Here is a 113,939-nt window from a genome sequence, read left to right as displayed (position 1 = left end):
CCAGCCGATCACTGATTTCAAACGGCTGTAGATAGGTCGTGTGGCGCGGGCCTTCGTTGTCGAACGCGAATTTGGCGCTGCCATGACCCATTTGCGTCAGGCCGCCGGCCAAGGGCTTGAATTGACCACGCCGACCCGGTGCGTCGGCTGGCCATTGCACGTCGTAAGCGGGCTTGAGCGACGACAGGCTGAGCAGATGGAGAATATCCATCAACAGCAACTCCTGATGTTGCTCTTCATGGGCCAGGCCCAGTTCGATCAGGCTTGCGAGTTCGCTGGACACCCCGGCCATCAGCAGGTTCGCCATGTGCTGATCGACATGCTTTCGATAAGCCAGGACCTGGTCCACCGCAGGGCGCGTCATCAACCCGCGCTGCGGGCGAGGGTGACGAGGACCGACGGCCTCGTAATAGGAGTTGAACAGGTAATTGAACGCCGGATCAAACGGCGTGTAATCCCCAAGATTGGGGATCAACAGAAAAGTTTCGAAGAACCAGGTAGTGTGCGCGATGTGCCATTTGGCCGGGCTCGCATCAGGCATCGACTGGACGACCATGTCCTCGGGACTGAGCGGCGCGACGAGACGCTCAGTGCGACTTCGAACGCTTTGATAGCGTGTGCAGAGGTCGTGGCTGGCGGGTGCATCGCGTAGCTCGCGTGAATGGCGCGTCATCGGTCGTTCTCCGGTCCTGCTTTGTGTTTGATCCTCAGTCGGCACTTTCGTCAAACCCGTCCTCAATCAACGGAGATCGACACCTTGTCGGTGTAAAAGGCCACGTGGCCTTCGATATCCTTCACAGCCGGGTAGGCTTGTTCGTAAGTCCAGACTGCGTTTTCGGCGGTTTCGCTGCCAGCTTTGAGGCTGAAATAGCTGGCATCGCCTTTGTATGGGCAATGGCTTTGATGCGCGGTCTTTTCGTAATGTTCAATCGAAATATCCGAACGGGGAATGTATATAACCGCCGGGTATTTAGCCTCCTTCAGTTCCTGCGCCTTACTGCTCCTGGCCACCAGTACGCCCTTGAAATGCACGCTGACTGTGCCCGCAAGCGGGGCGATGGTGATGGGATGATCAGGACCTGGGATTTTCATGAGCATGAATCCTCGTGGCGGTGGGGGCGAATCGACAAGTAAAGACCATTTGCTTCGAGTTGCTGACCGCGCCGACGGAATGTTCGGTGAGCTTTTAAGTGGGATGTGGGTGGTCATATTACTTATTGGTTCGGGAATGTCCTACGATTTACTAACCCGTGTCTTACCCGACGATGACCAGTTTCCCGCGAGGCCCGGAGCCGAATCGTCAACAGATATCCCGGCATGTGAGTATTATCGTCCCGCCCACGGTCTCAGGAACGAATTCATCAGGTCTGCTCAATGAACGATAAGTACAAGCCCCATGACTGGGCGCCCCATGAGCGACCGACCATGCCGGGGTCTCCTTCGACTCCACTGCACTCCACACCCAAGCGTTTTGCCTTTGCGCTGGTGGGGATCATCGTTGCGCTGACCGGCGGCCTGGGCAACGCGCTGGTGGTTGCCAACCTGCCTTATCTGCAAGGTCCGCTTGGCGCGACGCAGGCGGAGATCGCCTGGCTGCCGGCTGCGTATGTCATGACCAATGTTTCGATGAACCTGTTGCTGGTGAAGTTTCGTCAGCAGTTCGGTTTGCGGGCGTTCACCGAAGTGTTCCTGGTGCTATACGCCCTGGTGACGTTCGCGCATCTGTTCGTCAATGACCTTAACTCCGCCATCGCGGTGCGCGCCGCCCACGGCATGGTCGGTGCAGCGCTGAGTTCGCTTGGCCTGTATTACATGATTCAGGCCTTCCCGCAGAAGTGGCGGATGAAGGCGCTGGTCTTGGGGTTGGGGACTGCTCAACTGGCGATACCGCTCGCAAGACTGGTCTCCGAAGACTTGCTGCAAATCGCCGAGTGGCGTGGCTTGTACCTGTTTGAACTGGGCATGTGCCTGTTGTCCTTGGGTTGCGTTTTGACCCTCAAACTCCCACCCGGCGATCGATTCAAAGCCTTCGAACCCCTGGATTTTCTGACCTTCGCCTTGTTGGCGACCGGGTTTGCGCTGTTGTGTGCGGCGCTATCGCTGGGGCGGATCGAATGGTGGTTTGAAGAGCCCTGGATCGGCATGGCGCTGGCCGGCTCTATCGTGTTGATCCTCGCGGGCCTGGCCATTGAGCACAATCGTCAGCGCCCGCTGTTGATCACGCGCTGGCTGGGCAGTGGTCGGATACTGCGGCTGGCGTTGGGTGTGATCCTCTCGCGGGTGGTGCTGTCGGAACAAGCCACTGGCGCAGTCGGTTTTTTGCAAAACCTCAACATGGGCAGCGAGCAGTTGCACACGCTGTACTTGTTCATGTTGCTGGGCAGTCTGGCCGGCCTGCTGGTCAGCGCGCTGACCATCAACCCGCAGCATCTGTTGTTGCCGCTGATCATTGCGCTGGCGTTCATGGCCACCGGGTCGCTGATGGACAGCTTTTCCACCAGCCTGACGCGGCAATCAAATATGTACCTGAGCCAGTTTCTGCTGGCCTTCGGCGGCACGTTTTTTCTCGGGCCGACGCTGATCCTGGGCATCAGCGGTGTGATCAGCAACCCGCGCAACATGGTCAGTTTTTCAGTGCTGTTCGGGATTACTCAGAACGTCGGCGGCCTGATCGGCTCATCCTTGCTGGGGACATTTCAGGTGGTCCGCGAGAAGTTTCATTCCGGCCACGTCAATGAGCATCTGTCGATGATCAATCCGCTGATGCAGTCGCGCTTACAGAGTGCCAGCGGCAGTTACGCTTCGGCGCTGACTGACCCGTCGGCTCAGACCAACCAGGGCATACGCTCGTTGGCGGCCATCGCCACCCGTGAGGCCAATGTGCTGGCCTACAACGACGTGTTCATGCTGATTGCGGTGATCGCCATTTTGACGATGATCTGGATCAGCACCCGCGCAGTCTGGCTGTGGATGACTACCGAACCTGTGGCACCGTTTACCCCAAGTGCACCGACACCTTCTGCTCAAACCATTGGCGCTAACCCTTCATGACCGAACCGACAACGCCGCCGTCCGGCAACGCTGAACCGTCCACCCAGCAGGCATCCCAGGGCCCGGCTCCTGCTCCTGCAGCGATGCCCGCCACCAACAAGCCACGCTCGGCCCGGGTGCGTCTGGTGTCATCGATCCTGTTCGGCGGCATTGCGCTGGCCGGGGTGCTGATCGTCTTGTACGCCTGGCAACTGCCGCCGTTCAGCAGCCCCATCGAAAGCACCGAAAACGCGTTGGTACGCGGGCAAACGACGTTCATCGGGCCGCAGCTGGCCGGCTATGTGTTTGAGGTGCCGGTGCAGGATTTCCAATGGGTCAAGCAGGGTGATCTGCTGGTACGTATCGACGATCGCATTTACAAGCAGCATCTGGATCAGGGATTGGCGCAATTGGGCGTTCAGCAGGCGGCTCTGGCCAATAATCTGCAGCAACGACGCAGCGCTGAAGCGACCATCCTGCAGCGCCAGGCGGCGGTGGAAAGCGCCATCGCCCAAGGCCTGAAAGCGGCCGCCGACTTGAAACGCAACAGCGCCTTGGTCGGCGACGGCTCGGTCTCCAAAAGCGAGCTGGACGTGACCCGCGCCGCCGATGCTCAGGCCAAAGCGGCGGTCGCCGAGGCCAAAGCGACGCTGGAAATTTCCCGTCAGGACCTGCAAACGGTCATCGTCAATCGCGGGTCGCTGGAGGCATCGGTGGAGAATGCTAAGGCGACCATCGAGCTGGCGCGCATCGATTTGAGCAATACGCGCATCATCGCGCCCCGTGACGGTCAGTTGGGGCAGATTGGTGTGCGATTGGGGGCTTATGTAAACATCGGCGCGCAACTGATGGCGCTGGTGCCGCGTCCGCGCTGGATCATCGCCAACATGAAAGAGACGCAAATGGCCAACGTGCGTCTCGGCCAACCGGTCACCTTTACCGTGGATGCGCTGGAACATCGCAAGATGTCCGGTCGGGTGCAGCGCATTTCACCAGCGGCGGGCTCTGAATTCAGCCTCTTGCCGGCGGACAACGCCACCGGCAACTTCGTGAAAATCGCCCAGCGCATCCCCGTGCGGATCACAGTCGATGGCGATCAAGCCGATGTTGATCGCCTGCGTCCGGGGATGTCGGTGGTGGTCAGCATCGATACCAGTCAGGAAGGCGACGTGCCACCGGACCCGGTGGATGGGGCGATTGATCCGGTGCGGTAATGTTGCGGCAGACATCGTTTCTGTAGGAGCGAATTTATTCGAGAGAGGCCTTAAACCGGTGCCAGCCTTGACGGCCGCTCGCGAATGAATTCGCTCCTACAGACGTGCGTCAGCGATGGTGCATTAGCTCTTCCACAACGTTTTGCCCAGGAACGTCAGGGTCCGGTCCCACGACAGTTGTGCCCACACCGGGTCATATTGGGTGTCCGGGATACGCCCGAAGCCGACTGCCGTTTCATTGGCAAAGGCGTGGTGGGCGAGGTAGCGATGAAACTCTGCATCGACGCCGCCTTCGCTTAATTTGGCCTCTAGCGCATCGACCGTTGCGGCCGGGAAGAACATATCCTGCGTGGCCCAATGCGCCAACACCGGCACCTTGATGGCTGTGGCGTCCAGATATTCCAGCGGCGGGCAGCCGTACCAGACCACGCCTGCGGATATCTCCGGGATGGCATTGAGCGCCAGCAGGGTCAGCGCACCGCCCATGCAGAAGCCGGCTACCGCCACGTTTGGCGTGTGGCCCTTGAGGTATTGCACCGCGCCTTTGATGTCTTGGGTGGCGGCATCGCTGAAGTCCAGACCGTCCATCAAATGGTGCGCTTCTTCTTCCTCAACCGTGGATTTGCCGCGAAACAGGTCCGGCACCAGCGCCAGGTAACCCGAGGCTGCCAGTCGGTCGGCGACTCCACGGATCTGATCATTCAGGCCCCACCATTCCTGAATGACCACCACGGCCGGTGCGCCTTCGGTTTTCTCCGGGCTTGCGAGGTAGCCGCTGACTTCTTTGCCGTCGGGGCGGCGATAGGTAATCGTTTTTCCAGCACTGGGCAGCGTCGAGAGGTGAGTCATGATGATCTCCTGTTGAGTCGTGATCTGCGGGATGAGGCGTGCCTGAGCATACAACGAGTTTTTGTAGCAGAGGTTCATCTCGACGAACCGGAATTGAAATTCGGGGGTTACCGTCTTTCAGGACAGCGAGGCTAATCGTCGCGGCATAAGTCTGCGCGGACAAGGCAATAGGCACTATCCTCTCGTCCACTTCGCCGCCGAGAGTTCGCCATGCTGCACAAAAGCCTCATTCGTCGCCTCGACCTCATCACCCTGCAGCTATTTGTCGCCGTCCACGAAGAAGGCACGCTGACCCGCGCCGCTGCTCGTGAGGCGATTGCGGTGTCGGCGGCCAGCAAACGGCTCATGGAGCTGGAAGAAGCATTGGGCATTGGGCTGTTCGTGCGCAACGCTAAGGGCATGACCCTGACTGCCGCCGGCGAAACCCTGCTGCACCACGCCCGGCGCATGCTCTTTGATGTCGAGAAAATGGGTCTGGAACTGGGCGAACACATCCAGGGCCTGCGCGGCTACGTGCGGATGCTGGCCAATCTGTCGGCGATCATTCAGTTTCTGCCTGAGGATTTGCATGCGTTCGTCGCCAGCCATGCGCAGGTCAAGGTCGACCTCGAAGAACGCCCCAGCGGCGGTGTGGTGCAGGGAATAATCGATGGCGTGGCTGACATCGGCATCTGTTCCGAAGACACCAACGTGCAAGAACTCATCAGCGTGCCCTATCGTCGCGACAAACTGGTCGTTGTAATGCGTGCCGATCACCCGCTGGCCGGGCTCGGGCAGGTCGGTTTTGCCGAGACGCTGGATTTCGATCAGGTCGGGCTGCACGCCGCAAGCTCCATCAATATGCGCATTCACGCAGCGGCACGAGCGGCGGGGCGCATGTTGCGTTTGCGGATTCATGTGCCGGGGTTTGATGCCGTGTGCCGCATGGTTCAGGCCGACATGGGCATCGGTGTGCTGCCGCAGCAGGCGTATGAGTTGTTTGGGCGAGCGCTGGGCCTGACTGCCGTACCGCTCAACGATGACTGGTCCGAGCGCACCTTGATTCTGGTGACCCGCGAGCATGAGTCGCTGGCGCCGGTGAGCCGGTTGCTGTTCGAGCATTTGCGGATGGCGGATGCAGCCTCCCTGTAGTCAACATGGACCCCTGTAGGAGCTGACGACCCCAAGGGAGGCTGCGAAGCGGGCTGTCAGTTGAAATACTTGTCGCAGACACACCGCGATCGCAGCCTCGCGCTGCTCGTCAGCTCCTACAAAGATTTTCGCTTCATCCCTTCGCGTTTCGCGAACGCCCATTGCCAACTGACGGTTGGATTGTCCGACAGCTTGTCCCTTAGTCTTGGCCCAAATTCCAAGAAAGACTGAGGTACGAACCATGACTGCCCCTCTCACCGGCATTCGCGTGATCGAAATCGGTACGCTGATTGCCGCCCCGTTCGCCGCCCGCCTGATGGCCGAGTTCGGCGCCGAAGTCATCAAGATCGAATCGATGGGTCAGGGTGATCCTCTTCGTAAATGGCGAAAACTCCACGAAGGCACCTCCCTCTGGTGGTACTTGCAGTCACGCAACAAAAAATCCCTCGCGCTGAATCTCAAATCCCCCGAAGGCATCGCCATCGTCAAGCAGTTGGCCGAGAGCACCGACGTGCTAATCGAAAACCTGCGGCCCGGTGCGCTGGAAAAACTCGGCCTTGGCTGGGATGTCCTGCATGCACTGAACCCGAAACTGACGCTGGTGCGGATTTCCGGCTACGGCCAGTCCGGGCCATATCGCGACCGGCCTGGCTTCGGTGCCATCGGCGAGGCCATGGGCGGTATTCGTTACACCACCGGCACGCCGGGTTCGCCGCCGGCCCGGGTTGGCGTTAGCCTCGGTGACTCGCTGGCCTCGATGCACGCGGTGATGGGCGCTCTGATGTCGCTGCTCCGTGTGAAAACCGGGCAGGGCGATGGGCAGATTGTCGACGTCTCCCTGGCTGAAAGCGTGTTCAACGTCATGGAAAGCCTGGTGCCGGAATACGACATGATGGGCCACGTACGCGAACGCAGCGGCGGCGCATTGCCGGGCATCGCGCCGTCCAACACCTACCCCACGGGCGACGGCGCTTATGTGGTCATCGCTGGCAACAGCGACCCGATTTTCAAGCGCCTGATGAACGTCATCGGCCGCAACGACCTGGGTGAAAACCCCGAGTTCGCCCACAACGATGGCCGCGCGGCCCAGAGCAACATGCTCGATGACGCCATCAGCCAATGGTCGTCCAGCCTGCCCATCGCTGACGTCTTGCAGGCGCTGGAACAGGCTGAAGTGCCCGCCGGACGCATCTACAACGTGGCCGACATCGTCGCCGATCCGCATTACCAGGCGCGGGACATGATTCTCGATGCCCAGTTGCCGGGCGGCGCCAGCGTCAAGATGCCGGGCATCGTGCCCAAATTGTCTGAGACGCCTGGCGGCGTGAACTGGCAAGGTCCAAGTCTGGGCCAGCACACCGACAGCGTGCTCGACAGCCTGGGCTTGAGCGCCGCCGACATCGAACGCCTGAAAACTGAAGGGGTGGTGCAATGATCACTGACTTTTCCGAGCGCCTGATCGTTCAGGAAGTGTCGCCGCGCGACGGACTGCAAATCGAGCCGAAGTGGGTCGAGACCGCCGACAAGATCGCGCTGATCGATCAGCTGTCGCTGGCAGGATTTTCCCGCATCGAAGCAGGATCGTTCGTTTCGCCCAAAGCGATTCCGGCCCTGCGCGATGGCGATGACGTGTTTCGCGGTATTCGTCGCCAGTCGGGCGTGACTTACGTCGCGCTGATCCCCAATCTCAAGGGTGCCCAACGCGCACTCGATGCCGGCGCCGATGAGCTGAACCTGGTGATGTCCGCCAGCCAGACTCATAACCTGGCGAACATGCGCATGCGCCGCGAACAGTCGCTGGCGGCGTTTGGCGATGTGGTGGCGCTGGCCCGGGGCACTTCGCTGAGTCTCAATGGCTCGATTGCCACCACCTTCGGTTGCCCGTTTGAAGGGAAGATCGACGAGGACCTGGTGCTGCAGATCGTCGATGCGTACCTGGAACTGGGCATGCAGGGCGTCACCCTGGCCGACACCACCGGCATGGCCAATCCGCGGCAGGTGTATCGCCTGGTGCAGCGGGTGCTGCAACGTCTGCCCGCGTCGGCATTGACCCTGCATTTTCACAACACACGTGGCCTGGGTCTGAGCAATGTGCTCGCTGCCTATGAAGCGGGCGCGCGACGTTTTGATGCGTCTTTGGGCGGGCTGGGTGGTTGTCCGTTTGCGCCGGGGGCCTCGGGCAATATCTGCACAGAAGATCTGGTGAATCTGTGCGAAGAAATGGGCATCGACACCGGCATCGACCTGCCGCATTTGCTGACGCTGTCCCGTCGTTTACCCGATTTGCTCGGACACGAAATGCCCGGTCAGGTGGCCAAGGCGGGACGCAACTGCGACCTGCATCCGGTGCCGGACAATTTGCCAGCCTGAACAGCACTGCTACACGCGCTAAACCCGGGCGCTTGAGCGTCCGGCCAGACAACAAAAACAAACGGGCACCCACCGGGAAGCCCGCCTGGAGAAACTGCAATGACGCTCTCTGCTCTGAATCCCGACCGCAGCCTCCCCGAGGTGATAAGCGCGGAAAAAGCCCTGATTCGCAAGGTGGCATGGCGCATCATGCCGCTGATCATGGTGTGTTATCTGTTCGCGTTTTTCGATCGCATCAACATCAGCTTCGCCAAGTTCCAGCTGCAAAGTGACCTGAGTCTGAGCGACACCGCTTACGGCTTGGGCGCCGGGTTGTTCGTGGTCGGTTATGTGCTGTTCGAGGTGCCGAGCAACATCATGCTGTACAAGGTCGGCGCCCGGCGCTGGATCGCCCGGATCATGATGTCCTGGGGCATCGCCACCGCGTTGATGATCTTCGTCACCAGTGAATGGCAGTTCTACACCCTGCGTTTCATCATCGGGGCGATGGAAGCCGGTTTCGCACCGGGCGTGTTGTATTACCTGACGCTGTGGTTTCCGCAGACTTATCGTGGGCGCATCACTTCGACGCTGTTTCTGGCCTCGGCATTTGCCGGGCTGATTGGCGCGCCGGTGTCCGGTCTGGTATTGGGCCATATGGACGGCGTGATGCAGATGCGCGGCTGGCACTGGCTGTTCCTGCTGGGCGGTATCCCGTGCATCGGGCTGGGGTTGGTGGTGCTGAAGGTGCTCAAGGATAAAGTCAGCGACGCCCACTGGCTGACCGCTGAAGAAAAAACCTACCTCTCCAGCCGTATCGCGCAGCACGAGCCGAACAAGCACGGCGGGTCACTGCTGACCGCGTTGAAAATGCCCGGCTTTCTGATGCTCGGCTTCATTTATTTCCTGATTCAGGTGGCGTCCTACGGCCTGAACTTCTGGGCGCCGCAACTGATCCGTAGTGCGGGCACGGAAAGCCCGGTGATCATCGGCTTGCTGACGGCAATCCCTTATATCTTCGGGGCGATCAGTATGGTCGTGGTGGGACGCTTGTCGGATGCCACGGGTGAGCGGCGCAAGTTCGTCTGTGGGCTGGTGGTGCTGGGGGCGATTGGTTTCTTCAGCGCCGGCATCTTTGCCCAGCACACGGTGTTCCTGATCGTCGCGCTGGCGATGCTTGGCGCCGGCATAGTGGCGTCGATTCCTGCCTTCTGGACCTTGCCACCCAAGTTGCTGGCGGGTGCCGGGGCGGGTGCGGCGGGCGGTATTGCGCTGATTAACACCCTCGGGCAGTTCGGCGGAATCGTCAGCCCGGTGATGGTCGGCAGCATCAAAGACCTTACCGGCAGCACCACGCCTGCGCTGTACGTAATAGGCGTGTCGAGCTTACTGGCCGCAGCGCTGCTGATGTGGGCCTTGCCTGCGAAATTGCGTACGTTGGATAAACATGAAGGTTGATTGATGGCGGGGGGGCTTCACTTCCGCAGCTGCCGCCCTCCAAACTGCATCGCAGCCTTCGGCAGCTCCTACATTAATTGCGCGGTCCTTGGTAGGAGCTGCCGAAGGCGCGCTGGATAAGCGTGCGGATTGATTGATGCTGAAGGTGGCTTCACTTCCGCAGCTGCCGCCCTCCAAACTGCATCGCAGCCTTCGGCAGCTCCTACATTAATTGCGCGGTCCTTGGTAGGAGCTGCCGAAGGCTGCGATGCGGTATTGCTGACACACTCGGAAAACGACTTCCGACGCCTAGCGCGCTTTCACCGCCTAGCCTGATCGAGATGTTTGAATAGATAGGGCAACGGAATGCCAAATCCCCCAGGTGGTCATCGCCTACGCCTAGGACGTTTCTCCGAATTCGGTCGTATTTACATGCTCACAGCGGTTGTTGAAAATCGAAAGCCAGCTTTCTCCGATTACCGGCTTGGACGCTTGGTCGTTGACCAATTCCGCTCTGCGCAGGACGCAGGAACGGTTCGCTCACTCGCGTGGGTTGTCATGCCTGACCATTTCCACTGGCTAATTGAGTTGCGCGATCTGCCGCTAAGTGACCTCATGTGCCGAGTGAAGGCACGAAGTAGCAATGCCTATAAGCGAAAAACCGGCTGCAGCCAGCCACTTTGGCAAAAGGGCTACCACGACCGCGCCCTGCGCCTGGACGAGGATCTGCAACAGGCCGCTCGCTATATAGTCGCCAATCCACCACGCGCAGGACTGGTGAAACGCCTCGGCGATTACCCACTCTGGGACGCGATCTGGTTGTGAATCCCATTTTCAGCCTCACCCGTCACCCCACCGAAACTTTTCCCCCCACGCCCCGGTCACTGCTTAACACATCCCCTCAAGGAATAAGGCAATGGCTCGGGCAATCTGGAAGGGCGCGATCAGTTTCGGGCTGGTGCATATTCCGGTGGCGTTGGTTTCCGCCACGTCACATCAGGGCGTCGACTTCGACTGGCTCGACAAGCGCAGCATGGACCCGGTGGGCTACAAGCGAATCAACAAGGTCACCGGTAAAGAAATCAACAAGGAAAACATCGTCAAGGGTGTGCAATACCAGAAGGGCCAGTACGTGGTCATCAGCGAAGAGGAAATCCGCTCTGCGCACCCCAAGTCTACCCAGACCATCGAAATTTTCGGCTTCGTCGATGCCGACCAGATCCCACTTCAAAACATCGATACGCCGTATTTTCTCGCGCCCGACAAACGCGGCGAGAAGGTCTATGCGTTGCTGCGTCAGACCCTCATCGATACCAAAAAAGTCGCGCTGGCCAATGTGGTCATCCGCACCAGCCAGCATCTGGCCGCGGTCATGCCGCTGGACGAGGCGATTGTGCTGGTGCTGCTGCGCTGGCCATCGGAGGTGCGCAGCCTCGATACGCTCGAACTGACCAAGGATGTGACCGAGGCCAAATTGAGCAAGGCCGAGCTGGACATGGCCAAGCGGCTGGTCGAGGACATGAGCGCCGATTGGCAGCCTGATGACTACCGCGACACCTTTCAGGATCAGATCATGGAGCTGGTGGAAACCAAGGCCCGTGAAGGCAAGATCGAAGACGTCGAGACCGACGCAGGCGAAACCGAACGCAAATCCGCCGATGTCATCGATCTCACCGAATTGCTCAAACGCAGCCTGGGCGGCAAGGGCACTTCTGCCAAAGCCCCAAGTAAATCCAAGCCTGCCAGCAAAAGCAAAACCGCCGCCGCAGACGAAGCAGTTCCGGCCAAACGGCGCGCCCCTGCCAGGAAAAAAACCACCAAGGCGTCTTGAGAGCCTTCACCCGGTTGAGCGCTATCAACCGGGGAAGATCCGTCAGCCGGTGCAGAGGGTTAATCGATCATGGCCAAGCCCGTCAGCGAGTACACGCGTAAACGTAATTTCGACGTCACCTCAGAGCCCCCGGAAATCGCCACCAAACGCGGCGCGACAACCAAGAATCAAGCGCTGAGTTTTGTCATTCACAAGCACGACGCGCGCAACCTGCATTACGACTTCCGCCTGGAGCTGGACGGCACGCTGAAAAGTTGGGCGGTGCCCAAAGGCCCTAGCCTTGACCCGAAAAACAAGCGCCTGGCCGTGCATGTCGAAGATCACCCGCTGGGCTATGGTTCATTCGAGGGCAGTATTCCTGAAGGCCAATACGGCGCTGGCGATGTGATCGTCTGGGATCGCGGCGTCTGGCAGCCCCACGGCGATCCGCAGCAAACCTATAAGGACGGCAAGCTCAAGTTCACGCTCATCGGCGAAAAGCTCACGGGTGAATGGGCGTTAGTGCGCACGCATTTACGTGGCAGTGGCGACAAGGAGCAGTGGCTGTTGATCAAGGAAAAAGACGAAGCCGTGCGCACTGAGGACGAGTACGACATCGTGGTTGACCAGCCGCAAAGCGTGGTCAGTGGCGCTACGGTGGGTGAGGGCAGGAAGAAAGCGGCTTCATCACCGACCAAGACCGCCAGCAAAGCCAGCGCGGCCAAACCGTCCGCAAAAAAAACGTTGGGCAAAAAGGCGGCAGTACCGAAAAAACTCTCGCCGCAATTGGCGACCCTGGTGGACACCCCGCCTGCGGGCGATTGGCTGTATGAAATCAAGTTCGACGGCTACCGGATCATGACGCGCATCCTGGACGGTGATGTGCGCCTGTTTACCCGCAATGGCCACGATTGGACCGATCGCCTTCCTCTTCAGGCCAAGGCGCTGACCGCGATGAAACTAGGTGACGGCTGGCTGGACGGTGAAGCGGTGATGCTCAACGATGCCGGTCTGCCGGATTTCCAGGCGCTGCAGAATGCCTTCGAGATCGGCCGCAGCAAAGACATCGTCTACTACCTGTTTGACGCGCCGTTTCTCGATGGCGAGGACCTGCGTCAAACGGCAGTGGAAGACCGCCGCGCGACCCTCAAAAAGCTGCTGGGCAAACAGCGCAGTAGGTTGCTGCGGTTCTCCGATGCCTTCTCGGCGAGTCACCGGGATATTGTTGAAAGCGCGCGGGCCTTGTCTTTGGAAGGGGTGGTCGGCAAGCGCGCTGGCAGTTTCTACGACGCCAGACGCAGCCCCGACTGGATAAAGCTCAAGTGCAAGCAGCGCCAGGAATTTGTGATCGTCGGCTACACCCGCCCTCAAGGGACGCGCACCGGTTTCGGCGCGTTGCTGCTGGCAGTGAACGAGGAGGGTGCCGGATTGGTATATGCCGGCCGCGTGGGCACCGGGTTCAACCAGCAAATGTTGGACGAGATGTACAAGCAGATGAAGGCGCTGGAACAGGACGCTTCGCCGCTGGAAAAGAAACTCACCAGCGCCCAGGCGCGCGGCGTGCACTGGATCAAACCTGAGTTGGTGGGTGAAGCCGAGTTCGGCGAATGGACCCGCGAAGGCATCATTCGTCACGCCTCGTTCATCGCGCTGCGCACGGACAAGCCGGCCAGCGAAGTGGTGCATGAATATCCGAAAACGCCAAAGGACGTGAAGCCGCCTTTCAAGCCCAAAACATCTAAACCGGCTGCGGCAGATCAGGCTAAGCCCAAGACTGCCAAGCGTGTCGGCAAAGGGAAAGTCGAAGTTGCGGGCGTGGCGATCAGTCATCCAGAGCGTGTCATCGACAACGAGAGCGGCCTGCACAAAATCGATCTTGCGCAGTTCTACGAGTCGATTGCCGACTGGATTCTGCCGCATCTGGTGCATCGCCCAGTGGCACTGTTGCGCTGTCCGGAGGGCGTTGAAGGTGAGCAGTTTTTTCAAAAGCATTCAGACCGGCTGGCGATTCCCAACATCAAGCAACTGGACCCCAAACTGGACCCCGGCCACGCGCGGCTGATGGAAATCGACAGCGTGCAGGCGCTGGTTGGCGCTGCACAAATGGGCACGATCGAGCTGCACACGTGGGGCGCCACCAGCGACAAAATTGAAACCCCGGACCACTTCGTCCTCGATCTGGACCCTGACTCCGCATTGCCGTGGCGCAGCATGGTCGAAGCTACCAGCATGACGCTGGCGGTGCTGGACGAGCTGGGTCTCGAGGCGTTTATCAAGACCAGCGGTGGCAAGGGAATTCACATCATCGTGCCGCTGGCGCGGGGTGCTGACTGGGATACGGTCAAGGGTTTCGCCAAGGCTGTTTCGCAGTTCATTGCCGACAAACTGCCGGAGCGATTTACTGCCGTGATGGGGCCGAAGAATCGTGTGGGCAAGATATTCATCGACTACCTGCGTAATACCCGTGGCGCCAGTACCGCCACTGCCTATTCCGTGCGCGCGCGACCGGGTTTACCGGTCTCCGTGCCGATTACTCGTGAAGAACTGAAGACGCTTAAATCTGCCTCGCAATGGAACATCGCCAACCTTCAGGCACGACTGCGCAAGCTCAAAGCTGATCCTTGGGCGGGGTATAAAAACAAACAGCGGATTACCAAGAAGATGTGGAAGCAGTTGGGCGCGACGCCGCCAGCTTGAGGTTTGCGTGATGTTGTAGGAGCAAACGTGTTGGCGAGGGCGACAGTGCGGCGAATCGCAGAGCCCGCTTCGCGAACAAGTTCGCTGCGACAGGGTAGGGGGGGATGTGGCAGACGTGGACTAGAGTGAACGTACCGCGTTGGCATTCATTTGAGATCCAAAAAAAATGAGCCAAACGCACAAGTTTGCCTACTGCCACTGGCCCAGACTGCCCCAGACCCGGCGCAGTCCGTCGCCGCTATCAGGAGATTGCATCATGTTCAGCAACTGGTCGGACCTGGTTGTCACCATCAAGAAATCTTTCGGCGCGCTGTCCAAATCCAACCCCAAAATGGTCAAGGCCTACATGGCTCTGGGCGACGCTGCCGCCGAAAACAACGTGCTGGATGCCAAGACGCGGGAGTTGATTTCCCTGGCCGTGGCGATCACCACCCGCTGCGACGGTTGTATCGGCGCCCATGCCGAGGCGGCCATAGCGGCTGGCGCCACCCGCGAAGAAGTGGCTGCCGCGCTGGCCACCGCGATCTCGCTTAACGCCGGCGCAGCTTATATCTACTCGCTGCACGCGCTTGAAGCGTATGACGCGTTGAAGAAGTAACGATCAGCACCAGCCTGTAGGAGCGAACTTGTTCGCGAAGGAACGTGCCAGTTACACCGCGGCGTTGGCCTCGCCAACAAGTTGGCTCCTACAGAACGATTCGGAGATCAATCCAGCGCTGTCTGTTCGCTGTCACGCCACTGAACTGTGCGTATCCCCTTGCTCGGCGGGATAGAACTCGCCATCGAGATTCAATTGGGTCAAACGCGCGCGCACGGCGTCTTCTATTTCCATCACGTTGGCGGTGTCGTCGATGTCATCGGGGACCAGCCACACGCGGGTAACGTTTTGCCCGTGGGTGCCTTCGCTAAGCATGTCGTGGGTAAACAGCTGGTTGGCGCGCCAGAGGCAGAGTTGGTCTTCCTTTGGGCCGTGTTCGGCGAGGGAGGAGGCTGATGACAGCCAGATTTCGTTGAAGGCGCTGAGGTCGGCGTCACTCAGTTCTGCCAGAGAGATCAAGGTTTTCATGAAGGTTCCTCGTGGGCGGGTGCATAGACTCTGACGCACGTTGATGCTCAGGCGTTCCCGCTAACAAAGGGTAGAGGACAAATCGGAAGGCTGGGAGGCGTTTACTTACCGAACGCGTGCGCGGACTTCTGTAGGAGCCAACTTGTTGGCGAGCCCGACCTTGATGAGCCTCACTGCTCTGGAGTCCCCCACATTTAACCTGTGGGAGCGGACCTGTCCGCGAAGAGGCCCGCATGATCGACATCGATCTGTCGCCTGGAAGATAGTCTTCGCGGACCGGTCCGCTCCCACGGGTGAGTGTTTTCGTCAGATAAATCAGTGTGTCATTTGATGCTGACTGGACAACGAGGTATTGCAGTCAGTGCTTTACCGGCGCAGGCAACGTCACCAGCGACACGTACTCATCCCAAAACGCCTTTTGATTGATGCCGTACACGACCTTGGCCTTTTGCGTGCCCACCGGCGCGCCTTTTTTGTAGGCCATTGAACGGCCGTAGTCCGGACCGAAATGCGCATCGACGTCAACCCACACGTCTTTGGATTCAGTCACCAGTTCCGGGTTCACCAGATACAGCGCGGGCAGGCTGTCCCAGGTGAAGCTGTGATAGGCCGGATCTTTGTCGAACTCAGGGCCCAGAACGGCTTTGTACAGGTCAGCAATCACGCCTTGTTTGGCGATGACGCGGTTAAACACCGAAGCATCGAAGATGACTTTTTCACACACGTCGTTGGGGAATATCACGTGTTCGATAGGGGAGCGCAGCACGATACGTGCCGCTTCCGGGTCGAACCACCAGTTGAATTCCGCCGCTGGAGTGGTGTTGCCGGGGATTTCCATGGCGCCGCCCATGTACACGATGCGTTTGATCAACGGCACGATTTCCGGGGCGGTGCGGATTGCCAGCGCCACGTTGGTCAGCGGCCCGACCGCCAGCAGAGTGACTTCATGGGGGTTGCGCTTGACGCTGTCGATGATGAACTGCGCGGCGGACTCGTTGCGCAGTTTGGTGTGCGTCGCCAAGCCATCGGGTGGCGCGACCAGTTGCGAGGGAGAAGTAGGCCGCGGGTGCTTGAACGCGCCGGGCCAGCCGGAACCGAACAGCGCCTGTTCCTGCGTGTACGTGGAAAAATCATGCAGCAGCGGATAGGCCGCGCCGGAGTACACGCCGACGTCTTTCTCCACGCCCATGCGCTCGACCGCTTTGAGCGCATCGACTTGCGCCTGATCGACCCAGGCGTTGCCGCTGACCAGGGTCATGCCCAGCAGGTCTATCTTCTTCTGCGCGTGCAGCTGTGCCAGCATGATGAACGCCTGACCGTCGTCGTTGAGCACGTTGAAGTCGGTGTCGAAAATGACCTTCTCCGCCGCTTGCAGCGAGGTGGCAGACAGGCCAACGGCCAACGCCAGGGCACAGCTTTTCAGGAACGCCTGCATGCTTTGATTCCCTTTTTGAAAAAAACACCGGCCCTGTAGGAGCTGCCGAGCAGCGCGAGGCTGCGATGCGGCAAATCTGACACGCCGCAATCGCAGCCTTCGGCAGCTCCTACAAGTCTTGGGGTGATAGTTATCTGTTCACCAGCTTGGCCGGCAACGCGATCACCAAAAAGCTGCTGAGGATCAAACATCCGGCGAAGAACCACAACGCCCCGGCGCTGCTGCCGGTGACGTCGATCGCGATGCCCATCATCGAGTTACTCACCAGCCCCGCAATGTTCGCCAACGAGCACGCCAGGGCAAATCCCGTAGCGGCAGCGCGGCCTTTGAGAAAGGTCGCCGGCAGGCTGAAAAATACCGGCACCGCGCCAATGATCGCCGCCGAAGCAATGGCGAACAGAATCACCGTCATCACCACGCTGTGGGTGAAGTACGTGCTGGCCGCCATGGCCATCGATCCGATCCAGAATGGCACGATGATGTGCCAGCGACGCTCGCGACGACGGTCCGAGCTGGCGCCGATCATCAACATGCCGATCAATGCCGCAACACTGGGCAGCGCCGTCAGCATGCCGATGTGAAAGGTATCAACCACGCCAGCGTTCTTGATGAAGGTCGGCATCCAGAAACCCATCGCGTAGGCACTGAGCAGGATCGAGAAATCGATGCCGCCGAGCATCCAGACTTTCAGGTTGAAAAAGCCGTCACGGAAACTGTGTTTGCTGTCTTTGCCTTCTGCGTCGTCCTGGCGCAGCTCGCTTTCCAGCAGAGCCTTCTCGTCGGCGTCCAGCCATTTGGCCTGTTGCGGGTTGTTCGGCAACGCCCAGAACGTCAGCACGCCCAATAGCACGCTCGGAATGCCCTCAATCAGAAACAGCCACTGCCAGCCACGCAGGCCACCGGTCGTGTCGAAATGGCCCATGATCCAGCCCGACAGCGGGCCGCCGATCACGCTGGACAGCGGCAAACCGATCATGAACAACGCGATGATCCTGCCCCGTCGATAGGTCGGAAACCAAGTGGTCAGGTAAAACAGCACGCCTGGCAGAAAGCCCGCTTCAGCGGCGCCTAGCAAAAAGCGCAGCACATAGAACTGGGTTGAAGTGGTGACGAACAGGGTGCACACCGAGAGCAGGCCCCAGGTGATCATGATCCGCGCGATCCAGATTTTTGCGCCGATCTTCTCCAGCGCCAGGTTGCTCGGCACTTCAAACAGGATGTAGCCCACGAAAAACAGCCCGGCGCCCAGGCCGAATGCTGTTTCGCTGAGGTGCAGTTGATCGAGCATCTGCAGCTTGGCGAAACCGATGTTGATACGGTCCAGGTAAGCGGCCAGGTAGCAGAAGCACAGGAAGGGAATCAGCTTCCAGGTGATCTTGTGGTAAAGCGCCTTGATCGGGTCCGCGGCGATGGTCGCAGCGGTTTGTATGTTCGCAGAGGGCATCGGGTGGCTCCTGGCGTTTCGGTCTGGTTCTTGTGGCGGTTGGGTGCTGCGCGCGGATAAAAAAACCGTGACATTTGTCGGTGTGCTGGCTGGCCCCTTCGCGGACAGGTCCGCTCCCACATGGGATCGCGTTGTACCTGTGGGAGCGGACCTGTCCGCGAAGGGGCCAGCCGGGACAACCTATTTCTGGAAATAATCCAGCGCTTCCTGCTTGGCCACCACATCGCCGTACTTGTTGTCGATATCAAACAAATTCGCCTCATGGGGCGCGGAATGCCGATCCCCGACGCACTCACGCACGACAATGGTCCGAAACCCGTGCTGCACCGCATCCACTGCCGTTGCACGAATGCAGCCACTGGTCGAGCAGCCCGCCAACACTACGGTATCGATGTCCTGTACGTGCAACAGCGACGCCAACGATGTGCCGAAAAACGAGCTGGCGTATTGCTTGCTGATCACTACTTCATCGGCGGTAGGCAGCACTTCTTCACAGAACGCCGCCAGCGGATTGCCTTCGACCATGTCCTTCATCACCGGGGCCTTGATCACCCACATGCCGCCGTCGATAAAGTGCTTCGGGTGGTAGCGGATGTTGGTGTGCACCACCAGCACGCCGTGCTCACGGGCACTGGCCAGCAGCTCGACGCTTTCTGCAACAGCGGTGACCACGCCCGGCGCATACAACGGCGCGCCTTCCTGGGTGTAGCCCTGCATGAAATCGATCATCAGCAGCGCGGCTTTTTTGCCGAACCCTACGCGATTGCCCCACACGCCCTGATAGTTGGCGTCTGCACTTTGCTCTTCACTCATGGCGCTCTCACTGTGCAATTAAATTGTTCAAGCCAACGCCTGAAACCTGTGGAAGGGAGCTTGCTCGCGAGAGGTCAGTACAGTCGATGCATCTTCACTGCCTGAAGCACCCATCGCGAGCAAGCTCCCTCGCACCGATACCCGTCCAATTCCAATCCTGTTCTCAAGTCAGTGGCTGGCCGAGGAAATCGCCGAACGCGACGAAGAAGCCCGGCAGGTTGTCCCACGGGATCATGTGGCCTGCGTTCTCGACGCGGGCGATCATGATCTGCGGCTGCAACTGGCGAATTTCGGCTTCGTCCTCCGGCAGAATCACACCGCCGCGGCCGGCAACGATGAGCAGGGCAGGGACGGGCAGATTCGGCAAATCCTGGTGAAAGTCTTCTTCGTGGAAATCGTTGAACGCCTTGACGATGGCCGGCTCGTAGCAGGTGTGCAGCCATTCTGCGCGCAACTGCAGTTGCTCCTCGGTCCAGGTGGCGCAGAAGGCGCGCATGTCATTGGCGCTCATGCCATTTTGCGACTGGCGAATCGAGTCTACGTACCACGGCAGCTTCGCCGGATACTCCCGACGGCCAGGTCCCGAAACCGGCGGATCGATCAACACCAGGCTTTTCAGGCCGCGCGGGTTACGCACTGCACTGCGTACTGCAAAACGCGCGCCCATGGAGTGACCGGCCAGGTGATAACTGTCCAGGTTCATCGCCTCGGCAAACGCCGAAATGTCATCGGCGCAGGCGTCGACGCTGTAATCCAGTTCCGGTCCGGTGGAGGAGAGGCCGCGGCCGCGTGCATCGAGCACGTAGGTGTCGAAATACTTGCCCAGACGCTCGGCGACAAAACCCCAGGTGATGGCAGGGCTGGTGATGCCCGGTATCAGGATCAGCGCCGGTTTGCCCTGATGCTTTTCTCCGCCGTAGCGCAGGTAGTGCTGACGGATGCCATTGGCCTGAACGTTGCCGCCGTGGATGAAAGTGCTCATGCGCTCACCTCGGATTTGAGGTCCTGACCGTAGAGGTCATAGCCGAAGACCCAGGCCGGATCTTCCTGGGTGCGCAGCCAGGTATTGGCGTTCGACACGGCCTGCACGCGGGAGGCGCGCTCCTTGCGGTTGGCTTCATAGAGCTTGAACGCGGTGCTGTAATCGGTGAGCCCGGTTTCCTGCAGGCAACGGGTCAGCATCGCGGCGTCTTCGATGGCCATGCCTGCGCCTTGAGCCATGTGCGGCTTCATCGGGTGGCAGGCATCGCCCAGCAGCACCAGACGCCCGCGGCTCCACAATGGCAGAGGATTGCGGTTGAGCAACGGCCATTTGGTCACGCTGGTAGTGGACTCGATCAAGGCCTGCACCGTGGGGTGATAGCCGGCGAACGATTCGTACATTTCCGCCTGGCTGCTGTCGACCCAGCCACTCTGGAAATCCCATTCCGGGTGCGGCACGCCGGTCACGTAGTAGTACTCATCGCGCTTGCCGGTGGTGTGGTAGACCATCATGTGACGGTCCTCGCTCCACCACTTCACGCAGTTCTCGAAGTCCAGTTTGTACTTGGTCAGCACTTCGCTCGGGATCAGCGCACGGTGCGCGACCCAGCCGCTGTAAAGGGGTTTTTCTACGCCCAGCAGTTCTTCACGGATGCGCGAGTTGATGCCGTCGGCGCCGATGACGATGTCTGCGTCAGCGTGGGTGCCGTCGGCAAAGTTCAGACGCACGCCGTTTTCGGATTCTTCAAGGGTGGTCAGGCATTTGCTGAAATGCACGCTGCCCGGCGCCAGGGTCGACATCTGCAATGCATGCAGATCGCCACGGTGAACGGTGATGTAGGCCGCGCCGTATTCCTTGAGGGAGAACTCACCCAGGGCAATCCGTGACAGGTAGTCGCCGGTGGCGCCATCACGGCTGAACCAGAAGTCCGGGTGTGAGCCCATGTCGCTGAGCTGCTGCTCAATGCCCATGCGACGGAAGATTTTCATGATGTTCGGACCCATGTGGATCCCAGCGCCGATCCGCGAGAACTCGGCCGCCTGTTCGTAGACATCAACCGTGAAGCCCGCTTTCTGCAACAGCGTGGCTGCTGCAGCTCCGCCCAGACCTGATCCGACAATGGCGATTTTTTGCGTGTTTGGCATGGGGCGGTTCCCTTGTGCTGCTTGAAGACAGTTGAAATTTGAGCGACTCAATGCTGTCGCCATGTTGCGTTTTTAAAGTGTATACGCTGTTTTCCTGAAATGTGAATAGGTGTTTCAAAAAATACTGGTTTGAACGATAAGTGCCATCGTAACCCGAGGTAACGCCCGTAAATTGGGGTTTGTGTGCATATGTAACGAATTGGCTCAGCTCTTGCAGACGGCGTTTATTTGATGTCTGATCGCGTTTAATAAGTGTGTACGCTTTAAAATATGCACTACTCTGAAGCGCGATGCCTTTCAATGGTGCGTTTGGTGAATGGCCAAATGCCAAGGAGACGAAAAATGGCGGTTAGTGATAGCGAATTGGCTCAAATGTTTGAACACGTTCTGAAGCTGTCGAAAGTCGACACGACCCAGAGCGTTGCGATCTTGAAGAGCCACTACTCCAATCCCCGCACCGTGCGTGCGGCGATGGACGCGGCTCAGCGTTTGGGCGCCAAGGTCTACGCGGTGGAATTACCCTCGTTCAATCACCCGATGGCCATGGGTAACGACATGACCGCCTACTGCGGTGATACGGCCCTGACCGGCAACATCGCGGCACAGCGCGCGCTTGAAGCGGCTGATCTGGTGATCGACACCATGATGCTGCTGCATTCGCCCGAGCAGGAGCAGATCCTCAAAACCGGCACGCGCATTCTTCTGGCCGTCGAACCCCCGGAAGTGCTGGCCCGTATGCTGCCGACGCTTGAGGACAAAGCGCGGGTACTGGCCGCCGAAGAGGTGCTGAAAGCAGCGCGCACCATTCAGGTGAAGTCCAAGGCTGGCAGTGATTTCCGCGCACAGCTGGGGCAATACCCCTCGGTCACCGAGTACGGTTTTGCAGATGAGCCAGGACGTTGGGACCACTGGCCCAGCGGCTTTCTGTTCTCCTGGCCCAACGAAGAAACCGCCGAAGGCACCTTGGTCATCGACATTGGCGACATCGTGCTGCCGTTTAAAACGTATTCGCGCGAGCAGATCACGCTGGAGATCGATAAAGGCTTCATCACCAAGATCCACGGCGGTTTCGAGGCCGAGTACCTGCGCGACTACATGAAGTATTTCAACGACCCCGAGGTGTACGGCATTTCCCACATTGGTTGGGGTTTGCAGCCGCGCGCGCAGTGGACGGCCATGGGACTGCACGACAAGAACGACGGCATGTGCATGGACGCCCGTGCATTCTACGGCAACTTCCTGTTCTCCACCGGGCCGAACACCGAAGTCGGCGGCAAGCGCAAAACCCCGTGCCACCTGGACATTCCGCTGCGCCGTTGCGACATTTATCTGGATGATCTGGCCGTGGTGCTGGGCGGCGAAGTGGTTGCGCCTGAAGCGTCGAAGGCCCGCTGAGATCTTATTCTGTGGGAGCGAATTCATTCGCGAGAGGCTGGTACAGCCGATATCAATACATCGGCTGAAATACTGCTTCGCGAATAAATTCGCTTCTACAGGTCAGTGGGCGCGATTCCCCTCCACCCCCGCACACGTTAATGTAGCCGCCAATTCCCTCCAGCCCGCCAAACGAGCCGCCTGTGTCCACTGACAACCCTTCCAGTAACGACGCGTCTTACGCTTTCTCCAACCAGGTCGGCCACCTGCTGCGCAAGGCCTATCAGCGGCATCTGGCGATCTTTCAACAGAATGTCGGCGACTCGCAGCTGACCGCGGTGCAGTTCGTTACCCTGTGCGCGCTGCTTGATCACGGTCCCAGTTCGCAAACCGAGCTGGTCAAGGCAACGGCCGTGGATCAGGCCACCATCCGCGGCATTGTCGATCGCCTCAAGGCCCGCGACCTCATCAGCCTTGAGCCGGACCCGCAAGACAAGCGCAAAGTCATCTGCAGCCTGACCGACAGCGGCCTGCAACTGGTGCAGGAAACCGTCCCCCGCGCGGCGCAGATCAGCGAACTGACCCTGAACAAACTCAACCCGGCCGAGCGTGTGGCGGTGCTGTTCTTGCTGCGTAAGTTGATTGATGACTCGGACGAGTAACTAACCCGGTTGCACTGAAAAACCCCGAACCGTGGGAGCGGACCTGTCCGCGAAGAGGCCCGCAAGGCTCTTACACATCCAGCGCCTGAACCGTTGTCTTCGCGGACAGGTCCGCTCCCACGGGGGACTGACGCATGTCCAGAAACCATCCTTTATCTTCTGAACTCTTCAACAGCGATCACAATTACCTGTAGGAGCTGCCGAAGGCTGCGATAGCGGTGTATCAGACATTGGCATAAAGCTATCGCAGCCTCGCGTTGCTCGTCAGCTCCTACAAAAGCGCGCCATCCGTGTTCGCAAAACCATCCTTCATCTTCCGCTTTCCGCCACTGGCACGCTTCCTGCTCCCATTTCATGAAGTGAATACTTCATCAAACGCCAGGGACGGTCGGTAACAGACGGGAGCGCAACATGAGTGAGCGTGCAGTCGCGGCAGAGAAGACCGTGACGCTGCGGGTCAACGGACAGACGACATCGGTCACGGCGATGGCCGACACGCCGCTGCTGATGATTCTGCGCAACGACCTGCAACTCAACGGCCCCAAGTTTGGCTGCGGGCTGGGCGAATGCGGGGCGTGCACGGTCATCATCGACGGCGTGGCCGCGCGGCCCTGCGTGTTCCCGCTGGCCGGCGCCGAAGGCCGCGACATCACGACCCTGGAAGGCATCGGTACGCGCGAATGCCCACACCCGGTGCAGCAAGCGTTCATCGACGAGCAAGCCGCGCAATGCGGTTACTGCATGAACGGCATGATCATGACCGCCAAGGCCTTGCTCGACCGCAATCCGCACCCCACCGAAGCACAAATCCGCAACGAACTCTCGGCCAATCTCTGCCGTTGCGGCACCCACATCGAAATTCTGCGTGCGGTGATGCGTGCCGCTCGCCAACAGCCTTGAACGGATCCACGACCATGACCCAGACCACGCCTACCCGCGATCAACTGCTGGCGAAAAACGGCGTATTGCTGATCGTCGACGACATCCTGCCGCCGTCCGGTCCTGTGGCCAAAGGCGGCACCCCGACTATCAGGCCCATGGAGTTGGGGCTGTTCATCGCCATCGATGAAGACAACACCGTTTATGCCTTCAACGGCCATGTTGATCTGGGGACCGGCATTCGTACCTCCCTGGCGCAGATCGTGGCGGAAGAACTCGACCTGACCATGGATCAGTTGAAGATGATCCTCGGCGACACCGAGCGCGCACCCAATCAGGGCGCGACCATTGCCAGCGCCACGCTACAGATTTCTGCCATTCCGCTGCGCAATGCCGCAGCCGAGGCCCGGCGCTTCCTGCTGGACGAAGCGGCCGAGCGCTGGTCGGTCAATGCGCAATCGCTGGTCATCGAAGCAGGCGTGATCAAGGCTGAAGACGGCCGCACTTTTCGTTTTGGCGAACTGGTCAGCGGCCAGCACATCGAACTGCGCATCTCCGGCGACGCTCCGCTGAAAAAACTCGAGGACTACAAACTGGTGGGCCAGGCCGCGGCGCGGGTCGACATCCCCGGCAAAGCCACCGGCGAGCTCACCTACGTGCACGACATGCGCTTGCCGGACATGCTTCACGGTCGGGTGGTGCGCCCGCCGTACGCAGGTTTCGACACGGGCGATTTTGTCGGCAACAGCCTGCTGGAAGTTGATGAGTCGTCCATCGCCCACATCCCCGGCATCGTGCGCGTGGTGGTGATTCGTGACTTCGTCGGCATCGTAGCCATGCGCGAAGAGCAGGCCGCCAAAGCTGCGCGGGAGCTGAAAGTCACCTGGAAGCCCTGGCAGCACAAGCTGCCGGACATGAGCGATGTAGAACAGGCGATCCGTGACAACCCGAGCATTCAGCGAGTGGTCCTGGACAAGGGCAATGTGGTCGAGGCACTGGACGGTGCCAGCGAGCGGATGACCCGCACCTATCTGTGGCCCTACCAGATTCACGGCTCTATCGGACCGTCCTGTGGGTTGGCGGACTACCAGCCAAACGGCATCCGTGTATGGTCCGGCACGCAAAATCCGCACATGCTCCGGGCAGATCTGGCCTGGCTGCTGGAATATCCCGAAGACAACATCGAAATCATCCGTATGGAAGCCGCCGGCTGCTATGGCCGCAACTGCGCCGATGACGTGTGTGCCGACGCGGTGTTGCTGTCCCGGGCGGTGGGTCTGCCGGTGCGGGTGCAGCTGACTCGCGAGCAAGAGCATGCGTGGGAGCCCAAAGGCACCGCGCAGTTGATGGAAGTCGACGGCGGCCTGAATGCTGACGGCGGCGTGGCCGGGTATGACTTCCAGACCAGCTACCCGTCTAACAACTCACCGACGCTGGCGCTGTTGCTGACCGGGCGCGTCGATCCGGTTGCCACAATGTTCGAAATGGGCGATCGCACGTCGATCCCGCCCTACGACTTCGAGCACATGCGCATCACCATTAACGATATGGCGCCCATCGTCCGCGCCTCCTGGATGCGCGGCGTGTCGGCGCTGCCCAACACCTTCGCCCACGAGTCGTACATCGATGAGCTGGCCTTTGCCGCCGGCGTCGACCCGATTGAATACCGCCTGCGTTATCTGCACGACGAGCGCGCCTCGGAGCTGGTCCGGGCGACTGCCGCCCGCGCCGAATGGTCGCCGCGCACCGAGCCGATGCAGATGGTTGAAGAGGACGGCGTGTTGCGCGGTCGCGGGTTTGCCTACGCGCGCTACATCCACAGTAAATTCCCTGGTTTTGGCGCGGCGTGGGCGGCGTGGGTTGCGGACGTGGCGGTGGATAAACATACCGGCGATGTCTCGGTGACGCGGGTGGTCATCGGCCATGACGCCGGGATGATGGTCAATCCGGCCGGCGTGCAGCACCAGATTCACGGCAATGTGATTCAGTCCACCAGCCGTGTGCTCAAGGAACGGGTGACGTTCGAGGAGTCCACGGTGTCGAGCAAGGAATGGGGCGGTTACCCGATCCTGACCTTTCCCGAGGTGCCGAAGGTCGATGTGATGATGATGCCGCGTCAGAGCGAGCCACCCATGGGCGCCGGTGAGTCCGCCTCGGTGCCCAGCGCTGCGGCGATTGCCAACGCGATTTACGACGCCACCGGGATTCGTTTTCGTGAGCTGCCAATCACGGCTGAGCGAGTACTCGCGGCCCTGAAAGGCGCAGGCGAGGCCGCCAACAGCAACCCGCCGGAATCGCCGAAAGCCAAGCGCTCGAAATGGCTGTTTGGTTCTTTGTTCGCAGCCTTTGGTGCGATTTTGGGCGTTGCCGCGACGGCGTTCCCGTTCAAATCTGAAATTGCGCCGATCACGCCGCCGAGTGCTGGCACCTGGTCAGCCTCAACGCTGGAGCGCGGTCGGCAACTGGCGGCAGTGGGCGACTGCGCGGTGTGCCACACGGCACCGGGCGGTGTGACCAATGCCGGTGGACTGGCGATGCAGACGCCATTCGGCACTTTATATAGCAGCAACATCACGCCGGACCCGGAAACCGGCATCGGCAACTGGTCTTATCCTGCGTTCGAGCGGGCGATGCGTGACGGCATCAGTCGTGATGGCAAGAACCTCTATCCGGCGTTTCCCTACACCGCTTTCAGAAACATCAACGACGCCGACATGCAGGCGTTGTACGCGTATTTGATGTCGCAAACCCCTGTCAAACAGGCGCCCAAGGCCAACGACATGCAGTTCCCGTTCAACATGCGGCCGCTGATGGCAGGCTGGAATGCGTTGTTCCTGCGCAAGGGCGAAATTCAGGTGCAGCTCCAGCAAAGCGAGCAATGGAATCGCGGCAATTATCTGGTCAACGGTTTGGGGCACTGCGCAGCGTGTCATTCGCCGCGCAACCTGATGGGCGCGGAGAAGGGCGGCGCGTCGCTCCTGGCCGGCGGCATGGTTGATGGCTGGGAGGCGCCAGCGCTGAACAGCCTGTCGAAATCGCCGACGCCGTGGACCGAGGATCAGCTGTTTAATTACCTGAGCACGGGCTACTCCGACAAGCATGGCGTGGCGGCTGGGCCCATGGGGCCGGTGGTGACGGAACTGGCGAAATTGCCGAAGGCCGATGTGCGGGCGATGGCGGTGTATCTCGCGTCGTTGAATGGCTCGGCTGAGGCTGCAGCTGTGCCGGTTGCGCAAGAGGTCGCCCAACCGACCGTCAGCGCAGTGTCCTTAAACAACGGCCAGCGAATTTTCGAAGGCTCGTGCCAGGGCTGTCACGCTGACGGTCTGGGGCCGAAACTGTTTGGGGTGAGCCCATCGCTCGCAACCAACACCAATGTTCACAGCGCTATGCCGGACAATCTGGTGAAGGTGATCCTGCAGGGGATTTCCAACCCGGCCACGCCAGATTTGGGTTACATGCCAGGCTTCAAGGACAGCCTGTCTAATACCCAGATCAGCGAACTGTCTGCGTACTTGCGCCACCGCTTCGCGCCGAGTGAGCCGCAGTGGGCGGGGTTGATTGAGAAGGTCGCGCACCTGAGGGCCAATCCCGGGACGCATTGAATGATCAACAGACCTGTGGGAGCGGACTTGTCCGCGAAGGCTATCTGTCAGGCGCGATAGATGCGTTGGATGTAACGGCCTCTTCGCGGACAGGTCCGCTCCCACAATGAGTGGTCCACCTGCAAATTCCGGACAAACACACATCCCTGTAGGAGCGGCGCGCGGCTAGGGCAGCCTCATCACCCCCCGCACCACCAGATCACTGATAAACGCCAGCCAGTCCTGCCGCTGTTTCGGCGCCGCGATGTCCTGATCAAGGAACGAGGTCAGGGTGTGCAGGTTGGAGTTATAGAAGTAGCAGAGCGAGGCGATCATCAGATAGACGTGCTTGATATCCAGGTCCTGACGAAACAAGCCCTGCTGCTGACCGGCTTCGATGACCGGCCGGAGCACGCCCACCGCTTCCCCTGACAGGCGCCGCAGTTCGCTGGATTGCCTGGCGTGCTTGCCCTTGTGCAGGTTCTCAATGCTCAGGATTGCGACGAATTCCGGGTGCGTCACGTAGTACTCCCAGACGAATGCCACCACTTGCTGCAACGTTTCCACCGGCGTGGAGGGGTCCAGACGCAACGTGCTTTCGGCCAGGTTGAACTGCTCGTAAGTGTGCTCAAGCACCCGCACGAACAGCTTTTCCTTGCTGCCGAAGTAGTAATAAAGCATGCGGTCATTGGAGTCGGCTTCGGCAGAAATGCGCTCGACGCGGCCGCCGGAATAGCCGTCTTCGGTGAACACCTTGATCGCCGCCTGGAGAATCCGCGCCCGGGTCTGGTCGGCTTGTTGGGCGCGGACGCCGGTCTTTTTGCTCACGCTGGCGATCCCGACTTCACAGAATACGGTACAGCAGACGCTCGACCCGCACACGGCTCACGCGTCGCAGAAAAGTACGCACGCCTTCCGGGTAATCGCTCAACGTATCGAGCTCGTCGTACTTGCCCACACGCTGCGTGTTGCGCATCAACTGCTCGATTTCGGCCTGACGTGGCTCGGTCCATTCGCCCTTGGGGTCATCGATCAGCAGCGCGTTTTCCAGATCCAGTTGAAACGCTCGCGGGTTCAGATTGTTGCCCGTCAGCAAGGTGTAGCGCTCGTCTGCCCACAGGCCTTTGAGGTGGAAAGTGTTGTCGCCGTCTTTCCACAGGTGGACGTTTAACTGATGCTTGGCGACCGATTCCTGATGCTTGTGAATGAAGCGGCGCAGGCTGATTTCATACAAGTAAGGCAGCGCCGAGATCACCTTGAACGGCTCTTGCGGCGGGATGAAAAAGTCGTTGGCGGTCTTGTCGCCGATGATGATGTCGATCTTGACGCCGCGCTTGAGCGCTCGGGTCAGCTCGCGCTTGATCACCAGCGGCATGTTGAAATACGGCGTGCACAGCGTCAGCTGCGTGTTGGTGGCGGCGATCAGGTCACACAACGTCCGGCTGAGCGGGTTCTTGTTACCAATACCCAACAGCGGGATCACCCGCAGCTCACCGTTATCGGTCAGGCCAGCGTCGGTGTTGTAGCTGGCGCGCTTGAGACGTTGGCGGAACTGGCGGATTTCACTGCGCAGGCTTCGCGAGCTTGGCGGGGAGGGCAGGTCCAGGCGATGCACGGCATCAGACGGCAGGATCTCGTCCTGAACCAGACGCTGAAACGTATCGGCCAAGGCTTTGTTGCGCACCAGGTGATAACGGTCCAGGCGGTATTTGCCCAGCTTGTTGAGGTAAACGTTGTTGATGCTGGCGCCGCTGTAAATCACGCAGTCATCGACCACGATGCCCTTCAAATGCAGGACACCGAACAGCTCGCGGGTCTGCACCGGGACGCCGTAAGTCGGCACTTCTTCGTCGTGTTCCAGGTGTTGCGCCTGATACCAGGTTGAGTTACCCGCCTGTTTGCCTGCGCCGATCAGGCCGCGCTGGGCACGAAACCAGTCCACCAGTACCACGATGTCCAAGTGTGGACGGGCCTTTTTGGCGGCGTAAAGAGCGTCGAGAATTTCTTGTCCGGCTTCATCCTGTTGCAGATAAAGCGCGACGACATAGATGCGCTGTTCAGCGTTGGCGATCTGCTCCAGCAAGCAACGACGGTAATCGGCTGCGCCGGGCAGAATGGTCAGCGCGTCGATAGGCAATGAAAAGCCGCGAAGTCTGGACAGCGTGGAGCGTCGGAAGGTAGCCCGCATATGCCTCTCGATGGTCGAAAATCAATAGCGCACGAGCTTACACCACCGCGCGGCTTCAGGTGGTTTTGGCAGCACGATCGACGGGTTGTTCAGGTTATTTACAGGCTAGATGGCTGAGGCGTACACAAAACCTGTAGGAGCGAACTTGTTCGCGAAGCGGTTTAAATGGTTCTCCCGTGAAGCCGCCTCGCCAACAAGTTGGCTCCTACAGAGGGGGGCTATTTATACCTTCAGCACCAGCTTGCCGGTGTTCTCGCCCTTGAACAGCATCAGCAGCGTTTCCGGAAACGTCTCCAGCCCTTCGACGATGTGTTCCTTGCTGTTGATCTTGCCCTGAGCCAGCCAGCCGGCGATTTCCATCCCGGCGCTGGCGAAGTTGGCGGCGTGGTCCATCACCACAAAACCCTCCATGCGCGCGCGATTGACCAGCAGCGACAGGTAATTGGCCGGCCCTTTGACCGCTTCCTTGTTGTTGTACTGGCTGATCGCGCCGCAGATCACCACCCGCGCTTTGGGTGCCAGGCGAGTTAAAACAGCATCAAGGATGTCGCCGCCGACGTTATCGAAATACACGTCCACCCCTTTTGGGCATTCGCGTTTCAGGCCTGCATGAATGTCCTCGTTCTTGTAATCAATGGCGCCGTCGAACCCGTAATCGTCCAGCAGCGCCTTGCATTTCTCGGCGCCACCGGCAATGCCGATCACGCGACAGCCTTTGATTTTGGCGATCTGCCCGGCCATGCTGCCTACCGCGCCTGCCGCGCCGGAAATCACCACCGTGTCACCGGCCTTCGGCGCGCCGACTTCAAGCAGCGCGAAGTAGGCGGACATCCCTGTCATGCCCAAAGCCGACAAATAGCGTGGCAGCGGCACCAGCGATGGATCGACTTTGTTGAAGCCCTTGGGCTCGCCGACAAAATAATCCTGCACCCCGAACACGCCCTGAACGTAGTCGCCGACCGCAAATTTCGGGTTTTGCGATTCGATCACTTTGCCCACCCCCAGCGCTCGCATCACTGCGCCCAGTTCCACCGGAGCGATGTAGGACTTGCCTTCGTTCATCCAGCCGCGCATGGCCGGGTCCAGCGACAGGTATTCGCTTTTCACCAGAATCTGCCCCGGTGCGACAGCTTCCACGGGCACAGTCTGGAAGGTGAAATCATCGCGAGTGACGGCGCCAACAGGACGGCGGGCCAGCAGGAATTGACGGTTGCTCAAAGCGGTCATGGCAGGTTCTCCAGTCGAAAGACAAACCCGAGTGATAGCCCCTGATCGCGTTCCCGGCAAGTACAGGTCATGCAGCGAATGCAATTCGATCCACTGGCGTGATGGTGCTGGAGCGGGCAAATCACCGCCGTGCATGACGGCATAACCCACGGCTTGATAGTGCTGACATTCGCTTGGTGGCTGACGTTAGACTCCCTCTGTTTCACGGCTGGCGCCTCTTCCCGTGGGAGCGGACCCGTCCGCGAAGGCAATGTGTCAGACAACAGCCATTCTGCAGGCTTTCATCAACCGCCTTGCAACAATAACAACAAAAGGACATCCCCATGAGCATGACGTTTTCCGGCCAGGTCGCGCTGGTCACCGGTGCCGCGGCCGGTATCGGTCGGGCCACTGCCTTGGCTTTCGCCAGTGAAGGCCTGAAAGTGGTGGTCGCCGATCTGGACAGCGACGGCGGCGAAGCCACGGCGGCGTTGATTCGTGAGGCAGGCGGTCAGGCGTTGTTCGTGCGTTGCGACGTCACCCGAGACGCTGACGTTCAGCAATTGATGAACAAGACGATCCAGGCTTTCGGCCGTCTGGACTACGCCTTCAATAACGCTGGCATCGAAATCGAACAGGGTCGACTGTCCGAAGGCAGCGAAGCCGAATTCGACGCGATCATGGGCGTCAACGTCAAAGGCGTCTGGCTGTGCATGAAGTACCAGTTGCCGCTGATGCTGGCCCAGGGTGGCGGGGCGATCGTCAACACTGCGTCGGTCGCGGGCCTCGGCGCGGCGCCGAAGATGAGCATCTACAGCGCGTCGAAACATGCGGTCATCGGCCTGACCAAATCAGCAGCCATCGAATACGCCAAGAAGCACATTCGGGTCAACGCCGTGTGCCCGGCCGTGATCGACACTGACATGTTTCGCCGCGCCCACGAAGCCGACCCACGCAAAGCCGAGTTCGCAGCGACCATGCACCCGGTCGGCCGCATCGGCAAAGTGGAAGAGATCGCCAGCGCCGTGCTCTATCTGTGCAGCGACGGTGCGGCGTTCACCACCGGGCACTCGCTGGCGGTGGATGGCGGGGTGACGGCGTTCTGATTGCTGCCGGTTCCCGGCAAAACGTCGGCAAGCCAGACTCCTACGCCTTTCGGGCAGAAGCGGCGTCGCGATAATCTGGCGGATCAACCTGCCCCAACAGGTCGGCGCTGTCGGGCTCCGAGCCTGAAGCACATCCCGTGGGAGCGGACCTGTCCGCGAAGAGGCCAGTCTATTCGCCCCATATGCTGCAGCGGATACATCGCCTTCCCGGACAGGTCCGCTCCCACAGGTGATCTCTGTTGGAGCAGCAACGCACCTGGGGTCGCGTCGGACCGCAGCAGTCGCAAAACCTGCGTCCTTAATCCTTCTGATACACCGCTTGCGTCTCCACCGCTCGCCACTCCGATCAGCTAAGCTGCGCTGCATTGGCGGTTTGTGGCTTGGAGAGTTTCGATGGATCACCTGTGGTTCGCTTTTCCGCTGATCAGCGCATCGCTGCTGCTGGTCGCCGACATCGTGCTGTGGCAATGGGTGCCGACCCAGTGGCAGCGCTGGAAAGTGGTTGGCCGGGTGCTGCTGTTCGTGCTGTTCAGCATGGCCTTGCTCGACGGTGGATTGAGTCCTCTGTACCAAGTGCCTGCTGACTGGGACTCGGCGCGTCATGTGCTCGGGACGTTGCTGACCATTGCCTGGTGGTTGTTCGGTGCGCGCACGCTGACGATGATCGTGTTGTTAGTCATGGCACCGAAAATCGGCGGCAAAGGTCATCTGCTGCAGGACTTGATGGGGGCAGTGATCTTCCTGGTGGCCGCCGTGGCCGCCGCAGCCTACGTGCTTGATCTGCCGGTCAAAGGCTTGCTCGCCACATCAGGCGCGGTGGCGATCATTGTCGGTCTGGCCGTTCAGAGTACGTTGGGCGATGTGTTTTCCGGCATCGTGCTCAATGCCACCAAACCGTTCCGGGTCGATGACTGGATCGGCGTCGATGGTATCGAAGGCAAGGTCATTGAAATCGACTGGCGCTCAACGCACCTGCTGACTGGCGAGGGCAGCATGGTGGTCATCCCCAATGCTGTGGCGGCCAAAACCCGCATCACCAACTTCAGCCGCCCCGATCACTTTCATTCGATCAGCCTGACCATCGAACTGTCGACCCGTTTGCGCCCAAGCCTGGTGCTGGATTCGCTGAACAAGGCCATTCAGGGCTGTCGCGAGCTGTTGGTGCAGCCCGGCGCGTCGGCGGAGGTGGTCAAGTCCGGGATTCGTATCGTCGAATATCAAGTCACCGGCTACGTGAAGTCCCGCGACCGGCGTTCGGCGGTGCGCAATCAACTGTTCGACCTGATTCATCGGCAACTGGCCTCGACCGAAACCCGTCAGGACCAGACGCGTCCTGCCAATCGTCAGTCTGCGGTACTCAACAGTGTGGGCGTGCTGCGCATGCTGAGCGACGCCGACAGGGCAGAACTTGAACGCAACATGCGCCTCAGTGCGTTCGCCGCCCGCGATGTGGTGCTGGCGCAAGATATCGTGCCCGATGCGTTGTACATCATAGAATCCGGCGTGGTATCGGCTTCCGTGCTGCACGGTGATACCTGGCTGGAAGTCGGCCGCATGGGCCCCGGCGAGTTGATCGGTGAAAGCGGCTTTGTGGATCAGACGCCCACGCTGGCGCGTTTCTGTGCATACACTGACTGCATGATTTACCGTATCGACCGCACGGAAATCGAACCCTGGTTGCAGGAACATGGCGAACTGATCGGGGCCTTGGCCGGGCTGCAGAAATTTCGGGCAAAGGCCCGGGCCGCGATGCTTGAAAGCAAGCCTCAGGTGGTTGATCCGAGCGGTTTTGTCGGCTGGCTGCGCAAGCGCGTTACGCGATTTCAGGGGCCACGCAAGGATTCCACTGACAAGCTCAGCTGATACTTGCGCTGGATTCATCTGCGCAGCTGCTCTAAATTGCCGCTCTGTTGAAATGTTCTGAAATGCCGAGAGATTGAATGCCTGCCATCAGCCCAACCCTGCACCCCAATGTCTTGCGCGCCGGCGATGCCGTTGCCCTTGTATCGCCCGCCGGCCCCCTGGCCGAATCACGCGTGCAGGCCGCGGTGCAGGAATTGACGAGCTGGGGGCTGCGACCTCGGGTCTACCCACACGCATTGGACACCCATTCGTTCTATGCCGGGACCGACGAGCACCGCGCCGCCGATCTGAATGACGCGCTGACTGATCCAGAAATCCGCGCGGTGCTGTGTAACCGCGGTGGTTATGGCGCGCAACGGATTCTGGCGCATATCGACTACGACGCGGTACGCCGCGACCCAAAACTGCTGATTGGCTTCTCCGACATCACCGCCTTGCACGGCGCGCTGTGGACCCAGACCGGACTGGCCACAGTCCATGGCCCGGTAGCGGGGCAGCTGGAACTTGGCGGTCTGTTTGCCAGCACCATCAAACATGCGCTGATGAGCACCGAACCTGTGGTGGTCGAGGCCTGTTCCGATGAACCGACCTTTCGCGTGCGTACGTCGGGCATCGCCGAAGGCCTCTTGCTGGGGGGCAACCTGAGCATGCTCAGCACCTGCGTCGGCACTCCTTACATGCCTGATCTCGAAGGCGCCATTCTGTTGATCGAAGACGTCAACGAAGCGGCCTATCGCATCGACCGCTTGCTCACTCATCTGCGCAATTGCGGCATTCTCCAGCGGGTTGGAGGTGTCGCGGTCGGTCAGTTCAGCGAGCCGGGCAATGGCAATGCAGTGATAAAGCCTGCCGATGTGCTGATTGAGCGCCTCGGAGATCTGGGCGTTCCGGTGCTGGGCGGACTGTCCATTGGACATGGCGATCGCAACATTGCGGTGTCACTGGGCACCTATGCGCGGCTGGATGCTGACAGCGGCACACTGACCGTCGCGGCGGCGGCCCGGTAACACCCCTGTAGGAGCGAATTTATTCGCGAGGCGCCCTTGAGTGAGCGCCCGGAAAATCGTTTCGTCTAATGAAACATAAACGCCAAATGCAGGAGCGCGCTTGCCCGCGATTGCGAAAGATCAGTCACCTGAAACGTTGCAGTCCTGGCCCATTCGCGGGCAAGCGCGCTCCTGCAAACAGGCAGAAAGCACCCCCTTGACGCAGCTGTTAACCGCGATGTACTGGCACCGCCGCTACAGCTCCCCCCATTTACGCCGATAACCTTCCTGTAAACGACGTCTGCATAGCTAATTGCCATTATTCCGACGTCGAACACTTGTTTTGCCACCTGCCCATTGCGAACCTGCACGAAAATTGAATGGTCATGCTCACATGGCCTCTTTGTGTGCGCCTTCAAGCTGTCGAACGGGGATTGAGCATTATGATTTCGGCCGTGAAAACGCGTTTCGCCAATCTCGGGATGGCCAAAAAACTCGGCATCGGGTTTTTTCTGGTCTTGCTGTTGACCGCATTGGTAGCCGCCATCGGTGTCTGGTCGTTGCGCTCGATCAGCGTGCACTTCGACAGCCTCAAGGACATGAACGCACTCAACAGCGGGCTTAATCGGGTTCGGCTGATCGAGCAGGATTACGCGTTGCACAGCGATCCCAAGCAGGTCGAATCAATGCATGCCGGGCTCGACGGCCTTACTGCTCAGGCCGAGCACCTCAAGTCCGCGTCCGCGGCCAACCAGACCATGATGACCGAGGTTCAGCAGGGCCTCGCAGCGTATCGCCAGGCGTTCGATCAGTTCGTCAGCCTCACTCAAAGCAAAGACCTGGCGTTGGAGATGGCCAGTTGGTCAGTGTCCAGCGTGTCCAACAATCTGGACGTGTTGCAGGCAGGTCTCGCCGATGATGGCGCGTATGCGTTGAAAGACTCTCAAGGCCAGCAGGGCGCAGAGTTCATTGAGCAATCGGGCCAGGTCAGCCAGATTTCCAGGCTGATGATGCAAGCCCTGGACGAGGCCCGCGTGCGTCTGGACAAGAGTCGCAAGACCGGCTCGGGCGAAGAGGCCAAGACCGGAACAATTGAACAGGCTGTGGAGGCACAAAAGCTCGCCGCAGACCTCGGCGGCCTGATCAAGGACGCCGGTTACCAGACCGTGCTCTCCGAAGTCAGCGGCCACATCACCAATTTTGGCGACAAACTCAACGAATACACCGGGCTGCTGGCGGACGAAGCCAAGGTCTCGCAGCAACTGGCCGCCAGCGCCAAAACGGTGGTGCAGCAGGTCAATCACGCTTATGACGTCGAGGACGAGTCGGTGTCCAGCGAACTGCAGGCCAATACGCTGAAGATCATCGGTTCGTCGATCCTGGCGCTGTTGGTCGGCCTGATCGCGGCGTGGGTGATCACCCGCCTTATCGTCGCGCCTTTGCGCAGCGTCATTGCCACCGCGCAACGTATTGCTTCGGGCGATTTGAGCGGCAATGTGGCGGTCAATCGGCGTGACGAGATCGGCCAGCTGATGTCCGCCATGCAGCAAATGGGCGCCGGACTGAGCGGTATGGTCAGCGGCTTGCAAGCGGGGATCGAGCAACTGGCAACGTCGGCGCATTCGTTGTCGGCAGTCACCGAACAGACCAATCTGGAAGTCAGCAGCCAGAAGGAAGAAACCGAGCAGGTCGCCACAGCCATGAATCAGATGACCGCCACTGTGCACGATGTCGCCCGCAATGCCGAGCAAGCCGCGCAGGCGGCACAGACCGCTGATGGCAAAGTCGATAGCGGTCAGCGGGTGGTGCGCCAGAGCATGGCGCGCATCGAAGAACTGGCGACATCGGCCACCTCGGCCAGTCACTCCATCGAGAACCTCAGCGCGGAAATTCAGAACATTGGCAAGGTCCTGAGCGTGATCAAAAGCGTTGCCGAGCAAACCAACCTGCTGGCGCTGAACGCTGCCATCGAAGCGGCCCGGGCTGGCGAACAGGGCAGGGGCTTTGCGGTGGTCGCCGATGAAGTGCGCGCGTTGGCAAAACGCACGCAGCAATCGACCGAGGAAATCGAGCGTCTGGTCACGCGTCTGCAAACGGGCGCACAGGCGTCAGTGGTGCAGATTCAAAGCAGCGGCGAGTTGGTGAAACTCGCAGTCAGCGATGCCCTGCAGACGGAAAGCGCGCTGGGCAGCATTGCCGCGGCGGTGTCGTTGATCCAGCAGATGAACCAGCAGATTGCCGCCGCAGCCGAAGAGCAAAGCTCGGTGGCCGAAGAGATCAACCGCAGCGTCACCAGCATCCGCGCCAGCGCCGATCAGTCAGCGTTGGCGATGCAAGGCAATGCTGCGTCGAGCATTGAGCTGGCGTCGTTGGGCATGGAATTGAAAGGGATGGTGGGACATTTCAGGTTGTAAATAATCCTCTTCCTGTAGGCGCGAACTTATTCGCGAGACGGCCGTATTGATGTGTGTCTGGTACGACGCCTCGCGAACAAGTTCGCTCCTACAGGGATGGCGGCATGCTCAAGATCTGCGGCCATTGAGTATTACCAGCGTCAACACCCCCGCAACAATTCCCCAGAACGCCGAGCCGATGGAAAACAGTGTCAGCCCCGACGCTGTAACCATGAAGGTGATCAGCGCAGCCTCGCGCTCCTTGGGTTCGTTCATCGCCACGGTCAGGCCGTTGATGATCGAGCCGAACAACGCCAGCGCGGCAATCGACAGCACCAACTCCTTGGGAAACGCTGCGAACAATGCTGCCAGCGTCGCGCCGAAGATCCCGGCAACCCCATAGAAAATCCCGCACCAGATGGCGGCGGTGTAGCGTTTGTCTTTGTCCTCATGGGCGTTGGGGCTGGTGCAAATGGCCGCGCTGATGGCGGCCAGGGTGATGCCATGGGAACCAAACGGTGCGGTGAGCAACGAGGCGATGCCGGAGACGGTGATCAGCGGCGAGGCCGGCACGGTGTAGCCGTCGGCGCGCAATACCGCCATGCCGGGCATGTTCTGTGACGTCATGGCGACCACAAACAACGGAATGCCGATACTGATGGTCGCTCCCAGCGTGAACACCGGCGTGGTCCAGACCGGTGCCGCAACCTCCAGCGAAAAACCGCCAAAATTCAACAGCCCGAGCATGGCTGACAGGGCAACGCCGACCAACAACGTGACCAACACGGCGTAGCGCGGGGAGTAGCGCTTGACGATCAGATAAGTGAAAAACATGCCCAGCACCAGGCCGGTGCGATGTTGGGCTGCGACGAAAATCTCGCTGCCGATCTTGAACAAAATCCCGGCCAGCAAGGCCGCCGCGAGCGATGCGGGCAGGCGTTTGACCAGGCGCTCGAAGCTGCCGGTCACGCCACAGACGATGATCAGGATCGAGCAGGTGATGAACGCGCCAATGGCTTCAGGATAAGCGACACCGCCCAGACTCGAGATCAGCAGCGCTGCGCCGGGCGTCGACCAGGCGACGGTGACTGGTGAGCGATAACGCAGCGACAGGCCGATGTTGCACACCGCCATGCCGATGAACAGCGACCAGATCCAAGACGATATCTGCGCCGACGTCAGCCCCGCCGCCTGGCCTGCCTGGAAGATCAAGACCAGCGAACTGGTGCAGCCGGTCATCATGGCGATGAACCCGGCCACCACGGCAGAAAGCGAAGAGTCAGCCAGCGGGCGCAACGGCGCCTGAGTCGCTTGAGTCATGCAAAACGTTCCTTGAACGGCAGGGTGATCAGTCGTGCAAGCCTATACGCAGTTGTTGCACGGTGTTGCGATACAGCCAGTAGCGCAATGGTCGGCACAGTTGCGGCGGAGAACACGTGTCTGTAGGAGCGAACTTGTTCGCGAGGGCCGTTATGCATTCTTTACATCTTCTCGCCAACAAGTTGGCTCCTACAGGACAGGCACTTTCAGGGTATTCCCCAACGCCTGATTCACCGCCAGCCAGCCATCCACCGCTTCCCGACCGGCCTCGGCAAACACGCGCTGCAGCAACTTGACCTGCTCGCGCCGCAAGGATTCTTCGAACGTCGCGCCGTCAGCGGTCAGCTCCAGCAAACGCTTACGTTTGTCTGCATCCGGGGTAATGCTCAGCACCAGTTCCATTTCGATCAATTGACGCAACGGTGTGTTCAGCGCCTGCTTGCTGACCCCCAGAACGCTCAGCAACTCCTTCACGCTCAGCCCCGGATAACGCGCGATGAAAAATACAATGCGCTGGTGCACGCGACTCAAGCCACGTCGGTCGAGCATCTCGTCAGCTTTGGCAGTAAACGCCTGATAGCCGAAAAAGAACGCTTCCATGGCAATTTGCTGCGTGGACGAATTTTTAAGGTCAAGCATATTGACGTATCCACCTGTGCCGTCGTAATTTCGGTCAAGCAGTTTGACGTATTTCCATTTATTTCCGCTAGCGGTGCTGCCATGGCTTTTTCTGAACGCGTGACACGTTTGAAGAGTTCTTTGATTCGCGAAATCCTCGCCGCCGCCCAGCGCCCCGAGATGATGTCCTTTGCCGGCGGGCTGCCCGCCGAAAGCATGCTGCCCAAAACCGAGTGGTCGGACATGCCGCGTTCCCTGGGCCAATACGGCATGAGCGAAGGCGAGCCTGCACTGCGTGAGGTCCTCGCTGCCGAAGCCCGCACGCTGGGCGTGCCGTGTGATGCCAGCCAAGTAATGATCATCAGCGGCTCGCAGCAAACCCTGGACCTGGCGGCCAAGCTGTACATCGACAAGGGCACCGAAATTTTGCTGGAAGGCCCGACGTATCTGGCCGCGCTGCAGATTTTCCAGTTGTTCGGGGCTGAGTGCCTGACCGTGCCGCTGCTGGCCGAAGGGCCAGATCTGGTCGTCATGCGTCAGCGGCTGGAACAGCAGTCGCCGGCGTTCGTCTATCTGATCCCGACTTTTCAAAACCCATCCGCCGTGCGCTACAGCGACTCTGCGCGTGAGGCCGTGGCGGCATTGCTCGACGAGTTCGGCGTGACGCTGATCGAAGATGAACCGTATCGCGAGCTCACATTCGACGGCGGCAGTGCGCGGCCCATTGTCAGCCGCTTGAAAAAAGCCAGCTGGATCTACACCGGTACCGTGTCGAAAACCCTGATGCCGGGCCTGCGTGTCGGCTATCTGATTGCCACGCCAGACCTGTTCCCGCACCTGCTCAAACTCAAGCAGTCGGCCGATTTGCACACCAACCGCGTCGGCCAGTGGCAGGCGTTGCAATGGATCGGCACCGAGCATTACCGCGAGCACCTGCTGGAATTGCGCAGCTTCTATCGTCAGCGACGTGATCTGTTCCAGACTGCATTGCACAGGCATTTCAGTGATCTGGCCGACTGGAGCGAACCCCAGGGCGGGCTGTTTTTCTGGCTCACGCTCAAGCAACCGCTGGACACCCGCACGCTGCTGGATACCGCGCTCGGGCAAAACGTGGCGTTCATGCCCGGCGAGCCATTTTTTAGCGATCCGGACGCCAACCCCGGTTATATTCGGCTGAACTTCAGCCACATCGACCCAGCGCGGCTGGACGAAGGCCTTAAACGATTGGCCGCTGTTGTGCGCACTGCGCTGGCCGCCAAAGCCGCTTGATCCAACCCGCAGCGGGTGGTGATCGGCAGGCACAAACAGGATCAGGAGAGCGAAGGGATGTACAAGGTTTACGGTGATTACAATTCAGGCAACTGCTACAAGATCAAGCTGATGCTCAACCTGCTGGGGGCCGAGTATGAGTGGATCCCGGTGGACATTCTCAACGGCGAAACCCAGACCGAAGCGTTTCTGGCAAAGAACCCCAACGGCAAGATTCCGGTGCTGGAACTTGAAGACGGCACGTATCTGTGGGAATCCAACGCGATTCTCAACTTCCTCGCCGAAGGCACGCCGTATCTGCTGACCGAGCCACGCCTGCGCACGCAGATGCTGCAATGGCAATTCTTCGAGCAGTACAGCCACGAGCCGAGCATCGCTGTGGCGCGTTTTATTCAGTTCTACCTCGGTCTGCCGCAAGAAAGGCTCGAGGAATACAAGTCGATGCACAAGCTGGGTTACAAGGCGCTGAAGGTCATGGAACAACAGTTGATTCGCACGCCGTTTCTGGTGGGTGATCAGTTTTCCATTGCTGATATCGCGCTGTACGCCTACACCCATGTGGCCCATCAGGGCGGTTTCGATCTGGCGCAGTTTCCTGCCATCGAGCAGTGGCTGTTGCGGGTCAAGGAGCAACCGGGCTACGTCGGCATGCTCGACTAACGCGATCGATCAGGACAGGAGACAGGAAGATGCAGCTCAGGATGATTGCAGTAGGGATGTTCATGGCGTTGGGCATTGGTTGCTCGGCATCGGCAAGCGCCGACGACTGCGACGCCAACCAGGCCGCCATGAACCAGTGCGCGGCCAAGGAGCTGGCAACGCTGGACGCGGATTTGAACACGCAGTACAAGGCACAGATGAATTACCTGAAAACGCCGGCCAAGAAGCAGGCGTTGCAGGACGCGCAGAAGAAGTGGATCGCCTTGCGCGATGCAGATTGTGCGTATCAGGTGGGTAAACGCGAGGACTCCGGCACGATCTGGCCGTTGTTACAGACCAACTGCCTGGCTGCGCAGACCAAGGTTCGGGTTGGGCAGCTGAAGGAATATGTGGCGTGCCGGGAGGAGGGTTGCCCCAAGTGACGGTCCGTCATCTGTAGGAGCGAACTTGTTCGCGAGACATCTTCATGGACACCCTGAACATCTCGCCAACCAGTTGGCTCCTACAGGGGGTGCATCACACCGCTGAAAAGCGCTTGTCCAGGTAATCGATGATCACCTTGGATTCATACATCCACACCGTTTGACCCGCTTCTTCAATGCGCAGGCAAGGGACTTTGACCTTGCCGCCTTCGCTCAGCAGCGTCTGGCGATCCAGTTCGTTGTTCTTTGCATCACGCAGAGCCACCGGCACGTTGAGCCGGCGCAAGGTACGGCGGGTCTTCACGCAGAACGGGCATGCATGAAACTGATACAGCGTCAGGTCTTTTGCCGATTCGTCCACCGCGCTCTGGGCAACAGGGGAGCGCTGTTTCTTGCTCGGCCGGGTGATGAAATCGATGAGGATAACGAGTTGGCCCAGGCCCACTCTCAATGCCTTCATGAACACGATAGAAACCTCGGTGGACGCACGGGCCGCGACGATATGCCACGGCCAGGGTGACGCAAAAGATCAGCGAATCAGGCTGAGAAACTCGCTGCGGGTGGCGGCGTTCTCGCGGAACTCACCGAGCATCACGGAAGTGATCATCGACGAATTCTGCTTCTCGACGCCGCGCATCATCATGCACATGTGCTTGGCTTCGATGACCACGGCAACGCCAAGCGCGCCAGTGACTTGCTGCACGGCTTCGGCGATCTGGCGGGAAAGGTTTTCCTGAATCTGCAAACGCCGCGCATACATATCGACGATACGCGCGACCTTCGACAGCCCCAACACTTTGCCGCTGGGGATGTAGGCCACGTGGGCCTTGCCGATAAAGGGCAGCAAATGGTGCTCGCACAGCGAATACAGCTCAATGTCCTTGACCACCACCATCTCGCTGTTGTCGGAGCTGAACAGCGCACCGTTGGTGACGTCTTCCAGGGTTTGCTCGTAACCACGGCAGAGGTACTGCATGGCTTTGGCAGCGCGCTTTGGTGTGTCGAGCAGACCCTCGCGGGAAACGTCTTCGCCAAGCTGGCTCAATATCGCGGTGTAATTCTGTTCCAGTGTCACAGGGCTGTGTTTCCGTGTGGGCTTCAATAAGGCGCACATAGTAGCTTAGCCGCCCCCAGAAGTGGACCGCCGCCGACCGACAAGCACCGTTTCGACCCTCGACTGCGGGGTAGCGAAGACCTTTACCGAACCTTTACCGTCGAAATATGCAGAAATGTATCCACTCGGTGTCTGAGTTAATGGGTGATAGATGCCCTGACAAAGAGAGTGAATCTATGTTTAGCCGAATCGCGAAAATCGCACTGGTGATCGCCCTGACGTCGTCGGTTTCGGGATGTTTTTTTGGCCCCGGCTGGGGACGACATGGCGGGGGGCATGACCACCGTTACTACGATGGCGGCCATTATGACGGGGGACGCGACAACGGCCCCGGGCCGGGTTACTACCGGCGCTGATGGAAACTGATCAGGCGCGGACGCCTGATCGTCGAGCGTAGGGTCAAATACAGCCGCGACTGGAGGGATGCCTCGTCGCGGCTTTTTGCTGTCTGGCGTTCAACGCACGGGTATTTGTATCGGTCTCGTTACCCGACACTTACCAAGTGTCTACGCCGTTTCACCCAAGCGCGGTGTCAGAGTGTGCAGGTGACAAATGCCTGTCGTTTAGAGAGTACCCAATATGTTGAGTCGTATAGCGAAGTTCGCGATGGTTATCGCGGTGATGTCGGCCATGACCGGTTGTTTCCCATTCTGGGGTCCGGGTGGTGGCGGTCATGGTGGCGGTCACGGCGGTGGCGGCGGTGGTGGTGATCGCGGCGGCTACCAAGGTGGCCAGGGTGGCGGTGGTGGACAAGGCGGCGGGCAGGGTGGTCCGGGCCAGCGCTGATTTCAACACTCGGCGCGTAGCACGTTGAAGCCGGATCGTTTTCGATCCGGCTTTTTTGTGCCCATCGATTAGCGGACAAAGGAAATAATTTGACTTATTTGATTTGTGATCACATATTCGGGCCATAAGAACGACAACACAGGCTCCCCTCATGACAGATCGTCCGATCCTTCTACCGACCATGCGCCAGGTTTCCCGCGATACGTTGCAAGACCAGGTCTATCGCCAGATCCGTGAGGCGTTGATGAGCGGTCGCTTCCAGCCGGGCCAGAAGCTGACCATCCGTGGTCTGGCCGAAGCGCTGGGGTCCAGCCCCATGCCGGTGCGCGAAGCACTGAGCCGCCTGAGCGCGGAAAACGCGTTTGAAGTCACCGAAACCTCCCGCTTGCGTGTTCGCCTGATGACCCCCGACAGACTGCGGGAGATTCGCGACGCCCGTGTCGCCCTCGAAGGCCTGCTGGCCGAGAAGGCCGTGGCGCTGCTCAAAGACAGCGACCTGGCCGATATCAGCGACCTGTGCGCGCAGATGCAACACGCCGCCGACCAGATCGACGTCTCCCGCTATCTCTGGACCAACTTTGCGTTTCACCGACGTATCTACGCGGTGGCAAACGCCGAGCTGACCGTCGCCGCCGTGGAAAACTTCTGGCTACACATGGGCCCTTGCTTTGCCCTCGTGGCGCCGGACAAGGCGCACCTTCAACGCTCGATGGAGGCTCACGATCGCATAGTCGAGGCCTTGGCTGCCCGCGATGGCGCCGCAGCCCGAGCGGCAGTCACCGACGACATCATGCAGGCCGCCGACTCCCTGGCGCGCCTGCTCGTCAAAAGCGACCGTTCGCGGTCTGTCTCAGGAGTGAAAAAAGCATGAGCGTTCTCAAACGTCTGGTCCCTTACACCGGGCTGCGGGTGCTGATTTCCGGTGGCGCTGCCGGCATTGGCGAAGTGCTGGCCGCGGCGTACATGGAAGCGGGAGCGAAGGTCCATGTGTGCGATGTCAGTGAAGCCGCCATTGCCGCGTTCCGCGATCGTTACCCCGACAGCCTGGCCACCCGCGCCGACGTTGGCGATCCGGCGCAAATCGAAGCGGTGTTCAAGGTTCAGCGCGAGCAGTTTGGCGGCCTGGATGTGCTGGTCAACAACGCAGGCATCGCCGGGCCTACCGGTGGCATCGACGCTATCAGCGATGAAGATTGGCAGCGCACCATCGACATCAACCTCACCGCGCAATATCGCTTTGCCCACCACGCCGTGCCGTTTCTGAAAGAATCGCCCAACGCGCATTTGATCCATATCGCCTCCGTTGCAGGTCGCCTGGGATACGCCTGGCGCACGCCGTACGCAGCGACCAAGTGGGCGATCATCGGGCTGATGAAATCCCTGGCTTCTGAGCTGGGCGAAAGCGACATCCGCGTCAATGCCTTGCTGCCTGGCATCGTTGAAGGCCCGCGCATGGACGGCGTGATCCGCGCCCGTGCCGAGCAGATGAACGTGCCGGAGTCTGAAATGCGTGAGGAATACCTGAAGAAGATTTCCCTCAAACGCATGGTCACCGCCGAAGACGTCGCGGCCATGGCGCTGTTTTTGTGTTCGCCCGCCGCACGCAACGTCACCGGGCAAGCCATCAGCGTGGACGGCAACGTCGAGTACCTCTAAGCCACTCGATTGCATGAACGGCCGGACGCGTTCCCCGAGCCGGATTTAACCCAAGACTTTCTCGCCAAGAACAAGAACGGAGAACACTCATGTCCAAAAAACGTCCAGTCATCATCACGTGCGCCGTCACCGGGGCCATTCATACGCCGTCTATGTCGCCGCATTTGCCCATCACGCCGCAGGAAATTGCCGACGCTGCCATCGGTGCTGCCCATGCGGGTGCTGCGATTGTCCACTTGCATGCCCGCGACCCGGTTGATGGTCGCCCGAGCCAGGATGTCGACCTGTTTCGCCAGTTTTTGCCGCAGATCAAAGCCAAGAGTGACGTGGTTATCAACATCACCACCGGCGGCGCACCGACCATGGGCGTCGAAGAACGCCTGCAGCCAGTGGCGCAACTCAAGCCGGAACTGGCGTCGCTGAACATGGGATCGATGAACTTCGGGCTGTACGAAATGCTCGACCGCTTTACCGAATTCAAGCACGACTGGGAGCGGCCGTACCTCGCTGAGAGCGACGACCGCATCTTTCGCAATACCTTCCGCGACATCGCGCACATCCTCAACGCCTGCGCCGAAAACCGTACCCGCTTTGAAATCGAGTGCTACGACATCGGCCACCTCTACACCGCTGCGCACTTCCTGCAGCGCGGCCTGTTGAAAGCGCCGATTTTCATTCAATCGGTGTTCGGCCTGCGTGGCGGCATCGGCGGTCACCCCGAAGATCTGGCGCACATGCGCCGCACTGCCGACCGCCTGTTTGGCGATGCCTATGAGTGGTCGATCCTCGGCGCCGGGCGCAATCAGATTCCGCTGGGCACCATGGGCCTGGCCATGGGCAGCAACGTGCGCGTGGGGCTGGAAGATTCGCTGTGGGACGGCCCGGGCAAACTCGCCGCCTCCAACGCCGATCAGGTCAAGCGCATTCGCACGGTGATCGAAGCGCTGGGCGGGCGTGTCGCCACCCCCGACGAAGCACGGGAGATGCTCGATCTGAAAGGCAAGAACGCGGTGGATTTCTAGGCTCGAACCCGCCGGATCGAGCCCGGCATTCGGTTATCTCCCATAACAACAAGACAGGGGTGAAAACATGCGTATCGAAATCGTTGTCGACGTAAAAACCACGCTGGGCGAAGGCCCGGTGTGGGATGTCGAGCAACAGCGGTTGTACTGGATCGACAGCTTCGATGGCCGCGTCCTGCGCTGCACCGATGACGGGCGGGAACTGCGCGCCTGGGATGTGGGGCAGAAAATTGGCTCCATGGCCCTGCGCAAAGATGGCGACGCGGCCATCGTCGCTCTGCAAAACGGCGTGTACAACCTGGATCTGCCCACGGGTGATCTGCAACTGATCATCGATCCCGAGCCGGGTCGGCCGAACAATCGGCTCAACGACGGCAAAGTTGATCGTCATGGCCGCTTCGTCTTCGGCTCCATGGATACTCTGGAAGAGGAGGCCAGCGCCAAGCTGTATCGCCTCGATCCGGACCTGAGCCTGCACACGTTGGACGAAGGCATCATTTGTTCCAACGGCCCGTGCTGGAGCCCCAATGGCGAAACCTTCTATTTTGTCGACACCTGGTCCGGCGAGATCTGGGCCTATGACTACGACAACGCGACAGGCGCGGTAAGCAATAGGCGCACCTTCGCCAAGGTCGACACCAGCGGCGGCGGGGCAGCGGATGGCTGCACCGTAGATGCCGAAGGATGCCTGTGGCAGGCCTTGGTGTACGCCGGCAAGTTGGTGCGGTACACCCCCGACGGCCAGGTTGATCGAGTCATCGACATGCCGGTGAAGAAGGTCACCAGCCTGGCCTTTGGCGGCCCGAACCTGGACACCCTGTTCGTCACGTCCATGGCCAAACCGCCGCTGCCACGCTTCCCCGAAGACGGCCAGCAGCGCGGCGCGCTGTTCGCGATCACCGGACTGGGCGTGCAGGGCGTGGCCGAAAAACGTTTCGCCAGCTGAAACATTGAACGTGACTGTTAGGGACGACTGAACCCTCTCTCGATTGGGCGTGTGCGGCACGCCTGGAGACCCTCATGCAAAATAATAAGAAAGCATCGTTGGGCAAGATTCACCGCTATTCCTGGGTGTCGTTGCTGGTCTGCTGGATGATCTGGATCCTCAACGCCTACGACCGTGAGATTGTGCTGCGTCTTGGGCCGACCATTTCCAAGCATTTCGATCTGTCGGCCGATCAATGGGGCACGACGGCGACCGTGGTCATGCTGGCGCTGGCGGTGCTGGATATTCCGGGTTCGGTCTGGAGCGACCGCTACGGGGGTGGCTGGAAACGGGCGCGGTTTCAAGTGCCACTCGTGTTGGGCTACACCTTCATTTCATTCCTGTCGGGCTTTAAGTTTTTGAGCGGCCATCTGGCATCGTTCATCGCCTTGCGCGTGGGCGTCAACCTCGGCGCGGGCTGGGGAGAACCGGTGGGCGTGAGCAATACCGCCGAGTGGTGGCCGGTGGAGCGTCGCGGCTTTGCGCTGGGCGCGCACCACACCGGGTATCCGATCGGCGCGCTGTTGAGCGGCATCGTCGCCAGCTTCGTGATCACCACCTTCGGTGAAGACAACTGGCGCTACGTGTTTTTCTTCGCCTTCGTCGTTGCGCTGCCGTTGATGATTTTCTGGTCGCGTTACTCCACTGCCGAGCGCATCACCGCTTTGTATGTGGATATCGCCGCCAAAGGCATGACCGCGCCCGACAGCACGCCGTCTGCGAACACCAAAGGTCAGGCCTGGAAGATGTTCAAGGCCACGATCAGCGACCGTAACATTGCGCTGACCGCAGGCAACACGATGCTCACGCAAGTGGTGTACATGGGCGTGAACATTGTCCTGCCGGCCTATTTGTACAACATCCTGCACCTGTCACTGGCCGAATCGGCGGCCATGAGCGTGGTGTTCGCCCTGACAGGCATTCTCGGCCAACTGGTCTGGCCGTCGCTGTCGGACATCATAGGGCGGCGCGTCACGCTGATTATCTGCGGGCTGTGGATGGCGGCCAGCGTCGGCGCGTTCTACTTCGCCAACACCACGACGATCATCGTGGTCGTGCAGTTGCTATTCGGCCTGGTGGCAAATGCGGTGTGGCCAATCTACTACGCGGTCGCGTCCGATTCGGCGCAGCCCTCAGCGACTTCCACCGCCAACGGCATCATCACCACCGCCATGTTCATCGGCGGCGGTGTCGCCCCGGTGTTGATGGGTGGGTTGATTGCCATGGGTGGCGGCTGGACGAGCCTGAGCGGCTACACCGTGTGCTTCTTCGTCATGGCCGGTTGCGCGTTGGCGGGCGCCTTTCTGCAACTGTTCTCCCACCGGCCCGTTGCGTTGCAACCGCAGCCGAGCCTTTAACCCTCATGGCCGGGGGACCTCTGTCGCCTGGCCTTTCAACTGATGCCGACAACAAGAGGTTCGTGCAATGACAATGACAAAAACGCTCGAAGCGCCTTCTGCACCCCGAGACACAGCGACGCTGAACAAACTGATGTTCGTCAAACTGATGCCGCTGCTGATTGCAGCCTACGTCTTGAGCTTTCTCGACCGGACCAATATCGCGCTGGCAAAGCATCAACTGGATATCGACCTGGGGATTTCGGCGGCGGCCTACGGGTTGGGCGCCGGGCTTTTTTTCCTGACTTATGCGCTGTCCGAAGTGCCGAGCAATCTGATCATGCACAAGGTCGGCGCGCGGTTCTGGATCGCCCGGATCATGGTCACCTGGGGTTTGATTTCTGCGGCCATGGCCTTCGTGCAAGGCGAAACCTCGTTTTACGTGCTGCGCCTGCTGTTGGGCATTGCCGAGGCGGGGCTGTTCCCGGGCGTGATGCTGTACCTGACTTACTGGTTCGGGCGTGAACAACGGGCGCGCGCCACTGGATATTTCCTGCTGGGTGTGTGCTTTGCCAACATCATCGGCGGCCCGCTGGGTGCGGCGCTGATGCAACTGGACGGGGTCTGGGGCTGGCGCGGCTGGCAGTGGATGTTCATGCTCGAAGGCTTGCCGGCGGTGTTCTTCGCCATTGTCGTGTGGAAAAAATTGCCGGACCGCCCAAGCAAGGCACCGTGGCTGAGCGCTGAAGAGGCCCAGCAGATCGAGCGCCGCCTGGCGACGGAGGCCGAGGAGGGCGCAGGCCATGGCGGTGCGCTGAAGCAATGCCTGACGCCGCAAATCCTGTTGGCGATCTTCGTTTACTTCTGCCATCAGATTACGGTCTACACGGTGATCTTTTTTCTGCCGGGCATCATCGGCAAGTACGGCAGCCTGACGACATTGCAGATCGGCTTGCTGACCTCACTGCCCTGGCTGGCGGCAGCCATCGGCGCGATTGTGCTGCCTAAATTTGCCAGCACACCGCAGCGCTCGCGACGGATTCTGGTCACGGGGCTGCTGACCATGGCGGCGGGGTTGGGCATTGCATCGCTTGCGGGGCCGATGATCAGCCTGCTGGGTTTCTGCATTTCGGCGGTGATGTTCTTTGTCGTGCAGTCGATCATCTTTCTGTACCCGGCATCACGGCTTAAAGGCGCGGCACTGGCGGGCGGCCTGGGTTTTGTGAACTCGTGCGGCCTGCTGGGCGGATTCGTAGGGCCGTCGGTCATGGGTTTGATCGAGCAGAGCACCGGCAATGCCATGAACGGCATGAAGGTGATTGCGGTGGTGTTGGTGATCGCCGCGATTGCGGCCTCGCGCTTGCGCCAAGGTCAGGAGCGCAAGCCAGCGCAAAAGCAGGCAATGGGTGCAACAGCGCGTGAGTCGGTGTGATCCTGATTCTGTAGGAGCTGCCGACCAACGGGAGGCTGCGATTGCGGTGTGTCAGGAGTTGCGCCTCGCAGCCTCGCGGTGCTCGGCAGCTCCTACAGCGAACGCTTCCACAGCGAACAACAAGGTTCCAACGAGTATCGCTTCCAGAAATTGACCGTTACTCGTCGCGCCCTTCCATCATCGTGCGTTTGAGTATTACGTACACCGCGCCGGTGCCGCCGTGTTTGGGCAGGCATGACGTGAAGCCCAGTACCTGCGGATGTTGACGAAGCCACGTGTTGACGTGGCTTTTGATCATCGGCCGTTTGCCATCCAGGCGCACCGCCTTGCCATGTGTGATGCGCACGCAGCGGATTTCCAGCTTGGTGGCCTCGGCCAAAAACTCCCACATGGTTTCCCGCGCCAGTTCAACGCTCATGCCGTGCAAATCCAGGCTCCCTTCGAAGCTGATCTGGCCCAGCTTGAGCTTGCGCATCTGGCCTTCCTGAACCCCGTCGCGGACCCAATTGAGCGCGTCTTCGGGGCCGACATCGATCACAAACTGATCGGATAAGCCGTCAACCGTGACCGAACCGGTGCGCACAGTCGCCGCCTGGCGCAGTTTGGCCAGGTTTTTACGGTCGGGTTTGGGTTTACCCGTGTCGGCGTATTCGACCTTGATCGGCTTTACGCCACGGGTCTCGTTACGAAACAGGGAAAAATCGTCGTCTTGCATGATGACCTCCGCGAAGGCCGCCAGTTTAACCAAGTCACGCCATGATCGGCGCGACTAAAACCGCTCAACGAGATAAAGAGAGGAGGAGGGTAGCTCAGTCGTGCTTTTTCATCAGATGCGGGGACATGTTCAAACCGCCGGAGCTGCGACGGCGACGACGGCTGCGACGCCACATCCAGACACCGACATACAAAAACAACAGGCCGAACACAATGCTGACAGCCGCACCGGCCGGACTGGTATTGAGTTCACCCAGGGCAGGAGGGTGGCCGATCAGGCTGGCGACTCCGGCCATCGCCAGCAGTACGCCGAACGTTGCAAGCACGGCAGCAAACGCTGCGGCCAAGCGCATCCGCCAATTGCTCTGGCCTTTTGGGCGCAGGCGGCGGGCATCAAAACCATCGGATATTTTCATTCCGATTTCCTCTATGGGTATCGGCGCTCTGACCAGCGTATGCAGGGGTGGTTCCCATTTGGTCAGGTTTCTACAGCAAACACGAGAGCTAAACGGATAGGCGGTAATGTGACATGTGTCACGCTTTCTCTCCTGCCCCAGGTTCGGCGAACTCGGTGTTGCAGGCTGCTGCTTTCAGGGGCTGTCTTTGGCGACGGCGGCAAGCGATCAGCGCGTTCAACGCGTGGTCAGCCCCTGACGAACTAGCACTGCATCAGCTATAGGGTCTAGATCAGCTCTTTGGTCGTGGCAAGTGTGGCGAAGTTATCGGCCATGATTGCCATCTCGGTCTGTTGCACCACTTCGGCCTTGATCACGCCGTTGGGTGTAGGCAGATCGCGGGTGGCGCAGGCATCTTCAACCAGCGTGCATCGGTAGCCGTAATCCTTGGCCGCACGCACGGTGGTGCTGATGCTCGAATGGCTCATGAAACCGCAGACCACCAGGTCCAGATGACCGAAGCTTTGCAGCAGGTCATGCAGGCCAGTTCCGTTGAAGGCGTTGGGCAGGCGTTTTTCGACCACGGTTTCATCGCCTTGGGGCAGCAGCTCCGGGACGAACTCGCCGCGCGGACCTTGCGGGTCAAACATGCCGCCCACAGTGCCGAGATGGCGCACGTGGATGATCTTGCATTTGGCGGCGCGGGCAGCGGCAACCAATTGGACGATATTGGCGATGGCTTCGTGGACACCGGTCAGCGCCAATGGGCCGCTGAGGTACTCTTTCTGGGCATCGATGATGATCAACGTGGCATTGCTCAAAGTAGCCGCCGCGTAACCACGGCCACTGAGTTGAAACATGGTCTTTTGACCGGAGTTTGAAACAGACATCTGGGGCTCCTTCGAGTGGGGCTTTTGCCACATTGTCCACTGGCAGAGCGATTCTGTGAATCGCAATGCTCACAGGCCTCGCTTCACGCTGAACTTTTTGCCGTGCTCAAAGCCGTCGAGCAGGTCGCGATTGCTGTCATATTGCCTGCAAATTCAGGGAAAGATTGGGAAAGTTTTCCTCGGCGTTTAGCCAGTACACACGGGCATCGTTTGTTGCGTGGATGGCTGCTAGAATCGCCCGTCGTTTTTTCAAGGAGTCTGCCGTGATCACTTCCCGCCTGCGCACCCTGCGCGATCATATCCGTTGGGCCGTCAGCCGTTTCCACGGGGAAGATCTGTTTCATGGCCATGGCACCGACAACGCGTGGGACGAAGCCCGTCAGTTGGTATTGGGTGCGCTGCACTTGCCGTGGGAAATCGCTGACAGCTATCTGGATTGCAACCTCGAAGAGGACGAACTGGTTCAGGTACAACGCCTGATCAAGCGTCGCATCGACGAGCGCGTGCCCACTGCCTATCTACTGCGCGAAGCCTGGTTCTGCGGGATGTCGTTCATCGTCGATGAGCGTGTGTTGATTCCGCGCTCGCCTATTGGTGAGCTAATCGAAAATCGTTTCGAGCCTTGGTTGGCGGCTGATCCTGCGCGGATTCTCGATCTGTGCACCGGTTCCGGTTGCATCGGTATCGCCTGCGCCGACGTGTTCCCGGACGCCGAAGTGGTGCTGGCGGACTTGTCGTTTGAAGCACTGGAAGTGGCCAATCAGAACATCGAACGGCATGGCGCCGATGCCCATGTTTATACCGTTCAGGGTGATGGATTCGACGGCTTGCCCGGCCAGCGCTTCGACTTGATCGTGTCCAACCCGCCTTATGTCGACGCCGAAGATTTTGCCGACATGCCCGATGAATACCAGCATGAACCTGAGCTGGCGCTGGCCTGCGGTGATGACGGGTTGAATCTGGTACGGCGGATGCTCAGTCAGGCGGCCGATCACTTGACCGAAAAGGGCCTGCTGATCGTTGAAGTAGGCAACAGTCAGATTCACGTCGAAGCGCTGTACCCCGAAGTCGAATTCGCCTGGCTGGAGTTCCAGCGTGGCGGGCATGGCGTGTTCATGCTGACTGCCGAGCAGTGCCGTGAGCATCAGGCGCTGTTTGCTTCGCGGATTTAGGTTTTCAGCGGAACCCTGTTGGAGCGAGGCTTGCCCGCGAAGCTCACAGCGCGGGGTGTCAGGCAAAAGGAGGCAGCAGCTTCGCGGGCAAGCCTCGCTCCAACAGGTTTGGGGGGCTACCGATGCGTCGCAATCCAGATCAATAACCCCGCCTGAAATACCGCGAACGTCACCAGGCACGCGATGGTAAAGCGCAGTCCGCTGTCTTCGCGACGATATTGGTTGACCTTTTCTTCATGTTTTTTGATCGTCACTTCCTGCTCGACAAGCTTCTGTTCGGCCTGTTGCAGCATCTGCGCGGCATCGAGCATGGTGACGATCTGCACCTTTTCGGTGTTCCAGCTGTTATTCAGATTGCCGACCTTGACGTCCTTCACGCTGCCCTTCAGATGCTGGGCGTCTGCGTAGACGACTTCAAAACCCTGGGTTTTGAGGAAGTGATCGCGGCGCATCCGCGTGTCTTCCTGCAGCGCGTCTTTATTGGCCAGGGCTGTGCCTTCCACCTTGTATTCTGACCAACGTTTTTGCGCCCACAAGATGCCTTGGGCCAGCATGAAACGCCCAAGCCCACGGTTGTACGGTTCGATCTGCAGGCCTGATTCGGGGCCGACGCGCACCACCCGATTGGCGTGATCGACCCAAAGGTCCAGCTGGTTTTGTTCTTTACGGGTTTTCTGCCCGGGCAACTGATAGCTCATGCGCAGCAGGCTGAACTCCTTGCTGTTGCGCTCGGCATGGCCAAACTGCGCGAAACGCAGCGGCCGCGCGCCGGTCGCCCGGTCAATCGGCAACGGGGCCAGGCGCAGCATCAGAAAATGTTCGGCATGGACGTCCTCCCACAGCACCGGTGCGGGCACTTCGCCCTCGGTGGTTGCAGGTGTTTCAACGGGCCCGGCCAGGCTAGGAGTGTCTGTCATCACGGCGATCCTGTTCTCGACATTGCGCGGCAACACAATGCCAGCAACTCGCTATCGGCCGTTTCGCTTCAATCTGAAGGGCAAATACTGTGGCTGATCCCCGCCTCAGGCTGCGGGCAGTCCGTTGATGAATTTCAGAATACGGTCGGACAATTCACTGGCCAGCGGCAGCTGCGGATCCTTATAGGACGCCAGTTGGCGCTTGACGTCGTTGGGCACGATGCGCATGACGTGGTTCATGCCGTCGATGATGGCGATGTCGGAATCAGGCTTGGCCTGGTGCAGCAGTTCAGCATCGCCGACACCCACCTGCATGTCGTTGCGGCCCTGTACGATCAGGGTTGGCACCTTCAATTGGCCGAAAGCCGTAGCTGGCTTTTGCCGGAACAGCGAGATCAGGTACGGCTGAACACTGAGACGAAACACCACGTCCAGCGGCGGCGGGACGTTATCGTCGGTCTTGCCGGCCTTCATTTCTTCGATCAACTGCTCGCTGCGGGCCAGCAACGGAGGGGGCAGTTGATACCGCAGCTGTTCGCGAATCACCTGATCGACCGGACGGCCAGTGCCCGCCACCGATATCACCGCCGACGCGCCGGCTTGTTCCGCAGCGAGGGCTGCGACCAGCGCGCCTTCGCTATGACCCAGGATGATCAGCTTGCCCAGACGCGGGTCTGCCTTGAGTTTCTGACCCCAGGCTTGGGCGTCCGCCACGTATTTTTCGATGCTCAGATCGCGTTCGTCCGGTGTTGCCGGTTTGCTCGCCGCCACGCCACGCTTGTCGTAACGCACGCTGGCGATGTTATGTCTGGCCAGAATCACTGCCAGGCGTTTGAGGCTGTCGTTGCGTCCGCCGTCGAAGTTATTGCCATCGCGATCGGTGGGGCCGGAGCCTGCGATGATCAGCACCACAGGCACCGGGTTGGGCGATTTGGGTAGCAACAGCGTGCCAAACAGTTCGCCGGTGGCCGTCTGCAGGCTGATGGGACGCTGCAAAACGACCGGCGTGCCAGCATAGGCGACACTGGTAAACACGGTCAGGACCAAGATGATTGCTCGCAGGGGCAGGAGGGCGCGAATCAGGGACATACTACGTAACATCGGAAAGCCACCATGTGAAGAGTGCCGATTGGACGCAGCCAATCCAATAAGGTTCGAGGATGAACTACACGAGCAGCCTGCGTATACTGGCGCGCTTGAGTTTTTGATCGATTTTTCGGAGCGTCCCGCATGTCCGGCAATACCTACGGCAAGCTGTTCACTGTCACCACCGCGGGCGAAAGCCACGGCGCGGCACTGGTTGCAATCGTCGATGGCTGTCCGCCGGGCCTGGCGCTGTCGCTGGAAGACTTACAGCGCGATCTGGATCGGCGCAAACCCGGTACCAGCCGCCACACCACCCAACGCCAGGAAGCCGACGAAGTCGAAATTGTTTCCGGCGTGTTCGAAGGCAAGACCACGGGCAGCTCCATTGGTCTGCTGATCCGTAATACCGACCAGAAGTCCAAGGATTACTCCGCGATCCAGGACCTGTTCCGCCCGGCCCATGCCGATTACACCTATCACCACAAATACGGCGTTCGCGATTATCGCGGCGGCGGTCGCAGTTCTGCGCGGGAAACCGCCATGCGCGTTGCCGCCGGGGCTATCGCCAAAAAGTACCTCGCTAGCCTGGGCATCAGCGTTCGCGGCTACATGAGCCAGTTGGGTCCGATTGAAATCCCGTTCAAAACCTGGGATTCGGTCGAGCAGAACGCGTTTTTCAGTCCCGATCCGGACAAAGTGCCTGAGCTTGAGACCTATATGGATCAGCTGCGCCGCGATCAGGATTCGGTTGGCGCCAAGATCACAGTAGTGGCCGAAGGCGTGATGCCGGGCCTGGGCGAGCCGATTTTTGACCGTCTCGACGCCGAACTGGCCCACGCGATGATGAGCATCAATGCCGTCAAGGGCGTGGAAATCGGCGCGGGTTTCGCCTGCGTTGCCCAGCGCGGTACTGAACATCGCGACGAGCTGACCCCGGAAGGCTTCGTTTCAAACAATGCTGGCGGGATTCTCGGCGGCATTTCTTCGGGCCAGCCGATTGTCGTGCATTTAGCCCTCAAGCCCACGTCCAGCATCACCACGCCGGGCCGCTCCATCGATGTCCACGGCAACCCGGTCGATGTGATTACCAAAGGTCGGCATGATCCCTGCGTCGGCATTCGCGCCACGCCAATAGCCGAAGCGATGATGGCGATCGTGTTGCTGGATCATCTTCTGCGTCATCGGGGGCAAAACGCCGATGTGCGCGTGACCACGCCGGTCCTGGGCCAGCTGTAATGCCCGATCCGGATCACGTTGCCAGGGCGTCCTGACCTTGGCAGCGGTTCCCTACTGGCGACTGTCCAGCTTCTATCTTTTCTATTTCGCCTTGCTCGGGTCGACGGCGCCGTTTCTGGCGTTGTATTTCGATCACCTCGGATTTTCCAGTGCGCGCATTGGCGAGCTGGTAGCGATACCGATGCTGATGCGCTGTATCGCGCCCAATATCTGGGGCTGGCTGGGCGATTACACCGGGCGCCGGCTGGCGATTGTGCGCTTTGGCGCGGTCTGCACGCTGGCGACGTTTTCACTGATCCTGTTCGACAAGAGCTACGCCTGGCTGGCGATGGTCATGGCCTTGCACGCCTTCTTCTGGCACGCCGTGCTGCCGCAGTTTGAAGTGATCACCCTGGCGCATTTGCAGGGCCAGACTTCGCGCTATAGCCAGATCCGGCTGTGGGGGTCGATTGGCTTCATCCTGACCGTGGTGGCGCTGGGCAGGCTGTTCGAGTGGTTCAGCCTGGATGCCTACCCGCAAGCACTGCTGTTTATCATGCTGGGGATTGTCGCCAGCAGCTGGTGGGTGCCTAACGCGCAGCCCTCTGCATCGAGCGTTCGTTCTCAGGCTGGCGGATTTCTCAAGCAACTCACGCGTCCTGGTGTGCTGGCTTTTTATGCCAGTGTCGGGTTGATGCAATTGAGTCACGGCCCGTATTACACCTTCCTCACACTGCACCTTGAGCGACTGGGCTACAGCCGCGGGTTGATCGGCATGTTATGGGCGGTGGGTGTCGTCGCCGAAGTGTTGATGTTCATGGCCATGAGTCGTTTACTTCAGCGCTTCTCGGTTAAACAGGTGCTGATGACCAGCTTTATTCTGGCCGCCGTGCGCTGGTTGCTCATGGGCAACTTTGCCGAGCACCTGTCGTTGTTGATCGTCGCTCAGCTGTTGCACGCCGCCACATTCGGCAGTTTTCATGCCGCTGCCATTCATTTCGTGCAACGCAGCTTCGGACCACAGCAGCAAGGGCAGGGGCAAGCGCTTTATGCTGCACTGGCTGGCACCGGCGGCGCGTTGGGTGCGCTGTATTCAGGTTACAGCTGGAACGCGCTCGGGGCCGGCTGGACCTTCAGCATCGCCAGCATCGCGGCACTGGTAGCCGCCTTCGTGTGTGCGACCCGCATGAAAAATGAAACTGCCTGACCTAAACCTGCGACCTTGCACAGGGCCGGTGGCCGTTGACTGAATCGAGGATTACTCCATGAGCATACTGTTCGTTTACCACGTGTCATCCCCTGAGCAACCCAACAAAGTACTGACCCACTTTGAGGACATCGCGTCGACGCTTGCTGAACAAGGCGTTGGGTTTGATCGATTGCAAGCCGCCACGCCGATGAAACCGGGCGTCAGTCATGAAGAAGTGATCAGCGCCTACCGCGAGCAGATCGACGGGTTGATGACCCAACGCGGCCATGTCACGTTCGATGTGCTCAGTGTGAATCGAGATGACCCGCAAAAGGCTGAATCCCGTGTCAGGTTTGTCGACGAGCATCAGCATGCCGCCGATGAAGTACGATTCTTCGTCGCTGGCCGAGGGCTGTTTACCCTGCACATTGGTGATTTCATCTACGCAGTGCAGTGCGAAAAGAACGATCTGATCTCGGTCCCTGCAGGAACCAGCCGCTGGTTCGACATGGGTGAGCATCCCCATCTTGTTGCCATCCGCCTGTTCAACAAACCAGAGGGCGCAATCGCGCACTTTACCGGTGATGACATCGCTGGTCGTTTCCCGCAGTTGGAGGACTGAAGCCGATCCGGTCTGTGTTCATTTCAGGCGTGCAATTAATTGGGACGTGCGTACCGCTACGAAACGGTCAACTGCAGCGCGTTGGCCGTTTTTGTAAGAAAATCAGTAAAGATGTAAGCAAATTTTTGTAGTCCTGTGGGAAGCGGCTTGTTTCCCGGTCAGTGATGCCTGTTTGTTTTCCCCTTTATGTTTAACCCCCATCGACTGTGTAACCCTGCGTCTGTCGGATCCCGGCTGCTGCTGCGGCGTCGTCGTGATCCGTTGTTTTTGGCTGGCACACAAATGCCTCGAGCGGCCATATCGACGAGCTGTATTCCTGAAAATAACAAGCGCCAACAGGACGACACATCCAGGGGTTTAAGGAGGGGAAATGAAAAATATCAATGCGGGTATGTTGGACCCGTTGATACATCAGATGGTGACGAGCATCTCGGGCAGGGACGGGGACTCAGCCATTGCCAATGCGCTGGAGTGGCTAAGAGACGAGTGTGGTTGCGAACGGTCAATGCTTTATCAGTATCGAAACGGTGTACTGCTCAGTTGCATCACTTCCAATGTCGACGGGTGTTGGAAGGATCTCTACTGCCAGGGCCGGTTGATGCTCGAGGACCCGGTCATGCGTTATTACCGGCAATCGAAGGGCTTTGTGGATTGGCTTGATGCGTTTGATGCCTACCCACCTTCGTCCGCCTACATGTCGGTCGTCGAAAATTGCGACCTTTTACCTGGGTATTCCTACGCGTACTCCAGCGAAAGCCGGCCTGAAAACGGCGTGGTGACGGTCTGTTCGCTCAATGCAATGGCGCAACCGCTGAGCCATAGCGACCGGTATCTGTTGACCAGTCTGGTGCCCATGCTGCACGTGGCCGGAAATGGCAGGCATATGCACAACAGACCATTGACGACAAAGGAGGTGGAGATACTTCAATGGGCCAGACATGGCAAGACGGCTTGGGAAATCGGGTTGATCAAGGAGGTGTCGGAATCGACGATCAAGCATCATTTCAAAAGCATTTACGCCAAGCTTGGTGTGCTGAACCGCGCCCAGGCGGTTGGTGAGGCGCTCTGCCGTGGCCTGATTCAGTAACCGAAGGTGCGCCTACCGAAATCATCAGGCAAAAAAAACCGCGAATGCCCTGAGGCGTTCGCGGTACCAGATCGGGTGAATAAGGGGAGGCAAAGCACAGCAGTGTTGCGAAACGGTGGAGCAATTAGCGGGTGTGATATGTCGGCAGATCGAATCGATGCTGGCTTTGCAGCATCGAGATAGCCGGCAGTTCACTTGCTTGAGCAGCCAGGTCACGACGAATCGCGCTGATGACCCATTCCAGTTGCACAGGAGTATGCAGTTGAGCGTACGAGACCGAACGGCGGGTTTGCTTACCTTCGCTGTTGCGCAGAGAAAGCAGGACACCACCATCGGGACGCGGCTGGGTGGTGACTTCGAATTCGGAAAATACGGACGAGAATTTCTCTTGGATAAAAGTCATGTCTAGCGGCTCCATTGCTCAAGGATTCAAGCGTTGGTAGTACTAGTGCAGTGACTGTGCCAGTATTTGTTAGCAGATAAAATCGTTTAAAAACAGCCACTTATGGAATCACAGATTTTTCATATTCGTGCATATTGCATGAACGGCCATCAAGGGCACTGCAAATTGCGGGAAGAGTAAGGCGGGAGTTGGAGATTTTGTGCGGGGAATTAGAAGGGTGTCGGAGCTTCTGACCTCGATTTGTCGGTTTTATTTCATTTGTCTGTACGAATTGTTCCCGTATCCCGCGTCATTCAGATAAACGGGTTTTTCTATGGAGCCTATTAGTGCGCCCGTTTGGCAGTACCTTGAGGCAACTGGCATTGTCCACGCCTGCCGTGGAAACTTGCCTGCAATCATGTGGGTCTGTAACTCGTACCGATTATTATCGCGCCCCGTGGGCGCTTAAGGAGCACTGAATGTCCGACGACTCTAAATCAGCAGGTTCTGCCACGCGCATGACTGATGACGAAGCGCTGGAGTTTGCCGAACAGGTATTTGACCGTGCACGCGCAGGCGACGCCTCGATGCTCGACCGATTGCTGGAAAACGGCCTGACCCCCAACCTGCGCAATCACAAAGGCGACACCTTGCTGATGTTGGCCAGCTACCATGGCCATCAGGACGCGGTGAAAGTGCTGCTCAAGCACAAGGCTGACCCTGAAATCCGCAATGACAACGGCCAGAGCCCCATAGCGGGTGCGGCTTTCAAGGGCGATCTTGAAACCGTGCGTCTGCTGGTTGAAGCGGGTGCCGAGGTAGAGGGCGCTGCGGCAGATGGACGTACAGCGTTGATGATGGCGGCTATGTTCAACCGCACGGCCATTGTGGATTATTTGATTTCCAAAGGCGCCAATCCCCATATAAAGGATGCCAAAGGCGTGACCCCTCTGATGGCGGCGCAAACCATGGGTGCTACCGAAACGGCGGAGCAGTTGACCAAGCTCGGCGTGTGATGCCGTAGAGGCGCGAAGGATTTCCGGCTATTCTTCGCGCCTGTTTTTTTGCCCCGGATCTTTATCGCCATGAAAGCTCAACTCATCGAATTCATCAGCAAAATCAGTTCCGGCTGCATGAGCGACGAGGAAATCGACAGCATCGCTGCCGAAGCCGCCCAGGCTTACGCCGAGCCTCAGGCGTTTCTGGCAGCCAATCCCGATATCAACTACGACGACACCTTCCCCATCCCGCTGGGCGAGTGGGTAGTCATTGGCAGCCTTCCGGAAACCGTGTTGTTTCAGGCCGATACCTATATGGATTTGCTGGAGCAGATCATTGCGTCTTTCGGGCCTGGCGTGACGTTCAATATCAAGCCTAAACAGTTGGCCAAGACCGAACCTCTGACGGCACTGAACCGGATTCAGATTCAGTTGGGCAGCATGAACAAGGACGTGGGCGGTTATGTGCTGATGAGCATCAGCCACCCGCTGGATGACGAGCTGCAAACCGTACTGGTTTACGCCTGCGATCAGGCACGGGTCATTGAGCTAGGCGCGGCAATCGGGATTTCGATTGAGCCTGCGCTTGAAGTGTTGCGTGCAGCGTCGCTGTAGGAATTCCCCGATCGCTGTATTGCAACAAACATATCCGGTGGGCAGGAGCTTGCTCGCGATTGGATATCAGGCTTCAGCTGATGCGGCGCATTGACTGGTCTCATCGCGAGCAAGCTTGCTCCCACATACCGGAAAAATATGCCACCCGACCCACGGAACCCTTGTGACGCGGCGCTTTCCTAAGCAGGGCAAGCCTCTTTTAGGAGCAACACCATGGGTTCTACCTTCAATGGTCTGGTCGGACTGATCATTCTGGCTCTGGATATCTGGGCCATCATCAACGTATTGAAAAGCGGCGCCGAAACCGGGATGAAGATCCTCTGGGTTTTGTTGATCGTGCTGCTGCCGGTGCTGGGGCTTATCATCTGGGCCATCGCAGGTCCACGAGGCAACGTTCGCATCTAGCGTTCAATTTGCCCGGTTACATCCGACGCTTGACTGCCTTGTGCAGTCAGGCGTTTTTTTTTGCGCGATGAATAGGTTCGCTACATCAGAAGCGCTGATCTACATTCGATTTAGGATGTTATGTTTGCATAACAATGACACTCCAAAGTTATGTAAAGGAAACATCCCTTGTGCACCTCGCATGTTACGTTTACGCTCCTTTTACCTATCGAAGTAATGTAGACATAACATATGGACGCTTCGCTGCTCGTTGAACGCCTAGGACGCCAAATTGCCTCCATGCGTCATGCAAGAGGTCAGACTCTCATTCAGTTGTCTGCCGAGGCCGGCGTGACCCGGCAAAAGCTGTCCGAAATTGAAAAGGGCAGCCTTACCGTTTCTATTCATCTATACGCCAAGGTGCTCGCGGCGCTGAACACAGAAATAAGCATCGTGCCAGCGCGCCGCCCCGTGTTCGAAGAGCTGCATGAGGTGTTCCGATGAAACCCCTTGATCGCGTGCGCATCGTTACGCCTCAAGGAGAAAGTGGCGAGCTGTCCTCAACCGAAGCGGGTGATTACTTATTCCGCTATGGTCTGGATTGCGACGTGCAGTCTCAAATCAGCCTCACCATGCCACTGCGTGACACCGCTTTCACCGCGCGCAACCTTCATCCTGTTTTTCAAATGAACCTGCCAGAAGGGTACGTGCTGGAACGGTTGCGCAATCGGCTGGCTAAAACTACCCCTATCAATCCGATGCTGTTGATCGCATTGACCGGTAGTGGCTCGCCGATTGGCCGTATCTCCGTCAAGTCAGCTGCCATTGACCAAATGCTCATCAACGAGCGTGCCCCTCAAGGAAAAAGTCTCTCGCAGATTCTCTCCTGGACGGGCGCCGGGGATTTGTTCAGTGAACTGGTGGACAGCTATCTGCTGCGCACCGGGATATCCGGAGTGCAGCCAAAGGTCATCGTCCCTGAAACGACAGAATCGACCGCCGACCGTGCAACCCTGTTGATGCCTGAGCTGATCGTGAAATCCGGACGAGAAGAGTTTCCCGGATTGGCCATCAATGAATTTCTGTGCATGGATGCGGCACGGCGAGCGGGCATGCCAGTGCCTGAATTTTATCTGTCGGATAATCGCCAATTGTTTGTTATGCGCCGCTTCGACAGGGAAGGGGACCAGCGCCCCATTGGCTTCGAAGACATGGCTGTACTGATGGGCCTGGGGACTGAGCAAAAGTACGATTCGAGCTACGAGAACATCGCCAAGGCCGTCCGCTTATTTTGTGCGCCCAGCCAGGTTCGGGGATCGCTTGAACAGCTTTTCGACATCGTCGCGCTCAGCTGCATCGTGGGTAATGGTGATGCTCACCTGAAGAATTTCGGGATTTTGTATCGCGACCCGCTGGGCGGTGATGCACACCTCGCGCCGGCGTACGACATCGTCAACACCACCGCGTACCTGCCTGACGACTCCCTCGCTCTCAGGCTGGCCGGCTCCAAAAGCCTGTTCGGTTCCAAGTTGGGGATCCTGGAGCTAGCGTCGCGCTGCGACATTCCAAACCCCCGTGCTCGGCTGCAGCGGCTAAACCGTGCTACCCGGGAGTCGTTGAGGGCCAATGACGCATTGGCGCAACACGCACCGAAAGTGTTGGCGGCCATCCAGCATTCCCTTGGGTTGTACGAGCAGTCATTTGCCTGAGCCCCAGCGCCTCTTTACCCCTTTGTAAGCAATTGTTTGAACACCCCGGCAATCAACAGAATTTTCACCCCGCTTGCTGAAAAATCCGCCCCGCTCGGCGAGGCTGCCCTGCGTGGGAATCGGTTCGAATAGGCGGCTGCCCATGAAGAATCAGTCCCATCAGTGGTAAACCCTGAGCGATCACGTAATATTTGCCACCCGCGATCCCGACCGGCGTTCTTAGCCTGGGCGCACATGCTTTTCGAACTTCAACCTGAATCCAACGGATCCTAGAACACATGGCCAAAACGGACGCTCCGACGCGCTCGCCGCAACCTACCGTCAAATCACACCTGGCTTACACGCTGCTCAGCGGTCTGGTGTTGATGGTGCTGTACACCCTGTTGCGCGTGGCGCTGCTGGTCTACAACCGCGAAGGGATCGGTGAAACGCCGGCCTCGACGTTTATCGAGGCCTTCGTCAACGGCTTGCGCTTCGATTTGCGTCTGGTGGTTTACCTGCTCATCCCACTGTTGCTGGCCTTGTTCAGTGCGCGGTTAATGGCGGCCCGCGGGGTTTTCCGTTTCTGGCTGACATTGGTCGCCAGCCTGACGACCTTCTTCGGTCTAATGGAGATGGATTTCTACCGAGAATTCCACCAGCGCCTGAACGGTCTGGTCTTCCAGTACGTAAAAGAAGACCCGAAAACCGTTCTCAGCATGCTTTGGTATGGCTTCCCGGTAGTGCGTTATCTGCTGGCCTGGGCCGTGGTCACCTGGCTGCTGAGCCTGGTGTTCAAAGGCGTGGACCGCCTGACGCGTCCTGCCGGTGGCTTCAATCTGGGCACCGCCAGCAATCGCAAGGTTGCGCCGTGGTACACCCGAGTTGGTGTGTTCGTAGTGTGCTTGCTGATCGCTGTTGTGGCGGCTCGCGGTACGCTGCGTCAAGGTCCGCCGTTGCGCTGGGGCGATGCTTACACCACCGAATCCAACTTTGCTAACACCTTGGGCCTCAATGGCACGCTGACTCTGATTGCAGCCGCCAAGAGCCGGATGTCCGAAGATCGTGACAACATCTGGAAGGGCACGTTGCCGACCGCTCAGGCGCAACAGACCGTGCGCGACATGCTGATGACCGCCAACGACAAGCTGGTCGATCCCGACACTGCAGCGGTGCGTCGCAACTTCTCGCCGCCAGCCGACAAAACCCTGCCGATCAAGAACGTTGTGGTGATCCTGATGGAGAGCTTCGCCGGCCATTCGGTCGGTGCGCTGGGTGACGAATCCAACATCACGCCGTACTTCGACAAGCTGTCCAAAGAAGGTCTGCTGTTCGACCGCTTCTTCTCAAACGGCACGCACACCCACCAGGGCATGTTCGCGACCATGGCGTGTTTCCCGAACCTGCCAGGTTTCGAGTACCTGATGCAGACGCCGGAAGGCAGCCACAAGCTGTCTGGCTTGCCGCAGCTGCTCAGCGGCGCGCGTAAATACGACGACGTGTATGTCTACAACGGTGACTTTGCCTGGGACAACCAGTCAGGCTTCTTCAGCAACCAAGGCATGACCAACTTCATCGGGCGTAATGACTTCGTCAATCCGGTGTTCTCCGACCCGACGTGGGGCGTGTCCGACCAAGACATGTTTGATCGCGGCGCGCAGGAACTCAAAGCCCGTGAAGGCCAGGGCCGTCCGTTCTACGCGTTGCTGCAGACGCTCTCGAACCACACGCCTTATGCCTTGCCGACCAACTTGCCGGTTGAGCGCGTGACCGGGCACGGCTCGCTGGATGAACACCTGACCGCCATGCGTTACTCCGATTGGTCGTTGGGCCAGTTCTTCGAAAAGGCTAAGAAAGAGCCCTACTACAAGGACACCCTGTTCATCGTCGTCGGTGACCACGGCTTCGGCAATAACCAGCAAATCACTGAGATGGACCTGGGCCGTTTCAACGTACCCATGCTGATGATCGCGCCGGGCATCCAGGAAAAATTCGGCACCCGCAGCAGCATCGTCGGGACGCAGATCGATATCGTGCCGACCATCATGGGTCGTCTCGGTGGCGATACCGTGCACCAGTGCTGGGGCCGGGATCTGCTGAACCTGCCCGAAGGCGATAAGGGTTTCGGCGTGATCAAGCCCTCGGGCAGCGAGCAGACCGTGGCCATCGTCACCGGTGATCGCATCCTGATCGAACCCAAGGAGATGGAACCCAAGATCTATGCCTACACCCTGGGCACCAAACCCCATGCCGAGTTGATTCCGGATGCGCCGGACGTGGCTGAGCTGCGCAAGAAGCTCGACAGCTTCCTGCAGACGGCGACCAAGAGCCTGCTGGACAACACGGCAGGGGTCAAAGACGCCAAGCCGTAATCTGGAAAGCAGCATGAAAAGAGGCCCTCGCGGCCTCTTTTTTTTGCCGGCCAGACGGAGCATCGGCTGCGAAACAGGTTGAACGAAAAAGCAAAAACCGAAGTCCGATTTCGGTAGGCCCGCTTGCGGCCTGGTTGAGGAGATATTAATGAAAGTCTGGACCATTTCGTTTCTGGATAAAGATGGCGTGCAGCAGACCCTCGATCTTGAAGCAGAGCAGTGTCCTAGCGAAGAAGAGGCTGCCCAGCGTCTGCGTCCGCACCTGTTTCCGGTCACAAGTGACCTTGATCTGAATGATCTCGAGGGGCGGACCGACGATCCGACCGTAAAAACACTTAAAGACCAGAACGCGGTAGAGATCATATCGATCCTCGAGGCGTCGTGATTTAACCCCTTTCTTTATGAACCGGGTCGCCTTGATGTGGCAATTGGCAACTCACTATTAATGGGCGTAGTCTGCAAATGAGGCCGGTGAAGCATCTACCCGAGCCAGCTCGGCTGGATGCCCGTTTGTAAAAGCAGCGCCGGCCTTGTAGCTACATGCTTGAGTCCCGCACGGCGGATTGTCTGTCGTGTATCGGCCCTCTGGGAGAGGACGTTCAGGGATCGTTCAGGGATCGTTGAAACTCTATCTATCGTTGCATAGGAGGACGTTTCATGAGCACAGCCTATCAAGAAGACATCAGCAGTAACGTACTGCGCCGCATGAAAGAAGGCGGTTTCGACTTTGCACGTATCCACCCCATCGAGTTTTATGCTGTCTTCCCGGACGAGGAGCGGGCACGTCAGGCGGCGGAACAATTTCGTGGCGAATCCATTAATGCGCAGATCAACGCGCGCGACGACGGCGCCTGGCATTTGCAACTGAGCAAAGTGATGTACGCCACCTACGACGGGATTGGCGATTTCGAGCAGGACTTGCAGACGGCAATCGACCCGCTGGACGGCGAGGTTGAAGGGTGGGGCGTGACTCAGGAGATCAAGCGCTTGAATTGAGCCTGTCGGCAGCTGCAAGCCGAAAGTTACAAGCTGCAAGCAAAAGCGGCTCAGGTCTGTAGCTTGAATCCCGCCGCTTGAAGCTTGAAGCTTGAAGCTTGCAGCTGACTCTCTACGCCACTCTTTGAGGCGCGGAAGATAGGGTGAGAGCGCTTCTTGCACAGGAATGGTGCGAAGCATCGGCCTTTATTGTCCAACTAATTGATTTTTAAGCGTTTATGCCGCTGGCACGGGCCTTGCGAAGGTCCTTGGGTCCATGGTGACAAGGAGTACGGCATGACCCGCACCTTTTATGATGAGATGTACGATGCTGGCGGTGTGGTCCGTCCGCATTATCGGGAATTTGCCCGTTGGCTGGGTGAAGCGCCCCCTGAGCTTCTGGCCCAGCGCAGGCGTGAGGCCGATCTTTTGTTTCATCGCGCCGGGATCACGTTCACGCTGTATGGCGACGAACAGGGGACCGAACGACTGATCCCCTTCGATACGATTCCTCGCAGCATTCCTGCCAGTGAGTGGCGGATTGTCGAGCGTGGCTGCATTCAGCGCGTCAAGGCGTTGAACATGTTCCTCGCCGATCTTTATCACGATCAACGCATTATCAAGGCCGGGATCATCCCTGCCGAACAGGTGCTGGCAAACGAGCAGTACCAGTTGGCGATGCAAGGCCTGAACCTGCACCGCGACCTCTATTCGCATATTTCCGGCGTCGATCTGGTGCGCGATGGCGACGGGACGTATTACGTTCTCGAAGACAACCTGCGTACCCCAAGCGGTGTCAGCTACATGCTCGAAGACCGCAAGATGATGATGCGGTTGTTCCCCGAGCTGTTCGCGGCGCAACGCATCGCGCCCATCGATCATTACCCCAATCTGCTGCTCGATACGCTCAAGAGCTCCAGCCCTCTGGATAACCCGAGCGTTGTGGTGCTGACCCCTGGGCGTTTCAACAGCGCATTTTTCGAGCATGCATTTCTGGCCCGTGAAATGGGCGTTGAACTGGTCGAAGGTGCGGATTTGTTCGTGCGCGACGATCGGGTGTTCATGCGCACCACCAACGGTGCCAAAGCGGTCGACGTGATTTACCGTCGTCTGGACGATGCTTTCCTTGATCCGTTGGCGTTCAATCCCGACTCGATGCTGGGTGTGCCGGGCCTGCTGTCGGCTTATCGCTCGGGCCATGTCGTGCTGGCAAACGCCATCGGAACAGGGGTTGCCGACGACAAGTCCATCTACCCGTTCGTGACCGACATGATTCGTTTCTACCTGGACGAAGAGCCGATCCTGAAAAACGTGCCGACCTGGCAGTGCCGTAAGCCTGAAGAGCTGTCTCACGTATTGGCTAACCTGGGTGATTTGGTGGTCAAGGAAACCCAAGGCTCCGGTGGTTATGGAATGCTTGTGGGACCTGCGGCTACCGCTGCTGAAATCGAATCCTTCCGTGCCAGGCTCAAAGCCAAACCCCACTTGTATATCGCTCAACCCACGTTGTGCCTGTCGACCTGTCCGACGTTTGTCGAGAACGGCATCGCCCCGCGACACATCGACCTGCGCCCGTTCGTTTTGGCAGGTCGCGAGACCCGTGTCGTCCCCGGCGGACTTACTCGGGTTGCGTTGCGTGAAGGCTCGCTTGTGGTCAACTCCTCGCAGGGTGGAGGAACAAAAGACACCTGGGTGGTTGAGGATTAAGGATGCCTGCCAATGCTAAGTAGAACTGCCTCGGATTTATATTGGATGTCGCGCTACCTGGAGCGAGCCGAAAACCTCGCGCGGATGCTGGACGTCAGTTACTCGCTGTCTTTGATGCCTCAGGACGGTCGCGGTGATGGCCTGAATGAAATCGCCATGCCGCTGTTGATCACCGGAACCCTGGACGATTATCTGGAGCGTCACGGCGAACTGCATGCCGAACGCTTGCTCCATTTCTTCGCGCTGGATGCCGAAAATCCCGCCAGCATTTACAGCTGCCTTGGCGCCGCGCGGGCCAGCGCTCACGCCGTGCGCGGGCGCATCACGGCGGACATGTGGGAAAACATCAACGCCACGTACCTGGAAATTCGCGGCATCGCCGAACAGGGCCTCAGCCGCTATGGCATGAGCCGGTTTTGTGAATGGGTCAAAGAGCGCTCTCATCTTTTTCGCGGCGCGACCTACGGCACGATCATGCGTAATGACGCGTTTCGTTTCATTCGTCTGGGCACCTTCATCGAGCGCGCCGACAACACCCTGCGCATGCTCGATGCCCGTTACGAAATGCTCGAACTGCGCGGGCCGTCTGCCAATGCGGCAGCCGACAGTTCTGCCGCGGGCTACTATCAGTGGAGCGCGTTGCTGCGCGCATTGTCGTCGTTCGAGGCGTACACCGAGGTTTATCGCGATGCACCGGGTGCGCGTCAGGTCGCCGAATTACTGCTGTTGCGCGCCGACATTCCGCGTTCGCTGCGCGCCTGTCTTGAAGAGCTCGACATCATTCTTGCCAGCCTGCCTGGCGAGAATGGACGACCGGCCCAGCGCCTGGCGGCCGAGCTTGACGCCCGTCTGCGCTACACCGGAATCGACGAAATCCTCGATGAGGGTTTGCATGAATGGTTGAACGAATTCATTCCACTGCTGGCCCAATTGGGTAGTGTTATTCACACATCTTATCTGGAGGCTGCATGAGACTCTCAATTAGCCACGAGACCACCTATCACTACGAGGACCAGGTCCGCGCCAGCATCCAGTATTTGCGTCTGACCCCCCACGACAGCGAACGTCAGCAGGTATTGAGCTGGCAGTTGGCTTTGCCGCGTCCGGTACGCGCGCAAATCGATCCGTTCGGCAATATCCTGCACGTACTGACGCTGGACGAGCCTCACGAAGCCATTGTCATCGGCGCTCGTGGACAAGTTGAAATTGACGAAAAACGCGAAGCTGAGCATGAAAGCCAGTCCGCTCTGCCGTTCTTGCGGTTTACCCGTTTGACCGAGGCCGATGAGGCGATTCGTGCATTCGCCGCCAAAGAGTGCGCCAAGCGTCGCGACCGCACGGGTCTGATCGATTTGATGCAAGCACTCAATCAGCACATCACTTACACGCCGGGTGCGACTGAAGTGCATACCAGCGCGGCCGAAGCGTTCGCGAGCAAGGCGGGCGTTTGTCAGGATCATACTCACGCTTTCCTGGCCTGTGCCCGTAGCCTGGGTGTGCCGGCGCGTTATGTCTCGGGTTATTTGTACAGCGAAGACAGCGAACACCTGGCCAGTCATGCCTGGGCAGAGGCCTGGATCGACGACGCCTGGTATAGCTTCGACGTGACCAACCAACTGGCCATTCCTGAGCGTCACTTAAAGCTGGCGGTGGGCCTGGATTACCTGGACGCCTGCCCTGTGCGCGGCATGCGTCGCGGCGGTGGCTGTGAGCAGATGCACGCCAAGGTGCTGGTGTCGCCTGCGGCAACGCCGACTGCAAAACCGGCGGCGGAACCCGCTGCTGAGCTCGCTGAGAAAGCGCCCATGTCTGCGCCGATGATGCAGGTGCAGCGTCAGGGGTGAGTACTTGGAGGACTGCTTGTTGTAGGAGCTGACGAGCGGAGCGAGGCTGCGATGCGGTGGGTCAGACAGACCGCTATCGCAGCCTCGCGCTGCTCGTCAGCTCCTACAGGTTCTTCATACCGCCGACGGCCCTTCATTGCTGGATCTTCCGCTGCGCCATATGTCTCAAATACGCAATCACCTGAATCAGTCCCTCATCCGTTAACACCCCTCCTTAAAAACAGAAAGACTGGAACGTTCGATATACGACTCAAACACGCGTATTTCGCCGTGCAGGGTTTGTGTGGGCGACTACTATCAGTCAGCCGAACAGGCGAGTCATGTTCGGCAATATCAATAACAGAGTGGTAGCAAAGACGATGAGTCCGGCCTGACGTATTTTTGAATGTTTAAACATGACGTATGCCTTCTTGTTGTTATTCCTGAGCGACAGAAGCTTGCAGGCTTCACCGAAAACGGAAGCGGGCAGCTGGCAAAGGTGAAATCGAAAGAGCAGGTGCTTCGGCAATCCGCCGAAAGCGTGAGCGCTTTTAAGAATCTTTTTATGTGCGTCTCTGCTACTGACTTAACCTTAGAGGCCACGTGCAGTGCGGCTTAGATCCGTTAGCTATGAGCGGTATGACCATTAGCGATAAAAAACCGTGTAAACATTTGGTCGTCGGCCACTGACTCCCTTGCTAGACCCTTTGAGGGGGAATTCCCTCAATCTGATAGCTGACTACCGTTCGTCCGAGGCGCGAGTATTTAGCCGGCGCCTGTTCTGTTATCAGCCAATAAGCTTGAATGCCTGCTTCATTACAACCCGTTTGATGACCGTTTGGGTGTCACGGCACAAAAATACCACTGCAATGAGGGATACGATGACCGAGGCTTTTATATTCGATGCAGTGCGTACACCGCGAGGCAGGGGTAAACCGGGTGGGGCGCTGTACAGCGTAAAGCCGGTGAACCTGATGGCAGGCTTGCTCTGCGAACTCCAAGTGCGTAACCACCTGGACACCTCGCAAGTGGACGACATCGTATTGGGATGCGTAACGCCAGTGGGGGATCAGGGCGCCGATCTTGCCAAGACTGCAGCGCTGGTCGCCAATTGGGCAGTGAGCGTGGCAGGTGTACAGATCAATCGTTTCTGCGCCTCGGGCCTGGAAGCGGTGAATCTTGGCGCAATGAAAGTCCGCTCCGGCTTTGAAGATCTGGTGGTAGTCGGTGGTGTGGAGTCGATGTCACGGGTGCCCATGGGTAGCGACGGCGGCGCTTGGGTGCTGGATCCGCAGACCAACCTGCATACGCATTTCACCCCGCAAGGCATCGGCGCCGATCTGATTGCCACCATCGAGGGTTTCAGCCGCCACGACGTCGACGCCTATGCCGTTCAGTCCCAGCGAAAGGCCGGGCTGGCCCAGCAGTCGGGTGCCTTTCGCAAATCATTGGTACCGGTGAAAGACCAGAACGGCCTGTTGCTGCTGGACCGCGATGAGTTCGTCCGCGCTGATTCAACCATTGAGGGGCTGGGCAATCTCAAGCCCAGCTTCGAGGCCGTCGGCAAGATGGGCTACGACGCCACTGCGCTCAGGGTATACAGCCACGTCGAACGCATCGACCACGTTCATACCCCCGGCAACAGCTCGGGCATCGTGGACGGCGCGGCAGCGATGCTCGTCGGTTCGGCAGAAAAGGGCCGCGAACTGGGTCTCAGGCCTCGGGCGCGCATCGTCGCCACAGCGGTGACCAGCACCGATCCAACCATCATGCTGACCGGCCCGGCCCCGGCCACCCGCAAGGCATTGGCCCGTGCCGGCCTGACCCTCCAGGACATCGACCTGTTTGAAGTCAATGAAGCGTTCGCCTCGGTGGTGCTCAAGTTCATCAAGGACCTGAACGTCGATCCGGCGAGAGTCAACGTCAACGGTGGTTCCATTGCGCTGGGCCACCCACTGGGCGCGACGGGCTGCGTCATTCTCGGCACGCTGCTCGATGAGCTGGAAGCGCGTCAGTTGCGTTATGGGCTCGCCACGCTGTGTGTCGGCGGCGGGATGGGCATCGCAACGATTATCGAGCGTGTCTGAGCCACGCCGGCATCCACTTAATTTATAAAAACAGTTCCAGGGACAGACCGCATGACTGACGCCATTGAGTACATCGTAGGTCCCGATCAGATCGTGACGCTGATCCTCGACATGCCCGATCAAAGCGCCAACACCATGAACGTCACCTACCGCGAAGCCATGGGGCGCATCGTGGACCGGTTGACGGCAGAAAAAGAGCACATCGCCGGGGTGATCATCACCTCGGCCAAAAAGACCTTCTTTACCGGTGGCGACCTGAACGAGCTGATTCAGGTCGATGCCTCCCGCGCGCAGTGGTTTTTCCAGATGGTCCTCGGCCTCAAGGCCCAGTTGCGAGCGCTGGAAACCCTCGGCAAACCGGTAGTGGCCGCTATCAACGGCGCCGCGCTTGGCGGTGGCTGGGAGTTATGTCTGGCGTGCCACCATCGCATCGCTCTGGATCAGAAAAACCTGCGTGTCGGCTTGCCCGAAGTCACGCTGGGCTTGCTGCCCGGTGGCGGCGGCACTGTGCGGCTGGTGCGCATGTTGGGGCTGGAAAAAGCGCTGCCGTTGCTGATGGAAGGCAAAACGTTGAGCGCGCAGCAAGCGTTTCAAGCAGGCCTGATCGATCAACTGGCCACTGACGTCGATGACATGCTGGACAAGGCGCGGGCGTGGATTCTGGCCAATCCGGCGCCGCAAAAGCCGTGGGATCTGCCGGGCTACCAGATTCCCGGCGGCACGCCGTCACACCCAAAAGTTGCGCAGATGCTGGCGATAGCGCCGTCGATATTGCGCGCCAAAACGCAGGGCTGCTATCCCGCGCCTGAGAAGATCCTCTGCGCCGCTGTCGAAGGCGCCCAAGTGGATTTCGACACCGCGCAACTGATCGAAGCGCGTTACTTCACCGAACTCACTACCGGCCAGATTTCCAAAAACATGATCGGCAGCTGGTTCGAGCTCAATCGCATCAACGCCGGCCACTCGCGCCCCAAAGCCCCGCCGCCTTACACCACGCGTAAGGTCGGGATCATTGGCGCCGGCATGATGGGGGCGGGCATTGCCTACGTTAGTGCATCTGCCGGCATTGATGTTGTGCTCAAAGACGTCAATCTCGCCGCCGCGCAAAAGGGCAAGGATTACTCCCTCAGGCTGCTCGACAAACACCTGGCGGCGGGGCGCATCAGTAATCAGCACCGAGACGCGACGCTGGCGCGGATCAAGACCACCGGCCGGGACAGTGACTTGGAAGGGTGCGACCTGATCATCGAGGCAGTGTTTGAAAATCGCGAGCTCAAAGCTCAGGTCAGCGCGGCAGCCGAGCAATTTGTGCTAACCAACGCCGTCATCGCTTCCAACACCTCGACCCTACCGATCTCCGGTCTGGCGGCGGCTGTTTTACGGCAGGAGCGTTTCATCGGTCTGCATTTTTTCAGTCCGGTAGACAAGATGCGCCTGGTCGAAATCATCAAAGGCGCGCGCACCAATGACATGACGCTGGCGCGGGCGTTCGACTTTGTGCAGCAGATCAAGAAGACGCCGATTGTGGTCAACGACAGTCGCGGGTTCTTCACTTCCAGGGTGTTCGCCACGTTTACCCACGAAGGCATTGCGATGCTGGGCGAGGGCGTTTCAGCGGTGGCGATCGAAACCGAAGCGCGCAAGGCGGGCATGCCCGTGGGGCCGTTGGCAGTGTCCGATGAGGTATCGCTCAGTCTGATGAGCCACATTCGCCAGCAGGCGCAAAAAGATCTGGCGCAGGAAGGTAAAAGTGCTCCCGAGCACAGCGCCCACGGGCTGATCGATTTGCTGGTCAATGAGTACGGGCGTCTGGGCAAGGCTGCGGGCGCGGGCTTTTATGATTATCCGACAGGTGCACCAAAGCGCCTGTGGCCTGAGCTGAAATCCCGTTTTGAAAAGCCGGACGTGCTGATCGCCGGGCAGGAAATTCGTGATCGGTTGCTGTTCATTCAAGCCATCGAAACCGTGCGCTGCGTGGAGGAGGGCGTGTTGCTGTCCACGGCTGACGCCAATATCGGATCGATTTATGGCATTGGTTTTCCCGCCTGGACCGGCGGCGCGCTGCAGTTCATCAATCAGTACGGACTCAAGGACTTCATCGCCCGAGCGCAGTACTTGGCTGAACGCTACGGCGAGCGATTTCATCCACCTGCGCTGTTGCTGGAAAAGGCGCTCAACGGCAAACGGTTTTGAGCCAGGCTTAAATCAGCGAGCGCCACAGCTCAGGTTCAGCCAGCGGTGCGCGCATTACCCAAACGGGCCTTGCCTTGATGTAACGATTCGAGGCACGCTTGGGCGTGTGCATTTTCGCCTTCAGCGCTTCAGGTATTTTTATGTCGTTACGCATCTGCATTCTGGAAACCGACGTCCTGCGCCCGGAACTGGTCGAGCAATATCAGGGCTACGGGCGGATGTTCGAATTGTTGTTTGCTCGCCAGCCGATCCCGGCCGAGTTCACTGTTTACAACGTGTTGCAGGGCGATTATCCGTCGGATGACCAGCAGTTCGACGCCTATTTGGTCACCGGCAGCAAGGCCGACTCGTTCGGCACCGATCCTTGGATTCAAACCCTCAAAACCTATCTGCTCGACCGTTATAAGCGCGGCGATAAGTTGCTGGGCATCTGCTTTGGGCATCAGTTGCTGGCGCTGTTGCTGGGTGGCAAAACCGAGCGCGCGACCCAGGGTTGGGGCGTCGGCACCCACCAGTACACGCTAGCACCTGCTACGCCGTGGATGTCGCCTGCGGTGGACAATCTCACGCTGCTGATCAGCCACCAGGATCAGGTCACCGCACTGCCCGAAGGTGCGACGGTGATTGCGTCCAGCGAGTTCTGTCAGTTTGCGGCGTACCACATCAATGATCAGGTGCTGTGCTTCCAGGGTCATCCCGAATTCATCCACGACTACTCGCGCACGCTGCTGGATATCCGTCAGGAAGCGCTGGGCGAGCAGGTCTACAACAAAGGCATCGCCAGCCTGGAGCAGGAACACCATGGCGTGACGGTGGCGGAGTGGATGATGCGGTTTGTGGCAGGGGGTTCGAAGGCGGTTTGAGGGTTGAACTGAAGACGCGGTCTCTGTAGGAGCGAACTTGTTCGCGAGGCGGTATGCCTTCTGATCGTTCCCATGCTGCGCGTGGTAATGAACATGACACACCGCGTCCAACGGTTTTACTGCCGCTGCGCGCCAGATCGCGGGCAAGCCACGCTCCTACGGGCTCCGCCCAGAATCAAAAACGCGCAGCGCCAGATCTGCTTCTGCGCAGAGCGCGTAGGAGCTCTTCGAGGTTACGAGAGCAGCGATGGGCTGCGAAGCGGCCCCAAACCCACGCGCCCCGGTGCATCCGACATTTCGCATTCTGGGGTTTTGCTGCCGGTTCCCGACAGATCATAAGCAAGCTGGACTCCTACGGCCTCCGGCCAGAATCAAAAGCCGTCCGAGCATGCAGAGTCAAGAGTCGTCCGAGGATGCAGAATAAAAAGGCGTGCAAGGACGCAGCGAATACTTCACAGCCACCCCGAGCGCTTGAAGCTGGCGAACAGGATCGTGCATCCGCCGACGATCACACCCAGCACCGCGAAGTAGCCGTAATGCCAGCTCAGCTCTGGCATGTTCTGAAAGTTCATCCCATAGATCCCGGCAATCGCTGTCGGGAACGCCAGAATTGCCGCCCAAGCGGCAAATTTGCGCTGGGTCAGGCTTTGCCGTGATGACTCCAGCAACAGCCCGATTTCAATCGTCTGGCTGGCGATGTCCCGCAGGTTGGCCAGATCTTCCATTTGCCGCTTCACGTGAATTTCCACATCGCGAAAGTACGGGCGCATGTTCTTGTCGATGAACGGAAAACTGAGTTTTTGCAGTTCTTCGCCAATCTCCACCATCGGCGACACATAGCGTCGCAAGCGCAACAAATCACGACGCAGGCTGTGGATGCGATGAATGTCGGCTTCGTTGAGCTCGGTGCTGAGCACGCTGTGTTCCAGCTCTTCGAGCTCGCAGTGAATGGCCTCGGTCACCGGCTGGTAGTTCTCGGTGACAAAATCGAGCAGCGCATACAACACAAAGTCCTCGCCGTGCTCCAGTAGCAGCGGGCGCGCTTCGCAGCGTTGTCGTACCAAGCCATAGGATTTCGAGTCGCCGTTGCGCGAAGTGATGATGTAACCCTTGCCGGCGAAGATGTGGGTTTCGATGAAGATCAGCTTGCCGTTTTCACGGATCGGCGCGTAGGTGACGATGAACAGTGCGTCGCCGAAGGTTTCGAGTTTAGGGCGGCTGTGGACTTCGAGGGCGTCTTCAATGGCCAGTTCGTGCAGGCAGAACTGCTTTTGCAGCACGGCCAGCTCCTGTGCGCTGGGCTGCTCCAGGCCTATCCAGACAAAATGGCCTGGCTTGGCTGCCCATTCGGCGCCTTGATCGAGAGTGATGTTGGTGACTTTCTTTCCGGCGCTGTAAACCGCAGCAGCAACGACTCGGCCCATGGTGGATTCGCTTCTTCTTGTAGATGGCAGACGCGCAGCTTAGCGCGGATCTATCTGTTCAGAGTCAGCAAAATTCCACGAGTTCGCCCAAGGTTCAGGCGATTGACAGCTGCCGATCCAGGTCCTCGATACAGCGTTGCATCTGGGTGCGGCATTGCTCGATCAGTTCCGGCAGTTGTTCCAGCGTCAGGTGTGAAGTGGGGATGGCGGGGAGGGTGCGGATGAGCACGTTGCCGCTCTGCCGACGATTGAGTTGCATGCAGTTTGAGTAGTTGCTGACGCACACCGGGACGATAGGAACACCGGCTTCGATGGCCATCTGAAATGCGCCACGTTTGAAAGGCAACAGGCCATTGCCCAGATTGCGCGTGCCCTCAGGAAACACCCAGATCGAGGTGTCTTTGTTTTGCAGGGTGTCGGTGGTCTGGCGCATGGAGCGGCGCGCCTTGAGCGGGTTGCCACGATCGATCAGCACATTGCCGGCAAGCCAGAAAAGCTGGCCGAACAGCGGCACCCATTTCAGGCTCTTCTTGCCGATACAGACAGTGCGCGGCGGCACGATATTGCCGAAGACGAACAGATCGTAATTGGATTGGTGATTGGCGATCACTACGCAGGGATGAGTCTGCGCGAAAACATCGCCCAGCTCGGTCCTGACACGCAAACCCAGGATACGCATCGCGGGCAAGGCATACAGCCGAGCGCACCAGCGGCTGTTATCGGGATTGAACGGGCGACACAACCCCAACAATAAGCCCAGCACCCCAGCGACAATGAAGTGCAGAGCCATCAACGACATACGCAGCACAAACAGCATTCAACCGGCCCACTGGACAAAAGGGGGCGCAGTGTACGAATGCCCATCGTAATGGGCAATTGTCGGACAGGCTTGCCGGTGTGGGATATTTAAGAAAATGTTACCGAATGGGAAATGACGTTACAGCGCCTGATGCCGATCCGCTTCGATCGCTTTGTCCAGCGTTTCCAGGAAAGCCTTGCGCACCTTCAGCTTGGTGTGTTTATGGGCATTCATATTGATTTTTTTAAGTTGAAGCGCAACCGTACGTGCGGCTTCTTGGAGCTCTTCGGGCGCTACGACCTTATCCAGGAATCCGGCCTGGACCGCGCCTTTGGGGTCAAACATCTCGCCATTGATCACCGAGCGGCCAAAGGCTGAGTTGCTCAGGCGGTTGCGAGCCAGTTCGATACCGGCGTGGTGCATGGTCATGCCGATCTGGACTTCATTCAGGCCGATGCTGAATGCGCCCTCCACACCAATGCGATAGTCAGCCGACAGCAGCAGGAATGCACCTTTGGCCACGGCATGACCATTACAGGCCACGACGATCGGCAGAGGATGGGCCAGCATGCGGCGTGCGAGCGTTGAACCTGCGAACACCAGGTCTAGCGCGGCCTGAGGACTGGAAGTCATGATTTTCAGATCGTAGCCGCCGGACAGGATGCCCGGCTGGCCGGTGAGGATAACCACTGCGCGGTCTTTCTCTGCCTGATCCAGCGCATCGTTGAGGGCTTTGACCAGATCGTTGCTGATCGCGTTGACCTTGCCGTTGCTCAGGGTCAGCGTAGCAATGCCGTCGTCCAGTTGATAAGAGACCAGATCACTCATGACGCGAATCCTTTTTTGTTTTGAAGTGCGCAGAAGTTACCCACCCGCAAGTGGCAGGTAAAGCGCTATGAGTGACCGATAAGTCAGGATTGCGGGCCCGCCAGCGAGTGTGGGGGCCCGATGATGTGTGGCATGACGAGCGTGGGCAGTTCAGTCGTCGAGTTCGTTCAGTTCGCGGTACTCGTCCCAGTCCATGCCCAGCGCGTCGGCCGCCTGTTGATGTGCTGCCAGACGCATCTCCTTGAGTTGCTCCGGGCTGTCGGCAATGAATTGCAACGCCAGTTCCCAGGTTTCAATGCCCTGGCTTTCTGCCTCGTCTTCGAACGCCCAAAGGGTCTGGTTTTTCTGCTCTTCGGGGCTCAGGTCCTGGATTTCAGCCTGCAACACAGGATTGGTGACGATGTACTTCGCCAGTGCAGCTTCGTTCCAGTCGTTTGCGTTCATGCGGCGGTTATCTCCTGTTATTAGATTTGAGCTCACGCTTGGCCGGCCAATGGCGGCCTTAAACGAGTCCGGATTGTGCTGGATGTGCGCCCTGCATGCCAGCCACTTGGGGTCCGTCGGTCGAGGCGGCCGGCTGCTGAGGAAGGCAGTGGGGTTAAGGCTGCAACAATAATTGTGCCTGTTACGAGGTAGTCACATCGAATAACTGTGTATTCGTTTGAGGGTAATTGCACCGATCCATCACGTTATTGCCTTACTTGCAAAATACCCGTGACCTCTGCTCGATTAATCAAGTCGTGTTTCAGAAGCCGAGCGGTTGATTTTGCTGGCATTCTTGTCAGGGATATTTATCCAAATGGCTGGAATCTCGAAGTCGGTATCTATTCGAGGGTGTCACGCCCATACTCGTGTCACTACTCAGTCTTTAAATAGCGTTAAAGACTGCTCCCCCATAGATATAGAGGCCGTCAGCGCAATAGATAGGCGGATTCTTATCAGCTATCGTGAAAAGGCGGATAGGCATGGACACGTTTAGCAGCAGGCTGAAGCAAGAGCGATTGCGGAAAAAACTAACGCAGCACGCGCTGGCAGAGTTGGGCGGTGTGCAACCCAATGCCCAGGGACATTACGAAAGCGGGCAAAGAATGCCAAAGGCCGACTATCTGGTCGCTACCTCTGGCACTCTGGATATCGCTTACATTATCACCGGCAAACGTACTTCTGAAGTATTGGGTGACTTGAGTGTGGCGGAGAACAATATGCTGGTAGCGCTGAGAAAGATGCCTGAGGCCGATCAGAGTGCGCTGAGTCATTTGTTCAATGCACTGTCGCGCACCAACGGGTAATCATTGGGGTTGTCGTCGAAAAGTTTAGTATTGCGTTATATCAAGGTTAGTTGATGTTTTAAGTAACAAACTTGAAACGATGACAGCACTCAAATAATAATATTAGCCGTCGCGGACTGTGTGCCCGCTAAGACCTGTGTTCGCTGCTAAGGCCTTTAGCGAGTGCGAGCTCCGGGCATTGACGCTGTGATGATCGGATGCGCACGCCAGAAACACAAAACCCCTGACTTCATCTAGAAGTCAGGGGTTTTGTTTATATCAAATTTGGCGGTGAAGGAGAGATTCGAACTCTCGATACAATTTCTTGTATACACACTTTCCAGGCGTGCTCCTTAAGCCACTCGGACACTTCACCGTATCTCTTCAAACATGTTCCGTCTGTCGAGGCGCGCTAATGTAGTCGAAACCTTTAGCGAAGGCAAAACTTTTTTTCAGAATTTTCATGTGCTTAAGCAGAAAAGCCCCCAGCCCCGGCGTCTGCAAGAGGTCGGGGCTGAGGTGTCCGCGAAGGGCGGTGTGGATCAGGCGCCGAAGCCGCCGTCAATGGTCAGGCTGGCGCCGGTGATGTAGCCGGCTTCCGGGCCTGAGAGGTACGCCACGAAACCCGCGATTTCATCGGCCTTGCCGTAACGCCCGATTGCCATCAACCCCAGCAGCGATTCTGCGAAGTCGCTGTCGGCCGGATTCATATCGGTGTCGACTGGGCCTGGCTGCACATTATTGACGGTGATGCCGCGCGGGCCGAGGTCGCGCGCCAGGCCTTTGGTCAGGCCGACGAGGGCGGATTTGCTCATGGCGTACGGGCCACCACCGCCAAAGGGCATGCGGTCGGCGTTGGTGCTGCCGATGTTGATGATGCGTCCACCTTCTTTCATATGGCGCGCGGCCTCCTGGCTTGCGATGAACACGCTGCGCACGTTGATCGCCAGAGTTCTGTCGAAATCCTCCAGGCTGAATTCATCCAGGGGAGCAATCGCCAGCACGCCGGCGTTGTTGACCAGAATATCCAGGCCGCCGAAGGTTTCGGCGGTGGTGCGCACGGCGCGGCGAATGTCCTCGGCGCTCGCGCTGTCCGCTTTTATCGCCAGCGCTTGGCCGCCGGTGGCAGTGATGCTGTCCTGCAGTTCGCGCGCCTTGGCGTCGGAGCTGATGTAAGTGAAGGCCACAGCTGCGCCTTGTTCGGCCAGGCGCTTGACGATGGCGGCGCCGATGCCGCGCGAGCCGCCTTGAACGAGGACTACTTTGCCGGTGAGGTTCGTTGGGTGAGTCATTTCGATCTCCAGAACAGTTGAGGTTTGAGTGGATGGACTGAGTATCCGCCGCCGATTGCATGCGCAGTAGCCCGTAATCGCTATAGTCTGTGTAAACCAAAAGTTGTGAATGAGTGCGATGGAAAACTTCAGCAGCATCGAATGCTTTGTGCGCAGTGCCGAGGTCGGCAGTTTTGCCGAAGCCGCGCGGCGTCTGAGCCTGACCCCGGCAGCCGTAGGCAAAAGCGTGGCTAAACTCGAAACGCGTCTGGGGGTGCGGCTCTTCCAGCGTAGTACGCGCAGCCTGAGATTGACCGAAGCAGGCCAGCGTTTTCTGGAAGAAGTCAGTGCCAGCCTCAATACCATCCAGAACGCAGTGGCCAATCTGGCCAGCGCCGAGGGCAGCCCGGCCGGCACTCTGAAGGTGAGCATGGGCACGGTCTTCGGCCGGCTTTATATCCTGCCGATGCTGGGGGAGTTTCTGCGCCGTTTCCCGGCCATCACCCCGGATTGGCACTTTGATAACCGACAAGTGGATCTGATTGCGCAGGGCTTTGATGCTGCCATCGGCGGTGGCTTCGATTTGCCTCAGGGTGTGGTCGCCCGCAAGTTGGCCCCGGCGCATCGGGTCTTGGTGGCATCCCCGGCCGGACTCGCAGCGCGCCCTCCAATCATCACCCCGGAAGATCTGCACAGCTGCGACGGCATTTTGATTCGTTCGCCGCAAACCGGGCGCATACGGTCGTGGCCCTTGAGCAATCAGGCGCAGCAGCAACGCCCGTTGAGCCTGAAAGTGCGCATGACCATGAGTGACTCGGAAGCTGCCTGCGCAGCGGCGGAGCAGGGACTGGGTGTTGCGCTGGTCAGTATGCCGTTCGCCTTGCCATATCTGTCGAAAGGGACATTGCAGCGCGTGTTGCCCGATTGGTACGTCGACGACGGCAATATCTCCATCTACTACAGCGAGCATAAATTGCTGCCGGGCAAGACCCGCGCTTTTGTCGATTTCGTGATCGAGCAATTTGCCGAGCAACAGCTAGCCCGTCACTTCAGCGCGCTTTGAATCAGCGCCAGTGGACATCACGCCCCAGGCCTTCGTACATTGGCGTGCTGCTTATTTAAAGGAGAGAACATGAAGCTCCACGCCAACGCTGCGTAGATCCTGATCGACATGCAGAACGGTATCAATCACCCCAAGCTTGGCCGCCGCAATAACCCGCAGGCCGAACAGCACATGCTTCGATTGCTGGCCCAGTGGCGCGAAAGTAGCCGCCCGGTGTTTCATGTGCGGCATTTTTCGCGCTCGCCCGACTCGGTGTTCTGGCCGGAGCAATCGGGAGTCGATTACCAGAAGGCCTTTGAGCCCTGGGACGGCGAGCAGGAACTGAGCAAGCAAGTGCCGGATGCGTTCTGCCATTCCTTCCTCGAAGCCTGGCTGCGGGCGGACGGTATCTCGCAGATCGTCATTGTCGGTGTGGTGACCAACAACTCGGTGGAGTCCACAGCGCGCACGGGCGGCAATCTGGGCTTGGAGGTGATCGTGCCTCACGACGCATGCTTCACCTTCGATCAGGCGGATTTTTTCGGCACGCCGCGTACGGCAGAGGAGGTGCACGCGATGTCACTGGCAAACCTCAATGGCGAGTACGCGCAGGTGTTGTCGACGGATGAGGTGTTGAATTCGCCCAGAAGATAAGCCTTCGGCGCTGCCGATCCTGGGGCCGCTTCGCGCCCCATCGTCGGCAAGCCAGGCTCCTACGCCCTTCGGGCAGAGGCAGGATTGCAGCGCTACTAGCTTTTGATTCTGGCCGAAGGCCGTAGGAGTCTGGCTTGCCGACGATCTGCCGCGCAGCGGCAGTAAAACCTGTGAACCCGCGCTAGGCAGCGCGCCGCGTCGGTCGCCTCGCCAACAAGTTGGCTCCTACAGAGTTTAGGGTCGCTACCTCAAGCGTGCTGCACGCCCGCGCGTTTGAGCAATTGCTTGCAGCGCTCGGACAGGTGAATCACGCGCAAGTGCTTGCCGGCCTTTTCGTAGCGTTCACGCAGGGTTTTCAGTGCGGCGATGGCGGAGTAGTCGACGAAGCTCAAATGCCGACAATCAAGGGTGACGATTGCCGGGTCCTCGGCGGTGGTGAACTGATTGAGAAACTGCGTAACGGACGCAAAAAACAGCGTGCCATGCAGGCTGTAGACCTTGCTGCCATCGGCGTCAGTGTGCGCGTCGGCGTACAGCTCGCGGGCCTGCTGCCAGGCGAAGTTGATGGCCGCAATCAGAATGCCGAACAGCACGGCCGTCGCCAGGTCCGTCAACACGGTGACGATGGTCACGGCAATAATCGCCAGCATGTCGTTCAACGGCACTTTGTGCAGCACTCGCAACGAGGCCCAAGCGAATGTCTGCTGCGCCACCACGAACATCACCCCCACTAGCGCGGCCAGTGGAATGCGCTCGATCAGTGGCGAGAGAAACAGCACGAACATCAGGATCATCACCCCGGCCACGATCCCGGACAGGCGTCCGCGCCCCCCGGAGCTGAGATTGATCACGGTCTGGCCGATCATCGCGCAGCCCCCCATCCCGCCGCACACGCCGGACGCCATGTTGGCAAAACCCAGCGCCACGCATTCGCGGTCCGGGTAGCCGCGGGTTTCGGTGATCTCGTCAGTGAGGTTGAGGGTCAGCAGGGTTTCCAGCAGACCGACCAGCGCCATCAGAATCGCGTAAGGCGCGATGATGCGCAGGGTTTGCAGACTCCACGGCACGTCCGGCAGCGCCAGCGATGGCAGGCCGCCGGCGATATGCGCCATGTCCCCCAAGGTGCGAGTGGGCAGATCTAGAAAGTAGACCAGCAGGCCGACGCCGAGAATTGCAATCAGCGCCGGCGGGATGGCGCGGGTCAGGCGTGGCAGCACGTAAACAATCGCCATCGTCAGCGCCACCAGCCCAACCATGATGTAAAGCGGCGTCCCGCTCAGCCAGGACTCGCCCACTTTGAAGTGCTCCAGCTGCGCCATGGCAATGACGATCGCCAGGCCGTTGACGAAGCCGAGCATCACCGGATATGGCACCATTCGCACCAGTTTGCCCAGCCGCAGCAGACCGAAGACAACCATCAACAGCCCGCCCAGCAGCACCGTCGCGAGCAAATACTGCACGCCTTGTTGCACCACCAGCGCGACGATCACCACCGCCATTGACCCGGCCGCACCGGAAACCATGCCCGGCCTACCGCCGAACAACGCGGTCAGCGTGCAGATGATGAAAGCGCCGTACAGGCCCATCAGCGGGTTGAGGTGCGCAACCAGCGCGAACGCGATGCACTCGGGCACCAAAGCGAAGGACGTGGTCAATCCCGCCAGGACATCGGCGCGTATACGGGCTGGTTTCATGATTTACCTGGACGTGCGCGACGCGTTATCGCCGCTAAAAAAGGGAGGATGGTACGGATTCCCGGCCCCGCCCGCCAGTCAGCAAATCCTGCTGTCAGGTCAATGGGGGATGTGTAACCATATATGGCCCAGCCCTTGATACCGCCTCTATAAAGGATAAGAACACGGATGCTCGCCGCCTTCAGACACTACCCGTTCTCGGTCAACCTGCTGCTGTCCTCGTCGCTGTTTCTGACGCTGGGCCGCGCCATTACCCTGCCGTATCTGGTGATTTATCTGTCGTCGAACTTCGCGTTAGGCATCAGCGAAATCGGGCTGGTGGTGGGCAGTGCGTTGTTCGTCGGCTCGTTGCTCAGCCTGTATGGCGGCTATCTCACCGACAAACTTTCAAGCTACCGGTTGATCCTGGCCTTCACCGGGTTCTTCACCGTCGGTTTCATCGGCATGTGCATCACGCGGCACCTGTGGCTGTTTTTTGTGTTTCTCGTGTCGTTCAATTTTGCCTATTCAGTCATCGACATCGTGGTCAAGGCCGCCTTCGGCAAACTGCTGCCGGAAGCCGAACGCGGCAAGGTGTTCTCGGTGCGCTACACGCTGATCAACATCGGTTATGCGGTAGGGCCGTTCATTGGCGCCGGGCTTGCGCACATGGACATGAAGCTGCCGTTCCTGATGTCAGCGATCCTTGGCCTGGGCTACTTCCTGACGTACATGATCTGGGGCGACAAGACTCTGAGCTCCGCCGATCCGGCCAATGCTCCGGTATCGTTCATCGCGGTGGGGCGCATTCTGCTCAAGGATTATCGGCTGGTGTGCTTCACCGTCGGCGGCGCTTTGAGCGCTGTGGTCTTCGGGCAATTCACGGCCTACATCTCGCAATATCTGGTGACCACCAGCACCCCGGAGTTCACCTATCAGGTCATCAGTTCGGTGGTGGCGGTGAATGCGGCGGTGGTGATTTGCCTGCAATACATGGTCGGCAAGCGCATTACCAATGAGCACCTGAACCAATGGCTGACGGCGGGTTTCAGCCTGTTCCTGCTGGGTGTGGTCGGATTTGCGCTGTCCACCAGCGTGCTGCATTGGGCGTTGGCCGTGGCGATATTCACCCTCGGCGAGATCATCGTGTTCCCGGCGGAATACATGTTCATTGACCGCATCGCCCCGGATCATTTGCGCGGCATGTATTACGGCGCGCAGAACCTGTCCAACCTCGGCGGCGCGCTGGGGCCGATCCTGTGTGGCTTTGCGCTGGCCTCACAGCCTGCGCATTTCATGTTCTACATGCTGGCGGCATTCATTGTGGCGGGCGGGTGCTTTTATCTGATGGGGGCGTCCTATTCCAAACGCCACGATGCCGGGCGCGGTGATCCCATCCAATGAGTGCTCTGCCTCCCCTCGACGCCTGGCAGCAGGCGGTGGACAGCCAGGGTTTTCAACCGGATGAAGCCCAGCGTAATGCCGCGCAAAAACTGCAGGCTTGCTACCAGGCGCTCAGCACCAATAAAGGATTGTCCTCCGCCAAAGGCGTTTATCTCTGGGGGCCGGTGGGGCGCGGCAAAACCTGGCTAATGGATCGTTTTTTCGAGAGCCTGGAGATTCCGGCGCGGCGTCAGCATTTCCATCACTTCATGCGCTGGGTGCATCAGCGCCTGTTTCAGCTGACCGGCACGGCGCATCCGCTGCAAACCCTCGCGCGCGAATTGGCGCGAGACGTTCGTGTGCTGTGCTTCGACGAGCTGTTCGTCAATGACATCGGCGATGCGGTCATCCTCGGCGGCCTGTTGCGGGCGATGTTCGACGAAGGCGTTGTGCTGGTCTGCACGTCCAACCAACTGCCGGAGCAGCTGTACGCCACCGGCCACAACCGTGAGCGCTTCGTGCCGGCGATCGTGGCAATCAATCTTTTTATGGACGTGGTGTCGGTGGATGGCGGTGAAGATCATCGGCTGCATCCAGGCCAAGCGCATCAGCGTTATTGGGTTACGCCGCAGCAGGGGGCCAGCGCACTGGTTGAGGTGTTTGAGCGCTTGAGTGGCGGGCTGTCGGTGTCGACCCAGCCGGTGGCGTTGGGGCGTCGGCATCTGGCGGTGGTGCGCAGCAGTAAGACGTTAGTCTGGTGTCGTTACAGGGATTTGTGCGAGCAGCCGTTGGCAGCGATGGATTTCATCGAGCTGTGTGATCGCTACGAGGCCGTGCTGCTCAGCGAGGTGCCGGCGTTGAGTGCGCCCCAGCGCGAAGGTCGTATCGCTCGCGGTACCGAAGACGGCGTCGAACAAGTGGTGGCCGGTGATCGCGAGCTGCCGCAGTTGTCGCCTTATGACGACGGCGTGCGCCGCTTCATCGCTTTGGTGGACGAATGCTACGACCGCAAAGTGCCGCTATACGTCGAAGCGGCGCTGCCGATGCCCGAGCTTTATACCGAAGGTTATCTGGCGTTTGCCTTTCGCCGCACGCTGAGCCGGTTGCAGGAAATGCAGTTGGAGCGGTTTGGCTGACATTCAATCTGATCTGTAGGAGCCAACGTGTTGGCGAGACGATTTTTTTGACACTCCGGCGTCAAACCTCGCCAACAAGTTGGCTCCTACAGGTCTCGCGTTTCAAACGCTATTACGCCGCCGTTGCGCCAGTACATGCTTGGCCCCTTCGAACACCAACACCATCACCGCCGTCCAGATCGGCAGGTAGGTCATCCATTCGTCACGCTGGATGGATTCGCCCAGTAACAGCGCGACGCCCACCAGCAGCACCGGTTCGACGTAGCTCAGCAAGCCGAACACGCTGAATGCCAGCAGACGGCTGGCCAGAATGTAGCTGACCAATGCCGACGCGCTGATCGCGCCGAGGATTGGAATCAACACATACAGCCGTGGCGATTGTTCCAGTGCCGACGGGTTGCTGGTCAGGACAATCAGCAGCGCCACCGGCCACACCAACAGCATGTCCCACCACAGGCCGCCGAGGTTGTCGGTCTTGAGCTTGCGCCGCAATACGAAATAAATCGGATAACCCAGCGCCACCACCAGCGTCTCCCACGAGAAACTCCCCAGCCGCAGCAGCTCGTTGCCCACACCGATCAGCGCGCAACAAGCAGCGATTTTCTGCAGGCGCGACAGGTGCTCACCGAAGACCACGCGGCCGGTCAGAATCATCGTCAGCGGCAGCAGGAAATACCCCAGCGACACCTCAAGGCTGCGCCCATGTAACGGCGCCCACATGAACAGCCACAATTGCGCGCTCATCAACGCCGCCGAGAGCACCATCGCCCCGAGCATGGCCGGGGTTTGTCGCACGCGCGCAGTGAGGGCGCGGACCAGTTTCCAGTCGCCGCTGTACAGCAGGAACAAGGTGGCGCAGGGCAGGGTGAGCAGCATCCGCCAGCCGAAGATTTCTTCGCCGGTCAGGGGCTTGAGCAGGGAGGTAAAGTAATACATGACCGCAAACAGGCAGGAGGCCATGACCGACAACGTAACGCCTTTGTACACAGGTGCCTCTTCATGCTTGTTGTTTTGGGCGTTTACGTCGTCAGACTCTGGCGGTTTGAGCGTCGGAAACGGCGCACAGTCTATCCGAACATGGCGTATAACGCGGGCTCCATGTGCTTATCAGACAGACCGCTTCGGCAGCAGAAAGCGTCTGGCAGGAAACAACGCACGTTTGGCAGAGAACGAGACACCCTGCCGATTGAGCGCACATGTCATGCAGCACAGACTTGTCCTCAACGCGCCACACGGTGCGACTTATCCTGAGGATTACGCCATGACTCAATCCATCGCCGGCATCGAAATCCCTGACAGCGCCTTGGCTCGCGCCACCACCGAATACATCCGCGAGCAGCAGGATGATCTGTTGTTCAACCATTCCCGGCGTGTGTTTTTGTGGGGCGCACTGACCGGTGAGCGCAAAGGTTTGAAGTACGACGCCGAGCAGCTTTATGTTGGCGCGATGTTCCATGACCTGGGGCTGGTTGAAGGGCATCGCAGCAAGACCGACCGTTTCGAGGTCGACAGCGCCAACGCGGCGCGCGCGTTCATGCAGCCGTTTGGTTTGTCTGAGGGCGATATCGAGCAGGTGTGGTTGTCCATCGCCCTGCACACCACACCGGGTGTGCCAGAGCATTTGCGCCCCAATGTCGCGCTGGTGACGGCGGGCGTTGAAATGGACGTGCTGGGGATTGAGTACGACAAGTTTTCCGATGAGCAACGTGAGGTCGTGACCCATGCCCATCCCCGCGGCGAGGCGTTCAAGGAATGCATTCTGTGTGCCTTCGCCAATGGCTTTCGTGACAAGCCTGATACCACGTTCGGCACGGTGAATGCTGACGTGCTGGTGGATGAAAATCCGAAGTTCAAACCGCTCAACTTTGTCGACATCATTCGCAATTCGCCGTGGAAGGCGTGATCAGTACTTTGTTGGAGCGAGGCTTGCCCGCGAAGCTTTTTCATCGGCCGGCATCGCGCTGGTCGATCTGGCGTCTTCGCGGGCAAGCCTCGCTCGAAATGGGTTTGCGTTAATGCCATGGACAAACTGAGGTCTTCCTGAAGCGCCTCAATCCAACACGAAACATTTGGTTAAACCGCGACCTTTGTTAGGCTCCCTCTTTTGTCAGCATCTTCGGCTGACTTTTGCCAGGGAGCTTCAATGACCTCCATCAGCACTGCGCCGCCGCTCACGCCCGGGCGACTGGAACAGTTTTCCACCCGAATCGCTTTCTTCATTGCCGGTTTCAGCATCGCCGCCTGGGCGCCGCTGGTGCCGTACGCCAAGGCGCGGATCGGGCTCGACGAAGGCACGCTCGGCCTGTTGCTGTTGTGCCTGGGCGTGGGTTCGATCATCGCCATGCCGCTGGCCGGTGCGCTGGCTGCACGTTTTGGCTGTCGGCGCGTGTTGATGGCCTCCACGGTGTTGGTGTGCCTGTGCCTGCCGCTGCTGGCGACAGTGTCCAGTTTGCCGTTGATGGTGGCCACGTTATTTGTGTTTGGCGCAAGCATGGGGGCGCTGGATTGCACGGTGAACATTCAGGCGATCATCGTCGAACGGGCCAGCGGCAAAACCATGATGTCGGGGTTTCACGGCTTGTTCAGCGTCGGTGGTTTTGTGGGTGCGGCCAGCGTAGCGGGGATGCTCAGCCTGGGCGCATCACCGCTGATCGCGATGCTGGTGGTCGCGGTGTTCTGCTTCATCGCGTTGCTCAAGGCCGCGCCGCATCTGCTCACTTACGGCAGCGCGACCCGTGGCCCGGCCTTCGCCATCCCGCGAGGCATCGTGCTGTTTATCGGGTTGCTGTGCTTCACAGTGTTTTTGACCGAAGGCGCAATGCTGGACTGGAGCGCAGTGTTTCTGAGTGCGCAGCGCGGGGTTGAAACCTCGTACGCTGGCCTGGGTTATGCCGTGTTCGCCACCACCATGACCATTGGCCGTTTGTTCGGCGACCCCATCGTGCGGCGCCTGGGAGGTCCGCGCATCATCCTGATTGGCGGTCTGTGCGCGTCAGCCGGGTTGGCCCTCGCCACACTGGTGCCTACCTGGGAGGCTGCGCTGCTGGGTTACGCGCTGGTGGGGGCAGGCTGCTCGAACATCGTGCCGGTCTGCTACAGCGCGGTCGGACGGCAGACGACCATGCCGGAAAATGTGGCGGTTCCGGCGATCACCACCTTGGGCTACGGCGGCATTCTGGTCGGCCCTGCGGGTATTGGCTTCGTCGCCCACGCCAGCAGCCTTGATCTGGCGTTCATGATCATCGCCGTGATGCTGCTGGGCGTCGCCGTGAGCGGGCGTTTCCTCAAGGGCTGAAACACGCCCCTGTAGGAGCCAACTTGTTGGCGAGGGGGTTAACGCGAAGTGTCAGGCACACCGCTTCGCGAACAGGTGCGCTCGTACAGGTAAGCTCGAATCGCTGAGTCAATGGCGCGTGCTTCTGCCCGGAGGGCGTAGGAGTCCGGCTTGCCGACGAAGCTCATACCTCGATTTATCCTGACACTGCGCGTCGTTAGCTTCGCGGGCAAGCCTCGCTCCAACATTTATCGGGATCCGCCGGACGTACCGCGTGCTCGGAATTTACTACCGCTGCGCGGCAGATCGTCGGCAAGCCAGACTCCTAGGGCCTGCGGCCAGAATCAAAGCCTCGCGAACAAGTTCGCTCCTACAGGCGTTTCCCGGGTTTACGCCGGCACCATCTCGAACCCAACACCAAAGCGGTTCCAGGCATTGATCGTGGCGATGGCCAGGGTCAGGTTGGCGACTTCAGCTTCGGAGAAGTGTTCGAGCAGTGTCTGGTATTGGTCCTGAGGCGCGTGGTGGATCGACAGCAGGGTCAGGCTTTCTACCCAGGCAAGCGCCGCTCTTTCACGCGGCGTGAACCAGGTGGTTTCGCGCCAGACGGTCAGGGTCTGCAAGCGTGCTTCGGTTTCCCCTGCCTTGCGTGCATCGTTGGCGTGCATGTTGACGCAATAGGCGCAGCCATTGATTTGCGAGGCGCGCAGGCGGACGAGTTCCAGCAGCGAGGTTTCCAGGCCGGATTTGCCCAGTGCCATTTCCAGGCCGACCATGGCTTTGTAGGCGTCAGGCGAGGCTTTGGCCCATTCGATGCGTTTGCTCATTTCAGTGTGCTCCGGTGTGAATGCTGTGAGGTGTGGCACCACGTTACCCCCGACCTCGTACATCCCGAATAGCCAATAACGGGGTATTCACGCAGACCAATTGCGCCGGTCGCACGTATTTTCTCAGCCAAAGCGACCACACTTCATGAACGGGCAGGCCACGCTTTACGCCTTGTCCGGATCGCTCAACGCTTTAGCATGGGCCACATAACCACAAGGAGGCATGCCATGTTCGCCGGATTTGAAAAAGCGCAGCTCACGGTCAATGGCGTAGACATCGCCTATCGCAAGGGCGGCTCCGGGCCGGGGCTGTTGCTGCTGCACGGCCACCCGCAAACCCACGTGATCTGGCACAAGGTCGCGCAAACCCTGGCGCAGCATTTCACCGTGGTCGCTGCTGACCTGCGCGGTTACGGCGACAGTTCCAAACCGCCCGCGACCGAAGACCACAGCAGTTATTCGAAGCGCGAAATGGCCCGGGATAACGTCGAGCTGATGAGCGAATTGGGGTTTTCGACGTTTGCGGTGTTGGCCCACGACCGAGGCGCGCGGGTCGCCCATCGGCTGGCGCTGGATCATCGGCAAGTGGTCACGCGTCTGGCGTTGCTCGACATCGCACCAACGCTTTCGATGTACAGCCAGACCGACGAAGCCTTCGCCCGCGCGTATTGGCACTGGTTTTTTCTGATTCGTCCGGCGCCGTTGCCCGAGACGCTGCTGGAGGCCAATCCGGAACAATACCTGCGCAGCGTGATGGGCAGTCGCAGCGCCGGACTGACGCCGTTCACCGATGAGGCTTTCGCTGAATACGTCCGTTGCGCGAGCCTTCCGGGTGCGGCCCGTGGCGTGTGCGAAGACTATCGCGCCAGTGCCAGCATCGATCTGGAACACGACCGCGCCGATATAGACGCCGGCAATAAACTCAACATGCCATTGATGGCGTTGTGGGGCGCCGAAGGCACGGTGGGCAAGTGCTTCGATCCGCTGAGAGAATGGAAAGCCGTTGCTACCGACGTGCGCGGCAGGGCATTGCCAGGCGGGCATTATCTGGCCGAAGAAGTGCCCGAGGCGTTGCTGGAAGAGGTGCTGCCGTTTTTGCGCCAGTGATTGCGCAATTTCTGTAGGAGCGAATTTATTCGCGAGGCGGCGTGACGGGAAACCTGTCCTTGCCGCCTCGCCAACAAGTTGGCTCCTACAGAAGGGCCGTTATTCATCGTTCAGAAGCGCGATCTGTCCAATGTCCTCGGCGTCGTTCGATCATCCGCGCCCGAACCTTGTCATACGCCAGGTTGAACACCATCGTGTACGGCAGAAACAACAACAGCAAACCGATATCCAGCCAGAACGCTTCCAGCAGACTGATCGACAGCCACCACGCCGCCAGCGGCACCACCGCGACGATCAAGCCGGCTTCAAACGATAGCGCGTGCAGCGCCCGCACCTTGAACGACATCGCAAAACCCAAACGGGCGCGAACGCGGTCGAATCCTGCGTTGAACAGCATGTTCCAGAGCATCGCGACAGTGGAAATCATTACCGTCATCGCCCCCATTTTGCCCAGGGAATGGCCCAGCAGCCAGGCGAGCGCCGGGGCGAAAAGTACGACGCCGATCATTTCAAACAGCAGCGCGTGCAAGGCGCGCTCCTTCAGAGATTTGGCCGGCACAGCGGCAGTATTGGGTCGAGTCGTCTTCATGACAGGTTCACTTTGTTGCAGGGCAGGGGTGCATTGTCGGTTGTCACTGGACTAAAGTGAAAATCGTAACCATCGGAAAAACCGATGGACGAGTAAGTCAGGACAGCCCATGAGCTATTCCCCAGAAGCCCTCGAAGCCTTCGCCCAGGTCGTCGCGCTGGGCTCATTCAGCGCCGCCGCCCGACGCTTGGGCAAAAGCCAATCGACAGTCAGCGAAGCTATATCCCGTCTCGAAATCGATTTGGGGGTCGAGCTGTTTGATCGCTCATCCAAACAACCGGCCCTCACAGAAGCCGGACGTGCGTTGCATGGCCGCATCGAAGACGTCCTCGCAGCATCAGACAAGTTGCGTCGCGCTGCCGGGCGTCTGGCAGAAGGCATGGAGCCGCGGCTAACCCTGGTGCTGTCCGACGCCAACCAGTTCGCCGAATTCGAAGTGCGCATGGCTGAACTGGATCAGCGCTTTCCTGAGCTGGAGCTTGAGTGCGTGTTTGCTGAACACGGCGACGCGATCAACCTGATTCAGTCGGGCAGGGCTTCGCTGGGGTTGCTCTCGGCACAGGCCAATTACCCGCCGGAAGTGGGTTACGCGACCATCGCCGAACGTGCGGACTTCGGCCTGTTTGTTTCGCATCAGCATCCGCTGGCCGCTGAAACGTCGGTTGATTATCCGAAGTTGGCCAAGCACCGGGCACTGCGCCTGAACACCATCGTCGATGAAAGCGTGCCGACCAGCGATTTGCCGGGGGGAGGGCTGCGCAGCTGGTCGGCGCCCAATTATCTGTTGCTGATGGACATGGCTGTGTTCGGTTTTGGCTGGTCGGCGCTGCCGCGCTGGCTGGTGTCGGGCTATGCGCAGGGGCGGCTCAAAGAGCTGCAAGTCCCCGGCTGGCCGCGCAGTTCGGCGGTGGATGTGATCTGGTCCCGGCAAAAGAGCTTGGGGCCTGCGGGCGCCTGGTTGCTGGGGACGTTGCTGGAAGGGGGCGGGGATTATTGAGCTTCACGCCGCTCTGTAGGAGCCAACTTGTTGGCGAAGCGGTCTTGGGGAGTTTCAGGCAGAAGCCTCGCGAACAAGTTCGCTCCTACAGGGTGTCGCGCCGTCTGACAGAGACGACGCAATCGATTGCGACCACCGGTCATGGAGGAACCGGATCGGCGCGAACGCCTCTAACGTGGGGCTTTTAGCGGGTCAGGCAGCCATGCCTGGCCCGTTTTGCTTTTGCCAGGCACAGCGCTTCTCAAAAAAGGGTTGAATAGTCACAATAAATGTTATTTAAATAACAAAAATAATAGCGTCATCGATCTGTGGATCGAGGCGTTCACAAGGTAAATCATCCATGAACAAGATCGCGGTCATCGGCAGCAATATGGTGGATTTAATCACCTACATCGACCGGATGCCTCAACAGGGCGAGACCCTCGAAGCCCCCAATTTCGCCATGGGTTGTGGCGGCAAGGGTGCCAATCAGGCGGTCGCCGCTGCCAAGCTCGGCGCCGATGTGCTGATGCTGAGCAAGGTTGGCGACGACATGTTTGCCGACAACACTCTCGCCAATTTCAAACGATTCGGTATCGACACCCAATTCGTTGCCCGCGTACCGGGCGTCTCCAGTGGCGTCGCGCCGATCTTCGTGCAGAGCGATTCCCACAACAGCATCCTCATCGTCAAAGGCGCCAACGCCCATCTCAAACCGGCCGATATCGACGCCGCCCAAGGTGCATTGCGCGACTGTAGGCTCATCGTATTGCAGCTGGAAATCGAGCTGGAGACGGTTTACTACGCCATCGATTTCGCCAAGCGCAACGGCATTCCGGTGCTGCTCAACCCCGCGCCGGCCGTGGCCGGGCTGAACCGCGAGCACTTGTCGCAGCTGGACTTCTTTATCCCCAACGAAACCGAACTGGCGCTGATCACCGGCATGCCTGTGGACGGCCCGGACACTGCGTTGATCGCTGCTCGCAGACTGGTGAAGGAGGGTATTCGTCACGTCATCGTTACCTTGGGCGACAAAGGCGCGCTGTATGTAGGCGAAGAGGGCGAGTTCCGCGTCGAAGGCCACAAAGTCGCGGCGCGGGACACCACTGGCGCAGGTGATGCGTTCATCGGTTGTTTCGCCCACCACTGGAGCCAGGACGGCGACATGCGCCGCGCCATGACCCAGGCGGTGGCCTATTCCGCCTGCTCGGTCACGGGTTTGGGCACCCAAAGTTCGTACCCGGACGCTGCCACGTTCGGGCAATTTCTCGAATCGCTGTAAACCGCTCTTGTTGGAGCAGGCTCGCCCGCGAAGGCGTTCGACCCGTCTACGAAAAGGCCGGCCGATAAAAGCTTCGCGGACAAGCCTCGCTCCGACGTGAACATCGCTCGGCTTCATGCCTGCCGCATTCGCGCGTCAATCGGAGAACAACAATGACAACACCCGCGCTCCAACAAACCCCCGACGGTTTCTACCTCAACCGCACGCCGTGGTTCGCGTTTCTGCTGTTGTGCAGCATCTTTGCCCTGTGGGCAGCTGCGGCGAGCATGAACGACGTGCTCATCGCTCACTTCAAGAAGGCCTTTCTGCTCAGCGATTTCCAGACCGCCTTCGTGCAATCGGCGTTCTACCTGGGTTACTTCTTCGTGGCGATTCCGGCTGCGATGGTGGTCCGACGTTTCAGCTACAAAACCACGATCCTGATCGGCCTGTTGCTGTACATGTTCGGTTGCTTGCTGTTTTTCCCGGCGGCATCGACTGCCAAGTACGGCATGTTTCTGCTGGCGCTGTTCGTCATCGCCGCAGGCCTGTCGTTTCTGGAGACCGCGTGCAACACGTACTCGACGCTGATGGGCCCCCGTGAAACCGGCACCCGCCGTTTGAACATCTCCCAGACCTTCCACCCGTTCGGCGCGATGACCGGGGTCTACGTCGGCAGCTTCGTGATGTTCAAGGACACCGACGCCACCCGCGAGCAACTGACGCAGATGAGCGCCTCGGACGCAGCGATCCAACAACTGCAAATGATCCAGTCCACGCTGTTGCCCTATAAATGGATGATCGCGGTGCTGATCCTGATGTTCATCCTGATCGCTATCACCAAATTCCCGGCGTGCAAGGGCAACGTCAAAGCCAACGTCAAAACCAGCAGCATTGGCCAGAGCCTTTCCCGTTTGTGGCGCAACCCGCGCTTCACCTTCGGCGTGCTGGCGCAGTTTCTGTACGTGGGCGCGCAAGTCGGCGTGTGGAGTTTCACCATTCGCCTGGCCATGCAAATGGGCGGCATGAACGAGCGCAGCGCCTCGTGGTTCCTGCTGACCACATTCGCCGCTTACTTCGTTGGCAAGATGGTCGCCAACCTGCTGATGCGCAAAATGCACCCGGCCAAGGTCCTCGCGATCTACGGCGTGCTGACCATCGTGCTGCTGGCCTACACGATTCTGGTGCCGAACATCAGCGCGGTGTATGCGGCAGTGGGCGTGAGCATTTTCCTTGGACCGTGCTGGCCGACCATTTACGGCCTGACCATCGACGGTCTGGGCGAAGACACCGGTGTCGGCGGTTCGCTGTTGGTGATGAGCATCGTCGGCGGCGGCGTGATCCCGATCTTCCAGGGCCTGCTGTCTGACGCTACTCACGGCAACATGCAATTGGCGTACACCGTGCCGTTGCTGTGCTTTGTGGTGATCGTGATTTACGCCGTCAAATGCATGCGCGATCCGCGCAGTGAACACGCACCGGTTGGCGCGGTGACCGCCTCATGAACACGTTCAAGCTCGACCTTTACCCGGAGCAGTTCAACGGCGCGGAGAAAACACTGCTGGAGTCGTCTGACTTTCGCGTACTGGCCTGGACTTATCCTACGGGCGTGAAGGCGCTGGCGTTGGAGAACAACCGCGGGCGCGTCGTGGTGCTGCCGTATCAGGGGCAGATGATCTGGTCGGCGGTGTTCGATGGTTGCGATTTGACCATGCGCAACATGTTCAGCCAGCCGCGACCGAGTCCGACGGTGATCGGCACCTACGGCTGCTTCATGTTTCACAGCGGCCTGTTGCGCAACGGCTGCCCGACACCCGAAGACGATCATCCGTTGCACGGCGAAATGCCCTGCGCGCCGATGGACGCTTCGTGGCTGGAGGTGGGCGAGGACGCAGGGGGCGTGTTTCTGCGTCTGGGTGGGGAATACGAATACGTGCAGGGCTTTGGCGATCACTACCGCGCGCGGCCCAGTGTCACGCTGCGTGCCGGCGCGGGGCTATTCGACATCGGCATGCAGGTGACCAACCTGGCCGGCAAGCCCATGGAGCTGATGTACATGGCGCACATGAACTATGCCTACGTCGCCGATGGCCGTTTCGTCGAGCCATTAGGCGTGGAGCGTACACGGGTGCGCAGCAGTGTCCCGGCTCACGTGAAGCCGACGCCTGCGTGGTCTGCCTATATGGCTGACTTGACCGAGGATCCGTCACGGCTGGCGACGTTGGATACGCCACAGTTGTATGACCCGGAGATCGTGTGCTTCTTCGATGGCGCTTGCGCGGATGCCAGCGGTGACGCGCATTTTCTGCTCAAACACCCGGACGGTCCGGCGTTTTACACGCGCTATAAGCCCGAACAGTTCGATCACGCAGCGCGTTGGATTTTGCACAATCCGGATCAGCAGGTGGCGGCGTTCGTGTTGCCTGCGACTTGCGAGCCGGAGGGGTATCTGGCGGAAAAGGCCAAGGGCAATGTGCGCTCGTTGGCGGCGGGGGAGAGTGCCGAGTTCAGCGTGACCACCGGGTATCTGGCGGTTGGGGAAGTGCGGCAGTTGGAGAGTGATTTGAAACCCTGATCGCCTCGCGAATAAATTCGCTCCTACAGAGAATCGCGACCTTCTGTAGGAGCGAATTTATTCGCGGGACAGCGGGCTGCGGAATCAAATCACCACCTGCGCCCCATTCCCTTGAATCAAATCGCGATACGGTTTTGGCATTTTCTTGTCGGAGACCACTACATGAAACTGCTCAAGCGTGGCGAAATGCGCGGTTTTGACGGCGTCGAACTTGGTGTGATCGGCCAGCAGCATGCAATGCCGCGCCTGGCGCAGGACCTTCTGCTTGACCTCCACTTCGTTGAAATTGAAGCAGGTCACGCCGAAGGCCTCGCTCACGCCCGCCGCTGAAACGAAGGCCCAGGTCAGGCGCACGCTGTCCAGAATGCTGCTCTCGTCGCGATGCTCAAACACCTGATTCTTGCGATGAAAGGTCCCGCCACACAGCACGATGCTGCAATTGGGTTTTTGCTGGAGTTTGAGCAACACGTTGAGTGAGTTGCACACGGCCGTGAACTCAAGCTCATCGGGAATGAAATCGACCACGAAAGGGATGGTCGTCCCGCAGTCGAAGAACACCGTGTCACCGGGCTTGATGAACGCAGCGGCAAGCTTGCCGATACGCCGCTTTTCTTCGACGTGGCGGGTGCCTTGCTCGGTGACCTTGTAATCGGCAGCTTCCGTGGGATCGAAGGCCAGAGTGATATGCCCGCCGAGCAAGTGAAAGCGGTCTGGATAACGGCCCAGGTCACGCCTGAGAGTCATTTCGGATACGTCCAGCAGGGCGGCCATTTCCCGCAGGTGAATGGCCTTCTGGTCTTGCAGAGCCTGCTGGATGACTTTGATGCGGTCTGATTTTTTGCTGTCCACAGGCATTCCGGCTGTCGATTAATTATGGTAAAAAAGTAACATAAATTGTTAGTATCGAAACATATTGATCATGTAAGCGGCTTCACTCTTGTCGCTTGCAACCGCCTCTCTATCAGGATCGACTCAATGACCCAACTCGAACCCGCAGCACTCGCTCAGTTTATCGACCACACGTTGCTGGCCGCCGATGCCTCTCGCGAGCAGATCGCCACATTGTGCCGTGAAGCGCAGGAGCATGGGTTTTATTCGGTGTGCGTCAATTCTGGCCAAGTCCCTTACGCGGCGCAATTGCTCGCTGGCGCCAAGGTCAAGGTCTGCGCGGTGGTGGGGTTTCCGCTGGGCGCCGGTTTGAGCGATACCAAGGCCTTTGAAGCCAAACAAGCGGTGGCCGCGGGCGCTGGCGAGATCGACATGGTGCTCAACATCGGCGCGTTGAAAGACGGCCTGCTGGATCAGGTGCGCGACGATATCGCTGCGGTCAAACAGGCCTGTGGTGCGGTGCCGCTCAAAGTAATCCTGGAAACCTGCCTGCTCGATGACGCGCAGAAAACCAGTGCCTGCGAAATCTGCCGCGAGCTCAATGTGGCGTTCGTCAAAACCTCTACCGGGTTCAGCCGAAGCGGTGCAACCCTTGAGGACGTAGCGTTGATGCGCAAAGTGGTCGGCGCCGACATCGGTGTCAAAGCCTCGGGCGGCGTGCGCGATTACGCCACTGCTGTAGCGATGATCGAGGCGGGCGCCACGCGTCTGGGCACCAGCTCCGGGATCGCGATTGTCAGCGGTGCAACGGCGTCAGGCTCGGGTTACTGAGTCGTTACGATTAGCGAAAAAGTCGTATCTCACCTGTAGCGCCAGGTTTCCATTCGGCAGCCCGCCATGACGCATGACCGCTTAGATGGCAAGATGCCCACGCATTTCGCTCTATTTCGTTGATCGGACGTCATCCATGCTCAAACCTTCCCTCGCGCACTTCCGGGCACGCTGGCTGCTCTACGCTTGCATGCTCGTCGTCGTCATCGGGTTGCCGGTGGGCTGTTCGGTATTGCAGCACAAGGAGCGCGAGCTGGTCTTTCGCATCGAGCCGGGCACGGCCAGTTGGTATCGCGGCTTGCCCGCCGAGGTGCAGGAGTTCGAGCTCAAGGCGCCGTCGTTTGGCGTGGCGCAGAATATTCACTCGTGGTGGTGGCCCGCCGAAAAGCGCGATGCGCCGGCCTTGCTGTACCTGCACGGCTCGCGCTGGAACCTCACCGGCCAGTTCTTCCGTATCGAGCAATTGCACGCGTTGGGCTTTTCAGTGCTCGCCATCGATTACCGTGGTTTCGGTCAGAGCAAGGGACAGTTGCCTTCGGAAGCGTCCGTTTATGAAGACGCTCGTATCGCCTGGGAGCGCCTGAAAGTGCTGCAGCCAGACGCTCAAAAACGCCTCATTTACGGCCATTCCCTGGGCGGCGCTGTCGCCGTGGATCTGGCAGCGGAATTGGGACAGGACGCCGAAAAGGGTGAACCCATTCAGGCTCGGGGTCTGATCATCGAGTCGACGTTCACTAATCTAGGGGATGTTGCCGCTTCACTGGCCACGACCTACACCTCGCTGCCGGTGCGCTGGCTGGTGTCGCAAAAATTCGACTCCATCGACAAGATCGCTGAAGTGAACATGCCGGTGCTGATTGTTCATGGCACGGCGGATCAGTTCGTCGCGCCGCGTTTCAGTCAGGCGTTGTTCGATGCCGCCCGAGAGCCGAAAAACCTGCTGATGGTGCCCGGCGGCAATCACAACAACAGCATGAACCTGGGGCGTCAGGCTTACGCTCAGGCGATTCAGGCGTTGCTCAAAGCCGATGCGCCGAAAGTCCACGCTGTCAGTAACGATACGGCGCGCCCGAATCCGGCGGGCTGAGCCTGGTTACTGGGCCGGGTGTTGCTCGACGCTGAACGGCCGATTGCGCACCACTACTTTGCCGGGATGACTATCCGGCACGACGAAACCCTTGAGCGTTTCAATGAGCGCGGTGGGGTTTTCGATGGGCAGGTCGGCGAGCTGATGGGCCGTCAGGTTCCACCACTGACTGGCGAGCAGGCTGTCGATGGTCGGCTGATCGAAGCGATAGCGCTTCACCTGGGCCGGCGAGCCCATGACGATGGCGTAGGGCGGCACGTCTTTGGTGATCAGCGACTGCGCGCCAATGACTGCGCCAGTGCCAATGGTCACGCCCTCCAGAATCAACACATCCATGCCGATCCATACGTCGTGGCCGATGACGGTCTGCTTTACGCCTTCGTGATGAGGCGCAGCGCCGCTCAACTGCTGGCGCAGGCCGACGAGACCGCTGTGGGAGGTGAGCCAGCTCAACGGATGGGATTTGCGATCCTGGCCGATGGTGACGTTTTTGGCGATGGAACAATAACGACCGATGCTCGACACATCGTGCAGCTCCGAGCCGCTGACAATGTCAGTGTAGGCGCCGATGCTCAGTTGTTTGGAGTGGATTTTTATCTGGTGCAGCTTGACGCCATGTTCGAGGGTCAGCTGGACGTCCTTGCGCAGCCCCCGGATGCCACTGTCCAGACGGCAGTTGTGCTGCAACAGCGCATGCTTGAGCCTGCGGTCCAGCAATACGCGCTTGAAAAAGTTCATGGTCGGCAATCCACAGCAGAATAAAGACAAAACAAAAGGCGATCACGTAGCGCTTTGCCTGCGTGACTTCAGTCACGTCTGTCACAAAGCGGGCGAATCATCGCACGGGGCCAAGGTGTCCTGAAAGGGTAAAACCGGTGGGTTTCTGTAGGAGCCAACTTGTTGGCGAAGGGGCATTGTCCTCTGTCCGAAATATTGCCTCGCGAACAAGTTCGCTCCTACAGGGACGGGGGCGGGATTCACCCCCGAAAATGGTCACACACCAATTGCGCCATCACCTCACACGCAGCACTGGTGTCGCCGGGGGCCAGTACCAGTTTCATTTCGTGCATCGGCAGATCCGGAAAGCCTTGGGCCTTTTCAAGTACGCGCATGGTCGGGCGGACGAGCCCACGGTCGACGATGCCCACCGCCAGACCTGCGCTGATCGCTGCGTCCAGCGCAGACACCCCGGCGCTGCTGATCACCGCGCGCCAACGCTGGCCTTGTTTGGTCAGGGCATCTACCGCCGCGATGCGGTACGGGCAGCCCCGGCCGTGCAACGCCAGTGGCAGTGGTTTGTCCGGGTCCATGCGGTAATCATGGCTGGCGACCCACACCGGTTCTGTGGTGCCGACCTTCATCACCAGCCGGTCTCCCGGCGTGTCGACCCTTACAGGTTCCACGATTAGCGCCAGATCCAGCTGACCGCGCGCAAGCTTACGATTTAAACGCCCACTGGCCCCGGTCTCCACCTCAAGCTCGATGTTCGGGTGCAGCGCCGAAAGAGTGGAGAGCGTGCATTGCAGCAATGCCCCGGCGTATTCCTCGGAGATCCCCAGCCGCACCCGACCGCTCGCCAAAGGCCGACTGAAACTGGCCAGCATGCGATCGTGTACCTGTAGCAATTCCGAACTTTGCAGGGCGAATCGACGACCCAGCGGAGTCAGGCTTACCGTCTGGTTATCACGCTCAAACAGCCTGCCGCCCGCCACTTCCTCAAGCCGCCGCACATGCAGACTGACTGCCGAAGGACTGCGGTTGAGCCAAGTCGAGGCCGCCAGAAACTGGCTGAACCTGACGATGGCCTGAAAGGTGCGCAGCAGTTCGATATCCAGCGCTTCAGCCATGATTCAATATTCCTGCATCAGTGATGCTGATCATTTCGTTTGATTGCATCAGCCATCCCTTCTTACCATCTCCAACCGTCAATAGAGAAGGGCGAAGTGATGACAATCCGACAAGCGCACGACTTCACCGCCGAGAAAGCGCCACAACGCAGCACGATCACACGAGTGATCGGCCTGCTGCTGTTACTGGCGATGGTCGTCAGCTGGAGCTCGGGGTTCATCGGCTATCGCTATGCGGCGGAGCAGGGCGGCGTTTTCCTGGCCACCTTCTGGCGTTTCGTGCTGGCCGCGCTGGTGCTGCTGCCGTTTACGCTCAAGCAATTGCGCCAACTGCAATGGAGTGATGTGCTGCGCCAAAGTCTGATGGGCGTGTTCGCAATTGCTGGCTACATCGCGCCGATCGCTCGCTCCATTGAACTGGGCGTCTCGCCGGGTACGTCGTCGGTACTTGCCAATCTGTTGCCGGTGTCGATCGTGCTGCTGGCCGGTTTTGTGCCGGGGCAACGCACCCGCGGCTGGCAGTGGCTGGGACTGGTTCTTTGTGTGGTGGGGATGCTGGTTGCCAGCGCATCGAGTATCAAGCCTGGCACTGCATCGGCGTGGGCCTTTGCGTTGCCGCTACTTGCGGTGCTGTCGCTGGCCTGCGCAACGCTGTATCAGAAGCGCGCTCCGGTGGCGCGCATGTCAGGGCTGACCGCTTTGTTCATTCAGGTCTGCGCGACGATTCCGATCTTTGCTGTGCTGGCGTTTTACGAAGGCGGCCTACAACCGGTTCCCGCAAAGGGGTTCGCCTTCGGCGTGGTCTGGCTGACGATCTTCGGGACCATGGGCGGATACGGTTTTTACTGGCTGTGTTTGCAACGGTTCAGCATGCAGCACATCAGTGGCGCGCTGTTCCTGACCCCGCCGGTGACGATGTTCTGGGGCTGGCTGCAATTCGGTGATGCCCTGCCCGGTATCGCGTTGATCGGGGTGTTGCTGACGTTGCTCGGGTTGCCGTTGTTGGGGCGGCGCAGCTGATGATCGCTGCGGCCACCCGGGTCTCACCGGTGCCGATGACCCCCGTGGGAGCGGACCTGTCCGCGAATGCGTCAGCCCAGCCGAAATAAATCTGCCGGATGTACCGGCCTCTTCGCGGACAGGTCCGCTCCCACGTTAGGACTCAGTGTCTGCCTGATCAGTCCGGGCTGGCTGGCATCAACGTGGCGATCAATGCGCGAACGGTGCCCGGCAACGCATCCAGCTCACGCACCAGAATGCTGCGTTCGCGAATCGCCCACGGCTCGTCCAGCTCGATGGTCACCAGCTCCATGGTCCGGCTATGCCGCACGGCAGCGGATTCTGGGATGACGCCAATTCCCACACCCGCCTCGACCATCCGGCAGATCGCCTCGAAGCTCGACACCTGAATCCGCAGCGACAGGCTCTGGCCGATGCGCTCGACGTGATCGCGCAAAAAGCTCAACAACGTGCTGCCCTCGTGCAGGCCAATGTGCTGATAGGCGAGAGTCTGCTTGAGCGTGACGCTCTTCTGACCGGCCAGCTCATGCCCCACCGGCACGATGAGCACCAGGCGGTCGGTGCTGAAGTGGATCACCTGCAAACCTGCTGCTTCCACGGGCCCGGCGATGATCCCCATGTCGGTGCTGCCATCAAGCACGCCGCGCACAATGTCCCGGGACAAGCGTTCCTGCAAATCTACTGTCACTCCTGGGCGCTTCGCCAGAAATCCGGCCAGCACTTCGGGCAGGAATTCCGTCACCGCCGTGGTGTTGGCGAAGATGCGAATGTGCCCGGCCGAATCGGTGCCGAAGTGGGTGAACTCGGCTTTCAGGTAATCCACCTGGCTCATGATCAGACGCGCGTGCTTGAGCAGCTTTTGCCCGGCGGGGGTCAGCTCCACGCCACGGCTGTCGCGGTACAGCAGGCGGGTATCGAGCTGACCTTCCAGCGCCTTGATCCGCGCACTGGCCGCAGCAGGCGACAGAAACGCCCGACGCGCGCCCTGGGTCAGGCTGGGGGATTCACCGATATGAATAAAGAGGCGCAAGTCAGCCAGGTCGAAGTGCATGGTTGTGTCCAGACGTTGCAGGGGCGTTCAGCATATATGAACGCCGGGTTACGCAAATGCAAATTCACAGAATGCCGAGCGGCTCGCATGATCTGGCGATAACAACAAATGCAGAGGCCGCTTCGCTATGAGTGCTTCAGATTTGCCGACGGATTTCAGTGCCTGGATCGGGCGCACCGAAGAGGCGACCGACCACCTGAGCCGTAACCTGATCAAACGCATCGCCGCCACCTTTGGCGAGCCGACGCCGGCCGATGGCGATGGCTTGCCGCCGCTCTGGCAATGGTGCTTCTTTCAGGAGCCGGTGTTCGAACCCCAGCTCGGCGCCGACGGTCATCCTGCTCGCGGCGGCTTCTTGCCTCCGGCTGACAACCGCAATCGCATGTGGGCCGGTGGCCGTGTCGAGTTCATCGTGCCGCTGAAAGTCGGCGCCGAGGCTCATCGCCTGTCGACCATTCTGCACATCGAGGAAAAACACGGCCGCACCGGTTCGCTGTTGTTCGTCACCGTGCAGCACGACTATTCGCAACACGGTGAGCTGTGCGTGCGCGAAGAGCAGGACATCGTCTACCGCGAGCCCAATGCGCCGAAACTCAATAGCGGCGAGGCGCCGGCGCAGGGCGACTGGAGCGAGACCATTTCGCCCACGCCCACCCTGTTGTTCCGCTACTCCGCTGTGACCTTTAACGGCCACCGCATTCATTACGACTACCCCTACGTCACCGGCACCGAAGGCTACCCCGGCCTGGTGGTGCACGGCCCGATGATCGCCACCTTCAATCTGCGCGCGTTCATCCGCGCCAACCCCGACAAGCGCGTGCGCCATTTCGCCTATCGCGGCGTGCGGCCGTTGAACGTGCCGACGCCGTTTCGTGTCGGTGGCCAGATCATCGAGCCGGGCAAGGCGCAGCTGTGGGCCGGCAATGAAGCGGGCGTTGCGCAGAGTGCGGAAGTGATTTTCGACTGATTTTTCCATGAATTGAAAAAATGCGATCTCTGTAGGAGCCAACTTGTTGGCGAGAGGCCTGGCGGGGTGCGTCAGGTAAAACGCCTCGCGAACAAGTTCGCTCCTACAAAGGCCAAGGCCTATCCGAGGACATACCACGATGAATCCGTACGACGATGAAGACCTCAATGCCATCCGCGAAGGCGTGCGCGCTTTGTGCGCCGATTTCGACGCCGCGTACTGGCGCAAGATCGATGAAGAAAAGGGTTTCCCGGAAACCTTCGTCAAAGCGCTGACCGACGCTGGCTGGTTGTCGGCGATGATCCCCACCGAGTACGGCGGCTCGGGCCTGGGCCTGGCCGAAGCGTCGGTCATTCTCGAAGAAGTGAACGCCTGTGGCGGCAATTCCGGCACTGTTCACGGCCAGATGTACAACATGTTCACCCTGCTGCGCCACGGCAGCGAGGCGCAGAAAAGTTACTACCTGCCCAAGCTGGCGAGCGGCGAATTGCGCCTGCAATCAATGGCCGTGACCGAGCCCACCACCGGCACCGATACCACCAAGATCAAGACCACCGCCGTGAAGCAGGGCGACAAGTACGTGATCAACGGACAAAAGGTGTGGATCTCCCGGGTGCAGCATTCGGACCTGATGATCCTGCTGGCGCGCACCACGCCGCTGGCCGAGGTGAAGAAGAAATCCGAAGGCATGTCGATTTTCATCGTTGACTTGCGCGAGGCCATCGGCAAGGGCCTGACGGTTCAGCCGATTGCCAACATGGTCAACCACGAAACCAACGAGCTGTTTTTCGATAACCTCGAACTGCCGCTGGACAGTCTGATCGGTGAAGAGGGCAAGGGCTTCAAATACATCCTCGACGGCCTGAATGCCGAGCGCACACTGATCGCCGCCGAATGCATCGGCGACGGTCGCTGGTTCATTGAAAAAGCCAGCGCCTACGCCCGTGACCGGGTGGTGTTTGGCCGGCCGATCGGGCAGAACCAGGGCGTGCAGTTCCCGATTGCCGAAGCGCACATCGAGGTGGAAGCCGCCGACCTGATGCGCTGGCGCGCCTGCGAGGAATACGACAGCGGCAAGAACGCCGGGGCCAGCGCCAACATGGCCAAATACCTGGCGGCCAAAGCGTCGTGGGAGGCGGCCAACGCCTGTCTGCAAACCCACGGCGGCTTCGGCTTTGCCTGCGAGTACGACGTGGAGCGCAAATTCCGCGAAACGCGTCTGTACCAGGTGGCGCCGATCTCCACCAACCTGATTCTTTCCTACGTCGCCGAGCACCTGCTCGAACTGCCGCGCAGTTTCTGAGGACCCGCACATGAGCCATACCCAAGCGCTGGCGGCGTTCCTAGCCGACCTGAAATACGAGCACATTCCAGGCCCCGTGCTGGACCGCACTGAGGACCTGTTTCTTGACTGGATCGGCTCTGCGCTCGCCAGCCAGAACGCGCGGCCGATTCCGTTGTTCGAGCGCTATGCCCAGCGCATGGGGCCAGCGAACGGCGCGTCGAAAATCCTGGTCAGCGGGCGCGGCACCTCGGCGTACTTCGCAGCCCTGGTCAATGGCGCGTCTTCGCACCTGGTCGAGCAGGACGACTTGCACAACAGCTCCGTTCTGCATCCGGCCACAGTGGTGTTCTCGGCGGTGCTGGGCGCTGCCCAGGACCTGAACAAGTCCGGCAAAGACTTGCTGTTGGCGTCGGTGGCCGGGTACGAAGCCGGGATTCGCATCGGCGAGTTCATGGGTCGCTCGCACTACCGCATCTTCCACACCACGGCCACGGTCGGCACGTTGGCGGCGGCAGTTGCGGTCGGCAAGCTGCTGGATTTTGATAAAGAGCAGTTCATCAATTTGCTCGGCACTGCCGGCACACAGGCTGCTGGCTTGTGGGAGTTCTTGCGCGATGCCGCAGATTCCAAACAGCTGCACACCGCCAAGGCCGCCGCCGATGGTTTGCTCGCGGCCTACCTGACCGAAGACGGCCTGACCGGCGCGCGCAATATTCTGGAGGGCGATCAAGGGATGGCGGCGGGGATGTCGACCGATGCCGATCCAAGCAAATTGTCCGACCGCCTCGGCACGCGATGGGCGCTGGTGGAAACCTCATTCAAGTATCACGCCTCGTGCCGTCATACCCATCCGGCGGCCGATGCGTTGTTGCACCTTATGCAGCGCGAAGGCCTGCGCCATGACCAGATCGCCAAGGTGGTCACGCGGGTGCACCAGGGCGCTATCGATGTTTTGGGGCGTGTTGTCGTGCCGAGCACGGTGCATCAGGCGAAGTTTTCCATGGGCGCGGTGCTCGGCTTGATCGCCGTGCATGGCAGCGCGCAGTTGATTGAATTTCGCGATCTGGCGCTGACCGATGCCAACGTCGATGCCTTCCGCGAGAAGGTGACGATGGAGCTGGACCCTGAAGTCGATGGGGCGTACCCGGCGCGTTGGCTGGGCCGGGTGATCGTCACCACCACCGATGGCCGCACGCTGACCGCCGCCATCGATGACCCGAAAGGCGATCCGGGCAACACCCTGTCGCGGCCGGAGCTTGAGAGCAAATTCCAGCGGCTGCTGGCGTTTTCAGGGGCGCGTACGGTGGAGCAAGGGGCGGCGCTGATCCAAAAGGTCTGGCAGTTGCGTGATGCGCAGACTTTGCGCGATTTGATCTGAATGCAAAACCCTGTAGGAGCGAACTTGTTCGCGAGGCGTCCTGGCTGACACACCGCGTTGCCTGGCTCGCCAACAAGTTGGCTCCTACAGGGACATGCAGCGCAACGAATAGGTAAATGAACATGACTCAAACAAACCCCCGTCCCCTGGACGGCATCACTGTCATCAGCCTGGAACACGCCATCGCCGCGCCGTTCTGCACGCGGCAACTGGCCGATCTTGGCGCGCGTGTGGTGAAAATCGAGCGCCCTGGCAGCGGCGATTTTGCCCGAGGGTACGATCAGCGCGTTGATGGCCTGGCCTCGCATTTCGTCTGGACCAACCGCTCCAAGGAAAGCCTGACCCTGGACCTGAAACAGGGCGAAGCTGGGGACATCCTCGAATCGCTGCTGAGTAAGGCCGACGTGCTGGTGCAAAACCTCGCGCCGGGCGCTGCGTCGCGTATGGGCTTGTCGTTCGAGGCGCTCAAAGAGCGATTTCCTCGGCTCATCGTTTGCGACATTTCCGGCTACGGCGAAGGCGGTCCCTATGAGAAGAAGAAAGCCTACGACCTGCTGATCCAGAGTGAAGGCGGCTTTTTGTCAGTAACTGGCGGGCCCGGCGAAGAACAGATGGCCAAGGCCGGTTGCTCAATCGCCGACATCGCGGCGGGCATGTATGCCTATACCGGCATTCTGTCGGCGCTGATGTTGCGCGACAAAACCGGCGTCGGCAGCCGCATCGATGTGTCGATGCTCGAAAGCCTGGTCGAGTGGATGGGCTATCCGATGTATTACGCCTACAACGGTGCGCCGCCGCCTCCCCGTGCGGGCGCTTCGCATTCGACGATTTACCCCTACGGGCCGTTTCCTACGGGTGGGGGCGGCACGATCATGCTGGGCCTGCAGAACGAGCGCGAATGGGCGTTGTTTTGCGAAAAGGTGCTGTTGAACAAGGCGCTGGCGACCGACGAGCGATTCTCGGCCAACTTCAAGCGTTCGGAAAACAGAGAGGTGCTGCGGCAGATCATCGTCGAGGGCTTCGCGGCGTTGAGTGTGGACGAAGTGGTGGCACGGCTTGAAGACGCGCAGATCGCCAATGCGCGGGTCAATGACATGCAGGGCGTGTGGGATCACCCCCAGCTCAAGGCCCGGGACAGCTGGCGCGAAGTGGACAGCCCGTCAGGCCCGTTGCCTTCGTTGCTGCCGCCTGGACGAAATGCCGCGTTTACCCCGCGCATGGACGGGGTGCCGGGGTTGGGGCAGCACACTGGCAGCATTCTTGGGGAGCTTGGGTTTTCGGTTGAAGAGCAGGCGCGCTTGTTGGCGGCTGGGGTGGTTTGAGACTGCGCTGATCGTTCCCACGCTCCGCGTGGGCACGCAGCACGTGACGCTCCGCGTCACCTGGACGCGGAGCGTCCGATAAGGCGTTACCACGCAGAGCGTGGGAACGATCAGGATTTGTAAAAGAAGGAACCACCATCATGCCCCAACCCATCGTCCGATCCGCGCTGTTTGTGCCCGGCAGCCGACCCGAGCGTTTTGCCAAGGCGTTGGCTGCCGGCGCCGATGCGGTGATCGTCGATTTCGAAGACGCCGTGGAAGAACGCCTGAAACGCCAAGCGCGAGACAATCTTGCCGCCTTCCTGCAGGGAAACCCGCAGGCGTCGGTGTGGGTTCGGGTCAATTCGCCTGATCACGCCGAACATGCCGCTGACCTGGCGTTTTGCAGACAGCAGGCAGGCGTTGCCGGGGTCCTGTTGCCCAAAGTCGAAAGCGCCGCTCACGTTGCGGTTGTCTGGCAAACAGGTAAGCCTGTCTGGCCGATCATCGAAAGCGCCAAAGGCTTGCTGGCGCTGGAGCAGATCGCCCATGCCCAAGGAGTCGAGCGCTTGTCGTTTGGCGGCCTCGACCTTGCGCTGGATCTGAACCTGAATACCGGCACCGTGGCGGCGCAGTTGTTTCTGGATCAGGCACGCATGTCCGTTCAGTTGCATTCGCGTGGGGCCAATCTGCTGCCCCCGCTGGACGGCGTATTCCCAGCCATCGGTGATCCCGAAGGGCTGGAATGTGCCACGCGGCACGCCTACGACATGGGTTACGGCGGCGCGCTGTGCATTCATCCCAAGCAAATCCCCGTGATCCACGCCGCGTTTGCGCCCAGCGGTGACGATTTGAGCTGGGCGCAAAAGGTGGTTGAGGCCAGCGCTGCCGCTAACGGCGCCGGGGCTTTTCAATTGGATGGCCAGATGGTCGACGCCCCGGTGTTGCTCCGCGCCCAGCGTTTATTGGCGTTGGCAGCCGGCTAAGCACTGTAGGAGCGAACTTGTTCGCGAGGCTTTTGGCCTGACACACCGCGGCGTCTGGCTCGCGAATAAATTCGCTCCTACAGGTAATGCGCCCGGGTCTGCGTGCACCCTCTGTAGGAGCGAACTTGTTCGCGAGGCTTTTGGCCTGACACACCGCGGCGTCTGGCTCGCGAATAAATTCGCTCCTACAGGGGGGAATCGCGATTACCGGCCAGCGTTCAGCCCAACCGAACGCTGGCTTATATAAAAGCTAATTCTCTAAACGCCTGGTAATGAGCCATCTTTGGGCCACACTCGCTGTGCGACATTGCTTCGAAACATCAGCCCGTCAGAGGCTGACTTCTCCTACAACAATAAAAAGGTGATATCGATGTTGAAGCTGACCAAGGTGCTTTTCTGCGCCGCCGCCGTCTCTCTGGCCAGCCTGGCGCAGGCAGCCGACCCCATTGTCATCAAGTTCGCCCACGTTGTGGCTGAAAACACGCCCAAGGGGCAGGGCGCCTTGATGTTTCAGAAGATGGTCGCCGCCGACCCGCAGCTCAAGGACAAAGTGAAAGTCGAGGTCTACCCCAACTCTTCCCTGTTCGGCGACGGCAAGGAAATGGAAGCGCTGTTGCTCGGGGACGTGCAGATGTTGGCGCCGTCGCTGGCCAAGTTCGAGCAGTACACCAAGAAAGTGCAGATTTTCGACCTCCCGTTCCTGTTCAACGACCTGGCCGCTGTCGACCGTTTCCAGCAAGGCCCGCAGGGTAAAGCGCTGTTGACTTCGATGGACGACAAGGGCATTCACGGCCTGGCTTACTGGCACAACGGCCTGAAGCAATTGTCCGCCAACAAAAAGATGATCGAGCCCAAAGACGCTCGCGGTCTGAAATTCCGCGTTCAGGCCTCCAGCGTGCTTGAAGCGCAGTTCGTTGCCCTCCACGCCAACCCGCGCAAAATGAGCTTCGCCGAGGTCTACCAAGGCCTGCAGACCGGCACCGTCAACGGCACCGAGAACACCTGGTCCAACTACGAAAGCCAGAAGGTCAACGAAGTACAGCCGTTCTTCACTGAAACCAATCACGGCCTGATCGACTACATGGTGATCACCAACTCCAAGTTCTGGAACGGCCTGCCGGAAGACGTGCGCGCCGAACTGCAAAAGATCGTGGATCAAGTGACGGTTGAAGTGAACAAACAGGCCGAAGCGCTGAACCAGACCGCCAAGCAAAAAATCATCGCTGCCAAGACCAGCGAAATCGATGCCTTGACCCCTGAGCAGCGGGCCAAATGGCGTGAAGTCATGAAGCCGGTCTGGGACAAGTTTTCCGAAGAGATCGGTGCAGACCTGATCAAGGCCGCAGACGACTCCAACAAAGCGCCTTGAATCCGGTTCAACCGATGCTTCAAGCCGTGATCTGAGCAGGCCCTGATGCCTGCGCGGCCACCCGGTCCAGGGTGGCTGCTCTCTCGACGTTCGGAGAATTCTTATGCAATCGCTCAGGCGAGTCTGGGAGCATTTCGAGGAAGGCATGATTGCCTTTCTGCTGGCTGCCATGACGCTGGTGACATTCGTTTACGTGGCGCTCAACAACATCTACACGCTGTTTTACACCCTCAGCGATCAGTGGGCGGTCAGCAGCGACTTCTTCGCCGGGATTGGCGATCACTTGATGGGCTACGCCCAAGGCATGACCTGGAGCGTGGCGCTGACCAAAGCGCTGTTCGGCTGGTTGATCTTCTTCGGCATCGCTTATGGCGTTCGCACCGCCGGCCACCTTGGGGTGGACGTGCTGGTGAAGAAGACCAGCAAACCGGTGCAGCGCTGGCTGTCGATGCTCGCGTGCCTGTGCTGCATGGTCTACGCCGGGCTGTTTCTGGCGGCCAGCTACAAATGGGTGTCGGCCTTGTTCGTGGCTGGCATTGGTGCCGAAGACCTGGACCGCTACGGCATCAAAGTGGCTTACATCACCGTGATCGTGCCTATCGGTTTCGCGATGATCATCGCCCGATACCTGGAAATCATGTACCGCATCTACACCCATCGTCAGACCGGGCTGGGCCTGGCGGATGAAGCGGCGGAAGCGACGAAACTGGCCAATCCTGCCGAGGAGCAACACTGATGACGGTTATCTGTCTGTTCCTGCTGCTGTTCGTGTTCATGTTTCTCGGCGTGCCGATCGCGATTTCCCTTGGGCTGTCGGGCGCGGTATCGATCCTGATGTTCAGCCAGGACTCGTTGAGTTCGCTGGCGATCAAGCTGTTTGAAACGTCCGACAGCTACACCTTTCTGGCGATCCCGTTCTTCCTCTTGTCCGGGGCCTTCATGACCACCGGCGGGGTGGCGCAGCGGCTGATCGATTTCGCCAACGCCTGCGTCGGTCACATTCGCGGTGGCTTGGCGATTGCTGCTGTCCTGGCGTGCATGCTGTTCGCGGCGTTGTCGGGTTCGTCCCCTGCAACCGTGGCGGCAGTGGGCTCGATTGCGGTGGCGGGCATGGTGCGTTCCGGTTACCCGAAAGAATTCGGCGCCGGCATCATCTGTAACGCCGGCACCTTGGGCATCCTGATTCCGCCGTCGATTGTGATGGTGGTGTATTCGGCGGCCACGGAAACTTCGGTGGGCAAGCTGTTCATGGCGGGGGTGATTCCGGGGATTCTTTTGGGCGTGATCCTGATGGTGGTGATTTACATCGTCGCCCGGGTCAAGAAATTGCCTGCGCAACCACGGGTGACTTTCCGCCAATGGCTGCACACCGCCCAACGTGCGTTTTGGGGCTTGCTGCTGCTGGTGATCATCCTCGGCGGTATCTACAGCGGCATGTTCACTCCGACGGAAGCGGCGGCAGTGGCAGCGGTGTATTCGGCGTTTATTGCGCTGTTCGTCTACAAGGACATGCGTTTTCGCGATTGCCCGCGGGTGCTGCTGGAGAGCGGACGCCTGGCGATCATGCTGATGTTCATCATCGCCAATGCCATGCTTTTCGCCCACGTACTGACCACTGAACAGATTCCGCAGCAGATTACCAATTGGGTGATTTCCGAAGGACTGACGCCGATCGGCTTCCTGATCATGGTCAACATCGTGTTGCTGGTGGCGGGCAGCTTTATGGAGCCGTCGGCCATCGTGCTGATCCTCGCGCCGATCTTCTTCCCGATTGCGATGAAGCTGGGCATCGACCCGATTCACTTGGGGATTGTGATGGTGGTCAACATGGAAATCGGGTTGGTGCATCCGCCGGTGGGGCTGAACTTGTTCGTGACCTCTGCCGTGACCGGTCTGACGTTGGGCGAGACCATCAAAGCGGCGCTGCCGTGGCTGGGTATTCTGCTGGCGTTCCTGATCCTTGTGACCTACGTGCCGTTTATATCCTTGGCGTTGCCGACCTGGCTGGGCATGCCGTAAGCGGTGGGAATCCTGTAGGAGCGAACTTGTTCGCGAGGCGTTGTATGTGACACACCGTGTAAAGCGGCTCGCCAACAAGTTGGCTCCTACAGAAGATGCAACAGCCGAACCGCATGCATTCCCTGTAGAAACGAACTTGTTCGCGAGGCGTTGTATGTGACACACCGCGTAAAGCGGCTCGCCAACAAGTTGGCTCCTACAGAAGATGCAACAGCCGAACCGCATGCATTCCCTGTAGGAGCGAA

At 59.4% G+C, this 113,939-nt stretch carries 106 protein-coding genes, 1 tRNA gene and 1 pseudogene (1 of these 108 running past the window's edge); 72 read left to right on the top strand and 36 right to left on the bottom strand.

Annotation, left to right across the window (positions count from 1 at the left end; genetic code table 11):
• Together egtB and ACWKWM_RS09700 are read right to left on the bottom strand one after the other, a co-directional pair.
• On the bottom strand, positions 1-673 hold the beginning of the coding sequence (egtB, locus tag ACWKWM_RS09705) for an ergothioneine biosynthesis protein EgtB (protein ID WP_483845936.1). The gene continues 1,475 nt to the left of window position 1, outside the view; the window shows 673 of its 2,148 coding nt (coding positions 1-673); its start codon is at positions 671-673; the stop codon falls past the left edge of the window.
• Positions 674-735: 62 nt separating this feature from the next.
• Positions 736-1,092 carry a DUF427 domain-containing protein gene (locus tag ACWKWM_RS09700; RefSeq protein WP_483845935.1) on the bottom strand — a complete coding sequence of 119 codons (357 nt, stop codon included), beginning with the start codon at positions 1,090-1,092 and terminating at the stop codon, positions 736-738.
• A 282-nt stretch (positions 1,093-1,374) separates the two neighbouring features.
• On the opposite strand from ACWKWM_RS09700, the gene ACWKWM_RS09695 reads away from it, so the two are divergent.
• Together ACWKWM_RS09695 and ACWKWM_RS09690 are read left to right on the top strand one after the other, a co-directional pair.
• Positions 1,375-3,051 carry an MFS transporter gene (locus ACWKWM_RS09695; protein ID WP_483845934.1) on the top strand — a complete coding sequence of 559 codons (1,677 nt, stop codon included), beginning with the start codon at positions 1,375-1,377 and terminating at the stop codon, positions 3,049-3,051.
• Complete coding sequence (locus ACWKWM_RS09690; RefSeq protein WP_483845933.1) at positions 3,048-4,244, top strand: HlyD family secretion protein; 1,197 nt, start codon at positions 3,048-3,050, stop codon at positions 4,242-4,244. The genes ACWKWM_RS09695 and ACWKWM_RS09690 overlap by 4 nt, the downstream gene beginning before the upstream one ends.
• Positions 4,245-4,367: 123 nt before the next feature.
• Here the strand turns inward: ACWKWM_RS09690 and ACWKWM_RS09685 are convergent, their stop codons facing one another.
• Entirely contained in the window at positions 4,368-5,093 is a 726-nt protein-coding gene (locus tag ACWKWM_RS09685; protein ID WP_483845932.1) for a dienelactone hydrolase family protein, read from the bottom strand.
• 210 nt (positions 5,094-5,303) lie between these two features.
• Here ACWKWM_RS09685 and ACWKWM_RS09680 point away from each other — a divergent pair, with 210 nt between their 5' ends.
• From ACWKWM_RS09680 to ACWKWM_RS09645, 8 genes are all read left to right on the top strand, one after another.
• Positions 5,304-6,224, top strand: a complete 921-nt coding sequence (locus ACWKWM_RS09680; protein WP_483845931.1) for a LysR family transcriptional regulator — start codon at positions 5,304-5,306, stop codon at positions 6,222-6,224.
• 241 nt (positions 6,225-6,465) lie between these two features.
• Complete coding sequence (locus tag ACWKWM_RS09675; protein WP_483845930.1) at positions 6,466-7,659, top strand: CaiB/BaiF CoA transferase family protein; 1,194 nt, start codon at positions 6,466-6,468, stop codon at positions 7,657-7,659.
• Positions 7,656-8,594: a hydroxymethylglutaryl-CoA lyase gene (locus ACWKWM_RS09670; RefSeq protein ID WP_483845929.1), complete on the top strand. Its 939-nt coding sequence runs from the start codon at positions 7,656-7,658 to the stop codon at positions 8,592-8,594. The genes ACWKWM_RS09675 and ACWKWM_RS09670 overlap by 4 nt, the downstream gene beginning before the upstream one ends.
• Positions 8,595-8,693: 99 nt before the next feature.
• Positions 8,694-10,031 (top strand): MFS transporter, encoded by a 1,338-nt coding sequence (locus tag ACWKWM_RS09665; RefSeq protein WP_483845928.1) that lies wholly within the window; start codon positions 8,694-8,696, stop codon positions 10,029-10,031.
• 345 nt (positions 10,032-10,376) lie between these two features.
• Complete coding sequence (locus ACWKWM_RS09660) at positions 10,377-10,835, top strand: REP-associated tyrosine transposase (protein ID WP_483845927.1); 459 nt, start codon at positions 10,377-10,379, stop codon at positions 10,833-10,835.
• Between the two features lie 91 nt (positions 10,836-10,926).
• Positions 10,927-11,841, top strand: coding sequence for a non-homologous end joining protein Ku (gene ku / locus ACWKWM_RS09655; protein WP_483845926.1), 915 nt, complete (start codon positions 10,927-10,929; stop codon positions 11,839-11,841).
• Positions 11,842-11,910: 69 nt separating this feature from the next.
• Complete coding sequence (gene ligD, locus ACWKWM_RS09650) at positions 11,911-14,517, top strand: DNA ligase D (protein ID WP_483845925.1); 2,607 nt, start codon at positions 11,911-11,913, stop codon at positions 14,515-14,517.
• A 256-nt stretch (positions 14,518-14,773) separates the two neighbouring features.
• Positions 14,774-15,115, top strand: coding sequence for a carboxymuconolactone decarboxylase family protein (locus ACWKWM_RS09645; protein ID WP_483845924.1), 342 nt, complete (start codon positions 14,774-14,776; stop codon positions 15,113-15,115).
• Between the two features lie 132 nt (positions 15,116-15,247).
• Here the strand turns inward: ACWKWM_RS09645 and ACWKWM_RS09640 are convergent, their stop codons facing one another.
• From ACWKWM_RS09640 to ACWKWM_RS09615, 6 genes are all read right to left on the bottom strand, one after another.
• Positions 15,248-15,583: a hypothetical protein gene (locus tag ACWKWM_RS09640; protein WP_483845923.1), complete on the bottom strand. Its 336-nt coding sequence runs from the start codon at positions 15,581-15,583 to the stop codon at positions 15,248-15,250.
• A 358-nt stretch (positions 15,584-15,941) separates the two neighbouring features.
• Complete coding sequence (locus ACWKWM_RS09635) at positions 15,942-17,018, bottom strand: nucleoside hydrolase (protein WP_483845922.1); 1,077 nt, start codon at positions 17,016-17,018, stop codon at positions 15,942-15,944.
• A gap of 130 nt (positions 17,019-17,148) precedes the next feature.
• Positions 17,149-18,462: an MFS transporter gene (locus ACWKWM_RS09630; RefSeq protein WP_483845921.1), complete on the bottom strand. Its 1,314-nt coding sequence runs from the start codon at positions 18,460-18,462 to the stop codon at positions 17,149-17,151.
• 180 nt (positions 18,463-18,642) lie between these two features.
• Entirely contained in the window at positions 18,643-19,275 is a 633-nt protein-coding gene (locus ACWKWM_RS09625; RefSeq protein ID WP_483845920.1) for an N-carbamoylsarcosine amidohydrolase, read from the bottom strand.
• Between the two features lie 163 nt (positions 19,276-19,438).
• A complete protein-coding gene (locus ACWKWM_RS09620) occupies positions 19,439-20,257 on the bottom strand; it encodes an alpha/beta fold hydrolase (RefSeq protein WP_483845919.1) in 819 nt (272 codons plus the stop codon).
• Positions 20,254-21,402 (bottom strand): FAD-dependent monooxygenase, encoded by a 1,149-nt coding sequence (locus ACWKWM_RS09615; protein WP_483845918.1) that lies wholly within the window; start codon positions 21,400-21,402, stop codon positions 20,254-20,256. Before ACWKWM_RS09615 ends, ACWKWM_RS09620 begins: the two co-directional genes overlap by 4 nt.
• Before the next feature lie 342 nt (positions 21,403-21,744).
• Between ACWKWM_RS09615 and ACWKWM_RS09610 the strand changes: the two genes are divergently transcribed.
• The 4 genes from ACWKWM_RS09610 to ACWKWM_RS09595 all read left to right on the top strand — a co-directional run bounded on the left by ACWKWM_RS09610 (position 21,745) and on the right by ACWKWM_RS09595 (position 27,922).
• Complete coding sequence (locus tag ACWKWM_RS09610; protein WP_483845917.1) at positions 21,745-22,797, top strand: 2,5-dihydroxypyridine 5,6-dioxygenase; 1,053 nt, start codon at positions 21,745-21,747, stop codon at positions 22,795-22,797.
• Between the two features lie 182 nt (positions 22,798-22,979).
• Positions 22,980-23,438 carry a MarR family winged helix-turn-helix transcriptional regulator gene (locus tag ACWKWM_RS09605; RefSeq protein ID WP_483845916.1) on the top strand — a complete coding sequence of 153 codons (459 nt, stop codon included), beginning with the start codon at positions 22,980-22,982 and terminating at the stop codon, positions 23,436-23,438.
• A gap of 411 nt (positions 23,439-23,849) precedes the next feature.
• Positions 23,850-24,338, top strand: coding sequence for a (2Fe-2S)-binding protein (locus ACWKWM_RS09600; RefSeq protein WP_483835528.1), 489 nt, complete (start codon positions 23,850-23,852; stop codon positions 24,336-24,338).
• Positions 24,339-24,352: 14 nt separating this feature from the next.
• Positions 24,353-27,922, top strand: a complete 3,570-nt coding sequence (locus tag ACWKWM_RS09595; RefSeq protein WP_483845915.1) for a molybdopterin cofactor-binding domain-containing protein — start codon at positions 24,353-24,355, stop codon at positions 27,920-27,922.
• Positions 27,923-28,087: 165 nt separating this feature from the next.
• Here ACWKWM_RS09595 and ACWKWM_RS09590 read toward each other — a convergent pair whose 3' ends face one another.
• The 3 genes from ACWKWM_RS09590 to ACWKWM_RS09580 all read right to left on the bottom strand — a co-directional run bounded on the left by ACWKWM_RS09590 (position 28,088) and on the right by ACWKWM_RS09580 (position 31,316).
• Complete coding sequence (locus tag ACWKWM_RS09590) at positions 28,088-28,729, bottom strand: TetR/AcrR family transcriptional regulator (RefSeq protein WP_483845914.1); 642 nt, start codon at positions 28,727-28,729, stop codon at positions 28,088-28,090.
• Positions 28,730-28,745: 16 nt separating this feature from the next.
• A complete protein-coding gene (gene pssA / locus ACWKWM_RS09585) occupies positions 28,746-30,089 on the bottom strand; it encodes a CDP-diacylglycerol--serine O-phosphatidyltransferase (protein WP_483845913.1) in 1,344 nt (447 codons plus the stop codon).
• Between the two features lie 222 nt (positions 30,090-30,311).
• Positions 30,312-31,316, bottom strand: coding sequence for an NADP-dependent oxidoreductase (locus tag ACWKWM_RS09580; RefSeq protein ID WP_483845912.1), 1,005 nt, complete (start codon positions 31,314-31,316; stop codon positions 30,312-30,314).
• Positions 31,317-31,639: 323 nt separating this feature from the next.
• Here ACWKWM_RS09580 and ACWKWM_RS09575 point away from each other — a divergent pair, with 323 nt between their 5' ends.
• From ACWKWM_RS09575 to ACWKWM_RS09555, 5 genes and pseudogenes are all read left to right on the top strand, one after another.
• On the top strand, positions 31,640-32,401 hold the full coding sequence (locus tag ACWKWM_RS09575; RefSeq protein ID WP_483845911.1) for an SDR family oxidoreductase: 762 nt from the start codon (positions 31,640-31,642) through the stop codon (positions 32,399-32,401).
• A 393-nt stretch (positions 32,402-32,794) separates the two neighbouring features.
• Complete coding sequence (locus ACWKWM_RS09570; RefSeq protein ID WP_483845910.1) at positions 32,795-34,264, top strand: mechanosensitive ion channel domain-containing protein; 1,470 nt, start codon at positions 32,795-32,797, stop codon at positions 34,262-34,264.
• 77 nt (positions 34,265-34,341) lie between these two features.
• Positions 34,342-35,271: a S66 peptidase family protein gene (locus tag ACWKWM_RS09565; RefSeq protein WP_483845909.1), complete on the top strand. Its 930-nt coding sequence runs from the start codon at positions 34,342-34,344 to the stop codon at positions 35,269-35,271.
• 359 nt (positions 35,272-35,630) lie between these two features.
• Positions 35,631-36,803, top strand: a pseudogene (locus ACWKWM_RS09560) (HAMP domain-containing protein); the annotation flags it as partial.
• Positions 36,783-37,664, top strand: coding sequence for a methyl-accepting chemotaxis protein (locus tag ACWKWM_RS09555; protein WP_483846058.1), 882 nt, complete (start codon positions 36,783-36,785; stop codon positions 37,662-37,664). The pseudogene ACWKWM_RS09560 and the gene ACWKWM_RS09555, both read left to right, overlap by 21 nt.
• Before the next feature lie 108 nt (positions 37,665-37,772).
• Here the strand turns inward: ACWKWM_RS09555 and ACWKWM_RS09550 are convergent, their stop codons facing one another.
• A complete protein-coding gene (locus ACWKWM_RS09550; protein WP_483845908.1) occupies positions 37,773-38,963 on the bottom strand; it encodes a benzoate/H(+) symporter BenE family transporter in 1,191 nt (396 codons plus the stop codon).
• Between the two features lie 189 nt (positions 38,964-39,152).
• Positions 39,153-39,602, bottom strand: coding sequence for a MarR family transcriptional regulator (locus ACWKWM_RS09545; protein ID WP_483845907.1), 450 nt, complete (start codon positions 39,600-39,602; stop codon positions 39,153-39,155).
• Positions 39,603-39,683: 81 nt separating this feature from the next.
• Between ACWKWM_RS09545 and ACWKWM_RS09540 the strand changes: the two genes are divergently transcribed.
• Genes ACWKWM_RS09540 through ACWKWM_RS09530 form a run of 3 tightly spaced genes read left to right on the top strand, consistent with a single transcriptional unit; the run spans position 39,684 to position 41,932 of the window.
• Complete coding sequence (locus ACWKWM_RS09540; RefSeq protein ID WP_483845906.1) at positions 39,684-40,850, top strand: aminotransferase-like domain-containing protein; 1,167 nt, start codon at positions 39,684-39,686, stop codon at positions 40,848-40,850.
• 57 nt (positions 40,851-40,907) lie between these two features.
• A complete protein-coding gene (locus ACWKWM_RS09535) occupies positions 40,908-41,510 on the top strand; it encodes a glutathione S-transferase family protein (protein WP_483845905.1) in 603 nt (200 codons plus the stop codon).
• A 29-nt stretch (positions 41,511-41,539) separates the two neighbouring features.
• Positions 41,540-41,932: a lysozyme inhibitor LprI family protein gene (locus tag ACWKWM_RS09530; RefSeq protein ID WP_483845904.1), complete on the top strand. Its 393-nt coding sequence runs from the start codon at positions 41,540-41,542 to the stop codon at positions 41,930-41,932.
• Between the two features lie 94 nt (positions 41,933-42,026).
• On the opposite strand, the gene ACWKWM_RS09525 is transcribed toward ACWKWM_RS09530, so the two are convergent.
• Together ACWKWM_RS09525 and folE are read right to left on the bottom strand one after the other, a co-directional pair.
• On the bottom strand, positions 42,027-42,398 hold the full coding sequence (locus ACWKWM_RS09525) for a glutathione S-transferase N-terminal domain-containing protein (RefSeq protein WP_483845903.1): 372 nt from the start codon (positions 42,396-42,398) through the stop codon (positions 42,027-42,029).
• 63 nt (positions 42,399-42,461) lie between these two features.
• Complete coding sequence (gene folE, locus ACWKWM_RS09520) at positions 42,462-43,007, bottom strand: GTP cyclohydrolase I FolE (protein ID WP_483845902.1); 546 nt, start codon at positions 43,005-43,007, stop codon at positions 42,462-42,464.
• A gap of 215 nt (positions 43,008-43,222) precedes the next feature.
• On the opposite strand from folE, the gene ACWKWM_RS09515 reads away from it, so the two are divergent.
• The 8 genes from ACWKWM_RS09515 to ACWKWM_RS09480 all read left to right on the top strand — a co-directional run bounded on the left by ACWKWM_RS09515 (position 43,223) and on the right by ACWKWM_RS09480 (position 50,264).
• The gene (locus ACWKWM_RS09515) at positions 43,223-43,402 is read left to right on the top strand and encodes a hypothetical protein (RefSeq protein ID WP_483835543.1); all 180 of its coding nucleotides are present in this window, start codon (positions 43,223-43,225) and stop codon (positions 43,400-43,402) included.
• Between the two features lie 223 nt (positions 43,403-43,625).
• On the top strand, positions 43,626-43,832 hold the full coding sequence (locus ACWKWM_RS09510) for a hypothetical protein (RefSeq protein ID WP_483845901.1): 207 nt from the start codon (positions 43,626-43,628) through the stop codon (positions 43,830-43,832).
• A gap of 151 nt (positions 43,833-43,983) precedes the next feature.
• The gene (locus tag ACWKWM_RS09505) at positions 43,984-44,703 is read left to right on the top strand and encodes a GntR family transcriptional regulator (RefSeq protein ID WP_483845900.1); all 720 of its coding nucleotides are present in this window, start codon (positions 43,984-43,986) and stop codon (positions 44,701-44,703) included.
• Positions 44,700-45,488, top strand: coding sequence for an SDR family oxidoreductase (locus ACWKWM_RS09500; protein ID WP_483845899.1), 789 nt, complete (start codon positions 44,700-44,702; stop codon positions 45,486-45,488). Before ACWKWM_RS09505 ends, ACWKWM_RS09500 begins: the two co-directional genes overlap by 4 nt.
• 89 nt (positions 45,489-45,577) lie before the next feature.
• Positions 45,578-46,510 (top strand): 3,5-dioxohexanoate:acetyl-CoA acetone transferase, encoded by a 933-nt coding sequence (kce, locus tag ACWKWM_RS09495; protein ID WP_483845898.1) that lies wholly within the window; start codon positions 45,578-45,580, stop codon positions 46,508-46,510.
• A 67-nt stretch (positions 46,511-46,577) separates the two neighbouring features.
• Positions 46,578-47,456 (top strand): SMP-30/gluconolactonase/LRE family protein, encoded by an 879-nt coding sequence (locus ACWKWM_RS09490; RefSeq protein WP_483845897.1) that lies wholly within the window; start codon positions 46,578-46,580, stop codon positions 47,454-47,456.
• Between the two features lie 74 nt (positions 47,457-47,530).
• Positions 47,531-48,853, top strand: a complete 1,323-nt coding sequence (locus ACWKWM_RS09485; RefSeq protein WP_483845896.1) for an MFS transporter — start codon at positions 47,531-47,533, stop codon at positions 48,851-48,853.
• 73 nt (positions 48,854-48,926) lie between these two features.
• Entirely contained in the window at positions 48,927-50,264 is a 1,338-nt protein-coding gene (locus tag ACWKWM_RS09480) for an MFS transporter (protein ID WP_483846057.1), read from the top strand.
• A gap of 157 nt (positions 50,265-50,421) precedes the next feature.
• On the opposite strand, the gene ACWKWM_RS09475 is transcribed toward ACWKWM_RS09480, so the two are convergent.
• The 3 genes from ACWKWM_RS09475 to ACWKWM_RS09465 form a co-directional block, all read right to left on the bottom strand.
• Positions 50,422-50,979 (bottom strand): Smr/MutS family protein, encoded by a 558-nt coding sequence (locus ACWKWM_RS09475; RefSeq protein WP_483845895.1) that lies wholly within the window; start codon positions 50,977-50,979, stop codon positions 50,422-50,424.
• A gap of 94 nt (positions 50,980-51,073) precedes the next feature.
• Entirely contained in the window at positions 51,074-51,394 is a 321-nt protein-coding gene (locus tag ACWKWM_RS09470; RefSeq protein WP_483845894.1) for a hypothetical protein, read from the bottom strand.
• Positions 51,395-51,660: 266 nt separating this feature from the next.
• Positions 51,661-52,263, bottom strand: a complete 603-nt coding sequence (locus tag ACWKWM_RS09465) for a cysteine hydrolase family protein (protein ID WP_483845893.1) — start codon at positions 52,261-52,263, stop codon at positions 51,661-51,663.
• 263 nt (positions 52,264-52,526) lie between these two features.
• Between ACWKWM_RS09465 and prmB the strand changes: the two genes are divergently transcribed.
• Positions 52,527-53,435, top strand: coding sequence for a 50S ribosomal protein L3 N(5)-glutamine methyltransferase (gene prmB / locus ACWKWM_RS09460; protein WP_483845892.1), 909 nt, complete (start codon positions 52,527-52,529; stop codon positions 53,433-53,435).
• Between the two features lie 116 nt (positions 53,436-53,551).
• Here the strand turns inward: prmB and ACWKWM_RS09455 are convergent, their stop codons facing one another.
• Entirely contained in the window at positions 53,552-54,352 is an 801-nt protein-coding gene (locus ACWKWM_RS09455) for a hypothetical protein (protein ID WP_483845891.1), read from the bottom strand.
• Positions 54,353-54,457: 105 nt separating this feature from the next.
• On the bottom strand, positions 54,458-55,501 hold the full coding sequence (locus tag ACWKWM_RS09450; RefSeq protein ID WP_483846056.1) for an alpha/beta hydrolase: 1,044 nt from the start codon (positions 55,499-55,501) through the stop codon (positions 54,458-54,460).
• A gap of 81 nt (positions 55,502-55,582) precedes the next feature.
• Between ACWKWM_RS09450 and aroC the strand changes: the two genes are divergently transcribed.
• The 4 genes from aroC (at position 55,583) to ACWKWM_RS09430 (ending at position 59,551) form a co-directional block, all read left to right on the top strand.
• Positions 55,583-56,674, top strand: a complete 1,092-nt coding sequence (gene aroC, locus ACWKWM_RS09445) for a chorismate synthase (RefSeq protein WP_483845890.1) — start codon at positions 55,583-55,585, stop codon at positions 56,672-56,674.
• Positions 56,675-56,711: 37 nt separating this feature from the next.
• Positions 56,712-57,860, top strand: coding sequence for an MFS transporter (locus ACWKWM_RS09440; RefSeq protein ID WP_483845889.1), 1,149 nt, complete (start codon positions 56,712-56,714; stop codon positions 57,858-57,860).
• 58 nt (positions 57,861-57,918) lie between these two features.
• A complete protein-coding gene (locus ACWKWM_RS09435) occupies positions 57,919-58,464 on the top strand; it encodes a 1,2-dihydroxy-3-keto-5-methylthiopentene dioxygenase (protein WP_483845888.1) in 546 nt (181 codons plus the stop codon).
• A gap of 370 nt (positions 58,465-58,834) precedes the next feature.
• Positions 58,835-59,551 (top strand): helix-turn-helix transcriptional regulator, encoded by a 717-nt coding sequence (locus ACWKWM_RS09430; protein WP_483845887.1) that lies wholly within the window; start codon positions 58,835-58,837, stop codon positions 59,549-59,551.
• A gap of 124 nt (positions 59,552-59,675) precedes the next feature.
• Here the strand turns inward: ACWKWM_RS09430 and ACWKWM_RS09425 are convergent, their stop codons facing one another.
• On the bottom strand, positions 59,676-59,954 hold the full coding sequence (locus tag ACWKWM_RS09425; protein WP_483845886.1) for a DUF3509 domain-containing protein: 279 nt from the start codon (positions 59,952-59,954) through the stop codon (positions 59,676-59,678).
• Positions 59,955-60,412: 458 nt separating this feature from the next.
• Here ACWKWM_RS09425 and ACWKWM_RS09420 point away from each other — a divergent pair, with 458 nt between their 5' ends.
• From ACWKWM_RS09420 to ACWKWM_RS09355, 14 genes are all read left to right on the top strand, one after another.
• Positions 60,413-60,949, top strand: coding sequence for an ankyrin repeat domain-containing protein (locus tag ACWKWM_RS09420; protein WP_483845885.1), 537 nt, complete (start codon positions 60,413-60,415; stop codon positions 60,947-60,949).
• Between the two features lie 69 nt (positions 60,950-61,018).
• Entirely contained in the window at positions 61,019-61,546 is a 528-nt protein-coding gene (locus tag ACWKWM_RS09415) for a hypothetical protein (RefSeq protein WP_483845884.1), read from the top strand.
• A gap of 213 nt (positions 61,547-61,759) precedes the next feature.
• Entirely contained in the window at positions 61,760-61,951 is a 192-nt protein-coding gene (locus tag ACWKWM_RS09410) for a PLDc N-terminal domain-containing protein (RefSeq protein WP_024688144.1), read from the top strand.
• A gap of 231 nt (positions 61,952-62,182) precedes the next feature.
• Complete coding sequence (locus tag ACWKWM_RS09405; protein ID WP_483845883.1) at positions 62,183-62,434, top strand: helix-turn-helix domain-containing protein; 252 nt, start codon at positions 62,183-62,185, stop codon at positions 62,432-62,434.
• Entirely contained in the window at positions 62,431-63,639 is a 1,209-nt protein-coding gene (locus ACWKWM_RS09400; protein WP_483845882.1) for a type II toxin-antitoxin system HipA family toxin, read from the top strand. The genes ACWKWM_RS09405 and ACWKWM_RS09400 overlap by 4 nt, the downstream gene beginning before the upstream one ends.
• Before the next feature lie 278 nt (positions 63,640-63,917).
• A complete protein-coding gene (locus tag ACWKWM_RS09395) occupies positions 63,918-65,990 on the top strand; it encodes an LTA synthase family protein (RefSeq protein WP_483845881.1) in 2,073 nt (690 codons plus the stop codon).
• Between the two features lie 148 nt (positions 65,991-66,138).
• Positions 66,139-66,375 (top strand): hypothetical protein, encoded by a 237-nt coding sequence (locus tag ACWKWM_RS09390; protein WP_483845880.1) that lies wholly within the window; start codon positions 66,139-66,141, stop codon positions 66,373-66,375.
• A 272-nt stretch (positions 66,376-66,647) separates the two neighbouring features.
• Positions 66,648-66,986 carry a ribonuclease E inhibitor RraB gene (locus ACWKWM_RS09385; protein ID WP_483845879.1) on the top strand — a complete coding sequence of 113 codons (339 nt, stop codon included), beginning with the start codon at positions 66,648-66,650 and terminating at the stop codon, positions 66,984-66,986.
• Between the two features lie 276 nt (positions 66,987-67,262).
• A complete protein-coding gene (locus tag ACWKWM_RS09380; RefSeq protein WP_483845878.1) occupies positions 67,263-68,672 on the top strand; it encodes a circularly permuted type 2 ATP-grasp protein in 1,410 nt (469 codons plus the stop codon).
• Between the two features lie 12 nt (positions 68,673-68,684).
• Entirely contained in the window at positions 68,685-69,644 is a 960-nt protein-coding gene (locus tag ACWKWM_RS09375; RefSeq protein ID WP_483845877.1) for an alpha-E domain-containing protein, read from the top strand.
• A complete protein-coding gene (locus ACWKWM_RS09370; protein ID WP_483845876.1) occupies positions 69,641-70,516 on the top strand; it encodes a transglutaminase family protein in 876 nt (291 codons plus the stop codon). The genes ACWKWM_RS09375 and ACWKWM_RS09370 overlap by 4 nt, the downstream gene beginning before the upstream one ends.
• An 860-nt stretch (positions 70,517-71,376) precedes the next feature.
• Positions 71,377-72,582: an acetyl-CoA C-acetyltransferase gene (locus ACWKWM_RS09365; protein WP_483845875.1), complete on the top strand. Its 1,206-nt coding sequence runs from the start codon at positions 71,377-71,379 to the stop codon at positions 72,580-72,582.
• Positions 72,583-72,633: 51 nt separating this feature from the next.
• Entirely contained in the window at positions 72,634-74,775 is a 2,142-nt protein-coding gene (locus tag ACWKWM_RS09360; RefSeq protein WP_483845874.1) for a 3-hydroxyacyl-CoA dehydrogenase NAD-binding domain-containing protein, read from the top strand.
• A 140-nt stretch (positions 74,776-74,915) separates the two neighbouring features.
• Positions 74,916-75,638, top strand: a complete 723-nt coding sequence (locus ACWKWM_RS09355; RefSeq protein ID WP_483845873.1) for an amidotransferase — start codon at positions 74,916-74,918, stop codon at positions 75,636-75,638.
• A 452-nt stretch (positions 75,639-76,090) separates the two neighbouring features.
• Here the strand turns inward: ACWKWM_RS09355 and ACWKWM_RS09350 are convergent, their stop codons facing one another.
• The 4 genes from ACWKWM_RS09350 to ACWKWM_RS09335 all read right to left on the bottom strand — a co-directional run bounded on the left by ACWKWM_RS09350 (position 76,091) and on the right by ACWKWM_RS09335 (position 79,133).
• On the bottom strand, positions 76,091-77,062 hold the full coding sequence (locus ACWKWM_RS09350) for a magnesium and cobalt transport protein CorA (protein WP_483845872.1): 972 nt from the start codon (positions 77,060-77,062) through the stop codon (positions 76,091-76,093).
• 94 nt (positions 77,063-77,156) lie between these two features.
• The gene (locus ACWKWM_RS09345) at positions 77,157-77,879 is read right to left on the bottom strand and encodes a lysophospholipid acyltransferase family protein (RefSeq protein ID WP_483845871.1); all 723 of its coding nucleotides are present in this window, start codon (positions 77,877-77,879) and stop codon (positions 77,157-77,159) included.
• Positions 77,880-77,999: 120 nt separating this feature from the next.
• Positions 78,000-78,689 carry a crotonase/enoyl-CoA hydratase family protein gene (locus ACWKWM_RS09340; protein ID WP_483845870.1) on the bottom strand — a complete coding sequence of 230 codons (690 nt, stop codon included), beginning with the start codon at positions 78,687-78,689 and terminating at the stop codon, positions 78,000-78,002.
• 150 nt (positions 78,690-78,839) lie between these two features.
• Complete coding sequence (locus ACWKWM_RS09335) at positions 78,840-79,133, bottom strand: DUF6388 family protein (RefSeq protein ID WP_483845869.1); 294 nt, start codon at positions 79,131-79,133, stop codon at positions 78,840-78,842.
• 521 nt (positions 79,134-79,654) lie between these two features.
• Here ACWKWM_RS09335 and ACWKWM_RS09330 point away from each other — a divergent pair.
• On the top strand, positions 79,655-79,978 hold the full coding sequence (locus ACWKWM_RS09330) for a helix-turn-helix domain-containing protein (protein WP_483845868.1): 324 nt from the start codon (positions 79,655-79,657) through the stop codon (positions 79,976-79,978).
• Positions 79,979-80,243: 265 nt separating this feature from the next.
• On the opposite strand, the gene ACWKWM_RS09325 is transcribed toward ACWKWM_RS09330, so the two are convergent.
• Both ACWKWM_RS09325 and ACWKWM_RS09320 read right to left on the bottom strand, forming a co-directional pair.
• Positions 80,244-80,333, bottom strand: a tRNA-Ser gene (locus ACWKWM_RS09325).
• A 166-nt stretch (positions 80,334-80,499) separates the two neighbouring features.
• Positions 80,500-81,249, bottom strand: a complete 750-nt coding sequence (locus ACWKWM_RS09320; RefSeq protein ID WP_483845867.1) for a 3-oxoacyl-ACP reductase family protein — start codon at positions 81,247-81,249, stop codon at positions 80,500-80,502.
• Positions 81,250-81,367: 118 nt separating this feature from the next.
• Here ACWKWM_RS09320 and ACWKWM_RS09315 point away from each other — a divergent pair, with 118 nt between their 5' ends.
• Positions 81,368-82,291: a LysR family transcriptional regulator gene (locus tag ACWKWM_RS09315; protein ID WP_483846055.1), complete on the top strand. Its 924-nt coding sequence runs from the start codon at positions 81,368-81,370 to the stop codon at positions 82,289-82,291.
• Between the two features lie 108 nt (positions 82,292-82,399).
• A complete protein-coding gene (locus ACWKWM_RS09310) occupies positions 82,400-82,924 on the top strand; it encodes a cysteine hydrolase family protein (protein WP_483845866.1) in 525 nt (174 codons plus the stop codon).
• A gap of 248 nt (positions 82,925-83,172) precedes the next feature.
• Here ACWKWM_RS09310 and ACWKWM_RS09305 read toward each other — a convergent pair whose 3' ends face one another.
• A complete protein-coding gene (locus tag ACWKWM_RS09305) occupies positions 83,173-84,618 on the bottom strand; it encodes a SulP family inorganic anion transporter (protein ID WP_483845865.1) in 1,446 nt (481 codons plus the stop codon).
• A 168-nt stretch (positions 84,619-84,786) separates the two neighbouring features.
• On the opposite strand from ACWKWM_RS09305, the gene ACWKWM_RS09300 reads away from it, so the two are divergent.
• Entirely contained in the window at positions 84,787-86,001 is a 1,215-nt protein-coding gene (locus ACWKWM_RS09300; RefSeq protein ID WP_483845864.1) for an MFS transporter, read from the top strand.
• Positions 85,998-87,116, top strand: a complete 1,119-nt coding sequence (gene zapE, locus ACWKWM_RS09295) for a cell division protein ZapE (protein ID WP_483845863.1) — start codon at positions 85,998-86,000, stop codon at positions 87,114-87,116. Before ACWKWM_RS09300 ends, zapE begins: the two co-directional genes overlap by 4 nt.
• Before the next feature lie 102 nt (positions 87,117-87,218).
• Here the strand turns inward: zapE and rarD are convergent, their stop codons facing one another.
• Positions 87,219-88,103 carry an EamA family transporter RarD gene (gene rarD / locus ACWKWM_RS09290; protein WP_483845862.1) on the bottom strand — a complete coding sequence of 295 codons (885 nt, stop codon included), beginning with the start codon at positions 88,101-88,103 and terminating at the stop codon, positions 87,219-87,221.
• Between the two features lie 274 nt (positions 88,104-88,377).
• Here rarD and ACWKWM_RS09285 point away from each other — a divergent pair, with 274 nt between their 5' ends.
• The gene (locus tag ACWKWM_RS09285; protein ID WP_483845861.1) at positions 88,378-89,019 is read left to right on the top strand and encodes an HD domain-containing protein; all 642 of its coding nucleotides are present in this window, start codon (positions 88,378-88,380) and stop codon (positions 89,017-89,019) included.
• A gap of 240 nt (positions 89,020-89,259) precedes the next feature.
• Entirely contained in the window at positions 89,260-90,411 is a 1,152-nt protein-coding gene (locus ACWKWM_RS09280) for an MFS transporter (RefSeq protein WP_483845860.1), read from the top strand.
• 368 nt (positions 90,412-90,779) lie between these two features.
• Here the strand turns inward: ACWKWM_RS09280 and ACWKWM_RS09275 are convergent, their stop codons facing one another.
• Positions 90,780-91,217 carry a carboxymuconolactone decarboxylase family protein gene (locus ACWKWM_RS09275; protein WP_483845859.1) on the bottom strand — a complete coding sequence of 146 codons (438 nt, stop codon included), beginning with the start codon at positions 91,215-91,217 and terminating at the stop codon, positions 90,780-90,782.
• Between the two features lie 228 nt (positions 91,218-91,445).
• On the opposite strand from ACWKWM_RS09275, the gene ACWKWM_RS09270 reads away from it, so the two are divergent.
• On the top strand, positions 91,446-92,324 hold the full coding sequence (locus ACWKWM_RS09270; protein WP_483845858.1) for an alpha/beta fold hydrolase: 879 nt from the start codon (positions 91,446-91,448) through the stop codon (positions 92,322-92,324).
• A gap of 103 nt (positions 92,325-92,427) precedes the next feature.
• Here ACWKWM_RS09270 and ACWKWM_RS09265 read toward each other — a convergent pair whose 3' ends face one another.
• The gene (locus ACWKWM_RS09265) at positions 92,428-92,913 is read right to left on the bottom strand and encodes a multidrug/biocide efflux PACE transporter (RefSeq protein WP_483845857.1); all 486 of its coding nucleotides are present in this window, start codon (positions 92,911-92,913) and stop codon (positions 92,428-92,430) included.
• Between the two features lie 109 nt (positions 92,914-93,022).
• Between ACWKWM_RS09265 and ACWKWM_RS09260 the strand changes: the two genes are divergently transcribed.
• The 4 genes from ACWKWM_RS09260 to ACWKWM_RS09245 all read left to right on the top strand — a co-directional run bounded on the left by ACWKWM_RS09260 (position 93,023) and on the right by ACWKWM_RS09245 (position 97,725).
• Positions 93,023-93,910, top strand: a complete 888-nt coding sequence (locus tag ACWKWM_RS09260) for a LysR family transcriptional regulator (RefSeq protein WP_483845856.1) — start codon at positions 93,023-93,025, stop codon at positions 93,908-93,910.
• A gap of 340 nt (positions 93,911-94,250) precedes the next feature.
• Positions 94,251-95,171, top strand: coding sequence for a ribokinase (gene rbsK, locus ACWKWM_RS09255; protein ID WP_483845855.1), 921 nt, complete (start codon positions 94,251-94,253; stop codon positions 95,169-95,171).
• A 152-nt stretch (positions 95,172-95,323) separates the two neighbouring features.
• Positions 95,324-96,655, top strand: a complete 1,332-nt coding sequence (gene fucP, locus ACWKWM_RS09250; protein ID WP_483845854.1) for an L-fucose:H+ symporter permease — start codon at positions 95,324-95,326, stop codon at positions 96,653-96,655.
• Positions 96,652-97,725: an aldose 1-epimerase family protein gene (locus ACWKWM_RS09245; RefSeq protein ID WP_483845853.1), complete on the top strand. Its 1,074-nt coding sequence runs from the start codon at positions 96,652-96,654 to the stop codon at positions 97,723-97,725. The genes fucP and ACWKWM_RS09245 overlap by 4 nt, the downstream gene beginning before the upstream one ends.
• Positions 97,726-97,809: 84 nt before the next feature.
• On the opposite strand, the gene deoR is transcribed toward ACWKWM_RS09245, so the two are convergent.
• On the bottom strand, positions 97,810-98,580 hold the full coding sequence (deoR, locus tag ACWKWM_RS09240) for a DNA-binding transcriptional repressor DeoR (protein WP_483845852.1): 771 nt from the start codon (positions 98,578-98,580) through the stop codon (positions 97,810-97,812).
• Between the two features lie 120 nt (positions 98,581-98,700).
• Between deoR and deoC the strand changes: the two genes are divergently transcribed.
• Both deoC and ACWKWM_RS09230 read left to right on the top strand, forming a co-directional pair.
• Positions 98,701-99,384, top strand: coding sequence for a deoxyribose-phosphate aldolase (gene deoC / locus ACWKWM_RS09235; protein WP_483845851.1), 684 nt, complete (start codon positions 98,701-98,703; stop codon positions 99,382-99,384).
• 190 nt (positions 99,385-99,574) lie between these two features.
• A complete protein-coding gene (locus ACWKWM_RS09230; protein ID WP_483846054.1) occupies positions 99,575-100,471 on the top strand; it encodes an alpha/beta hydrolase in 897 nt (298 codons plus the stop codon).
• A 6-nt stretch (positions 100,472-100,477) separates the two neighbouring features.
• On the opposite strand, the gene ACWKWM_RS09225 is transcribed toward ACWKWM_RS09230, so the two are convergent.
• Both ACWKWM_RS09225 and ACWKWM_RS09220 read right to left on the bottom strand, forming a co-directional pair.
• The gene (locus ACWKWM_RS09225) at positions 100,478-101,209 is read right to left on the bottom strand and encodes a CatB-related O-acetyltransferase (protein ID WP_483845850.1); all 732 of its coding nucleotides are present in this window, start codon (positions 101,207-101,209) and stop codon (positions 100,478-100,480) included.
• Positions 101,210-101,448: 239 nt separating this feature from the next.
• Entirely contained in the window at positions 101,449-102,318 is an 870-nt protein-coding gene (locus ACWKWM_RS09220; protein WP_483845849.1) for a LysR substrate-binding domain-containing protein, read from the bottom strand.
• Between the two features lie 99 nt (positions 102,319-102,417).
• On the opposite strand from ACWKWM_RS09220, the gene ACWKWM_RS09215 reads away from it, so the two are divergent.
• Positions 102,418-103,338 (top strand): DMT family transporter, encoded by a 921-nt coding sequence (locus ACWKWM_RS09215; RefSeq protein ID WP_483845848.1) that lies wholly within the window; start codon positions 102,418-102,420, stop codon positions 103,336-103,338.
• Positions 103,339-103,495: 157 nt separating this feature from the next.
• On the opposite strand, the gene ACWKWM_RS09210 is transcribed toward ACWKWM_RS09215, so the two are convergent.
• Entirely contained in the window at positions 103,496-104,389 is an 894-nt protein-coding gene (locus ACWKWM_RS09210) for a LysR family transcriptional regulator (protein WP_483845847.1), read from the bottom strand.
• 127 nt (positions 104,390-104,516) lie between these two features.
• Between ACWKWM_RS09210 and ACWKWM_RS09205 the strand changes: the two genes are divergently transcribed.
• The 8 genes from ACWKWM_RS09205 (at position 104,517) to dctM (ending at position 113,694) form a co-directional block, all read left to right on the top strand.
• On the top strand, positions 104,517-105,356 hold the full coding sequence (locus ACWKWM_RS09205; protein WP_483845846.1) for an HTD2 family dehydratase: 840 nt from the start codon (positions 104,517-104,519) through the stop codon (positions 105,354-105,356).
• Positions 105,357-105,495: 139 nt separating this feature from the next.
• Positions 105,496-106,659: an acyl-CoA dehydrogenase family protein gene (locus ACWKWM_RS09200; protein ID WP_483845845.1), complete on the top strand. Its 1,164-nt coding sequence runs from the start codon at positions 105,496-105,498 to the stop codon at positions 106,657-106,659.
• A 10-nt stretch (positions 106,660-106,669) separates the two neighbouring features.
• Complete coding sequence (locus tag ACWKWM_RS09195) at positions 106,670-108,019, top strand: MmgE/PrpD family protein (protein ID WP_483845844.1); 1,350 nt, start codon at positions 106,670-106,672, stop codon at positions 108,017-108,019.
• 122 nt (positions 108,020-108,141) lie between these two features.
• A complete protein-coding gene (locus ACWKWM_RS09190) occupies positions 108,142-109,341 on the top strand; it encodes a CaiB/BaiF CoA transferase family protein (RefSeq protein ID WP_483845843.1) in 1,200 nt (399 codons plus the stop codon).
• Positions 109,342-109,481: 140 nt separating this feature from the next.
• Positions 109,482-110,306, top strand: coding sequence for an HpcH/HpaI aldolase/citrate lyase family protein (locus tag ACWKWM_RS09185; RefSeq protein WP_483845842.1), 825 nt, complete (start codon positions 109,482-109,484; stop codon positions 110,304-110,306).
• A gap of 370 nt (positions 110,307-110,676) precedes the next feature.
• On the top strand, positions 110,677-111,675 hold the full coding sequence (locus ACWKWM_RS09180) for a TRAP transporter substrate-binding protein (RefSeq protein WP_483845841.1): 999 nt from the start codon (positions 110,677-110,679) through the stop codon (positions 111,673-111,675).
• A gap of 103 nt (positions 111,676-111,778) precedes the next feature.
• Positions 111,779-112,411: a TRAP transporter small permease gene (locus tag ACWKWM_RS09175; RefSeq protein WP_483845840.1), complete on the top strand. Its 633-nt coding sequence runs from the start codon at positions 111,779-111,781 to the stop codon at positions 112,409-112,411.
• Complete coding sequence (gene dctM / locus ACWKWM_RS09170; protein WP_483845839.1) at positions 112,411-113,694, top strand: C4-dicarboxylate TRAP transporter large permease protein DctM; 1,284 nt, start codon at positions 112,411-112,413, stop codon at positions 113,692-113,694. Before ACWKWM_RS09175 ends, dctM begins: the two co-directional genes overlap by 1 nt.
• Positions 113,695-113,939 lie beyond the last annotated feature (245 nt).

Source organism: Pseudomonas rosaeacicularis, assembly GCF_057128745.1.
This window is presented reverse-complemented; position numbering and strand designations above follow the sequence as displayed.

Coding starts and splice junctions, on each gene's coding strand:
- ACWKWM_RS09700 (WP_483845935.1), bottom strand. CDS start 1,092: ATGAAAATCCCAGGTCCTGATCATCCCATCACCATCGCCCCGCTTGCG.
- ACWKWM_RS09695 (WP_483845934.1), top strand. CDS start 1,375: ATGAACGATAAGTACAAGCCCCATGACTGGGCGCCCCATGAGCGACCG.
- ACWKWM_RS09690 (WP_483845933.1), top strand. CDS start 3,048: ATGACCGAACCGACAACGCCGCCGTCCGGCAACGCTGAACCGTCCACC.
- ACWKWM_RS09685 (WP_483845932.1), bottom strand. CDS start 5,093: ATGACTCACCTCTCGACGCTGCCCAGTGCTGGAAAAACGATTACCTAT.
- ACWKWM_RS09680 (WP_483845931.1), top strand. CDS start 5,304: ATGCTGCACAAAAGCCTCATTCGTCGCCTCGACCTCATCACCCTGCAG.
- ACWKWM_RS09675 (WP_483845930.1), top strand. CDS start 6,466: ATGACTGCCCCTCTCACCGGCATTCGCGTGATCGAAATCGGTACGCTG.
- ACWKWM_RS09670 (WP_483845929.1), top strand. CDS start 7,656: ATGATCACTGACTTTTCCGAGCGCCTGATCGTTCAGGAAGTGTCGCCG.
- ACWKWM_RS09665 (WP_483845928.1), top strand. CDS start 8,694: ATGACGCTCTCTGCTCTGAATCCCGACCGCAGCCTCCCCGAGGTGATA.
- ACWKWM_RS09660 (WP_483845927.1), top strand. CDS start 10,377: ATGCCAAATCCCCCAGGTGGTCATCGCCTACGCCTAGGACGTTTCTCC.
- ku (WP_483845926.1), top strand. CDS start 10,927: ATGGCTCGGGCAATCTGGAAGGGCGCGATCAGTTTCGGGCTGGTGCAT.
- ligD (WP_483845925.1), top strand. CDS start 11,911: ATGGCCAAGCCCGTCAGCGAGTACACGCGTAAACGTAATTTCGACGTC.
- ACWKWM_RS09645 (WP_483845924.1), top strand. CDS start 14,774: ATGTTCAGCAACTGGTCGGACCTGGTTGTCACCATCAAGAAATCTTTC.
- ACWKWM_RS09640 (WP_483845923.1), bottom strand. CDS start 15,583: ATGAAAACCTTGATCTCTCTGGCAGAACTGAGTGACGCCGACCTCAGC.
- ACWKWM_RS09635 (WP_483845922.1), bottom strand. CDS start 17,018: ATGCAGGCGTTCCTGAAAAGCTGTGCCCTGGCGTTGGCCGTTGGCCTG.
- ACWKWM_RS09630 (WP_483845921.1), bottom strand. CDS start 18,462: ATGCCCTCTGCGAACATACAAACCGCTGCGACCATCGCCGCGGACCCG.
- ACWKWM_RS09625 (WP_483845920.1), bottom strand. CDS start 19,275: ATGAGTGAAGAGCAAAGTGCAGACGCCAACTATCAGGGCGTGTGGGGC.
- ACWKWM_RS09620 (WP_483845919.1), bottom strand. CDS start 20,257: ATGAGCACTTTCATCCACGGCGGCAACGTTCAGGCCAATGGCATCCGT.
- ACWKWM_RS09615 (WP_483845918.1), bottom strand. CDS start 21,402: ATGCCAAACACGCAAAAAATCGCCATTGTCGGATCAGGTCTGGGCGGA.
- ACWKWM_RS09610 (WP_483845917.1), top strand. CDS start 21,745: ATGGCGGTTAGTGATAGCGAATTGGCTCAAATGTTTGAACACGTTCTG.
- ACWKWM_RS09600 (WP_483835528.1), top strand. CDS start 23,850: ATGAGTGAGCGTGCAGTCGCGGCAGAGAAGACCGTGACGCTGCGGGTC.
- ACWKWM_RS09595 (WP_483845915.1), top strand. CDS start 24,353: ATGACCCAGACCACGCCTACCCGCGATCAACTGCTGGCGAAAAACGGC.
- pssA (WP_483845913.1), bottom strand. CDS start 30,089: ATGCGGGCTACCTTCCGACGCTCCACGCTGTCCAGACTTCGCGGCTTT.
- ACWKWM_RS09580 (WP_483845912.1), bottom strand. CDS start 31,316: ATGACCGCTTTGAGCAACCGTCAATTCCTGCTGGCCCGCCGTCCTGTT.
- ACWKWM_RS09575 (WP_483845911.1), top strand. CDS start 31,640: ATGAGCATGACGTTTTCCGGCCAGGTCGCGCTGGTCACCGGTGCCGCG.
- ACWKWM_RS09570 (WP_483845910.1), top strand. CDS start 32,795: ATGGATCACCTGTGGTTCGCTTTTCCGCTGATCAGCGCATCGCTGCTG.
- ACWKWM_RS09565 (WP_483845909.1), top strand. CDS start 34,342: ATGCCTGCCATCAGCCCAACCCTGCACCCCAATGTCTTGCGCGCCGGC.
- ACWKWM_RS09555 (WP_483846058.1), top strand. CDS start 36,783: ATGTCCGCCATGCAGCAAATGGGCGCCGGACTGAGCGGTATGGTCAGC.
- ACWKWM_RS09550 (WP_483845908.1), bottom strand. CDS start 38,963: ATGACTCAAGCGACTCAGGCGCCGTTGCGCCCGCTGGCTGACTCTTCG.
- ACWKWM_RS09545 (WP_483845907.1), bottom strand. CDS start 39,602: ATGCTTGACCTTAAAAATTCGTCCACGCAGCAAATTGCCATGGAAGCG.
- ACWKWM_RS09540 (WP_483845906.1), top strand. CDS start 39,684: ATGGCTTTTTCTGAACGCGTGACACGTTTGAAGAGTTCTTTGATTCGC.
- ACWKWM_RS09535 (WP_483845905.1), top strand. CDS start 40,908: ATGTACAAGGTTTACGGTGATTACAATTCAGGCAACTGCTACAAGATC.
- ACWKWM_RS09530 (WP_483845904.1), top strand. CDS start 41,540: ATGCAGCTCAGGATGATTGCAGTAGGGATGTTCATGGCGTTGGGCATT.
- ACWKWM_RS09515 (WP_483835543.1), top strand. CDS start 43,223: ATGTTTAGCCGAATCGCGAAAATCGCACTGGTGATCGCCCTGACGTCG.
- ACWKWM_RS09510 (WP_483845901.1), top strand. CDS start 43,626: ATGTTGAGTCGTATAGCGAAGTTCGCGATGGTTATCGCGGTGATGTCG.
- ACWKWM_RS09505 (WP_483845900.1), top strand. CDS start 43,984: ATGACAGATCGTCCGATCCTTCTACCGACCATGCGCCAGGTTTCCCGC.
- ACWKWM_RS09500 (WP_483845899.1), top strand. CDS start 44,700: ATGAGCGTTCTCAAACGTCTGGTCCCTTACACCGGGCTGCGGGTGCTG.
- kce (WP_483845898.1), top strand. CDS start 45,578: ATGTCCAAAAAACGTCCAGTCATCATCACGTGCGCCGTCACCGGGGCC.
- ACWKWM_RS09490 (WP_483845897.1), top strand. CDS start 46,578: ATGCGTATCGAAATCGTTGTCGACGTAAAAACCACGCTGGGCGAAGGC.
- ACWKWM_RS09485 (WP_483845896.1), top strand. CDS start 47,531: ATGCAAAATAATAAGAAAGCATCGTTGGGCAAGATTCACCGCTATTCC.
- ACWKWM_RS09480 (WP_483846057.1), top strand. CDS start 48,927: ATGACAAAAACGCTCGAAGCGCCTTCTGCACCCCGAGACACAGCGACG.
- ACWKWM_RS09475 (WP_483845895.1), bottom strand. CDS start 50,979: ATGCAAGACGACGATTTTTCCCTGTTTCGTAACGAGACCCGTGGCGTA.
- ACWKWM_RS09470 (WP_483845894.1), bottom strand. CDS start 51,394: ATGAAAATATCCGATGGTTTTGATGCCCGCCGCCTGCGCCCAAAAGGC.
- ACWKWM_RS09465 (WP_483845893.1), bottom strand. CDS start 52,263: ATGTCTGTTTCAAACTCCGGTCAAAAGACCATGTTTCAACTCAGTGGC.
- ACWKWM_RS09455 (WP_483845891.1), bottom strand. CDS start 54,352: ATGACAGACACTCCTAGCCTGGCCGGGCCCGTTGAAACACCTGCAACC.
- aroC (WP_483845890.1), top strand. CDS start 55,583: ATGTCCGGCAATACCTACGGCAAGCTGTTCACTGTCACCACCGCGGGC.
- ACWKWM_RS09435 (WP_483845888.1), top strand. CDS start 57,919: ATGAGCATACTGTTCGTTTACCACGTGTCATCCCCTGAGCAACCCAAC.
- ACWKWM_RS09430 (WP_483845887.1), top strand. CDS start 58,835: ATGAAAAATATCAATGCGGGTATGTTGGACCCGTTGATACATCAGATG.
- ACWKWM_RS09425 (WP_483845886.1), bottom strand. CDS start 59,954: ATGACTTTTATCCAAGAGAAATTCTCGTCCGTATTTTCCGAATTCGAA.
- ACWKWM_RS09420 (WP_483845885.1), top strand. CDS start 60,413: ATGTCCGACGACTCTAAATCAGCAGGTTCTGCCACGCGCATGACTGAT.
- ACWKWM_RS09415 (WP_483845884.1), top strand. CDS start 61,019: ATGAAAGCTCAACTCATCGAATTCATCAGCAAAATCAGTTCCGGCTGC.
- ACWKWM_RS09410 (WP_024688144.1), top strand. CDS start 61,760: ATGGGTTCTACCTTCAATGGTCTGGTCGGACTGATCATTCTGGCTCTG.
- ACWKWM_RS09405 (WP_483845883.1), top strand. CDS start 62,183: ATGGACGCTTCGCTGCTCGTTGAACGCCTAGGACGCCAAATTGCCTCC.
- ACWKWM_RS09400 (WP_483845882.1), top strand. CDS start 62,431: ATGAAACCCCTTGATCGCGTGCGCATCGTTACGCCTCAAGGAGAAAGT.
- ACWKWM_RS09395 (WP_483845881.1), top strand. CDS start 63,918: ATGGCCAAAACGGACGCTCCGACGCGCTCGCCGCAACCTACCGTCAAA.
- ACWKWM_RS09390 (WP_483845880.1), top strand. CDS start 66,139: ATGAAAGTCTGGACCATTTCGTTTCTGGATAAAGATGGCGTGCAGCAG.
- ACWKWM_RS09385 (WP_483845879.1), top strand. CDS start 66,648: ATGAGCACAGCCTATCAAGAAGACATCAGCAGTAACGTACTGCGCCGC.
- ACWKWM_RS09380 (WP_483845878.1), top strand. CDS start 67,263: ATGACCCGCACCTTTTATGATGAGATGTACGATGCTGGCGGTGTGGTC.
- ACWKWM_RS09375 (WP_483845877.1), top strand. CDS start 68,685: ATGCTAAGTAGAACTGCCTCGGATTTATATTGGATGTCGCGCTACCTG.
- ACWKWM_RS09370 (WP_483845876.1), top strand. CDS start 69,641: ATGAGACTCTCAATTAGCCACGAGACCACCTATCACTACGAGGACCAG.
- ACWKWM_RS09365 (WP_483845875.1), top strand. CDS start 71,377: ATGACCGAGGCTTTTATATTCGATGCAGTGCGTACACCGCGAGGCAGG.
- ACWKWM_RS09360 (WP_483845874.1), top strand. CDS start 72,634: ATGACTGACGCCATTGAGTACATCGTAGGTCCCGATCAGATCGTGACG.
- ACWKWM_RS09355 (WP_483845873.1), top strand. CDS start 74,916: ATGTCGTTACGCATCTGCATTCTGGAAACCGACGTCCTGCGCCCGGAA.
- ACWKWM_RS09350 (WP_483845872.1), bottom strand. CDS start 77,062: ATGGGCCGAGTCGTTGCTGCTGCGGTTTACAGCGCCGGAAAGAAAGTC.
- ACWKWM_RS09345 (WP_483845871.1), bottom strand. CDS start 77,879: ATGCTGTTTGTGCTGCGTATGTCGTTGATGGCTCTGCACTTCATTGTC.
- ACWKWM_RS09340 (WP_483845870.1), bottom strand. CDS start 78,689: ATGAGTGATCTGGTCTCTTATCAACTGGACGACGGCATTGCTACGCTG.
- ACWKWM_RS09335 (WP_483845869.1), bottom strand. CDS start 79,133: ATGAACGCAAACGACTGGAACGAAGCTGCACTGGCGAAGTACATCGTC.
- ACWKWM_RS09330 (WP_483845868.1), top strand. CDS start 79,655: ATGGACACGTTTAGCAGCAGGCTGAAGCAAGAGCGATTGCGGAAAAAA.
- ACWKWM_RS09320 (WP_483845867.1), bottom strand. CDS start 81,249: ATGACTCACCCAACGAACCTCACCGGCAAAGTAGTCCTCGTTCAAGGC.
- ACWKWM_RS09315 (WP_483846055.1), top strand. CDS start 81,368: ATGGAAAACTTCAGCAGCATCGAATGCTTTGTGCGCAGTGCCGAGGTC.
- ACWKWM_RS09310 (WP_483845866.1), top strand. CDS start 82,400: ATGCAGAACGGTATCAATCACCCCAAGCTTGGCCGCCGCAATAACCCG.
- ACWKWM_RS09305 (WP_483845865.1), bottom strand. CDS start 84,618: ATGAAACCAGCCCGTATACGCGCCGATGTCCTGGCGGGATTGACCACG.
- ACWKWM_RS09300 (WP_483845864.1), top strand. CDS start 84,787: ATGCTCGCCGCCTTCAGACACTACCCGTTCTCGGTCAACCTGCTGCTG.
- zapE (WP_483845863.1), top strand. CDS start 85,998: ATGAGTGCTCTGCCTCCCCTCGACGCCTGGCAGCAGGCGGTGGACAGC.
- ACWKWM_RS09285 (WP_483845861.1), top strand. CDS start 88,378: ATGACTCAATCCATCGCCGGCATCGAAATCCCTGACAGCGCCTTGGCT.
- ACWKWM_RS09280 (WP_483845860.1), top strand. CDS start 89,260: ATGACCTCCATCAGCACTGCGCCGCCGCTCACGCCCGGGCGACTGGAA.
- ACWKWM_RS09275 (WP_483845859.1), bottom strand. CDS start 91,217: ATGAGCAAACGCATCGAATGGGCCAAAGCCTCGCCTGACGCCTACAAA.
- ACWKWM_RS09270 (WP_483845858.1), top strand. CDS start 91,446: ATGTTCGCCGGATTTGAAAAAGCGCAGCTCACGGTCAATGGCGTAGAC.
- ACWKWM_RS09265 (WP_483845857.1), bottom strand. CDS start 92,913: ATGAAGACGACTCGACCCAATACTGCCGCTGTGCCGGCCAAATCTCTG.
- ACWKWM_RS09260 (WP_483845856.1), top strand. CDS start 93,023: ATGAGCTATTCCCCAGAAGCCCTCGAAGCCTTCGCCCAGGTCGTCGCG.
- rbsK (WP_483845855.1), top strand. CDS start 94,251: ATGAACAAGATCGCGGTCATCGGCAGCAATATGGTGGATTTAATCACC.
- fucP (WP_483845854.1), top strand. CDS start 95,324: ATGACAACACCCGCGCTCCAACAAACCCCCGACGGTTTCTACCTCAAC.
- ACWKWM_RS09245 (WP_483845853.1), top strand. CDS start 96,652: ATGAACACGTTCAAGCTCGACCTTTACCCGGAGCAGTTCAACGGCGCG.
- deoR (WP_483845852.1), bottom strand. CDS start 98,580: ATGCCTGTGGACAGCAAAAAATCAGACCGCATCAAAGTCATCCAGCAG.
- deoC (WP_483845851.1), top strand. CDS start 98,701: ATGACCCAACTCGAACCCGCAGCACTCGCTCAGTTTATCGACCACACG.
- ACWKWM_RS09230 (WP_483846054.1), top strand. CDS start 99,575: ATGCTCGTCGTCGTCATCGGGTTGCCGGTGGGCTGTTCGGTATTGCAG.
- ACWKWM_RS09225 (WP_483845850.1), bottom strand. CDS start 101,209: ATGAACTTTTTCAAGCGCGTATTGCTGGACCGCAGGCTCAAGCATGCG.
- ACWKWM_RS09220 (WP_483845849.1), bottom strand. CDS start 102,318: ATGGCTGAAGCGCTGGATATCGAACTGCTGCGCACCTTTCAGGCCATC.
- ACWKWM_RS09215 (WP_483845848.1), top strand. CDS start 102,418: ATGACAATCCGACAAGCGCACGACTTCACCGCCGAGAAAGCGCCACAA.
- ACWKWM_RS09210 (WP_483845847.1), bottom strand. CDS start 104,389: ATGCACTTCGACCTGGCTGACTTGCGCCTCTTTATTCATATCGGTGAA.
- ACWKWM_RS09205 (WP_483845846.1), top strand. CDS start 104,517: ATGAGTGCTTCAGATTTGCCGACGGATTTCAGTGCCTGGATCGGGCGC.
- ACWKWM_RS09200 (WP_483845845.1), top strand. CDS start 105,496: ATGAATCCGTACGACGATGAAGACCTCAATGCCATCCGCGAAGGCGTG.
- ACWKWM_RS09195 (WP_483845844.1), top strand. CDS start 106,670: ATGAGCCATACCCAAGCGCTGGCGGCGTTCCTAGCCGACCTGAAATAC.
- ACWKWM_RS09190 (WP_483845843.1), top strand. CDS start 108,142: ATGACTCAAACAAACCCCCGTCCCCTGGACGGCATCACTGTCATCAGC.
- ACWKWM_RS09185 (WP_483845842.1), top strand. CDS start 109,482: ATGCCCCAACCCATCGTCCGATCCGCGCTGTTTGTGCCCGGCAGCCGA.
- ACWKWM_RS09180 (WP_483845841.1), top strand. CDS start 110,677: ATGTTGAAGCTGACCAAGGTGCTTTTCTGCGCCGCCGCCGTCTCTCTG.
- ACWKWM_RS09175 (WP_483845840.1), top strand. CDS start 111,779: ATGCAATCGCTCAGGCGAGTCTGGGAGCATTTCGAGGAAGGCATGATT.
- dctM (WP_483845839.1), top strand. CDS start 112,411: ATGACGGTTATCTGTCTGTTCCTGCTGCTGTTCGTGTTCATGTTTCTC.